Here is a 115,343-nt window from a genome sequence, read left to right on the forward strand (position 1 = left end):
GTTTTCGCTCCAATTTGCCGAACAATATCAGCAATATCTACCGCGTCGATGCTTTGCCGGCTTTGAGGGCGAGGCTGAAAGGAGATGTGGCTGCGGCCCAAACTACAGGAATTGCCATGTTTGAATCGGCTTTGCAAAGTATTGTGGCAGATCAACAGGAACAACTAGCAGTTAAGTTGCCCAGGATTGAAGCTATAGCTACTAAAATTTGCCAATCTCTCCGAGCGAAATCTGAAACTGTCACGGCAGAAATAGCCACAGCTCAAAAAAAGCACAAAGACAGAATTGAAATTAAACAAAAAGCAGAAAAACTGATATCAAAAGGGTTTTTAGCCAGCGTTTCTGACTTCGAGAGTTGGCTTTACCAGCCCACACTTTTGCAGCGCTATCAATCCGAAATGGCCCTGTCGCTTCAGGAAGGGAGTTTTGATGCGTGGAAGCTAAAATTTCAGCGAGAGGCGTTACATCAGCAGCAAACCATCGCAGAATGGGTAAATAAAGCTTGCGAATTCTTTGACAAAGAACAGCCGATCGCACTTTTGATTTCGTTTCCTCCATCCCCACAAGTCACCTTACCGGAACCGCCGCCACCTCCAGCTCAAAAGTCGATCGAGGGCGAAGTGGCTCCAGTGGCGATCGCCACCGGCTTAGGTTGGCTGTTAGGCGGGCCTGTGGGAGCCGCAGTAGTCGGCGGTGCTAGCTATATTTTGAATAAAAGAACTGGGTATGAAAAGCCCGCTGAATCGTCAGAAGCTTATCTAAATCAAGTAAAGGAAATTTGCAGCGAGGCTGCTAAAAACTATCTCGCTCGCTTCAGCACCGATACTTTTTCCATGCTGCAACACTACAAGGAAATCGCCGGAAAAGTTATCTGTTTTCAAGACAGCAAAGAACCGCTACAGAAAAATATTCAGCAATATCAGAGCCAGTTAATCCATAATTTGTTAGAAAATATCGAATCCTGCCTTCAAATGACTAAATCTGTAATTAACGGCAAATGATCCGAACCGACATTTCGGCCAGTACGAATCTTTAAAACACCAATTTCTTTGCTGACTAGAAAGTGATCGATCGGAATATAAGCCAGCGGCATAAAAGTCGGCCAAGTCGGTAAAATGCCAAAGCCCGATCGCGCATTTCGCAAATTTCCGGTTTTTACCATATTTTTGTAGAACGGCGACCACATTGTGGTATTGAAATCTCCAACCACAATTAGCGGATTTTTTACTTGGGCTGCATACTCGCCGATGCCTGCTAGCTGTTTATTGCGATCGATAAAACTCTGCTGTTTTATCGGTACAGTCGGATGGGCAAGAATCAGAGAAATGATTTTCCCTTGAAATTCAACCTCCGCAAACAAGCTCTTTCTTCGCTTTGAAAAAGGTTTAACAGAGGGATTTTTTAAAGGCAGCTTGCTGTAGATGGCACTGCCAAATCTCTCAGATTGTTGGTAGTGGCAAGAGTAAGGAAACATTTCGCTTAAAACGGCTAACTCCTTCGCCCAAACTGTGCTGACTTCGACAAAAACCGCGATATCGGGTTGTTCTGCTTTTACCAGGGATATCACCTCAGAATATTGCCGGTTACTTGTTAAAACATTTGAATGCAAAATCCGCAGATGTTGTCCGGGAGTCGCTCCTGCAAAGGCTGGCACTGGGAAATACCAAGGAACAATTTCCGCCAAATTAATGATAATGCAAAATGCGCTCACCAGCAACCAGATTTTTTTTGAGCGCACGAGAGCGAAGAATATAAAAGTAGAGAAACCAACCAGCAGATATTGTAATTTAAAATGAGAACTCAATTCAAAAAGAATGTTGATTTGTCCCAAATAACCTGCGATTGACAGTAGTGCACCTACAATTGCTGCGAGAATAAACCATTTTGAAATTACGTGCTTCAAGCTAATGATTTTGTAGTGGCTGCTGTGCATCACCGCCCATTTGAGCTTAATTTTGAGGTCGTTGGTAATCGGCAATTTATCAATTTCTGTTACCAGTTGTTCTGGCGGTTCTAACTCTCGTCGCTTTTGATAAAATCTCACCAGCAAGCTATCTACCACAAAATAACTAACAGAATTGGCAACAAATCCTACAAATACCAACACACATAAACCGATCAGCATACCAAAGGAACCGCCTAATTTCCTCAAAACTGACCAAGTTGCTAAGTCACCTGTTTTACCTGTAGCTACTCTCGCTATTAATAGGATTAAAGTAGGCAATCCGATCGTGATTATGTTTCGGATAATAGAGTCCATTATTTATCCTGTTTGCTAAGCTTTTTTACCTTGGGTGTTGCTCTAAAATTCATAAATTTCTAACGGTAAGCTGTCTGGATCTCTGAAAAATGTAAACCGTTTTTCTGTAATCTCGTCAAGGCGAATTTCTTCTACTTCTACTTGTTGGGATTTTAAGTAAGCAACTGATGCTTCTATGTCCTCTACGGCAAAAGCTAAATGTCTCAAACCGCAAGCTTCAGGATTGTTAACTCTTTCAGGAGGATGGGAAAATGAGAAAAGCTCGATGGTGTCGCCGTTTCCGACTCGCAAATCTAGTTTGTAAGAATTCCTCTCGGTTCGGAAAGTTTCTTTGATAATGGAACATCCCAATACTTCTACATAAAATTTCTTCGACGCTGCGTAATCCGAGCAAATAATCGCCACATGATGTATTGCTTTTATTTTCATCTGAATAAAGTTAGTTTTGTTTTTCTGAGATGTTGCACCATTTTAAATAAGCTTTTTATGAACAGGCAAGATGCCTGTTCCACAAAGAGTGAATTTTTTTGTGGAACAGGCATCTTGCCTGTTCTTGAGAATCGTGCAAGATGTGAGGTTTTTTCAAAAGCACAGCACGCTATTGACAATTATATTTGACGATCGCAGACTCGGCGACAAACCCTGGGAAATTCAGGGCGATCGCTCTTTATTTTCCCTCGCCCAAATCTTAATCTGAAAAATTTCTGCAAAAAAAGCACCCTACTTTGATAAAATGAGAGTTTTGCAGTCAATCACCCAATTTGCATCTCAGGAGACAAGGATTATGGCCCGTATGTATTACGACACCGACGCGAACCTAGACCTCTTAGCCAACAAAACGATTGCTATCATCGGCTACGGTTCCCAAGGACACGCCCACGCCCTCAACCTCAAAGACAGCGGCATGAATGTCGTTGTCGGTTTGTATCCCGGTAGCAAATCTGCCGCCAAAGCAACCGATGCGGGTTTAACAGTTCACCCGGTAGACAAAGCAGCCGCCGCCGCTGACTTCATCATGATTTTATTGCCCGATGAAGTTCAAAAAACTATTTACACAGAACAAATTGAACCGAACCTTTCAGAAGGAAATGTTTTAGCATTTGCTCACGGTTTTAACATTCATTTCGGCCAAGTTGTTCCCCCTGCCAATGTAGACGTAGTAATGGTTGCCCCCAAAGGCCCCGGACACTTGGTGCGCCGGACTTACGAACAAGGGGAAGGCGTTCCGAGTTTGTTTGCAGTATATCAAGATGCTTCCGGTCAAGCGCGCGATCGGGCAATGGCCTATGCTAAAGGTATCGGTGGCACCAGAGCCGGCATCCTGGAAACCACTTTCCGCGAAGAAACTGAAACCGATCTTTTTGGCGAACAAGTAGTTTTGTGCGGCGGTTTGAGCGCATTAATTAAAGCTGGATTTGAAACTTTAGTTAACGCCGGATACCAACCGGAATTAGCTTATTTTGAATGTTTGCACGAAGTTAAACTTATCGTTGACTTAGTAGTAGAAGGAGGCCTCGCCAAAATGCGCGACAGCATCTCCAATACCGCAGAATACGGCGATTTAACTCGCGGCCCCCGCATCGTCACGGATCAAACCCGCGCCGAAATGCGCAAAATTCTCAGCGAAATTCAATCCGGCCAATTTGCCCGCGAATTCGTTCTGGAAAACCAAGCCGGCAAACCGGGCTTTACCTCCATGCGCCGTCAGGAAGCAGAACATCCTATTGAAGAAGTTGGTAAAGATTTGCGAGCTATGTTTAGCTGGTTGAAAAAGCAGGCTTAATCAATTTTAGATTTTAGATTTTAGATTTTAGATGGGAGTACAAATCTAAAACAGTCCTGGACGCAGAACCTAATTATGTAGGGTGTGCACTGCACACCTTACCGCTTGGAGGAAAATCTCAAATCTCAAGTTTAATAGATTACAGATTAGAGAGTGGATAAAAAATCTCTAATCTAAAATCCAAAATCTAAAATCGTACTGTTGGGTTTCGCTTCGCTTAACCCAACCTACAAGAAAAAGGCTAGGTATTATTAGAGAAACCAGGTTTCTCGCTGGTAGCTCAAAACTATCGACTGGGACTAGGACTTTTTTCCAAGTTTTCAATCTCCTTATCCCTTTGCTTGTTTGAATCTTTCGGCTTCACCCACGAAGGCCACAACCCGACGAAGAACTTTCGGCTTGCCACGCTAGTATCTCTTACAGGTTTGGGGAGAAAAGTTAAAGTGTCACCGTAAAGGGTAAACAGCGCTATAAACAGCAGCAACAGCGGGATAAGATTTTTTTTAGGCATGGCAGTTTGGGAGTAGAGTTTGTGGAAGCGCTTTGTTATATTTTGCCCTTGCACGGACAAAATATATCAAAAACAGCTTAAGAAGAAAAATACACCCCTGGGGGCTAAGCGGCCGCGCATACAGAAGGAAAGGCTGCTAGTCGTAATATCGTTTCCCCTGACATCGGAATCATAATTTTCCCCATGCAGTGGTAGCGTCCTGCTTGGCTCCACCCTCTCAGGAGCGAGGGGGAGGCTCGCACTCAAGTATAATTCTGATGTTACCTTATTAGATATTACTACAAGTCTTAATCATTAGTTATTAGCTAATGACTAATGACTAATGACTAATGACTACTTATTCCCTTGAATGAAAGTTTGCACGACTGCATTAATTTCCGGGGAAATTTCTGTGACCAGCCGCACCGGGATTGCAGATGTGGAAGCAAATTGCGCGTATTCTGGTGTTAGAAAGACTGCATATTTGTCAGCTTCAGCAGTCAGTTGAGCGGCGGTAGCCAAACTTACAGCTTTAATATAATTGCGTATGCTAACAGCTTGGTCGCCGACAACTTCATCGCCGGTAATTCCTGTGCTTGGCCTGCGAACTTGGTCTAAAGTTTTACTGGGATCTTTGACGCTTAAGTGCGTTCCTCCTACAAAACCGACTAGCCATTTAGGAGATGGAATTTTGGGAAAGCCGGCAATTTGTTCGGCTAAGGCGGGAGTTGTTTTGTCGGCGGAAGATGCTACTATTAAGGTAGGAATTTGAATTGCACTTAAACCAGTTTCTCCAAATAGTAATGATGTGATCGGATTCATGGCGATCGCCCTTTTAATCCTCGCATCCCGCAATTGATACCGTTCTTCGGGCAATCCGGCCGCCGCGCACTGAATGCCTTCGCCCAAGCTGAACCCAATCAAATCTCCCTGACACCGCTGTTTGAGTCCGCTCAATTGCAGTTCGGCGCCGGCCAAGGACAAGGCTGTAGCGCCGCCAAAGGAATAGCCAATTATTACGGCTCGGTCGATCGCGATTTTCCCCTGCAAATTATCATCAGTTTCGTTCAATTTTGTCAGTTCGTCGAGTACAAAACTGATGTCTTTGGGACGATCTAAAAACTCTTGAGGAGCTAGCAAGGGACACTTACCCGCGATCGCAGCATTGGTATTCGTCTCGTTGCTGCCCGGATGTTCTAAAGCTGCTACTACATAGCCGTGAGACGCCAAATGCTCGGCTAAGTAGCGCAAATCCGTGCGGACGGAACCCAACCCGTGAGAAAAGACGATCGTCGGTTTGTCGGCTGTCGCAGCTTCCGACCAGTACACATCAACCGGAATAGGTCGATTGCGGGCGCTATCGTTCAAATCTAGCGCCCGTACCTGCACGGAATTAGGGCCTGGCTGGGTTGGATCGAAAGGTAGGTTAAACGCGGGTTTAATCGGTGCTAACTGAGGTGCGATCGCCGCCATAAAGCGCTGAGTTTGCCAAAAACTTGCGTTCATATTTCCCAAAACTGCGAAAGCTCGATCGAGGTCCACCACGACCCGCGAGCTCGGATAAGATTCAATGAAACTCAATACCGATAAGCCTTCCGGCGCGTTTGCTCCCTGCAGCAGAGCCGATCGCAGGGCTTCCACACCCCCACCGTCGCGCCTGGGTATCACTGTAGTCAAATCCGTCAGGATGGCAGTGCCGATGCCCGTATTTAGCAAGTTGCTCAAGCCGACTACATTTAGGGGAATTTTCGCTTGCAGCGCCCGAAAGATTTTACTGCGCTGTTCGTCAGACAGGAGATTGGCATAAGCTTGCAGTCTGGCGGGGACTTTTCCTGTTTCTGCGAGTTCACGCAAATCCGCAACCGATATTGACGATTCTAAAATACCTTTGCGGACAACAACCGTTTCTGCAGCTTTTACAGGAGATGTCGTGTCACTGAAAGGATTAATCGAAATCGAACCCAAAACACTCGCCACTGAAGAAAACCATCTGAAATTTGGTCTGATGCTCATTTTTACCTTATTGAACTAGAGAGGATAGATCACCATATTCTCAAAATTCTCCCAGATACCGAGAAATTGTCCTAGATGCCGAGAAATTGCCTCTATCGGGGTGCGATCGTCAAGGCCTCTACGCATATTTACTTGTCGATCGCACATTCCGTACCTAAGTACACTTCTTGTGCGGGTGCTAATGATGATGAGTTGAAGGATTTTTTAATCGACCGCCAAAAAAATACAAACTTCGCGAGTGAAAAGAGCGATCTGCTCCTAACTGTAAGGTTTTCTTTGTTGGGTAAATCCTATACTCCTGGAACTTCACAATTATCCACATTGAATAATTCATAATTTGAGTCTAAAAAGTGAAGGGGAATTTAAGCCTGCAACATTGGTAAATATTGACCACAAAGGCCAGAAGTGCTTCATTGATTACAGGAAGTGATTGTGAAGCCAATTAAATATGGAAGTAAAAGTGAGCTGCGACAAATTATTAAGTAGAATTGTCCACCAAAGAAAGATAGCCATTTATATCACTTCCGGTTGCACTCATATATCATAGCAACGGAGGGCACAGCAGTGCTGTTCCCCAGCCCAAAATAATCATAAGCGGTCGTGACAGATGTACCTATCGCCCGATTAATTTTTCGGAAACTGCACGGCGCGCGTCCTGACTGGGGGTAATATTAATTCTGATGCTACCCGATTTGATATTACTTAAGGCACTAAGCCAAATTGCGGTAAGGGAAAGATTCAAAATAGAGTCTATCGATTAGCTATCCAAGTGTTGCCTAAAAACTATGTACAGCGATCTAGTGTATTTCCGAACCGCGCAAAGGTGCGGAAATTTTGCTAGCAATTCCGTTGGATTAGGATTAAATATAGGACTTACACAATTGTCACAAATAGGGGGTTAAATATTAGGTATGTAGTTGCGCTTGTGCGCTCTTAGCTTAGGAAAGAGCGAGTCGAGCGCAACTACATACCTTTGTTTAATTTGCCACTTGGCTTTAGTCCTAAAACATTAACCGCCGATGAATGCAGATTCATAACATCATCTGCGGTTAAAATTTTCCTCAAGATACAGGAAAATAAACAACAAGCATCGAAATATTTTGGTGAGCCCGGGCGATCGCTTCCGGTTCTTTGAGAGTTCCCGGTTGTTCCCACAATTTCTGTTGCTGAGAAATTGTTGTTAAAATCAGCAAATCGTCTTCTAACAACTGCTGCGAAACTAGCTTGATAAAATTTCCCCGCACCCGATTTACTGGTATCTCAGAAAGAATTTCCACCTCCGACGCACTTTTGTTGCTTTTTTCCCCTTGTGTAGCCACCAACACCACTTGCAAAGTCGCCTTGAGTTCCTGGGCCAAACTCTTAGCAATATCCACCGTTTCCTGAAATCCAAACCGAGTCAACTCGCTGTCAGTTACCGCCAAAATAACTCTGGCTGTATTCTGGAGAGGATTGGGAAATCGAGCAATCAGTACGGGTACGGGCGATCGTCTTACCACATTGTCAATGATGCTGCCAAAAAAATTGTCGCGAGTAGTGGAAAATCCCTTCCAACCGCAAACAATTAAACTAGCCTCGCGTTCGGTTGCACTCCGCAGAATTCCGCGATCGATCGCATCATCTATCCTCGCGATCGGTTCAACCGCACAAGCAGCCGCATGGGCCACAGTTTCCGCAGCCGTCAAAAGTTGAGTTTGCTGCATTTTATCTGCGGGCGAAATTGCTTCCCCGCGATCGGACAAAATATGCAGCGGCAGCAAAGTTCCCTGATATCTTTTTGCTAAGATCAAAGCCAAACGCAGCAAATTATCTTCCGTATTCGGATTAGCAACAGGCACTAAAACTCGCTCTCCCCATGAATGCTTTCCGGAAGTAGCAGTCGGCAAACTCAACCCCGGCTGCTGCATTTCTTGACCCCACCGAGATACAATCCAAGGAGAAGCGACACAAGTTACTAAAATCATGGCAATGATGCCGTTCACCGTTACGCGATCGACCAATTTAATGTCAAAAGCAACTGTAATCGCAGCCAAAGTAGAAGCAGCTTGAGCACCAGAAAGGCCGAACATTACCATAATGCTTGGAAACTCAAAACGAAATAATTTCCCCGGTATCCAAGCTGCCAAAAACTTGCTCACCGCCTCTGCTAAAATCATCACCACCGCCACCAACAAAGACTGCGGCTGCTTAACCAAAATTAGCGGGTCAATTAACATCCCCACAGAAATCAGAAAAAACGGCACAAACAGCGTATTGCCAATAAACTCAATCCGATTCATCAGCGGACTCATTTTGGGAATAATTTGAGTAATGGCAATTCCCGATAAAAAAGCACCAATAATTGCCTCAATCTCAATTAGTTCGGCTGCGTAAGAAACTAAAAACAGGGTGGCTAATACAAATATAAATTCGGCATTTTCGTCGTATCTGAATTTCTTAAAAAACCAGCGACCGATTTTAGGAACTCCCCACAAAGTACCAAAAGTGTAGATAGCAAGAGATGGAATTAGAAACAGCCAAAACTCTAGAGTGAGATTTCCTTTGAAAGCTTTGACAACAATTGCCAGCACCAACAGTCCCAACACATTTGTAATTAAAGTCCCCCCCAAAGTCGTAGTAATAGTCTGAGTTCGCATCAATCCCAATTTTGTGAGAATTGGCAGCGCTAAAAGTGTGTGCGTAGCGAAACAAGAAGCAATTAAAATTGAAGCCAGCCAGCTATATCCCAACAGCAGCATCGCTCCCGTCCCCAATATCATCGGCAACGAAAAAGTAGCCAGTCCAAATATGACAGCTTTGTCCGCATTGAGTTTGAGGTCGTCGAGGCTAGTTTCCAGTCCCGCTAAAAACATCAAAAACAGCAACCCTACTGTACCTAACAAAACAATAGTAGCGTCCCGTTGCAGCAAATTGAGACCGTTGGGCCCGACAATTACGCCAGCAATAATTAAACCGACTATTCCCGGCAGTCGCAAGCGCTCAAATAACAGCGGCGCCAGTAGCATGATTGCTAAAAGAACTAGAAAAATGGGAACGGGAGCGGTAATCGGGCCGGAAGTTAACATAAATTTCACCCTAAATATTGGCAGCGCTCTGCTACCATATTTAAAATAAAATAATCAAAATATTTATCAATCTAAAGAGGTATCATCAATAATTTACAGCGTGATTCTTAATAAGTAGGGCTGGGCGGGAGAAACCCTGTTTCTTGGTTAAACATGGGTTTGATTACGAGAAATTTATGAAAGAAGCCGGGTTTCTAGTTCCCGGCGCACAAGTCCTGATTTGGAATAATACCCATAACAAAGGGAAACGTGCTTTTATCCCTTGCTCTTCTCTATTTAAAATCTAAAACCGGGAAAGGTTTCGCTGCTTCCATCTGCGCTGCTAAAGCAATTAAAGTTGCTTCCGCCGCCGGCCGCCCGATAATTTGAATTCCCACGGGCAAACCGTTGTTATCTAAAATGGCAGGAAGTGCGATCGCAGGCAAACCGCTAGCATTAAATGGCGGACAAGGAGCAATCCAATTAATGATCCGCTGCAAAGTTTCTTCAAAACTCAAATCCGCCCACTCCCCAACCCGGATGGGGGAGTGCATATAAGTCGGCAAAACTAACACATCAAATTTTTCAAAGAATCCCACAATCCGCCGTGAAATCACCTGCATTTGATTCACCGCCCGCAAATATTCCCCAGCGGAAATAGTTCTTTCTAACAGCCAGCGATTCATCGGTTCCAAAGCAGGGCCTGGAATGCCACTTGCAGCGACCCCAGACTGCCAAATTGCGGTAAACGGTTCGATTAAACCTGTAAAATCTGGGCATCCCGGTTCGACATCGTGACCCAAATCTGTCAATAATTTTACTGTTTCGAGTACCGCTTGCTGACAGATAGCGGAAGCCTCGCCCACAGGGGAAATACTGGTAGAAAAAGCAATTCGTAGCTTGCCTAACTCTTGAGTGCAAGCTTCTAAAAACGTCGGATTTGAATCTGGTAGCCAGTACGGATCGCCTGTTGTGTAGCCTGACATTACATCCAAAAGTGCGGCGGCGTCAGCTACAGTTCGCGCCAGGGGGCCGTTGGCAGAAATGCCACTGAGGTAATCTCCGACAGGTGCCCAGGAAACTCGCCCCCGCGATGGTTTAATGCCCACTAAACCGCAGCAGGAAGCTGGGCCTCGGATCGAACCGCCGCCGTCTGAACCTTGGGCGATCGCACACAAACCGGCTGCTACAGCCGCCGCTGAGCCTCCGCTGGAACCTCCGGGCGTATAGTCTAAATTCCAGGGATTGCGCGCGGGCGGGAAACCTTCGGGTTCGGTGTAAGGTAATGAGCCAATTTGAGAGGTGGCTGTTTTGCCCAGAATGTTAAATCCTGCTGCTTTGATCCGCCATACTACTGACTCGTCGTAGGCAGAGATGTTACCCAGCAAAGCCTGAGTGCCGTATGTACAGGGAACGCCCGTAACTGGTGTCAAGTCTTTAATGGCGATCGGCACTCCGAAAAAAGGTGGCAATTCCTGTGGCTTGTTTAATCCAGCTAGTTTTTCGGTTTGAGATTTAGCTAGGGCGATCGCCCGCTCGGCCGTTACTGTAAAATAACTGCCAAGCTCAGGGTTTAATCGCTCAATCCGTTCCAAGTAGAGATTAACAATTTCTAAAGGCGACACTTCCAGGGTGCGGATCGACTCCGCCAACTCCAGAGCTGGAGTAAAAGCCCGATCGACAGAATTCATCGGTTTAAGTCCTTAATATTTGGCTAAAGTATCAATTTATACTGCTTGGTTGCGGAAAACTCTTTTCCTTAAAAAAAATTCTCCAAAAATGTGGAAAATCCATATTTGGTCGTAGATATAGGTGAGCGCATCCTCCTATTGGCAGAATATTTCCTTGGTATTGCACCAGTAGAACCTGATCTTGCGATAGACTGAGTACAACAGTTAAGCTTTTGTGCAAGACCCCCACAATGGCGATCGGCATTGTCCAACTCCCACAAATCATCTGTTCGAGTCAGCCTTCTCACCAACTTAAGGTAGCGCATATGACACAGCAGCATCCGCCAGCTCCTCGCCCGCCCGTACCCGGAGCTCCCCCACTGCCAGGAATACCCCGCCCTCCAGCTCCAGGGATGCCCCCCAGAGCAGCAGGAATGCCGCCAGCACCGCCGCCCGCACCAGCACCAGCACCAGCACCGCCGCCCCAATCCTTCGCCACACCTAAAGGCCCGAGCTTTAGCAGCGGCGGATCTCCGACTTTGAAAGAGCTAGTCCTCCGAGCCAAAGATGAAGGAGTATCCGACCTTCACCTCGGAGTAAACGAAGTTCCCCGCTTCCGCACGCGGGGCGAGATTGCCGACATCGGCTATCCACCAACAGATTTAGATACGTTTTTTGGCTGGTTGCGCGAGTGCATGAGCGATGAAGAAATTGAAATTTTCCAAAAAACCCTAGACTTTGACGGCGCTTTCGACTTCGGGTTCGTGCGGATTCGGATCAGTTGCATGGACTCCTTGGCCGGCCCGGCGATGGTGCTGCGGCTAATTCCTTCCAAAATAATGACACTGGAGGAATTGAAACTGCCGGAGGTCTTTAAGAAAATATGTGGCTATCACAAAGGGCTGATTTTGGTAACAGGCCCGACAGGTTCGGGTAAGTCTACCACCTTGGCCGCGATGATCGACTACATCAATAAGAATAAAGCGTACAACATCATCACGATCGAAGACCCGGTAGAATTCGTACACGAAAGCAAAAAATCCTTGATCAAGCACCGGGAAGTCGGCAGGCACACGCTCAAGTTTATGAACGCTCTCAAAGGCGCTCTGCGACAAGACCCGGACATGATGCTAGTAGGAGAAATTCGGGACAGAGAGACGGTCGAAATCGCCCTCAAAGCCTCTCAGACCGGTCACTTAGTTGCAGGAACGCTGCACACCAACAGTGCGATTAAAACTCTGAACCGGATTCTGGATATGTTCGGGCCCGAAGAACAGGAGGCCATACGGGTTTCAATTTCCGAATCCCTAGTGGCAATTATTGCTCAACTGCTGTGCAAAACGACAGACGGGAAGCGGGCTGCTTTCCACGACGTTTTGATCAATACCGACGTGGTTAAGGAATACATTCTGAAGGGCCAGAATGAGGAAATTAATCAAATCATGATCAAAGATACTTATGAAGGCATGACGACGATGAATAAGTCGCTCTACGGCCTTTATCAAGAAGGTCGGATTACTGAAGAACTTTGTGTAGAGAACTCGCCGTACCCGAACGAAATGGCTCAGATGCTTCGAGGTCGAGTCTAAAGGTGGAGTGTTAACAGTTAACTGTTAACAGTTAACTGTTAACTTTTATTGGTGTACTGAATTGAAAGTCGATCGCCCTATTTTGCCAGAATTTTTCAAAGGCATTGCGCTGTTTACACCAGGGGGAGACTTAATCTATTGCATAGACCCCCACAAGCAAACTCGGTGGCATTTGCAGTTGTGCGTAGCTCTACAGGAGCTCCTCGGTTTGTCGGAACCCCCGCATTTTCTGATACCTTGCTACACGGCAACCGTTGACTCCTGGCTCGATCCAGGCGATCGGCAGGTGCGGGTTGCTGCCGAGGCTTACCCCCCCGTGCTGCGACATCAAACGCTGCTGAACGCCATTTTTGGGACTGGCGACTTAGTGTGGCATCCCCAGAGTGAAGAAATGTGCGAACCGATGGCGATGGCTACTTATCACCAACAATTCCCCGAACTTTGGGAAAATCACGACTTAGTTGTACAGTATGCCAGCCCCGAAGCTCGATCGGACTCGAGCAGTTCGACAGTACCTCCCTTGGCCTTTCCGCAATCGCAGCAGACTCGGCTGCCCAAACCAACAGCACTCACCCCACCGCCACACACTCAAGGGTACGTTTTGCGTCTGTTTGTTTCTGGCAGCAACCCCAGCACTGAACGCACCCTGGAAACATTACACCAGTTCTTAGAGCAATGCCTCGATCGTCCCTACACTTTAAAAGTAATTGATGTTTTGAAACATCCAGACCAAGCTGAGGCAGATCAGATTTCAGCAACTCCTACTTTGATTAAAATCTGGCCGAAACCCGTGCGACGAATTGTCGGCGAATTGAACGATGATGAAAAAATAGTGCGACTGCTGAGCTATTCGGAATTTTAGATTTGGGCGAGGATTGTTGGGATTATTTACTACTGGCGATCGCGGTTTTAGTAGCGATCGAATTAACAAGATTTCGTAATTCAGTGCTGGACGCAAAAAGTGGTTTGGCGTTCTACTTATATCAATTAGGTGTTCTTGGGCCGTACACCCTAAATATAGAAGTTCTGCATCCAGGAGTGAATGGCGGGTGAGGCACTGCACTCGCCGCGAATAATTAGGGTAACTTACTTTGCTGGAAAATTGCGGTAAGGTGCGCCGAAGAGCACCCTACTTTACCACAATCAATCTGGCAATCAGGAGAATTGAGAACCGTGCCTGAAGTAAAAAAAGTCGATCGACTTAATCAGGAAGACAAACCTCAGGAGCGCACAAACCGGGGAAATCCAAAGTTGTGACTTCCAGCGTATCCAACTCAACTCTGCGAATTACATGATTGTTCGTATCAGCAACAAACAAGTGAGGCCCGATGGCACTCAACCCTGAAGGTTCAAAAAATCGAGCCTTGAGGCCTTTAGCGTCAACCAAACCTGCTGTACCCTCTCCAATCATTGTTCTGCACGTACCGCCCCGGTGGTCGATCCGCTTAATTTTGTGATTGTAAGTATCAGCCACCCAGAGGTAATTTTGAGCGTATTCAACACCCAAACAGTGCTGCAACCTTACCTCATCACCGCGACCATCTTTATCCCCAAAACCAAACAATTCACCGCTACCGCAAACAGTGCGAACCTTCGGGTCTTCATCTATACCCACAGCACGAATCGAACTAATTTCGCTGTCGGCAACAAACAACTCCGATCGATCCGTAGCGAGGCCGCTGGGCTGAGAAAAAGCAGATTCTGCAAGATTCCCGTCCACACAGGATTCTCGGCCAATACCCGCATAAGTGCCGATCGTGCCAGTGTCTAACTGCATTTCCCAAATTTGGTGGGAACCCGCCATTGCAATAAAAAGTCTATTTCCAACTCTTTCTAAATCCCAAGGCGAATTCAATTGCGTTTCTAAACCCTTGCCGCTGCGGGGTGAAATTTCGTGACTTTGTTCGCCGGTACCAGCAACAGTTTCTACCCGTTGAGTCGTAAAATCAATCTTTCTGAGAGCATGATTTTCCGTATCAGCAACATATAGAATTTGACTTTCTGCATCAAAAGCCATACCTTGAGGTGCAAAAAACTCAGCCTCTTCAAAGTCCCCATCAGTTAAACCCGGTTGGCCACTACCGATGACGTGCAGCACCTCACCTTCGAGGGTGCTGACAACAATCCTATTGTGTCCTGAATCGGCAATAAATAAGCAAGAACCGACTAAGTTTTGTATAACTGAATTAGCAGGTCCGGGCAATACAGTTTCATCTACAGATTCATTTCCCTGACTCATTTCGCCCAAAAGCGCGCCCTGTTGGTGAAGCTGTTTTGCCTCCGTTGCAGCGATCGCAAATGCCAGCACTTTACCGGGAAAAGCCAGCGGTGTTGATACCGGTTTGCGCTGTTTTTCTAAGCTAAAAGTGAGTTGTTTAAATTTGAGTGCATTTTTATCTTTGTATTCAGCAATTAACTTGCCAACTAACTCGTCAAGTGCTTCTCTATTGCCTTCACCGGAAACAAACCCAACGACATAACTTTCAGGATCGATCACCATTAAAGTCGGCCAAGCCCGAACCGCGTAGCTTTGCCAAACTTTCATGCCGCTGTCTACGATTACGGGATGTTCGATATCGTAGCGGAGGATAGCTTGGCGGATGTTTTCTACTTCTTTTTCGTTTTCAAATTTAGCCGAGTGAACGCCGATAACCGTGAGGGAATCTTTATATTTTTGTTCGAGGTATTTTAAGTCTGGGAGGACGTGCAAGCAGTTGATGCAGCAGTACGTCCAGAAGTCGAGGAGGACGACCCGGCCTTTTAGAGATTCAATGGATAAAGGTTTGTCGGTGTTTAACCAGGGGTAGTTTCCGGGGAATTCTGGTGCTCTGACGCGAGGCATGGCATCTCCTGGGTAGGATGTGAATGATTTTTTTACTTCTTTAATTTAGCGGGAAGTTTGGCAGGATGGGGAAAGGGGAGGTTAAACGAGGGCTTGTGGTACAGGTCGGAGTGCCTGTACCACAAGAGGGGGAGGCCAAGGGTGCGATCGGGCCTCACTGTCCTTGTTGCGTATAAATACTCAAAAAATTCCTCTGTAATTAACATCTAAAAATCTTAGCCAAGATGCTTGACATCCCTGGCGGGTCAGTTTAAGCTATATCTAGGAATCTTAGCCAAGGTTTTTAGGAACCAGCCAATGTCTAAAATTATCTACGATGTCATCCAACGTTTTGAGGTAGAAGACGGCGTACCCCGGCTGATTTCGACCAATATTCAATTGATTGAAGGTGGCGAAGATTTGATATCTTTGGCTATTAGTTTCCTAAAGGAACTTGGTTTTTACGAAAAGTTTGAGGAGAAGCGAACCTCTCAATATATAGGATACAGAGTTAAGAAGCTATGGAAAGCGGATAAACGTTATCAAGTTGTTTTTCAAGAGCGAAAGGATAGTTTGTTTATTTCTATTCCTCAAGATATCTTAGACGAACATATACTCAGCTTCAAGTATTGGACAGGGGAAGGAGTAACACCTGAACTTGTTACAGCAGGAGCAGTCTGGGTTTTACCCAGTAAAAAAGAGCTTTTTTTAAATTCAATTGATCCGCAATTTACTACCCTAATAGAAGGGGAAACAAGGGGAAGTTTTTATATAAATGAAATTCCCAAAGAATACCACCTAATAAACTCTCATGTACGACGACTAGGAGAACGCAACGTTTATGTAAGGGCTCACTTTAGAAAAAATGAAAAATTTCCCCTTGAAACCTTAAGTAATAGGGACAGCTACGTCATACTCAGCGAAGATAAACTTTTTCCCTACGCATGGCAGGTTTCTATCAGTTCAAGTGAAGTTCTAGAAGAGTTCCTGGGTCACTTTGCAAAAATTCTCTTGGAGGGACAATAATGTCTGTCAAAGCCAAAAGACTGGTCAACCCTTACGAACAAAGAATGCTTGAGTTTCTTGACACCTGCGTAGACAACAACTATAAAATCCATACACAGGTTAGCTTGTCCCAAATTTGCGAACAAGTCAGCAACCTTGACTGGGAACTCAAAAAGTTTTTATTTAGCCCCAGTGCTGTGGATGCTCTAATAACAGACTTAAACTACAATCCTTGCCTAGTAGTAGAGTTTCAGTCTCAGTACCACGATAGCCCAGAAGCGAAAGAGCGCGATCGCAAAAAAGCTACTTTACTTGACTTTGCCAAAGTTCCCTTAATTTACTCGCGGGTGAAAAATTGTGGTTTGTTATATCTATCCTCTCAAGATGAGGAAGTAGTTTACAATTTATACACGGGACAAAACAGGGAAAATGCCCAAGCGCTAATCAGGCAGTATTGCAGGGAATCAGTCGCGCCTCAAGTTCAGCTTATAGCTTGGTAACAGACTTTATGCGACTCTTGATTCTGTCCAAATCTACGGGGCGATTGGAAATCGCGACTACACAAACAAAACCCGCCTGGGCGGGTTTTCAAGAGGCCGCGCAGGCCGACTTCGTTCGTCTAGCCGCTGTTTAAACCGCCGTTTTTTCTCCTAACAGCAACCGCCGCCGTTATAATGCCAAGTAGAATCCGTAATTAACACCTTATCCGGCATTAATCCGCCCAAATTCCCAGCAGTTTTATCGCACACCGCCGCCGGCACGCCCCGCTGCAAAACGTGACCCGCCCCGTCATCAAACAGCTCTTCAGACCCCGCATAAATCGCAGTCTTGCCAGTAAAAATGCAAGCTCCATCATCCGGTACAGGCACTTTGAAAGACACCGAATCCAGGCTTTCTAACAGCAAATCCGCCTCTAACTGATAATTGTGTTTGTCCAGCAGTCGGTAAGGACGGCGCGCCCGAACTTCGACTTGCCCAAAACCTACATCTACAAGGTGTTGAACGTATTCTTCGTATGTCAGAGCACCCGACAAACACAGGGCGCGCAAGCGTTGGTCTTCTTTCAAATGCTGCGGAATTGGCCGAGTTGCGATCGGATCGCTCATCAACAATCTGCCACCCGGTTTTAACACCCGATAAGTCTCTTTTAATGCTTTAGCTAAATCTGCTGGTTCAAAGATATTAAACAAGCAGTTTTGAGCGACAACATCTACAGAAGCATCCGGCACTGGCAACGCAAAAGCATCGCCTTCACGAATTTCTACAAAACTCGGATCAAACCAATCATTTTCTTGGGCCGCAATTTGCAAGTTTCGTGCAGCCGCATCTCGCATTGCTGGAACCGGATCGACGGCAATAACCGCTCCTTTGTGTCTAGAAAAATATGCAAATTGTAGTGCTTCCAAGCCGCCGCCGACGCCGACATAAAGCACGAAGGGATTGCCGACAAGTTCGGCGGCGTGAACGGTTGTGCCGCAGCCGTAATTCATTTCTTGCATTTGTTCGGGAATTTTTAATCCTGGCAATTGCAATGGACTGCTTTGGACGCAGCAAAGTCCGATTTGGGGTGTTTCGGCAACATCACTGTAGAATTTGGCTGCTGTTTCGAGGTAGGTCATTTTTTAGTGTCCTTTAATTTTTAACCGTAGATGGAGCACGGGCGGGACCCCCATGCCACGAAGAAGCCCAGAAAGATTTTGTTAGGTGGCAAATTCGACTTTTTGTTCGGATTTGGGCGGATTTTCGGGTTCGGAAACACTTGTTTTGGGATCTGCTAATTCGGTGGTTGGCTGGCTAGGAGTTTCAGCGGCAACTGGTGGCGTTGGCGGTACAAGATTGGGAGACTCTTCTGGTATCGCGGGAGCGACTACTTTTGGTACTGGAGCTTTTCCTGTTATTTCTGGCAGGGTTGGCGGATATGAAGGATTAGCAGGTTGGGGTTCTTCAGGCAAGAAGTTGCGGAACCGATTGTAGTATCCTTTATATTCCTGTTTTTTTGTTTGGGGAGATGCTGTTGGGGTCGGTTCTATTATTTTAACGGGTGCAACAACTTTGGGGGTTTCTAACTGTGGAGTTGCTGTCGGTGTCGGTTCTATTACTTGAACTGGTTCTACAATTTTCGGCGCTTCAAGTTGGGGGGTTGCTGTCGGTGTCGGTTCTATTGCTTGAATTGGTTCTACAATTTTTGGCGGTTCGAGTTGGGGGGTTGCTGTCGGTGTCGGTTCTATTACTTGAATGGGAACAACTTCGGGAGCGACTGTTGGCTCTAAGCTCGGTTGAGTAACAGGGGTTTCTGGAACCGCTGGTGAGGGTGGGACAACTGGTGTTTTGTCTAATGCAGGTGTCGGTGTCGGTTCGGGGCTTGGAGTTGGTTTGGGTTCGGGGGCTTGGTAGGTGCGATCGACTATACCGCGAGCTTCTGCTGCTGTTAGTTCGCGCCGCACTAATTTTGAAAGAGTATCTTGACCGAGCGGTTGGTAATTTATCAGTCGGGCTGTATTATTAAAGGCGTTTTTGACAATTTTTCCTCCTTCGTCAATTAATTCTAGCTGTACCCAGTTTTTCCCTGGTTTGAATCCTTTAAGATATATAGGTTGCCACTGGTCGATCGCAAAGCTTTCGCCGTTCACTGTGGCTCGAATTTTCCAATCGAGTATTTCATCTTGGGAATTTTCTTGCGCCACTTCGTGCGGGAAGGCATTTGTCAAGTAAAAGTCGAGCAGGATGGGTTCTGCCCCGTAGCTGCCTTGGGGACTGTTGTACGTTAATAGGGGCAATGTTTGATCGGGATTATTGTCCTCTGTTTTGGTAAAAACGTGAAAGGTGGTTTGAGCAGCGGCACCTTCGTTTTTAAAGCTTTCTTCCCAAGGGCGAGCGGCGAACACCTGCAGGGTATGGGTTCCGGGTTCTAAGTCGGAGAACCTTAAAGGTTGGTTGATGTCGTAAACGGCTGCATAAGGTTGGTTGTCTAATAAAACTTGCAGATGGGGGCCCAAACCCAAGTTTGCATCTTTGAAAATGGGCAAGTCCTTCACTTGGAACTCAACAGACACATTTATATCCTGAAGCACTTCGTCAGGTTTTGGATTCAAAATACTAATTTGAGGCTGGTAGATTTCTAGAGCCTGACGCAGTTGTTGAATGGCTTCTGGGGGAGAAACCTCTGAGATTCTGTTTACTGGGGCGGTAGCTGAGCCGCTCTTGTTCCCTGATTTGGGCAATTCGGGATGGCCCGCGCCACAACTTGCTAAACCCAAAATTAATATTGCTGCTGCGAACAATGCCAGCAGCCTGCCCGCAACCGTTCTGTGCCAATTGATCCCAATCACGCAACCATACTCCTAGAAGCCTTCTCATAGGGAACTATAGCCCAAAAATGAATTTAGTATGGGGGAATTGCCGCTCAGGAATTCCAAAGCCGCGTAGGAACCCGGATTGAGGCGGCAGGGGGCAACCCATCCTCTCCCACTCTTAATTCCTGCAGCCTTTTTCCAAAACATATATGTACAAATGAGTATTGCTAAATTACTTGATCTTTGAGTTTTGTAAAGTTAATGGCAGTACCCCTTGACTTTTTCGAGGGACTGTGGGATTTAAAGGCGTTATTACATCAAGAATAGAGGCTTTTTTAAGTATTGTTAACAAGCGATTAATACTCCTCTAGCAAGCTTATAATTCATAAAACTCCCTCAAAAGGAGCAGCCGTATCAAGTCTGGATCAAGGACGAGATCGGCAGCTCATCTGGCGAGAAGAGTTGGCAGTACCCAGGGACATTGTTAGCGACACTGGGAAACTGGCTTCTTCAAAGAAGCAAAATGCTTGGGTAGACGATGCACCTGCGTCTAACTCTGCAAAGAGTGAAGTGCATTGCAGTGTCGGCTCTCCCGAGAATCCCCCGCCTAATCAAGCGCGGGGAGTGTCAGGTACAGTATTCAGTTCTCGTTCCTTGTCTTACCGAGAGGAGAGTCTTCATGACCATTAGTCCTCCAGAGCGAGAGGTAAAAGCTAGGGTAGTAGTCGATAAGAATCCGGTTCCAACTTCTTTCGAGAAGTGGTCAAAACCAGGTCATTTCGATCGCACTCTAGCTAAGGGGCCAAAAACCACCACTTGGATTTGGAACCTCCACGCTAACGCTCACGACTTTGACAGTCATACAAGTGACTTAGAAGACGTTTCGCGCAAAATCTTTAGCGCTCACTTCGGCCACTTGGCAGTAATCTTCGTGTGGATCAGTGGCGCATATTTCCACGGCGCTAAATTTTCCAATTACGAAGCTTGGCTGACAAATCCTACAGCCATCAAGCCCAGCGCTCAAGTGGTCTGGCCGATTTTTGGTCAAGAAATTTTAAATGCAGATGTAGGCGGCGGCTTTCACGGAATTCAGATCACCTCTGGTCTATTCCAGTGGTGGCGCGCCAACGGCATCACTAACTCATACCAGCTATATTGCACTGCAATCGGCGCCCTGGTAATGGCAGCTCTGATGCTATTTGCCGGTTGGTTCCACTATCACGTCCGCGCTCCGAAACTGGAATGGTTCCAGAACGTGGAATCGATGATGAACCACCACTTGGCTGTGTTGTTGGGCTGCGGCTGCTTGGGCTACGCGGGACAGCAAATTCACGTGTCGCTGCCAATCAACGCTTGCATGGACGCGATCGATGCAGGTTCACCGCTGACAGTCGGCGGCAAGCTGATCAAAACAGTTGCCGACATCCCCCTGCCGCACGAGTGGATTTTGACACCGGGCTTGATGGCTGACATCTACCCGAGTTTCGCTAAAGGTTTAACCCCCTTCTTCACCCTCAACTGGGGCGCATACACAGACTTCCTGACCTTCAAAGGCGGTCTGAACCCGACCACAGGCGGTTTGTGGCTGACTGATACAACACACCACCACTTAGCTTTGGCAGTGCTGTTCATCGTTGCTGGTCATATGTACCGCACGAACTGGGGCATCGGCCACAGCATGAAAGAAATCCTAGAGAACCACAAAGGCCCCTTCACTGGTGAAGGTCACAAAGGTCTCTACGAAATCCTGACTACTTCTTGGCACGCGCAACTGGCGATTAACTTGGCACTGATGGGCTCTCTGAGCATCATCGTGGCTCACCACATGTACGCGATGCCTCCGTATCCGTACATCGCGACCGACTACCCGACTCAGTTGTCCATCTTCACCCACCACATGTGGATCGGCGGATTCCTGATCGTTGGAGGAGCCGCTCACGGAGCAATCTTCATGGTGCGGGACTACGAACCGAGCGGCAACGTCAACAACCTGCTCGATCGCGTGATCCGTCATAGAGATGCGATCATTTCCCACCTGAACTGGGTTTGTATATTCTTGGGCTTCCACAGCTTCGGTTTGTACGTTCACAACGACACGATGCGCGCTTTCGGTCGTCCTCAAGATTTGTTCTCGGATACCGGGATTCAGTTGCGTCCGATTTTTGCCCAGTGGGTACAAAACATCCACGCCTTGGCTCCGGGTACAACAGCGCCTAATGCTACGGAAATCGTTAGCCACGCTTTTGGCGGCGGTGCAGTAGTAGTCGCCGGCAAAGTAGCGATGATGCCGATCGAGCTGGGTACGGCGGATTTCATGATCCACCACATCCACGCTTTCACAATTCACGTTACAGTCCTGATTCTCTTGAAGGGCGTGTTGTTTGCACGCAGTTCTCGCTTGATTCCCGACAAAGGCAACTTGGGCTTCCGGTTCCCTTGCGACGGCCCAGGCCGTGGCGGCACCTGCCAAGTTTCGGGTTGGGATCATGTGTTCCTAGGCTTATTCTGGATGTACAACAGCATCTCGATCGTGATTTTCCACTTTAGCTGGAAAATGCAGTCGGACGTGTGGGGAACAGTATCGCCAGACGGCACAATTTCTCACATTACCGGCGGCAACTTCGCACAAAGTTCGATCACGATTAACGGCTGGCTGCGGGACTTCCTTTGGGCGCAAGCTTCTCAGGTGATTCAGTCCTACGGTTCGGCACTGTCGGCATACGGTCTGATGTTCCTAGCTGGACACTTCGTCTTCGCCTTCAGCTTGATGTTCCTGTTTAGTGGCCGTGGCTACTGGCAAGAACTGATTGAGTCGATTGTTTGGGCTCACAACAAGCTCAAGGTAGCTCCGTCGATTCAGCCTCGCGCTCTGAGCATTATTCAGGGTCGGGCTGTGGGTGTAGCTCACTACCTCCTAGGAGGAATTGTCACTACGTGGGCATTTTTCCTAGCGCGAATCATTTCGGTAGGGTAAACTACCCCTAGGTTTTGGATTCTCGATTTGGGAGGAATCTCAAATCGAGAATCCAAACTCCGAACCGAATCCCTTCAATTTTGTTCAGGATTCAGGATTAATCAAGGCTTATGGCAACGAAATTTCCAAAATTTAGCCAAGACCTTGCCCAAGACCCGACCACACGGCGGATCTGGTACGGGATTGCCACAGCACACGACTTTGAAAGCCACGATGGCATGACGGAAGAAAATCTTTACCAAAAGATTTTTGCTTCTCACTTCGGCCACATAGCAATCATTTTCTTGTGGACTTCGGGCAGCCTGTTCCACGTAGCATGGCAAGGTAACTTTGAACAGTGGATTAAAGACCCCCTAAACGTCCGCCCGATCGCTCACGCGATTTGGGACCCGCAATTCGGCGCTCCTGCAGTAGAAGCTTTCACTCAAGGGGGCGCTTCTAACCCAGTGGACATCTCTTACTCCGGTGTCTACCATTGGTGGTTCACTCAAGGGATTCGGACAAACGCTGACCTGTATCAAGGAGCTATCTTCTTGCTACTACTGGCGGCTGTCTTCCTGTTCGCAGGTTGGTTGCACCTCCAGCCCAAGTACCGCCCCAGCTTGTCTTGGTTTAAAAATGCTGAATCTCGCCTCAACCACCACTTGGCTGGTTTGTTCGGTGTCAGCTCTTTGGCTTGGACTGGTCACATGGTTCACGTTGCTATCCCCGAATCTCGCGGACAGCACGTAGGTTGGGAAAACTTCTTGTCTACCCCGCCTCACCCGGCAGGTTTGGCTCCGTTCTTCACTGGTAACTGGAGCGTATACGCCGAGAACCCAGATGCACCGAACCATGTCTTCGGTACTTCCGAAGGCGCTGGAACCGCAATTCTGACTTTCTTGGGTGGCTTCCACCCTCAAACAGAATCCCTGTGGCTGACAGACATCGCTCACCACCACTTGGCGATCGCAGTTCTGTTTATCGTTGCCGGTCATATGTACCGGACTAACTTCGGTATCGGTCACAGCATCAAAGAGATGTTGGATTCTAAGGCTGGTTTGGTCGGCGGCAAGAGTGAAGGGCAGTTCAACTTGCCTCACCAAGGCTTGTACGAAACCTACAACAACTCGCTGCACTTCCAACTGGGAATTCACCTCGCTGCTTTGGGCGTGATCACCTCCCTGGTAGCACAGCATATGTACGCGATGCCTCCCTACGCTTTCATGGCGAAGGACTTCACGACTCAGGCTGCGCTTTATACGCACCACCAGTACATTGCTGGATTCATCATGGTCGGCGCTTTCGCCCACGGAGCTATCTTCTTGGTGCGGGACTACGATCCTGAAGCAAATAAAGGTAACGTGCTCGATCGCGTGTTGCAGCACAAAGAAGCGATTATCTCTCACTTGAGCTGGGTGTCGCTGTTCTTGGGCTTCCACACTCTGGGCCTGTACGTTCACAATGACGTGGTAGTTGCTTTTGGTACTCCTGAAAAGCAAATCTTGATTGAACCAGTGTTCGCACAGTTCATCCAAGCTGCTCACGGAAAAGCTCTCTACGGCATGGACGTGCTGTTGTCTAACCCTGACAGCCTTGCTTCTACCGCTTGGCCGAACTATGCTAACGTGTGGCTCCCAGGCTGGTTAGACGGGATTAACAGCGGTACTAATTCTCTGTTCTTGGCGATCGGACCTGGCGATTTCTTGGTTCACCACGCGATCGCACTAGGCTTGCACACCACCACCTTGATCTTGGTCAAGGGAGCTCTCGACGCTCGCGGTACTAAGCTGATGCCGGACAAGAAAGACTTCGGTTATGCTTTCCCTTGCGACGGCCCCGGCCGTGGCGGTACTTGCGATGTCGCTGCGTTTGACTCTTTCTTCCTGGCTATGTTCTGGATGCTGAACACCCTGGGTTGGGTAACGTTCTACTGGCACTGGAAGCACCTGGGCATCTGGCAAGGTAATGTGGCTCAGTTCAATGAGTCTTCTACCTACCTGATGGGCTGGTTCCGCGATTACCTCTGGCTGTATTCCGCTCAGTTGATCAACGGTTACAACCCGTATGGTACTAACAACTTGTCTGTCTGGTCTTGGATGTTCTTATTCGGACACCTTGTTTGGGCAACTGGTTTCATGTTCCTGATCTCTTGGAGAGGTTACTGGCAAGAGTTGATCGAGACTTTGGTTTGGGCTCACGAGCGCACTCCTTTGGCTAACTTGGTTCGCTGGAAAGACAAGCCTGTTGCTTTGTCCATCCTCCAAGGTCGTGTTGTGGGTCTGGCTCACTTTACTGTGGGATACATCCTCACTTACGCCGCCTTTGTAATTGCCTCGACGGCCGGGAAATTCGGGTAACTCTGAACTCTGGTTTCTAGGTAATTAACTAAAATCCCCCGCCTTCTAGCGGGGGATTTTTTTGTATAGCAGAAGGAAGAAGGAAGAAGGAAGAAGGAAGAAGGAAGAAAGAAAATGCAGCCACGGTAATAGCTTCAGCGATCAAGAATGTCCTAACCGTCTTGGCGATTGCTATATTTGGGTTAATCGAAAGGAGATACTCAAAGGGATTGCAACATACTATGATTGACCAAAGACAACTTCCCGATTCAAAGAAAGTTAAGAAAACAGTCGCATGAGTGCGGGAAAGCAACCGAATGCTTGAAGCTTGGACTCTAACACTAGATGTACGGATGGCGATGGTAGAAGCTGATATTCGCAATAATCCGATTAATGTTCATCAGGGAGAAAATGCGAAGCGCTTGGCTGAGTCTGTTAAGCAGGAATAAAAGTGCGATTTTATGAAACCTGTTCTGAATAAAGGGCAACTGACAACATGGAAAGACGATCGGGGGTTTGGCTTCATTAAACCCGATGATGGCAGTAAAAAAGTTTTCTTGCATATCAGTGCGCTGAAGGGAGCAAGTCGCCACCCAAAAGTCGGAGATACGATTTTGTACGAGCGAGTTGCTGAAACAGACGGGAAAGTACGTGCCACTAGGGCATCAATTCAAGGTGTTGCACCTAGACATGAGCCAACAAAGCAGAAACTAAAGAAACCCGGTCTACTCAAAACAGTTGCTAGTATTGGGATTCTGGCTGTCATTGTGCTTGTTACCATGCAGTTGAGTCGCAGTCGTTCTCTCTCTTCAATTACATCGATCGCAAAACCAGGATGTACTATCAAAGGCAACATCTCGATCAATACAGGCAATAAGGTTTATCACCTTCCAGGCATGGAAGATTACGAATCAACAGTTATCGATCAAGCTAGCGGAGAGAGATGGTTTTGCACAGAGTCCGAGGCGAGCGCCAATGGTTGGCGTAAAGCACCGAGGTAGCCCCAGCATGGCAACAACGGCGCTGCACCAGAACGGATTGCCCAGTGAATAAGCAAGAAGTCGATATCCCCCTTGTTGCGATGGTGGATTTATTCGATCCCCAAATTGACTAGGCAACTCTACTTTGAAAGCAAAAGAAAGAAAATTGAGGTGATACGCAAGCAATCTTCTGAAGCGGAGATTATTGATGTGACATCCAAAGCCGATCAACCTTGGGTAAAGTTTAGTCGCTTTTAGCCGTAAAGATGATAATGTTGACCTTGTTTTCTTCAGCTTCAAATCTCCCCATTCATCTGCATCTGATGCACCTTATCTGCCAACTCTTGCAGGCGCTTTTCGTCCAACTCGTCAATCGCTAGCATCCCGACATAAATGATTTCCTTCAGCGTTAGTCGGGTTGCTAGCGCCTTCTTCTGCACAAGTTCCTTAATTATGGGGCTCACCCCGATGGCGGTACTGGCTCTAGTCATCCAATTTTAGATTTTAGATTTTAGATTTTAGATTGATCCCACAGATGAATCCGAGGCCCCGAACCAAATTGCTTGATTTTCACAAAGGTAACGGGAGATTAATAACTTGGATTAAATCTTAGCACTTTTAACCTCAGCTTTTAGCTACGACGAAACCTGTTTAAGCGCGTCTTGACACGACGTAACGCAACGGCTTATAGTGGAAATGTGGAAAAGCCGATCGCCTACTCCTCAATAATCTCCACCAAGTCCTCAATCATCACATCAAATGCCCGCGCTAACTTATACAGGGCGGTAAAGTCAACCATTGATATTTCTGAACGACGAGCATAGCTGGTTATGGTGCTGTAGATCACGCCTGATCGCTCAGCCACCTCCTTAAATGTCCAGCCCCTCTCAGCCGCTAGCTCTCGCACTTTAACTCTGACTAAACCCATGCTTGACAAATAATGCAGTTGCGTTTTAAGATAATTGCATCTGAAAAAGCGATCGCCCCCGGCGTAGAAAACTCAAGGCCGATCGACTATTCCTCCAAAACCTCAACCAAATCCTCAATCATCACATCAAAAGTGCGAGCTAACTTCCGCAGGCAAGTAAAGTCAACCATTGCCATTTCAGGACGACGAGCATAGCTTCTGACAGTGCTATAAATTACCCCGGAACGATCGGATACTTCCTTAAGCGTCCAGCCCTTCTCCGCCGCTAGTTCCCGAATTTTTAGCCTGACTAAACCCATGCTTGACAGTTGATGCAATTCTAAGGTTGACTCACCATGATATCAGAAAATCAGTCAAAATCGTGGTCGATCGGCTTATTCCTCCAAAACCTCAACCAAGTCCTCAATCATCACATCAAAAGTCCGAGCTAATTTTAGCAGCAAAGTAAAGTCAACCGTTGTCAGCCCTGGACAGCGAGCATAATGCTTGACCGTGTTGTATACCACCCCAGAACGTTCTGAAACTTCCTTGAATGTCCAGCCTTTCTCTGCTGCTAGTTCTCTGACTTTAATTCTTACTAAACCCATGGTTGACAATGGGTGCTATAACACCTTACAATAAATTTATCTAAAAAGCCGATCGCCCCCCGGTCTGGACAACTAAAGGGCGATCGTTTTCAAAACTTAAATAGACAGTTACTAGCTGTCTGACTTACTATGATAGCATCATCCCAGCTAAAATCAAGCACTTTCGCTTGCTCCAAAATAATTCACAAATCTCCCATCCTGCATCCGCTGGCAAGATTTGTCACAGAAGAAACAGTTGCACTGCTGTTCAATATCGCAGCAGACGAGATTTACCGCATTGAATGCTGTCGCTACATGGTTTACGTGCACGCCAAAGGCCTCAGCCGCTTTGTCAGCTACGCCGATTTTCCCCCTATTTTAGAAGTACAGCCGATCGCACCTCAAGATTTTGGCAGATGGTACAAACGCTGGAAAAGCAAGCAAGCACCAGCATTTTGGACTAAATTCTACACCTACAAGTTCAAAAAAGCTGTTTCAGTTGACAGATTGCTGGAGTGGGGCCAATTGGTAGCTACTGTTAAATCGGTCATTTCTGGGGCGGCGCTGCAACAGCTACGAGATGTTTATGCTCAAGAAAAAGATTTGATGGAGAAATTTTAAAGTGCGATCGACTTAATCCTACTTGAACTTTCAATTAAATTTTAAAACACCTCATCTTCGATTCCCAGCCACCATTCCCCCAGATTCATTAAATCTTTGTGAATGTCCGTAAGTTCTGTCATATACTCTTCAGCAGAAATCTCCGATCGCCTTTCTTGCAATTTTTTCAGCCGCAGTTGTACCAACAGCCAAGGTTTGGAAATCCCGTCAGTTGCTTGGATATATTTGGCTAAATCTTTGCTGTCCATAGTTATTGGTTATTTGTTATTCGTTAGATCATTTCCGGTTTTATCTGACTGATTAAACCGCAAAGAACGCAGAAAACGCACATAAATCAGACGAAAAGAAGAGAGAGAGATGAATAATTACGATGCCAACTGGCTTAATTTTATAAAACTCTTGAAAGGGCTAAAAAAAACTCTGATTTTTCCCACTGGGTTTAACCGACTTGAGCTTTGAGCCAGGAGTTTAAACCCCTGGCGGACTAACGGACTGGCGGAATGTTCAGCTAAGATGCCTCCCGCAAACATCCTTTACCTATAATCGGAAGTCTGAATATTCTTCAACTTCGCAGCATATTTCATGCCGTATTCCGGGCGACAGAAGCGATCGATTTGAGACTCAAAGAAAGCTCGATTTGCCTTCAAATGCTTTGGATTTGGGTCATCTAAAGGATACAAAAGAGCAGTCCGCAAAGCTTGAATCACCGCCGAAGTAACGCAGTACATCGATCGCTGAAAAGTCACCCCAATTTGATTGAGAATATCATCTTCGCCGCGACAGCGCTGTTTGTAGAAATCCATCAAATAAGGCGGCAGGAAATGCAGCATATCTTGTGCTAGCAAAGTTGGCGGAATGCCCGCCGTACCTACCGGGAATTTGTCGGCATAAAGCACTCCGTAGTGGAAGTCTTTTTGATCGTCAGGAACTTCCTTAGCTTGAGCGTTGTAAGATTTGGTTCCTCGGAACGGCGAAGTGCGATAAAATACAGCTTCCACGTAAGGTAACGCTGCTTCATAAAGCCAAGTGAAACCTTTAGATTTGGGGATGATTTCGTAGGTTTCGCCGTCGATTTGAACGTGGTGGTAAATCGGACGACCGGCGATCGCAAATATGCCATTTACGAGGAACTCCATCGCCTGCGGGACTGTCGTAATTTTCCCTTCGTCGTACAAGTCGGAAACCTCAAAAAACACCGGCGCCATGACTTCCCAGAATAAACCGAGATTGCTGTAATAAGACATTTGGCGGCACTGTTCTAAAAACATTTCTGGAAATGCTTTGTGAAGTGCCAGCATGAACGGGTTTTTTTTGAAGTAAGCTTTAATTGCCCGATCGGCATTAGCCTTATATTCGTCACTGTCCAAATAAGGATCGAATTGATTGGTCGGCACGTACAAGCCCCGGTGCCAAAGCATTGACCTCATGCACTCTTCGGCAAATTCCATGTTAATGCGATCGTGCCACAAATGGTGAAACAGCCGCGGCATTTTACCAGTTTCACCCTTCTGCATGAACTCCAAAAGTTCCGGGTGAACACTTCCAGTCCCGCGCCAAATTCGCAAATCTGCACCGTCGCCTGCATAGTGATTTTGCAAGTCTAAATACTCCTGGGGCAAGAAGTATTTAAAGAAAGGAAGTGGGTGTAAAAATACCCGTTCGGCGATGTAAAGTAAATCCCGCCAGTAGAAATCCATCGGCACTGCGTAAGCTTTCCAGATAGCGATGATTTGCATCAGATTTTCCGGCGTATCTGGAATCATCGCGCCGCCAGCTTCCAGCCTGTGAATTACTTCGGCAAATTGGTGTTTGGAAGGAGGTAGTTTAGTTGCTGGTTTATTAGGGGTTTGTACCATTGTTTCTTCCTTTGATTGACTGAATCTAAATATTTTGAATTATTGCAAAAAGCTGCGATTCTTTAACTGGTTCCCAGGATATTCCTGGGAACCGATATCCAGGTCCGCGAGCCGTAAAATTGGAGGCAGAGCCTCCGGAGCTGCGTTACCAGGCTCTGCCTGGTAACGAGTAGATTGTTAGTCTGCAGAGGCGGACTTCGTTTGTGTAGACGCGATTTCCATATCCGAGTGTTCTAGGGGATAGCTAATAGCAACTTGGGTATTTCTGTCCGTCGGCAGAGTAGCAACGATCGCATTTGTAGTTGATTCGCTCCACTTGAGCAGCCAAGCAGGTTGAATCCCCAACACAAAAATGATGCCCGCCAAAACCAGCGCCGGCATATTTTCACCAAACGTAACTGGAGGGTAGTAAGCCGTGGCATTGTCCAACTTGCCAAAACAGGTGCGGTTGAGCAGAATTACAAAGTAAACTGCTGTTAACCCCGAGGCTAAAATGCACAGTAAAGTTGGAATTGGAAATGCTGAAAAACTACCTTGAAAGACTAAAAATTCAGCAATAAAACCCACCAAACCCGGAATACCGGCGCTTGCCATGCCGCCCAAAACTAACAGGGAACTGGCAGTGGGTAAACCCCGCATCGGGTTCATCAAACCGTTGAGCACGTCCAAATCCCGCGTGCCAACTTTGGTTTCGATGATGCCTACCAAATAAAACAGCAAAGCTAAAATTAATCCGTGGCTTACCATTTGCCCGACAGCACCGATTAATGCCAGCTTCGTACCCGCCGCGCAGGCAACGAGGATGTAGCCCATATGTCCGATCGAACTATAGGCTACCATGCGCTTGATATCTTTTTGGGCGATCGCGCTCAAAGCACCGTACATCACGCTCACAGTCCCGATAATCGCTAAAGCGGGGGCTATAATCGACCAAGTTTCGGGAAACATCTGCAAGCCAAACCGCACTAAACCGTAAGTTCCCAACTTCGCCAGAATCCCTCCCAGCAAAATTGCTGTTGCTGGCGAAGCTTCGACGTAAGCATCAGGCAGCCACGTATGCAGCGGCACTAAAGGAATTTTAATTCCCAACCCAATTAGTACAATTGTTAGCAGGATCAATTGCGTGTTCAAGGGCAATTCTTGAGTGGTAATCGCAGTGTAATCGAAATTTAAAGACCCACTCAGCCAAGCCACACCCAAAAATGCTGCCAGCACTAAAAGTCCCGAAACTGCCGTGTAGATCAAAAACTTCATGGCAGCGTATTCCCGCTGCTTTCCGCCCCAAATCGCAATCAACAGGTAAAAAGGAATTAATTCTACTTCGTAAAACAGTACAAACAGCAGCAAATTTTGAGACATCAAAGCTCCGGCAATACCAGCATTGATTAGCAAAATCAAAGCGTAGTAAAGCTGGGGGCGCTCCATCTTTTCGCCCGTGCCGTAAATGACTAATAGCGTCAGCAAAGCACTTAAAACCAGCAGCGGCAAGGACAAACCGTCAATGCCCAAGTTGTAGCTCAAACCTAATTGTGGAATCCAAGGCAAATATTCTTGAAATTGCAGTCCCGAATTGGCTGGATCGAATTGAGTCAGCAGCCAGATATTCAAAATGAAAATAGCTGCCGCAAAAGCCGAGGCTATTGAACGCAGACGCATCCCATTGATATTTCCCGGCAGGAACCCGACTACCGCAGCGCCCAACGCGGGCAACCAGAGCAAGGCACTAAGCATAATGTGTGAAGTGAAGAGTGAAGAGTGAACAATCTATTTTGCAGCCTCTTGTCTTTGATAATTTGAGAGTTTAGATGTTAAACTTTTTCCCAATTATCAATCCCAAATTTCCTCACGACTCAGAAAGAATAGTGACTGTTCCCGTGTCTAAATCGTAATAGCCACCAACAACTTTCAGTTTATTCTCCTCAATTAACTTAGAGATAACTGGAGATGCTTTCAACTTGTTAGCTTGGAGCACAACATTGGCTTTTGAAGCATTTTCTAGCTTGTCGCCTGTTTGGTTTTTCGAGCTTTCTACAGCAGGCTTAATCGCGTCGAGCAAACTGCCAATCTGGCCGGGAACTTGAGCTCCTTTGATGGTTGCGTCTACCGCACCGCAACGTTTATGCCCGATTACCACAAGCACTTTTGCTCCCAATACCAGCGTGCCAAATTCCAGGCTGCCAATTTCTTCGGGAGTAGCAACATTTCCGGCTACGCGACAGACAAATAAATCTCCCAATCCTTGATCGAAGATAATTTCCGAAGGAAAGCGGGAATCTGCACAGCCGAGAATAGCAGCAAAGGGTTTTTGAGTTTTGGCAACTTCGGTGAGGCGCCCAAAGTCTTGGTTGGGACTTTGGCGTTTTTTGTCAACAAACCGCTTGTTGCCGTCCATTAACTTTTGCAAAGCTGCATCGGGAGTCGAGTCATTTTGAGCAATTGCCGGTTCGGGTGCAGCCAAATCAGCGCCTGCTCGTGCTGCGAGTATTCCTGTACCAATGGCTCCGGCGACAAATTTGAGGGAATTGCGGCGGGAAAGATTGAATTGTCTGTTGTTTGAGTTCATTTATTTTGCCTTATTTGAAAGAGTTGGAAATCTTTGTGCCAGACTTCATGTTTTTAAGATTTTAGATTAAAACTGTCACCTAAAATCTTAAATTTTATATAGTTTTACCCGCCCACAATCAGCGACAGGCGAGCTAGCAAAGGCCAGCTTACCAGCAGTCCCAAAAGTGCTACTCCGAACAGAATTGTCAGGGCGTAAAACTGAGTTTGACCCGTAACGTTGTATTTGAGGCTCTGCCCGCCGAAAACCGTTGCAAAACCGATTAAGTTCACGAATCCGTCAACAATATTGCGATCGACCCAGGAGATGATTTGCGAAACCAAACCAACTGCAAATATCACTGTCACGCGGTAAAGTTTGGCAGTGTAAAAGTCGTAGGCAAAAAAGTCTTGCAGGGCTTGAGAACCGATTCGCACCGGTTTTTCCCATTTCTCGTTCAGGTAAACAAATGCTCCTGCACCGATGCCGATCGCGGTTGACAAAACTAGCAGTCCAGTGGCGGTATAATTCAAACTTGCCCCAGGCAAGACCTGCCACGTCGCCAGCAAGTGCGGAACGTGCAAAGTAAAGCCCATTAAAACAGTCATGGGCAAGATAAAAGGCCAGTGAACTTCCGGCGAACGTTCGGTCATTTGCTTTGGTTTGCCGCCGAAAACTAAACCGAAGACGCGCACCAAGCCAAAAGCAGTGACGCCGTTTACAAACAGCACTATTCCTAACAAGAAAGGGTGAGTTTGCCAAAGCCCGGATGTGAAGTCTTCTAAAGCCCAGAAACAGCCGAAGGGCGGCAGTCCCACCAATCCAGCGCTACCGACAATAAACGATATCGCTGATATTGGCCGCTTTCCCCACAAACCGCCGAGAGCTCGGACATCCTGAGTGATGCTGTTCCAAACTACCGAACCGATGCTCATCACCAGCAAACCCATTGCGAAGGTGTAGGCAAATATCAATGTCAGGGCTGTCTGGGCTTGTCCGGTACCGACGGCGATAAATACTAAGCCCATGTAAGAGCTGACTATATAGGAAAGCGTGCGCTTGATGTCGATTTGGGCGATCGCAATTAATGAAGCACCCACCGCTGTCGCAGCACCCACAGCAATAGTTGTCTTCAGTCCGATCGGCGACAAAGCAATCACTGGCTGCAACTTAATCAAAATCCAAGCACCAGTTTCCACAACTACGGTGTTCCGCAAAATCGTCGCCGGCAGCGGGCCTTCCATCGCCTCATCTAGCCACAGGTGCAAGGGAAACTGAGCACACTTACCCATCGGGCCGGCAATCAAAGCTAAAGTCAGCAGTGTCGCTACAGTGGGGTCAAGCTTTGCAGTCTGGGCCCAAACAGCCAACTCGTCAAAATTCCAAGTTCCAGCCAGCGGCAGAATGGCGACTACTCCCATCAGCAGAAATAAATCTCCCACCCGCTTTGTTAAGAAAGCGTCGCGGGCTCCTGTCACCACCAAAGACTGATTGAACCACAGCCCGACTAGCAGGTAAGTACCCAAAGTCAGAACTTCCAAAATCATGTAGCTGAAGAACAGGGAATTGCACAGTACCAAGCCACACATCCCGGCTTCAAACAGCCCCATCAGAGAAAAGAACCGAGCCCAGCCCCAGTCCATTTCCATGTAACCGAAAGCATAAACCTGCGCCAGCAAGTTCAGTCCGGTAATCAAAACAGTCGCCCCGACGGTGACAGCAGAGATTTCAACGGGAATGGTTAAGTCTAAACCTGCTACATTCAGCCAAGGAATAAACTGGTGTTGCGCCGGTTGGTTCCAGATAGCTGTCAGGGCTATGACGGCGTGTAAGAAAGCGAACAAGGTTAATATGGCGTTCACGTAACCGGATGGTCTTGGCCCCGTGCGGCGGGTAACTGCTGGAAACCACAGCATCGACAGAACTCCGCCGATGAGTGGATAGCAAGGTATAAACCAAACCGTCTGGAGTAAGATTTGAGCCATTGGCATTACCTGTAAAGGTTACAAAAATTTAAAATTATGAGAATAATTCCGATCGCGCTGACGACAGCACTGAAAAGCCACAAGGCAGAAGTAAAGAAAATTTGGCGGTTTGCCTCTGAGTTGGTTCCCGTCGTCAAACCGAGCGCTTCAGAATCGACTTATTAATTTTATATTAAGTATTGCGTTAAATTTTCATATTTCGGATTCAGCATATTTATCTGTACCGATAAACTCTACTTATAGGTATATATAGGGGGGATTGCGTACAAAGGAATATTTGTCGATCGCAAGTGCGATCGAACAATGATTTATTGCTCTAAAAAAATATTAAAGCCGATTAAAACCGCTCAATGTCCCAAGCGGATTCGGGCAGTTTGGCTTGGCGCTGTCCCATCGCCCGCGACCTAACATTCAAAAGACCGATCGGCGTATTAAACAAATCTACCAGATCGGCTCGGGCGATCGCACTTTTGGCAGCAGCAACCGGAAATTCCTTGAACAGCCACCTAGCCAGCCGGTAAAAATATTCCCCTGTTGTGAATTCTCGCATCAAATCGACACCGTGGAGTTCGTGCAAATATTTATTAGATTCGCCGTACCGATACCATTGACTTTGCAACTGTTTTATGGTTGAACGGTGGCGGTGTCGGACGATCGCCTTTTCGGCAAAATACATTTTATAGGATGTTTCCCGCAAAATCCGCCAACACAAGTCAGCATCGCCGCCACTGGTGAGGTAAGGGCGAAATAATCCTATTTGTTGTAAAACTAGCCTCCTTACAGCTAAGTTGGCGGTTTGACCGTAGGGACAAAAAGGGTGAGCGAGAGTATGTTTTTGAGATAAAGTATTTTGGCGATCGGCGTGTTGTTCTAAGATAGTTTTACCGGGCAATGCGAGTATTTCCCCGCAGATAATTCCTATTTCTAAGTCAACAAAGGGCTTAACTAAATTTTCCAGCCAGTCAGATTCCGGGCGACAGTCTGCATCGGTAAATGCAATGATTTCGCCTGTGGATGCGCGAATTCCTTGATTGCGGGCGGCGTAGGAACTTTGAATCTGATTTTCGGTGAGGGGGCGAATGGTTATTTGATTGAAATTGCTTCCTCCCCTTACCAAAGGGGGGACTGAGGGGGGGTTAGAGGCTGCTGTTTGGAGGATGGTTGAAGTGCGATCGCGACTTTTGTTGTCTACTAAGAGATATTCTACTCTGTGTGGCGGATAAGTTTGCGATCGCAGGCACTCGATCAACTCCGGCAAATCCATCTCGCCGTTGTAAACAGGCACAACTACCGAAACTTGAGGTAAAAACCCGTCACTGTTCATTAGCCCTCTATGCAGCTTTTTGAGTCAATTAGGAGTAAAGTTATTATTACTAACAAGTTTTATGGCAACTTAACTTATCGAATAATTTCTACTTCTGTGCCTTTCTCCACAAACTGATACAACTCCTCAACATCCTTATTTTCCAGCGAAACGCATCCCAAAGTCCAGTTCGATCGAGATTTTATAATATTATCCGAATTAGGAGGAACGCCGTGAATCCCGACTTCGCTGCCTACACTGTCGCCCCACCTAATTGTACCATCTTGCTTAGCTTTTATATGTTTGCGCCAAGATTGTTTGGTTGGATAATCCAGCCACATAAACTTTGACCAACTTTCGTGAGGGTACATATCTTTAATACTAAAAACACCTTCCGGCGTCCGCAAATCTCCTGCTTTTAATTTATCACCTGTGGGATTGCCACCAAATACTACAGGATAAGATTTTACAGGCTTTTTGCTATCGTATACAGTCAGCCTGTATTTTGATTTTTGAACCAGGATGGAAATTCTGTTTTTATCTAACTTATCTGGTTCGCCTAAAATTTGTATTAGCGGCTTGTCGTAGTTTAATAAATTCTCGGGCGGGAATTGGGTATGCAAAATATTTAAATCATCAGCCGGACAGTTATTTAAGCAGAAAACGTCTAAAATGTAGGGAATTGGAACAGCATAACCGAGCCTAACGAGGTTCCAGTAAAAAACTGAGCTAGCAGCCAGCAAGAGAAGGCTTGTAGATGAAACAATTTTTCCAAAATTGCCCCTGATTTTATTGATTTCCATTGCATTAACTAGGGATATTATAGATTGTTCAGCGGTTGAAACTGCTACTTACTACAGAAACGAAGTCCCTCTCTAAGAGACTAAGAAATGTGGCTCAGCCCAAAGCGTGTTGCTTTAGCTTTAAACAGGCAAGATGCCTGTTCCACAACTGCATTCAGTTCTTGTGGAACAGGCATCTTGCCTGTTTCTTTCCAATAGTAGAAAATATCTCTTACATCCCCTGTGCAATCCGTCACCCAATCCGTTCTCAACTGTTCCCCGTCAACATCAAAATCATTAACACTAACACCCCGTTAGTTAAATAAAAGATTCCCACAACCTGAGTTTCCAACCAGCCGCACAGTTCTAGATGATGGTGGAGCGGAGCCATTCTTAACAGACGCTTGCCGATTCCATCAGGCCCTTTTGTAGCTTTGTAATAACCTACTTGAGCAATTACTGACAGCGTTTCAATAAAGAAAATCCCGCTGATAATTAATAATATCCAAAGGCTATTTGTTAATAAAGCTACCGCACCCAACGCACCGCCCAAAGCTAAAGCACCTGTATCGCCCATAAACACCTTGGCTGGATTGCGGTTGTGTGCTAAAAAACCGAGACAACTGCCGCTGGTGCAAGCGCAAAATATCATTAATTCGGGCGAAGTTGAGGCTACAGATGCGCCCAATCCCAAAAGTGCGATCGCGCCCAAACCGCCCATCAATCCGTCAACACCATCGGTAAGATTAGTAGCATTGCTTTCGGCAACTAGCACAAAACCAGCCAGCGGCCAGAACAGCAAACCTAATGGCAGTACCCAACCGAAAGGCAAAGCAACATTCGTAGAAATAGCTGGTTGATGAAACATCAGCCACAGACAAAATAGAGCAGCAAAACTTATTTGCAAAGCCAATTTCATCCGAGGGGAAATACCTTTGTTCGACTTACGTCGCAGAATTTGCCAGTCATCGATCCAGCCAATGAAACCGTAAGCTAAAGTTAAAGCCGATACGGCAACAACATCTGAGTTAAACTTAGACCAAAGTAAAGCGACTGCTACCCCCGCAGGTATAAAAAAGATGCCTCCCATTGTCGGCGTTCCCGCTTTTTTCAAATGGGCTTGGGGGCCGTCCTCGCGAATTATTTGTCCTGCTTTTAGTTGCTGGAGTACGGGCACAACTGCATAGCCCAACCCCGAAGCAACTAAAGCACAAACAACTAGCGGCATAAATAGCGATGCAGGTAAATTAAAAAATCTATCCGCTGCTAGATCTAAACCGATCGCTACAATGCCGAGCCCCAAACCCAGCAGCAGGAATAAATTCCTGCCTGTAAGTTTGAAAGGCATACTAAAAGGGACTTTCTCATCCAAAAAGTTATCCATAACACTCCTCACCACACACAATTTGAGAATAAGCAATTGACAATTGGGGAATAGGGTGCGATATAGGAGATTTGGAAATCTCTTAGTTTTTCTTCCCTGTTTCCGGTTGATTCCTTCACCCTTCTACCAGTTATTCTTCGCCTACACTCACATCCTCTTCTACTTCCTCTTCTAAATCATCGTAAGGACTGTCGTCAACTGCCATCAGTTCAGAAATTTCTTCTTCGTGCAGATAGTCGGGTTCTTGGACATCCCTTGCTAACAGGCGATTGTTAGATTCCAACCAGTCTAAAAGAGAAGATTGCTGCTTTAATGGAATTACATCCGCAGGCAAGTGGCGAGGTATTTGACGCAGAGATGGGTTGTACATGATTCTTGGTTTTTAAAGACAAAGACGCGATCGAGTAGAGGTAACGTTTTGCCGACGAACTGCTCCTTTGATCAAGCACTTGCAAATCGGGCATTTAGCAAGGCTAAAGCATTATACCACAGGCACTGTTTGGTTCCGGATCGGATAAGATGGGAGACCCAAAAGGCGATCGCCCCAATCATGGGCCTCAGAATAACACTAAAATCCGCTCTTGCCAATCCTTCTTTAGCCGTAAGCATAGTCATCCTAAACGATCGTCTTTAAGATATCGCGGGACACGCGGCGATCCTATTGTGCAAGCTTCGCTAACGGCAAGGCGTTGATTCACAACAGTCTCCTGGTTTTTCATCAAAGCCTGAGCCCGAATGCCCTCTGGCTTCTTCAGTCAACTCTCAAGCAATAAATCTCAGAATGGATATAACGGCAGCGGTTTTATACAACAAAGAGGGTTACCACACCGGAGGGCAAAAACTTCTGGGGCGTCATTCAGCCGGAGAAGGGTTTCTCAAAAGCTTAGTCCAACACGGAACCGCTGACTCTCTCTACTGTTGCGCCGATAGCGCAACAACCTTTAAGGAATTTTGTTCGCACATCCAACCTTGGCTGCAAAAGCCTCGGAAAGTTCGCTGGATTCCCATGGAACGACCGGATTTGCTATCTCAACCGGGCACAATTTACCGACCCGATCCGGTCCTGTCGCAGATGGTGTGGGCGCGCAGATTTGTCGATCAGCGGGCCTACAGCGTTTGCGGCGTTACTCACACGATCGGTACAAAATACATCATGGAGGCGCTCGGCGATTTGATCACCGCACCCATGCAGCCTTGGGACGCCCTGATCTGCACCTCTACAGCCGTGAAAACAGCAGTAGAAGGAGTTATGAGGGAGTGGTCTGAATATTTAGCGCAGCGTAACGGCGGTAAACCGGAAATTTTGGTCAAATTCCCCGTTATTCCCCTAGGAGTGGATTGCAGCGCGTTTCCGCAGGGTCTGGAAGCAGTTAATAGTCGCCGCCTACTACGACAAGAACTCGGGATTTCTCCCGAAGATATTGTTGTGTTATTTGTCGGTCGATTGACTTTTTCTGCAAAAGCTCATCCGGTACCCATGTACATCGCCCTAGAACGGGCATCACAACAGACAAAAGCCAAAATCCACTTAATTCAAGCCGGTTGGATCGAAGATCCGAGAGAAGAACCCGACTTTAAAAATAGCGCACAAATATTTTGTCCCTCGGTGAATGCTATTTTTTTAGATGGGAGACAGCCGGAAATTAGAACAAATATTTGGTCGGCGGCAGACATTTTCATTTCGCTGTCCGACAACATACAAGAATCCTTCGGACTGACACCAATAGAAGCCATGGCGAACGGACTGCCGACCATAGTCTCCGATTGGAACGGATACAAAGAATCTGTACGCCACGAAATAGACGGCTTCCGCATTCCCACACTCATCCCGCCCCCGGAATCTTGTTTAGATTTAGCCCTAAATTATCTTGACGGCAGCTTAAATTGGCCGACTTACATGGGTCACACTTCCCTCGCCACAGCCGTTGACATTGATGCTTGCACCCTGGCGTTTTGCCAATTAATTGAAAACCCCGAATTGAGAAAGCGGATGGGGGAAAATGCGAGAGAAAGGGCGAGGGAAATTTATGATTGGAAAGTAGTAATTGCTGCTTACGAACAATTGTGGCGGGAATTAGCAGAGATTCGCCTTGCGGCACCGGAGTCAGCACCTTTAAAACCCGGGAAGCCACCTTATCCCCTAGGCGACGATCCGTTTCGGGTATTAGGTAATTATGCGACTAGAAGTTTAAGCAATGAGATGATGCTGAGTCTGGGTGCGATGGCCACACCAGAACTTCTGAGAGAGTTGCAAACAATTTGGTTTACCAGCTTCGGTCAGGACAGAAGAATCTCTGTTAACATTCAGAGGGAGATATTGGATGCGATAGAGCAAAAGGGTGCTGTCAGCGTCGGAGAAGTTCTCAGGCGTTATACCAAAAACGACCAAGAATTAGCATCCCTGTATCGGACTCTGCTCTATCTGGTGAAATTTGGTATCTTAGTTATTAGTTGTTAATACTCTGCGGACTCGGCGATTAAAATCGCTACTACACAAAATTTCGTCCCTCTCGCTTGAGACTGAAGAAAATATCGGTCTGACTTTTGCTTCACGTTCGATAATTAATCCGTGTATTCGTGTCAAAATCCGTGTCGTGCCTTCCTTCTTAAAAAATCATGCTTAGAAAATCTGCACTATTAGAGATAATTGCTGGTAAGAATCGCGGTTTGCTGGCGACTCCTAGCGACAAACAAGCGATTTTAAGTGCGATGGCCAAATTGGAAGATTACAACCCCACACCACGCCCTGTCGAAGCCGCAGAGCTTTTAAATGGTGATTGGCGGTTATTGTACACCAGCAGTCGCGACCTGCTGAATCTTGACAGTTTTCCCTTGGTTAAATTGGGTCAAATTTATCAATCTATCCGCGTCAAAGAATCTAAAGTTTACAACATTGGCGAACTTTACGGCTTGCCTTATTTGGAAGGAATTGTCAGTGTAGCGGCGAGATTTGAGGCAACTTCCGAACGCCGAGTGCAGATCAAGTTTGAGCGGTCGATTTTCGGTTTAAGCAGGTTGATTGGCTATGAATCTCCGGTTAAGTTTATCAATGAGATTGAGTCGGGGAAAAAGTTCGCTGCTGTAGATATCGGGCTGGATACTCGCGAACAGCAGGGATGGCTGGATATCACTTATTTGGATAAGGATTTGCGGATTGGACGGGGGAATAAAGAAAGTGTTTTTGTCTTGACAAAAGAGTGATTTTATGATGTGTGATTAAGTGCGATCGCAATTTCATCGGGGTTTATCCGCGTTCATCTGCGGTTGAAAAAATAAAATCTATTACTTTAACAAACATTTCAAGACTGCATAAGTATTGTTACTCCGTCAGTTTTGTCTGTTCTTTCTTTTCCGTCGGCATTGACTTTCTGACAGCTAGCACCAACTCCGCTTCGCTACATCGATACAAATCTCGCATTCGGAATACTTGCCAAACTTCCATCTTTGGCAAGGTTCGGCTTTTTTCCCAGTTGCGAATAGAAGACTCCGCGCATTCTAGTTCCCGTGCTACGTCTAAGATTGTCAGCCCTGCACGTTCTCTCAAGGCTCTCAAATCCATAGCTGAATAAACCTTTTAATATAGTAAGTGTCAATATTTAGCGCCAAGTATTGACACATGAGGTGAGTTTGGTGTTTAATCATAGTAGTAGAGGCGTTAGTCGATTTCCGGCAAGAGACTTACTAACGCCCTTTCCTGTAGCCCATAGAGGATACTAAACCATCATGCCACAAAACGGTTATCAACAGGGATTCGCAGCGAATCCTGGGGCGATCGCGTACCAAAAACGGCTGTACCCTTGGGCGATCGCCAAACTCATGCCCAGTATGCAGCGGGCGATTGTGGGGCGATTTCGCAGTCGATCGGATGCTGACGGACACTTGCTGTGCCTGCCTCAACTGATGCCTCAAGCAACGCTTGTCGTAGTCTTTGACTTGCAACCAGACTAAAACTAGGATTAACCCCCCGTGGTTGCCCCTCTAAGAGTAAGGTAGACACGGGGGCATTACCCATGCAAGTTGTTCACAATTCATACAGGATTGCTATATATATTTAAGTTAGTTACTCATTATCAGATCTTTGATTTCCCCAAGCTTCACAGTTATGATAAATTCTCACAAATCATATAGCAAGCCTATATGATTTGTGAGTAAATTAAGATCGCCCGTTAATCCAAAACAATATAACTGAAGTACGCACGAGCGCAGCTATCCCGTAGGGAATCGCCTACAATAGAATCAACACTTCTCCTCTCAAGCGCCATGCAAATTGTTTTGTCACCTGAAGTCGAAGCCCTCGTGCAGCGTCAACTCACGACTGGCAAGTACAAAAGTGCGATCGAAGTAATCCTCGCAGCCATTCAACTCCTGGAACAACAAGAAGACATTTATCAAGGACGACTGCAAGAACTTCAACGAGACGCAGTGATTGGCCAGCAAGCATCCCAACGTGGTGAAGTCGTAGACGGTGCAATCGCAATCGCACAAATCCGCGCCAACCTGCGATCGCGCTACAGTTCATCAGAAGCATGACTCCCAAATTTCGCCTCACCGAACCCGCAATTCAAGACATCGAGCAAATTGTAGACTACATCGCTCGTCAATCGGGACTCGATATAGCCGATCGCTTTTTAAGGAAGATCGACGCAAAATTTGCCAAAATTGCTCAGTTTCCCAACCTGGGACGACAACGAGACGAAATTTTACCAGGTCTACGCAGTCTCCCGATGGATAACTATCTTATACTCTATATGCCGATCGGACAGGATGTAGATATCTTTCGAGTTGTCAGTGGTTATCGAGATTTATCAGCCCTGTTCACCGATGTTGATGATTGAATTCAATTCATCTCAGAACAAGAGATAGTTTGGGGGCAGAAACTCTTATAAATTTTTCATAAAAAGTATCACAAAACCTTACTACAAACCAACAATATCACACCCAAAAATGCTCCGACTCTCGCAAACCCAACTCAAGATTCTCGAAGAATGCCCCCGCAAATTCCAACACAGCTACCTAGAACTCCTAGCCACCACCGCCTCCCCAGAACATAAAGAAAAACTCACATGGGGAAGCCACTTTCACCTATTAATGCAGCAGCGAGAGCTCGGACTTCCCATTGAATTTATCATCCAACAAGACCCCGAGCTGGGACGCTGTGTAGCAGCATTTATCAACACCGCACCCGAACTTTTCGCCGATTCAGAAAATAGCGACAACATTTTTCGCCAAGCCGAACACCCCCGCACCCTAATTTTCCAAGACTACCTATTCACCGTTATCTATGACTTGCTAATAGCAGAACCAAACTCCGCCCAAATTCTCGACTGGAAAACCTATCCCCGCCCTCAAAAATCAAAATGGATAGCCGAAAGTTGGCAAACTCGCCTCTATTTATACGTCTTAGTAGAAACCAGCGACTATTCCCCCGAACAAGTTTCCATGACATACTGGTTCGTACAATTGCAAGGAGAAGAACCGCCGCAAAAACTCACATTTTATTACAGCCAAACAGAACACGATCGCACAAAACAAGATTTAACCCACCTATTGCAGCAGCTAACCGACTGGCGACAGCGCTATACCGAAGGCGGCGAATTCTTACCCCAAGTAGAAATTAGTTCCAATCTTTGCGATTCCTGTCAATTTGCCACTCGCTGCAACCGCACACCTGACACCCAAGCTTCCTCCCCAAATCTTCCGGCAGAAACTCCCACGGATTGGCTACCAAATCTTGCTATAATCGACGAAATATTTATTTAATATATAAACAAACCCCCCAAATTTTACTCGTTACTAGGCTCTGCCTGGTAACGCAGATAGGGAGGCTCTGCCTCCTATTTTCCCGATCGTAAGCGAGGCAGAGCCTCTGGAAATGGGTTCCCAGGCTCTTCCTGGGAACCAGTTAGTCGCGTAAGTCTTATTTAACATACAAACAAGCCCCTAGATTCATCTGTAGTCACAATCTAAAATCTAAAATCTAAAATCTAAAATCGAATGACAGAAACCCCTCAAAACTGGCAAAATCAACCCTTACCCCAACCCCCAGCTTGGCTGATCCAAGCTGTCAGAAACCACGCACCAGAACTCCCCGGAAACTATGCCGCAACACTTCTCTGGTATAGAGGAATTCAAAACCCCGAACAAATACCCGGTTTCTTAAACCCCCAACTTTACCAACCAGCAAGTCCCTTTGAATTCGGACTAGAAATGAACTGGGCAATAGAAAGAATCCAGCAAGCACGAAACAGCGCAGAAAAAGTAGCAATTTGGGGAGACTTCGACGCCGACGGCATTACCTCAACCTCCGTACTTTGGGACGGACTGGGAGAATTTTTTGCTCAAGACGACCAACTAACTTATTACATTCCCAACCGCTTCACCGAATCTCACGGACTCAACATCCCGGGAATAGATGCCTTAGCAAAATCGGGAATCAGCTTAATTATTACCTGCGATACCGGCAGTACAAACATCGCCGAAATCGAATATGCGACTAGCTTAAACATCGATACAATTATCACCGACCATCATACATTACCCGACGATCGCCCGCCAGCTACAGCCATTATCAATCCCCGCTACTTCCCCCCAAACCACCAACTATTTAACCTCTCAGGAGTTGGAGTAGCCTACAAATTAGTTGAAGCATTATATCACACATTACCGGATATTCCGCAGCGCCCGCTCACAGATTTATTAGAATTAGTAGCGATCGGCTTAATTGCCGATTTAGTCCAACTTACAGGAGACAGCCGCTACCTAGCACAAATCGGCATCCAACAACTGCAAAAACAAATCGCAAATCCCACCCGCCCGGGAGTTGCAAAATTGCTCGAACTGTGCAAAAGATCGGGCGATCGCCCAACCGACATTTCCTTCGGCCTCGGCCCCCGAATCAACGCCGTCAGCCGCATTCAAGGATCAGCCAGCTTCTGCGTAGAACTCCTCACCAGCCGCGACAAAAAACGTTGCGAAGAACTAGCCAATTTAACCGAAATTGCCAACACCAGACGTAAATCTTTACAAAAAGATGTTGCCAAAGATGCCGCCAACAAACTAGCCAAACTCGACCTTTCAACTACTAGCGTCATCGTCCTCAGCGACCCGCAATGGCCCGTAGGTGTATTAGGATTAGTAGCGGGACAAATAGCCCAAGAATACGGCCGCCCGGTGATTTTATTCAGCACAGAAGGAAGCGAAAAAATTAATGAAAATTCCCCGGAAATGCAATTTACCTCCTTCTTAGATTCCGAATCACCAACACTTTCCCCATCCAAAATTGCCAGGGGCTCGGCGCGTTCCGCCAATCAAATCGACCTTTACCAATTAGTCAAAGATCAAGCGCATTTATTGCACAGATTTGGCGGTCATCCTTTCGCCGCCGGATTGAGTCTCCCAGTTGAAAATATCCCCCTATTTACCGATGCAGTTAATCAGCAACTGCGACAACAATACAGCACCGATAGTTTAACAGCCACCCCCATTCAAGCCGACTTAAAAATTACTGTCTCCGAATTAGGCAAAGACTTATTTCAAGAACTAAAATTGCTCGAACCTTGCGGTATGGGCAACCCCGCACCCAAATTGCTGATTGAAAACTGCTGGTTTGAGAATCTTTGGAATCAAAAAATTAAGGATTTGAAAGGGCAAAAAGTAGAATATATCAAAACAGAATTTACCATTAGGGACGAATCTAGCGATACGGGATTTCCCGGTATTTGGTGGGGACACAATCAAAATGAAGTTCCCCAAGGCCGCTGCGATGTCACCGTTGAACTCGATTTTAATACTTACAAATCGCGGTATGAAGTGCGCCTCGTATCAGTGCAAGAACGCACGGAAGACAACCAAATAAATTCTCAGACTCCAATAGATTGGATTGTAGACTGGCGCAATAGAAATAACGATGAAGAGTTATTAGGCGCTAGCACAAACTTAGAATCTCAAATGCCGATCGACAATCTAGTTTACAATTCCCAAAAAGCCGATCGCGAAAACTCGATCGTCCTCAAAGAATGCCCCGCAAGCTGGGACGAACTGCGGATCTGGTTTCGGCAAGCACAGCACACTCAGAAAAAACTTGCGATCGCCTATACATTACCCCCACTCGTACCCCCACAGCAAATCTGCCAACAGCTAATCGGCATCGCCAAATACCTCAGCCGCACCAACAAACCCGTCACCAGACAGCAACTCCGCCAAAAACTCGGCATCAGCGACACATCGCTGCAACTAGGGTTCAAAACCCTAACATATCTCGGTTTCCAAATCCATTACCGCGATCGAGCTTTCCACATCGCCAGACAAGCCGAAACCGCACAGCAGCAAGACGCGCTCGATCACATCCCCAAACCCTTATTAGATAGCCAATCCATTCAATTCTCAGTGCCAAATTCCCCGATTGCCGCGCGTTTTGCAGCGCAATTCCTAGCAGCAGTCTCCGAAGAACAATTCCGGCGGAAATATTTCTGTGAAGTACCCCTCTCCACCATTGTGTCGATCGCCCGAGAGACCGTTTTCCAAGAAGATTCTACAGCAAATCCCTTCTAACTGATATCTAGCACGATTGTTAAGCATAGGCAGGATGACAGTTCCACTCATGAGATAACTTTTATTGTCGGGCCCGCACTCGCTCCCGCCGGTGGGGCTGCCTTTCTCGCCTGTGAAGCGAGAGAGGTTTTTGTAGATGTGGCTTAACAGGCCTATTCCTGACACGGAGGCAACATCTCAGTTCTAAGAAATATCTTAGTTCGGAATTCATCCCGATAAAATAAGGCATAGGGCAATGGGAGTTATCCGTTGCGAGTCAGACCAAAAACTCATAACTCCTAACTCACAGGCCAAAACCCAAAACTCCCCACCGCCAAACTCGATCGCCCATCTCCAATTTAAAACCCCTATGCTTCTCTGTCCCCGCTGCCAATTTGAAAATCCCAATCCAAACAAGTTTTGTCAACAATGCGGAAATTCCCTAATTTACAAACCTTGCCACGAATGCGGTGCCCAAGTCGCTTTTAGCGCCAAAGAATGTCAGAATTGCGGCGTCGCAACAGGTCAAGTGTGGCGGGCCATTATCTGCGGTCGATCGAATTTTCCAGCAGTCGAGCCACACGAGTCAACCATACCCCCAGCCGAGTTTCCCCAAAAACCAGAGATGGTTCCAGAAATCGCATCGCCCCAAAACTCTGCTGAACCAATCACAGACGCCATTAAAACAGAAATCACCACCCCAGCCGAACCCCAAACAGCCGTAGAACCAACTTCTCCACTGACCGAAGTCCCCGAATTCAGCAGCCCAGAAATTGACGCTGTGGTAGCCGTGGGGGCGATCGCACCAGCATCCTTTCAAACAACCGAAAAAAGCTCTAATACAGCACCAGAGCGCCAAATAACCCCATCTGAGCAGATTTTTACAACCGCACCACACCCTAAACAAATCCAGGAAGCAACAGAGAACCCCGACAGCCCAAACATAGCTGACATCTCCCCCCAATCTCCACAATTCCCCGTCCCCAATTCAGAATATTTAATCCCTTCCCAGCCAGCGGGAGCTTATTTAGACACTCAGCAGCGCTACCAACTCCTAGAAACCGTGCCGCCGAGAAAACGCTCAGACACAGTAGCAGTAACAGTATTGGACTGTCAGCCGCTGGAAATGTCACCCCTCAAAGCCATGCTAGCAGCCAACTCTGCCAGCGTCGCCAGACGAACATCCCCCTATAGCGCAGCAATCAAACGCGGAGAAAATTCAACCAATTCCGCCTTAGCAGAGCTGTGCCAAGGCATAGCTGAACCTTATCTGGCACTCCGGTGGCAATTCTCTCAAAACCTGCCAGTCATTCACGATAGCTGGTCAGACAACGAACAGGCAGTGCTGCTGCTAGAAGACTGCTCCCAATGGCCGCTGCTGGTAGAACGGTGGAGTCAACCTGAAACTTCCACCCAGCAAATTTTATACTGGCTGCACGAAATGACAGAACTGTGGGCTGCCCTAGAACCCTGGCGCTGTCGGCAAAGCTTGTTAGAACTGACAAATTTGCGAGTCAACCCCGACTCTTCCTTTTCCTTGGCTTCTTTGCGACTGCAATACCTCTATCCCGAATCCGCCGGCTCAAACCTGCAACTGGTAGATTTGGGGCAATTGTGGCAGGTGATATTTAGCCAGTCCGATCATCGCACTCAGTTTGGCGCCCTGCTCGAACTGCTGCAACAAATGTACAGAGGCGAGATTAACACAATCGAAGAATTACGATCGCGCCTAGAAACTGTTCCCCTCGAACTCCAACCCGCACCTTCACCAACCTCAACCCCGACGCGCGGGCCTTTCCGCAGCCCAGACCAGTCCCCCCCCGACGTTGGCGAGGTCTTAACCCAGCCCATGCCAGTCCAGATTTACAGCTTAGAAGACGCAGGTCTCACCGATGTTGGCCGCACGCGCGACCACAACGAAGACTTCTTCAGCATCTGGACTCAGCTCAACAAACTCGAAAGCTCCTTCGGTCGCATCTTTCAAATCAAAGGGCTTTACATTCTCTGCGACGGCATGGGCGGACACGACAGGGGAGAAGTAGCCAGTCAACTAGCCGCTGAAACCCTCAGAGAATTTTTTCAAACCAGTTGGGAAAATCAACTACCTCCTGCAGATACCATCCGCGAGGGAGTCCTACTAGCCAACAAAGCCATCTTTGAAATCAATCAAAAGGACGGACGCTCCGGCAGCGCCCGCATGGGTACAACTCTAGTCGCAGTCTTAGTTCAAGACACCAAATTCGCCGTTGCCCACGTCGGCGACAGCCGCCTCTACCGACTGAGAAAGGGACAAACCCTAGAAAAAATCACCTCAGACCACGAAGTAGGGCAGCGCGAAATAAAGCGCGGGGTTGACCCGGAAACTGCTTATGCCCGTCCCGACGCCTATCAACTAACTCAAGCCATCGGCCCGCGAGACAGTAATTTTCTCAAGCCCGACGTGCAGTTTTTAGACTTGTGCGAAGATACTTTGTTGATTTTGGCCTCCGACGGTTTGACAGATAATGATTTGTTGGAAACTCACTGGCAAAACACTCTCGAACCTCTGTTCAATCCCCAAGCTGATCTCGACCAGGGAGTTGCCCAGTTGATTGAACTGGGTAACAAACGCAACGGTCACGACAATATCACGGCAATTATCATTCGGGCGCAGGTAGGCGCATTTCGATTTTAGAATGTGGATACTCCAAACTTTTTCTTGGCCTAGCCCAAGCCAGCGGCTGCCAGAGTTAAACCTGCCATTGTTCCAGGTTCAGGAACAGCCTCTGAGTTTTCAGAGCAAGGCTTGACTTGCTCTGCTATTACCTATCCGCTGTTGAGGTAGCTTCCGTTTGATTGGAAACCATTTTGCAGCCAGCTCATTCTAGATCCTGGCCCGTCGCTATTCCCAAATATGACCAGATTTGGAGGTGTTCGTATATTTCCAAATGCCCAATTTCCCCACAGATTGGGTTCTTCGGAACCGAAAGGGGAAAAACTTGCCGTAACAACTTGTAATTGAGGTCGGTCAAACGGTGCCGACAAGAAAGGTGAAAGCCTTGTACCCCTGTCGCCAACTCTAGCCTGGGACAAGTTCCACGACAGCCGGAGTAAATTTACCGCAAAATCCTGTACTACAAACCATTTATCGCTGGCCTTAATTTCTAAAAGAGGTGTTCCCACACTTCTTGACGGAAAAATAGCTTCATAAGGAGTCGATTCAGCATAGCTGAAAGAGCCTAGAGCTACAGGATTGTCGGTGTCCTGAAAAAAAGTTAATTTCACTGATGCAGCCTCTGCAGATTAGACTGCGGTCGCCTCCACTCCCAAAATAGCAGCAGCAACAGCCATTTTTTGTAAGTTTTTAGTCATTGTTATTCCGTCCTTAATTTTGATAGGATGAAGTAGATATACTTGGGTAAAAAGCTCGATCTATTTATCAGCAATAATATTGAAAATATTTTACATAAATGAGAGAGCGATAGCATCTTTATGCAATTTTTAATAAAAAATGTGCTTTAATCAAGATTTGATGAAGCTAAGGGCTGAAATCATAGTAATAATACTTATTACGCGAACGATGCAACAGATTGATTTCTAGTAAATTTACGGTTAAACGCTGCAACAGAGCTAGTTATTAGTTCCTCGTTCAATAGCCAGCTATTACAGTTGGCGCTGGGCAAAAGAATTGCCCAGCCAGAAGCGGGGCAACTCCTGCTAGTTATTAGCAGATTAACCACATCCATCAAAAATGCTGCTGACTCTTTTAGACCCAGAAAAACAGACCCCCCTGCAACAGTGGAGTTTCGAGAGCGAATCCATTATTCGCATCGGTCGCTCTCCAGACAATCACGTTGTGATCCCTAACGCTCTAGTGTCGCGACAGCATCTGGAACTGCAAAGAGTTAATAACGGGAGAGCCAGTCAGTGGTACTTAGTCAATTCGGGGACAAATGGCACTTTGGTAAACGGTATTCTCATGTCTCAGGGTTGGATATCCGACGGTGCCCTGATCCAGTTGGCGCGGGGCGGCCCAATTCTCCATTTCCAAGTTATTACTATTGAAGTCGGCGGCAAGATTGAGGCGAACCCCACCGTCAATCTCGCCACCCCGAGGTGTACCCATGCGGGAAACCCGCCGGGGAATTTATTCTGCATCCACTGCGGCGAACCGATTAAAGTCGATCGCACTGTCCGACACTACCAAGTGCTGAGAACTTTGGGCCAAGGCGGTATGGGGACAACGACTTTAGCCTGGGATCGAGAGAAAGCAAAAGCTCAAAAACCCGGAAGTTCCCCCGCAGCATCTCTGGTAGTCCTCAAGGAAATGAATGCTGATATGGCTCAAATAGTCAAAGCTCAAGAACTGTTTGAACGTGAAGCTAAAACTCTCAAGGCCCTCCACCATCGGGGAATTCCTCAGTTTTTTGACTTTTTTGTGGAAGGGGGGAAAAAATACTTGGTGATGGAAATGCTCCACGGCGAGGATTTAGAAAAACGCATCTACAACCGTGGCCCTGTTGCTCCCCAACAAGCAATAGAGTGGATGATCCAAACCTGTGAGGTTTTGGGCTACATTCACTCTCAAAAACCCCCGATCGTCCACCGGGATATTAAACCTGCTAATTTGCTGGTGCGCCACCGCGACAATTGCATTACAGTGCTGGATTTTGGTGCCGTTAAAGAAATCGGCACTCCTCCAGGGACTCGCATCGGCGTTGAAGGCTACACCGCACCAGAACAAGACAGGGGACAGCCTCTCCCTCAGTCGGATTTATATGCTATTGGGCCTACTTTGATTTTTTTGCTGACGGCCCAAAGCCCTCAAAACTTTTACGGGAAAATACCTGGAGGTTACGGGTTTAAGCTCGAAAATATTCCGACGATCGCCCCCAAGCTGCGGGAAACCATTTTGCGAACCACGGCAGCTAAGCCTGGGGATCGCTTTCAAACTGCTCAACAATTAGCTCGAGCTTTAGCAGCTTCCCTTTAATAGAAGTCACAAATCAAAAGTCGCAAGTCATTAGGAAGAGGGCCAAGGGAAGAGGGAAGAGGGAAGAAGCTAGCAACGGAAATTTATGAAAGAAAATTTACCCTATCGCCTCGAAATTTCTCTCCGACACCCCAGTCCTCCGTCTCCTCTGTTATTCCTCGTCCCAAGCTTCTACAGCTATCAACTCGCTCACGGGGTCTTGCATAGAAAAATCAAACTCTAGCAATTGCTGTTTCCAATACGGCCATTCGTCGCCGTAAAGCAGAGCAATTTTCCAAATACTGTCTGTCGGCTTGATAATGTCAGACGTGACAAGAGAATGCACCTGACGCTGGAACTTAACCATCGGCTGTATAACCTGCTGGCTCATAATACCTCTTGAATTGTTTAAATCTTGTGTAATTACAACTTCCCAGCTCACACTTGTTACCGCAGTTTCGCCAAGAACAGTCTCGCCAAGATACGTGTAGATTTTTGTCGGGAAGCTACATATTCAACTTGTATCTTAACACTGTTCGTTTTGACAAGGGCCTATAAGCAGGACTGAAGAGTCAAGACCGACTTCAAAGAATTAATCATCTTTGAAATGTCCCGCTATATGCTGTCGAGTGACAGTGGGAGGCTTGCCGCCGCGATTGTTTCTACATAGTTGTTTCCACATAGTGGTAGATGCAAGGGCTGCGTTCGGCTTGTTCTGGACAAGGCTGAGTTGGCGTAGGAGAAACTGCAACTACTGCTCTTTCGCTGCTACAGCGTAATTTCCGCTTTCCTGCGGGTAAACCACACCTGTTTCACCTTCGACGCTGGGTTCGCTGTGAGAGTGGGGTCTGAGCTACATAAACTGATTATAACTCTACTTACCGCAAAAGCGATCAAAAATTGTTGGATACTGTTGATCGCCACCCCTAAATGTCGATCGAACATTCTAGGCTGCCCCACGTGGGCCAGCAGGCAAGTTTCAAACCCATCGTCCGTCTTGATTCAACAAATCTCAAATCTAAAATCTCAAATCTAAAATTGTATGACTTGGACAAGGCGACACATTCTCACTCTGGCTGATTTTACCTCGGACGAATACGATACGGTGCTGCAAACTGCAGCCAGTTTTCGGGAGGTACTCGGCCGCCGCACGAAGAAAGTGCCGGCCCTGCAGGGTCAGGTGGTCGCGAATTTGTTTTTTGAACCTTCTACCCGGACTCGCAATAGTTTTGAGTTGGCGGCGAAGCGACTGTCAGCGGATACGCTGAATTTTACCCCGGGAAGTTCTTCTCTGACGAAGGGGGAGACTATTCTGGATACGGCTAAGACTTATCTGGCGATGGGAACGGATTTGATGGTGATCCGCCACGAACAAGCTGGAGTTCCCAGCACGATTGCTTCGGAAATGGATCGCTTGGGTTCGAGAGTCAGCGTTCTCAATGCAGGAGACGGCCAGCACGAACACCCATCGCAAGGTTTGCTAGACTTATTTACTATTTGTACTCTGTTAGATACCGAACGTCCGCGGCTGGAACTTTTAGCGGGTAAAAAAATTGCTGTGGTGGGCGATATCTTGCATTCGCGGGTGGCTAGGTCTAATATTTGGAGTCTAACGGCTTCTGGGGCAGAGGTTCATTTGGCCGGGCCGCCGACTTTGCTACCGCTGTTGTTTGCTGAGTGTGGCGACGGTAGGGAAGGCAAGTTATTTTTGCACTGGCAGCTTGAACCTGCTTTGGCCGATGCTGATTTTGTGATGACTTTGCGGCTGCAAAAGGAACGGATGAGCGACCATTTGCTGCCGAGTTTACGAGAGTACCATTCTTTGTACGGGATTACGCGCGATCGACTCCAACTCTGCAAGCCAGATGTGAAGGTGTTGCACCCAGGCCCGGTTAACCGCGGCGTGGAAATTAGTTCGGATTTGATGGACGATGCCCAGTTTAGCCTGATTTCTCAGCAAGTTACCAGTGGCGTGGCGGTGCGGATGGCATTACTTTATCTGATCGGCGGTGGTAAAGTTTAGGGTGTTAGTTGTGAGTCATGAATTTCGGATATTTGATTATTTTCAGGCTAGATCGCCTCGTTACAATAATCGTTACCCAGTATGTCCGGGTAACGATTAAAACTCTTTCTAGAAATGTAAAGTGATCTAGTTAAGAGTTAGGATATCCAGGAAGTAGACACCCAGCCACCACCTTTGAGTTGGGCCCAGCCGTTTTTGTAACGACCGGTCAATTTGACGTGGTCTCCATAATGTAACTTGCCGATTACATGAGAACAGCTATCGGGACGGTGGCGGATATTCAGTCGGCCGCCATTCGTGACAACTTTGGCGTAGCTGTAATTGGCGTGATGGCTTTTCTTGGCGCAGCGGGAGTAGCAACTTGCTTGCGCTTCGCCAGCAACACCCAGAACAGATAAAGCTACTGCCATACCTGCAACGCCTACCCATGCAGAATTAGGAATTTTCAAGCCCAGCTCGTCTAAGGACTTGAGCTGGAGTTCGGACTCTGGAGATTCATAAGCAACAAAAGAGTGGCTCAATGCTAGTGCTTCCATAGTTTCCTCGTAATTGTTTTTAACATTTATTGGTGCAGACTCAGGTCGAAACCTCAATTAACAGCCCAAACTATTAACTTATGTTTCATAAAAGGCACATGAAGGCGTTACGGTTTTGCTTTTGCCTGGTATCCGCCAAGTTGCCTCAACCCTGCACAGGTATATCATGTCATCTAAGTAGCTTTCCGGAACAAAAAAATAAATAAAGTTTACATCTGCTGCTAGAAATTTTGGCGACGAGGATTAAGTAGGAGGGCAGAATTAAAGTTAACTGTGTCATTCAAAAGGGAACAAAGTAATCGCTTGGGGTTTGAGATTTATTATACTGAGTTGCGAATGACACTAATTATTTGCGTGTGCTTTATTGAGTTGCTACAGCAATATCGGCAGTTAATATTATCGAACAAGCATCCTGCTCGTCTTCAATCACGCTCTTATTTGGGTTCGGGCGAGTTATATTGTAGCCGATCGCACTGGTACAAAAGTTCGGGGTGATGGCGTCGGGCCCTCGCCCGTGCTACGATATGGGTCTCAGCATTAGCCACCCCGTTTCCGGGACAAGGATGCAAGATTGATCGCGACTTGATTTGTGTCAAGATCAATTAACTTCTCCACCACCACTTCTTTGGCAATGAACTCTAGCGCTGCACTTTCGATCGGCACAATTCCTCAACGCCATGAATCAGACAGCTTCGCCATTACCTTAGCGCCGTTGTCTGTAGAGGAAATATACGCTTTGGTAGATGACCCGGCGAACGGAGCCGTGGTAATGATGAGCGGTACAGTCCGCAACCAAACTGACGGTCAAGCTGTAGTTTCCCTAGAATATCAAGCCTACGAACCGATGGCCGTGCGAGTATTCCAGCAAATCGCTACAGAAATCCGTCGCCAGTGGGCCGGTGTCAATCGGGTCGCTATTCACCACCGCGTCGGACACTTGCAGGTGGGGGAAATCAGCGTACTGGTGGCTGTTGGCTGTCCCCACCGGGGGGAGGCCTTTGCAGCTTGCCAGTACGCCATAGATACGCTCAAACACAATGTACCGATTTGGAAAAAGGAACATTGGGCCGACGGTTCTAGCAGTTGGGTTAGTATAGGAGCGTGCGAGGTTGTCGGGCATTAGTAACCAGTTAGCAGTCATTGACTGTTTGATGACTGAAGCCGATCGCAGTTTCCGAGCGCGGGAACCAATCGGGATCTGCTAGCGTCAAAAAGTGTGGAATGTTCGATGAGCCAATTCCACCGATGAGCGACTTTATTTCCGTGTCCTGGTCTGCGGTTGTGGCGACCGTTCAAAGAGTGCAATTGCCAGCCGAAAAACTCTCTAATTATGACTTGGTATTGCGTTGTCAGGAAGGAAATCGACCTGAGAGCACTGCCTTTTCAGAACTGTTGAAGCGGTATCAGTCCCACGTAGACAGGGTTCTCTATCACTTGGCCCCTGACTGGCAAGACCGAGCAGACTTGGCTCAGGAAGTGTGGATTCGAGTGTACCGCAATATTAACCGCTTGCAAGAGCCTGTTAAATTTCGGGGCTGGCTGAGCCGCATCGCCACTAATTTGTTTTACGATGAGTTGCGGAAGCGCAAGCGGGTGCGAACTCCGCTGTCGTTGGACGTACCCCGTGCTCTGGAAGATGGCGAGGTAGATTGGGAAATTCCGGCCGACAGTCCGGGGCCTGATGAAGATTTGACGACTAGAGAATTTTACGACCAGTTGCGGGTGGCGATCGCCGATTTGCCGGAAGTATTCCGCACGACAATTGTTTTAAGAGAAATTGAAGGTTTAGCATATGAGGAAATAGCCGAAATGACTGGAGTTTCTTTGGGAACTGTCAAGTCGAGAATTGCTAGAGCTCGCCAAAGATTGCAGTTGGAATTGCAAAAATATCTCGATGGCAATTAGCAATAGTGCTTTTAGAGGCCGGTCAAGAAGCTTTGGTGATGTTTGCTGTCACATCAAAACTTCTCTTTTAAAATATAAATAAGCAGTAAATCATTCTAAGCGCGGGTGCGTCCTTTCTCCAATTAAAGCAATTTTGAAATATGAATTATAACTTTGAATCGGATAAAAATCAGAATCAGCAAGGTATCGGGGATTCACTCGCTGAAACTCAAGCTAACAACAATTATCCCCAGGGGAATGTAACTACTATGATGCGCGATCGCTTTGAATTGCTGAGTGCCTACCTCGACGGTGAAGTGACGGCGACAGAACGTCGGCAAGTTGAGGAGTGGCTGACAAATGACCCCACTACGAAACGTTTGTACTCGCGACTGCTGATGATGCAGCAGAGTTTTCAGGCAATGCCGGTGCCTGCTGCGGAACAATCTGCACAAGAGTTGGCGACGAAGGTTTTGCAGCGGGTGGAACGCAAGCCGAAACAAACTTGGATTTTGGGTGGAGGTGCGATCGCAGCTTTGTTGATTGCGGTGGTGTCTGGTGTCGGTGGTGGCCGCCAATTGTTTGCTCCCGAGTTTGCTCGATCGCCCGTTCCTGCTGAATCTGACGGTTTGATTATGGCTTTAAACGAGCCTCTGGTGGAGATTGTTAATCCTAACGATTTGATGCTTGGGGTGAATGCGCCGATAATGGATATTCCCAAAGTTGGTGTAGCAACCCCTCAAAAGTAATTGCCAAAGGCGCAGTAGGATTTCTGTTTTGAGCATAACTGAAGTCGCTAAGTAAGCTCCCTAAAAAAGGGGGCTTTTTGCCATATTTCCCAATTTTTCAAGGTGGATATATCCTTTGACACTTTCCCCGCTTTGAATGAGGAATTGTGGGGCGCTCGCATCTTAATATGGGAGTAGGGAGCGAGTGGAATTAGAGCGGGCGATCGCACTTGTCACCGGTTTTTTGGAGATGTGCGATCGGCAACAGCAATGTCTCCTCAATTTCCTGCCACACAGTAGGAGATACATTAGAAGCGCTATTGAGGCAATATACCAGCAATTTATTAGCATCGTAATACTTCCTCAGCAATGACTTCTGCTGTTCGCTAAATTGCCAATCGTGACCTATATTGCGATAGGAAATTATGATTTTTCTTAATTCGCTAGTCCAAACTTGTCCGTTAGCTTGCCACCATTTCCTAAATATTTCCTTGTCACCATCGGGCTGAGGTAGCTGTTTCTTAAGTTCTTGCAGTGCTTGCATTAATTCAGGTTCAACAAGAGGGATAAGAAGAATGTCGTGGGCAAGACTAAGGGCTGGGTCAATAGCACCGTCGAGTACAGGCAAAATGGCAAGGTCAAGAACAAGGTCCAGGGTAATTTCAACAGCAGGGTCAAAGGTATATTTAACGGCAAGGTAAAGGGCTGGGTCAAGGAAACGTTCAGGGTTACGATTAAGAGCAAGCTCAAGGCATGGAAGAAGGGAAAAGTAAAAGAATCTGACTGCCGCAGGTTTGTACGGAAAATCCACAGAAAGGGATTTTTGATTTACCCACAGTAGGAATTGCTGCAACTGCTCATCCTCAGCGACCAGTCCATCAACTTGTTGTTTCATTAACAGTAAAAAATCATCAGCTTTTTGCAACATCCCAACTGCTAAGAACAATACTTCTCGCCAACGCTTCTCGGTCAGGTGGCTGACCAGTTTTTCCAAAGCTTGTGAATCGCAATTATTAACTATTTTTATAGCAGTGAAATACTCTTGGAATGTTAGATGAGAAAACGAATAAATCCCTCTTGCCCTCTCCACTAATAAGCCATGTTGTGCCTCGATAGCCTTCAGCACAATCTCACTATGGCTCTCCAACTGAACGGGGTCAGTTGTGCCATCTGGCAAGTTAGCTAGATAGTCGGCAATCAATTGCTGAACTGTGTTTTTTTCAAAAAAGTAATCGCCCCGTTCAAAAGTAATAGCTGCCACAAAAGCAAGTAAATGTTGCTTGTGGGAAAAATTTAAATTGCGATAAACTTCATCCCGTTGAATCCCTCTGGTTTCATCCCATTTTCGGAGCATAATTTCCAGTCCTTCCTCATACAACTTGGCTCGGTTGGATGGAAAATCTGCTTTGGCTTGGAATACTAAACAAGTCAGATTCAACAATATAGGCGTTACTGCCAGTTCTCGGATTTGCTGATTTTTATTCATTTTTAGCTGCTCTACAAATTGAGATGCTAAAGCTTTACCTGCCTCCCTATTCTGGGAAAAGGCCACAAACCAATTGCGAGCAAAGGCAGCGATTTGCTTGTTATTAAAATCGGCTACCTCAACATTGGTAAATCCTTCTTCGTGAAATCTGTACTTAGAAGCGGCAATTCGACAGGTAATAATAAACTGATTGTTGTAATACTTTCCGGCAAAATGACGAATCTGTCTGACGACTACATCGCTATCTGATTCTGGCACTTCATCTAAGCCGTCCAGCAAAATCAGCCCTCTGCCTTGACTGAGTGCGAATTCAGTTTGCGATCGCGCCTCAACTCCGCAACTGGCAAATTCGTCGCTGATATATTCTAATAAGTCAACATTAGCGATTTCAGCAAAGGTTTTGAGAGAGATAAAAATCGGTATTTTGTTGGCTTCAAATTTGGCGCGATCGCACTGAATGGCGATGTGTTTCAAAAAAGTAGTTTTACCGGAACCCGGTTTGCCGAGTACCATTAGTTTAGAGTGAGATTTCACCGCATCCAATCCTGGTACTCGTTTCTGATGCACTTTGCCTAATCCCAAGCGGTTAAAGTTATCTGCATCTGGGTTGAAGTCTCTCAGTAAATCGCGAATTTCTCCCGGCTGCCAACTGGTAATTTCCTCCAAAATGTTGACTTCAACGTAGAGGTTGCTGACATCAACGGGCTGTGCAATATCCAACAGTTGCATTTTGCTGTAAAGCTGTTGGATTTTGCTGTGGCATTTTTGCCGTATCTCTTCGACTACCGAATCAATAGGCTGTTGACAAAAATCTCTAACCCCCCCAACCGCCTCTTGGTAAGGGGAGGCTAAAGGAGGACGATCGACAATTTCTTCCCAATTCAACTGCAAAATCGTGCAGAAAGCCTTGAAAGCATTGGCTTTTATGGGTTCTCTTCCTCCTAAAAAGCGCCTCCAAGTGGGCAGCGAAAGACCATCGGCATAGGGTCCGGCCTCTGTCCAAGTTCGATCTGGATCTAATGCTTTACTAGCTTCTACTAGCCATCTGGGGTCTTCTATCGTCGAGCCCCTTTCTCTTCTAGCTTGCCTAATTTTTACTAATCCCTCCTCAGAGGCTTTGAGGGTGGTCATTATATAATTTACTTATCTCATTGTCAATGTCAGTTTTCGCTCAGTTTAGCGATCGCAAACTGAGTTTGTCAAGACCCGAGCAAAAAAGAGAAAATGATCGGGACAACAACTGCACGGCATACGGGAAAAGTCAGGCATAAATCATGCAAACTTAATCGTTTAGAATGCCACTCTCTTTTTTAGGTAAAAAAGTACACATTAAATGATGACAAAGGATAGCACCATGAGAGATAACATAGATGAAATTCCGTCAGGTGGGATAGGTATAAAAATTATTGGCAAAATTGCCGATGAGCTAAGTTATACCCGCACTTCTGACGGTCGAAACTGTCTGTTCATTGTAAAATATTATCAGCAGCCTGGTCTAGTACCATCCCAACACAGCCTTCAAGATGGTTTTTTTAAGCGCGCGATCGATGTTTTAAACAGCTTTAATTTCAGGTTTCAAAAGCAACGAAATCGCCAAGCGGAGCCAAGTTATAACCAGCAAGTTCAAAAATTTAGCCTTCAAGTAAATACTGAGATCAAGGCTGTTGCTCAAGTTTTATCGTGGGTTGAACAGTTAGATACTCTACCAATTCCCCTAGTCGTTTTGCATCAGTGTAAACTTGCTGTGATTGAAGGGTTTACGAATGCTGTTCGCCACGCTCACAAAAATCTGCCATTAGAAACTCCGATAGAGCTTGAAATAATGGTATTTAACGAACACCTAGAAGTAAAAATTTGGGATTGGGGAGAGCCTTTTGACATTCAAGCGAAGTTGAAAGAAGAATTGCCCCAAAAAAATATGTATTAGTTGGAACGATGTGGGATTTACGCTTCACTAAAGCTGTTCGGTAATCGCCAGTTATCCCTTGACAAAAAAAAGAAACTTTTTTGTGATGACTACTGATACTACTCCCAAGATTCTCGTTGTGGATGATGACCCAGCCATCCGCAATCTAGTTCATCGTTTTTTAACTCAGAAATATCCAGTAGATTAGGCAGCAGATGGCGAAACGGCTTTAGAATTGTTTGAGAAATTAAAGCCACTGCTAGTAGTTCTTGATTGGAATTTGCCGGATACTACAGGCTATCACCTCTGCCAAGAAATGCAGCGCCGTACTAATGTTTTTGGGATTATGCTAAGCAGCCGCACCCAGGAAGCTGATAAACTTAAAGTCCTGTCGGCCGGTGCTGATGATTATATCTGTAAACCCTTTGGTTTGGCAGAGTTGGCAATTCGTATAGAAGTTGTGTTGAGACGGATGAGGCCTGTCACTTCATCACGTATTGTATTCGATCAATTCGCGATCGATTCAGCGCGTCGGGAAGCAACACTCAACGATCGCATTATCAAGTTAACAGCCTTGGAATTTAAGATATTGTATTTTTTGGCTAGTCATTCCGGTTAATCTTGGCGTCGCCAACAGCTAATTGAAAAAATTTGGGGGGTGGAACTGCAACGACACAAGAGAAGAGAAAGTTGTTAGCGTACATATCGGTCAGATTCGCAAGAAAATGATTCAAGTTGATGCTACTGGATCGCAGTTTATTAAAACTATTCGGGGTTACGGTTACAGGTTCGATCCGCCCGATCACACGGCAATGGCAATTTCCTAAGCTCATCGGCATTAACCACCTTATTTGGTGAAAAACATATTTTCCCACCTGCCGTGGGGCAGCCAGATGCCTCCTAGGGAACGAACGCGATCCGGTAACATGAAGTAAGCCCAAGCCGTGCCTAAAGGTTTGAGGTGTGGATCAAAGATTTCGATTTCCTGTCGCTGATATTCGTTTTGTGTCGGTTCCCGCAGGGGATGATAGTCTTCCAATCGGTCTAAATCGTCCAAAATAGCCGAGTTTGCGAAACTGAGGAGAAAACCGCAGACTGTGCCATCTCCGGCCATCATCGCAGGATAGCCGATCGGCAGCGCAAAAAGTTGACCGCGGGCGATCGCGGGGCAAGCATCCACAACTTTTCCTTCGCAGTAGCGGAGGTAGTTGGACTCCCCGGGTTTGAGTGTGCCGTAGACAAAGACTTTCATCGGGTAGGGCTTAACCGCTAGTTTTTGCTAACATAGATGGCTAAGCTAATAGTTTAAGTCTCGCGGGCGATCGCGACTGCAATCTTCCTAAATTTCGTTGTTTACCCTTTCTTATAATTCATGACTCTAGCAGTTAGTTTTATTGCTTTTGGACTTCGGCCTTTGTACTTGAGCTCTTTTTTGCCGTCCCTGCCCCTTGACAGCTTGTTTTCGACTCAAGGGATTATGGTAATGCTGCTGGCCGCCTATGCGGGGGCGATGTGGATGTTTCTCACCAGTGCTCCGAAGGTACACACGGTGATGGTATCCGATCTCGGGCAAGCGAGGGAGTTCTATGAAGGTATGCTAAACCTGCCCGTAGCAGAAGTGCCGCTGCACTACTACTACAATTACGAGCAAACTTTGGGCACCACTGGCATCGATCCGCTGTATTTGTCGCCGAATGTCGGGAGGGCAACCACCTCTCAAACGCTGGGGAGTCCCGATGGTTTGTGGTATCAGTTGATGAAAAATACCCAACTGCACATTATTAGCGGGGCCGGTGCAGGGGAAAAAAATCGCCAGCGTCACGTTTGTTTCGATCGCGAATGTTTGGATCAGTTATTGATGAGGGTACAAACTCGGGGCATTAGTTATAAAATTCGCCGGGAAAAGCCGCTGAATTTTTTGGTCAAGGATTACGACGGCCGCGTGATTGAAATGGCTGAGGTTAGTAATTAAGTAGGTCGTTCTAATTAAACGTAAAACGATCTCCCGCGCTACCCCCGACTTCTTTTGGTGGGTAATATCATTCCGGCTGTGCCGGAATGATATTAGTCGCGAATACGGTTGCTCTCCCGAGAGAGAATGGCTCAATAAAAAAATGATAAGAATAGTTGAGATTTTTGAGAGATCACTATATTTTAATTAAACTACCTTGATTGGTTTCCGGAGATTTTTGTATATTCCCAGAATAATCAGTAACACTCTTGTTAACTAAACCTTGGAGATAAGTAGAAATGACAGAAGTTGAAGCCATTGTGGCAAGTTTGTGGGAGCTGGATGATGATGTATTGGAAGCTCAGCTAGGCTCTCGCGTACAAGCCATAGGGGATGATGTTGCTGGACGTGGAGCAGGAGGGATAGACCCAGCTTCCTTGGAATCTATTGATGTGAACGTTGCGGCTAGAGCATCCATCGATCCAAGATTTTTAGATGCTGGTCGGCAGCTTGTCGATCGCGTCAACCCCTTAGTTTACCAACTTATGTGCAAACCCCTCGGAGACGATGCAGAGACTCAGAAGATTTTAGATGAAACAATAAATCAGAACTATACCAAAGCGGCTGGGATGTTGGCTCCTGTTTTAGTCAGTGGAGTTGGGTTAGCTCCTGCTGTTGCTACTCTCCTGGCAACTCTAATTATCAAAAAAGTTTCCAAATACCTGGCTACTGGAATTTGCGAGACTTGGGAACAAAATCTACCGAAGTCTGCAAGCTGAGCTACAAAATGGAATTAGCAGAGGTACTTCAAAATGATAAAGGTTAGTGGCTTACCAGTTAATATTACCAAATGCGATCTGGATGAGCTTTTTTCACCCTACGGTACAATTCAAATAACGGAAAATTCTGTTGTCCTAAAAATCCAACAGATTGAAAGTATTGCACATCTAGAACTAGACAAAAACGAACAACTTGCTATTCAAGAACTAAATAACACAAAATGGCGAGACAAATATACCCTTCTGGTCGCTCCAATCAGAAGAGATGAACTTGAGATCCGGCAGCCTGGAGGAGGCAGAACCACAACCAAGAAGTTCCGTTTAAAGGAGAAAATGCCAGAAGGAGGTGGGCCAGATGACCGAGGTCAGCCTGGAGGAGGCGGAACCCCGAACCCAAGAGGAGGTCAGTCTGGAGGAGGCGGAAACTCAAATAAATAGTGGGGAGAATTCAACACATACAGCAGCAAATTGCAGGTTTATGAAGTACACCCCAAAAACTGAGTTTCCCCGAAGTGAAGAGAAACCGGTTTTCCCTGTACCTCACTTACTTGAAAAGTGCTGTAACTTGCAAAACTGACATCAATTACATAATTCTTTTAATTTTTTTGATTGAGTTTGCAAGTAATTGTGGATATGGTTGCATCCTTTCCCCAACAACCCCTGAAAACTAAGATCTGACACATTCCATAGCAAAACAACTCGCTCTGCCCCGGCAGAGGCTAACCATTTGCTATCGGGAGTGAAATTCACCGCATACACTGCCGCAGTATGTCCACTCAGGGAGGTGATTAACGTTCCATCCCGTTGCCAAAGCTTTATTATCCCATCCATACTCGCAGAGGCGATCTTTTTTCCATCAGGACTAAAGCTGGCATCAAGCACCTTAGCAGTGTGTCCGCTCAGTGTGGTGATTAACCTTCCATCTCGGTGCCAAAGTTTGAGTGTCTGGTCATCACTAGCAGTAACGATCCTGGTTCCATCAGGACTAAAACTAACAGACCGAATTACACTTGTATGTCCTGTCAGTGTTCTGAGTTGTTGCCCCCTAGAACTCCACAATTTTACGGTTGTGTCATCACCAGCAGTGGCAATTGTTTGTCCATCAGGGCTAAAAGCCACACTCAATACTCTATTTTTGTGTTCTTTTAGGGTGATCGGTTCTTTACCTTTCAAACTCCAAAGTATTGCGGTTCCATCAGCACTCGCAGAGGCAAGTGTCTGTCCCTCACGACTGAAGTTAACAGATCTGACCTGATCTTGATGCCTTTTCAGTGTTCTCTGGAGTTGCCCATCTAGACCCCAAATCTTGATTGTGTTATCATCGCTGCCACTAGCAATCGTGTTTCCATCAGGACTAAAGCTAACGGCATTCACCTTACTGTTGTCTACTTTCAGATTCAAAAGTAGCTTAGCTTCTCGATTCCATATCTTCACTCTTCCATCAGATCCTGCACTGGCAATCCGTTTACCATCTGGGCTAAATTGAACCGAATTCACCTCTGTCTGATGTCCAAACAAAACAGTTAACCAGTTTCGATCGATCTGCCAAAGCTTCGTGATGTTATCGTTACCTACAGTTGCCAGCGTCTTTCCATCTGGACTAAAAGTAACACAGGAAATGGGCCCGTTATGACCTACCCAAGTATCCAGTAATCTGCCATCTTGTGCCCGTAGTCTTACGGTTCCATCTTTACTGCCAGAAGCAATGGTTTGTCCATCTCGACTGACACTCACGCTCCATACCTCTCCTAGATATGGAATAGTCTTTATAGTCTTTAAAGGTTGCCCCTCTCGACTCCATATCTGGACTTTTTCATCTTGGCTACTCGTAGCAAAAATCTGACCGTCACCACTGAAACCTACATTTACAAAAGGCTGAGAGGGGTTGGTGAGAGTCTTGATTAGAGTCTTGCCATCCCGACTCCACAGTTTTACGATTTTATCATCACTGACTGTGATAATCCGATCGCCTTGAGGACTAAAACCCACTTGCCTTACCAAGTCTTGATGTCCTTTAAGGGTACGAATCAATTGACCGTCCAGCCGCCAGAGTTTTACGGTTCGATCGCCACTGGCAGTAGCGATTGTTTTTCCATCTGGACTAAAACTGATACTCATCACCCAATAATTTTTATGAGCATGAATAACCCGTATCAGCTTGCCGTTGCTGTCCCAAAGTCTGACTGTTCCATCTAGACTGCCGGAAGCAATCATCTTCGCATCATGACTAAAACTGACGCTCATCACCGCGTCTGTATGTCCTAACAAAGTTTTGACTAGACTTCCATCCCGTCGCCACAACTTAACTGTGCGATCGTAGCTAGCTGTAGCAAGCATTTGACCATCCGGGCTAAAACTAATATTCTGAACAGTATTTTGATGCCCTTGCAAGCGGTTTTCCTCCCTTACCCAGCTCACAGATTGCGCCAAAGTTGTGAGAACATTAGTCTGGAGTTTTTGGTCTGTGCTGCCCCAAGGTAATTGTTGCAAATGCTTATTAGCTTTCAGTGCATCAATCAGGCCATCAAAAGAATGTCGATTCACCGCGAAATTAGCTTGTGAAGATTTTGTTAAAGCCTCAATTAGTCCTATTTCTGCTTGTCTCCACTGATATCCAGCAAAAACTGCAAATCCACTTAGAGCAAGAATGACTCCAGTCACAGTGGCAACCAAACGACGCTGACTATTTTGCCTTTTTTGCAAACTGCACTGAACAAACTCTGCTTCTACCTGGTTTAACCAATTGTTATCAGGGGAGTTGAGTACATCCTTATTCAATACATCCAAATAGGGATTAGCATTCCAAAGAAACTTTTGCTGTTGCCGATCTTTCCACTCTAAAGCAGCAGGTGTTAAACGGCGCTCCAATCTTAAGTTTTTCTCCTCTTTTACCCAATTCAGCAGCTTTTGCCAACCCCGCACCAAAGCATCATGGGCAGGTTCCACATAGGAATTACCTTCTGCATCTTCTCCTTTCACCAGTAACCGTGCATTGGTAAACCGCTCAATTACGGCTTTAACTAAATAGTTTTTCTGTGGCGGATATTCTAATTCCGATAACGGGACTTGTCTGCGGGCTAATTCACCCCCACCCAGGGCTACCATCCGCAGCATTACATGACGGATAACTTGGCTATAAGCTGGATTTTCTTGAACTAGCGCCTGATATTCCTCATCAGCTCTTTGAGTCAGCGATTGTATTACTCCCCCCAAAGCTTGATAATCTGCTTGAGTCAGCGCCCGATCGATGGTTATCCCTCCATTTTCTGCATCCCATTGTCGCTTCAAATACTTGAGATAAAGTTCGCTCAAGCCAAAAGAAAGCAGTGGCAATGCTCCCGGCATATCCGCCACTTCATCAATTAATTGTTCTACTAAATCGTGGGGTTGAAAATACATTACCCGTGCTTCGGCTGGCTTTTCAATTGCTTCCCGCAGTTCGGCTCGTGTCATAGCAGGTACAATAAATCGTCCGTTGATCCAACGATTTTTAAGCTCAGTATCAGTGTTTCCCACTTCTTTTTTAAGGACTATGGGGAAAAACTTTAAGCCAGCATCTCTGACTTGGGGTTCAAAGTCAGAACGTATGCTTAACACTACCCGTAGATGCCGATGGGCATCAATTGCTGTAAGTATTTGTTGGAAAAATTCCTTGCGCTCATCGTCATTTTGACAGAGTGTAATTATTTCTTCGCTTTGATCTACAAAAATTAATAAATGCGAATTGGCATGACTTTTCGCCCAAACAGCAACACTTTGAGTCAGAGTATTTTGTTGATTTTGTAATTCAATTTTAGGTAAGTGGGCATCAACAAGGGCATTATTTAGGGATTGTAAAGGTGTTTCTCCGGGACGTATCGGTGACAATATACACCATTGCTCGCTAGTTGCTTTTTTTAACTTGGGAATTAATCCGGCTTTTACCAAACTGGATTTACCAGAACCCGAAGCACCTAGTATCACGGTTAGAGGATGAGTTTTAACAAAATTTTGTAACTTTTCTATTAGTTCGCTTCTACCGAAAAATAGTTTGCTGTGTTCCTCTTCAAAGGCTAACAAGCCGCGATAGGGATTTTTGGATTCATCTAAGGGTGGTGCTGGAGGTAGATTTAGCGCGTGTCCTGGTGTCAGGAAAATATACTCACCCTTGTCGTGTTTGTTGAGGGCATGAATCCCTGGCGTCTGGCGGATGGCACGTGCTTCTGTGGCAATTTCAACACGATCGCGCAAATACACATAGAGATCGGTTGCCGTAATTACACCATCCCCGGCTGGCTTACCGGGTTCGGCTGGTGGAAAGGCATCGGCTTTACCCTCAAGTGCTTCTATCAACGCACAGGCAAAGGGTGAATGGCTTCCGATTTGTCCGCGATCGTCTTTCAGGTTAAAAGCATCCAGTGCAGTTTGGTCATGGGAAGCCGAAGTAAGGACTTGCCATGCGGGGTCTTGAATGAAGCGATCGTAGCGTTCTTTGTGGATCGTACCCTGTTCCATCGGAATCGCTTTGCGCGTACTCGACCAGCGAAAAGCACCCGCAAAGCAACAGTCGAGAATTCCCAAGAAATGGCGGCAGGGAAGCTGAAGTAGGGCTTGATTTACGTCTGACATCCGCAGGTAAGTGCTAACATTGCCAAACTTAGCGTTTTGAGGAACCAGATAGCCTTCGGGGCCATCCTCGCCGTTGAGGGCAATCCCATGTCCCGCAAAGTAGAAGAGGAAGCGATCGCCAGCCTGAATTTTTTGCGGCAGTTCTGTTTCTAGTTCCTGCCGCAACTGGCTGAGGGTAGCTTCACGATCCAGAAGCAGAGTGACGGTGTAATCATGCTCGGTTTCGAGAAGTTGGGCGATTTCTGTTGCGTCACTGACAGCAGTTTTGAGTGAAGAGATGCCGTTGCCGTAGTCGTTAATACCAATAACCAGAGCATAGCTATTTGTGAATTGTGACATATAACCCATCCAAACGATTTGTAAGAGTTTGTAGGGGTTGACCCCCGTGCTACCCTGTGTCCTCTGGGGCGATTCGCTTACGCCATAGCTTCGCTTCACGCAGGGGGATTGCCCCCTTCTATAAAACATCTATCGTAGGATCGCGATCTGGATCTCCTTCGTTGTCCACTCTTGACTCGGATCGAATATCGGTACTGCTGGTCTCGATCGGAATGGAGGTTCGCCAACATCAGCACCAACCGCTGCCAAAAGTCTCCCAAGAGGACTATTGTCACGATCGAAGAGTTGTGCCTTTGGCGCAATTTCTTCATCAAGTGAGGGTAACTCCAGCCAACGAAAATCGTTCTTCCCGATAGTCGCAAAAACTTTCAGCGTTTCCCTGGCTTGGTTGTATCTCTGCGTATCAGGTAGCTCAAAGTTCAGTGCCTCCAAAATTACGTCATTGGGATTGAGTGGGTAAAAAGAGCTTTCTTGATTTCGGATCTTCAGGCGAGAAACTGCCCAATTTGCTTGGAGATTCAGCACTGTAACGTTTAAAACATGAGGCGAAATATTTTTGATTCGCAAAAATGTAGATTCACCCGATTTCACAACTAAATTAGTTGGATCGGTAAATGACTGCGGTTTTTTAGGCATCCCTGGTCGCCAGTTTGGTTGTGTGAGTAATTCCACTTCTAGCTGATTAGTCAACTCAGAAAATTGATTGCTCAACTCCTGAATGGCCTGATATTTTGCCAAATGTACCAGACGCTGTACTACCTGTTGCGGAGCCTCAGAATTCTGAATCTTCAGGGCAGGTAGCAGGTTTTCAAGGGGCGTGCCAACGCAAATCTCATACTCACCGAGTTGATTAACCGCAACTAGATAATCTTCCTTTTGTTGTGCATCCGCCAGCTTCAACCAGCCATTTCCTGCCAATGCTTCCTTAACTGCCTTCAGTGCCTCATCCTCCTTGTCCTTAATAACTTGAGGCAGTTCATTGTCTTTCTCACCAACCTCTTTTTTGAAAAGGCGTACTCCCCGTACCAAATCGACAGGGGCTGACAGCATCACTGCCTGAGCGCCTGACTCAATCTTGTCCTCACGCAGAACCTCAATCACATCTGCCCAGGCATCAGAAGCACCAACTTTGGAAATTTCAACGATCGCCAATTGCTTATTTTTATGGGTAAAATCTGTCGTGCCAAACGCATAGATTGCGAAACGATAACCTGGACTGAGACCGTGTGCCATCCCCGCATTCAGCCGAACTTGCTTGACGACTTTCTTCGGTTCTGAGTCTGCCTCTGTTACCTCTTCCTCAATTACCTCAAGCACGTTGACGGCATATTGTAAAGATCCGCGCTCAACTCCGAAGACAAAGCGCTCGCTCTCGCCCACGAGCATTGGCATCTGAGGGAACTTGCTTGGAATTTTCGCACTGACGCGATCGTGCAATGTTTTGTACGTCAATCCTGAAGGGCTACTGGTTAACGTATCGATCATCCAGTACGTCAGCGCCCCATGTCGCTCCTTACCACTCACCGCATACTCGTAGGCATACTCGCTAGGACGACAAGCAGCTAGCAACACGTAATCTCTAGGTTGAGGAAGCCAGTGCCCGGGGGTAATACTTGCAGGAATTCCATCAGTCAGAGCGTGCCAGTTTTCGATCAGCTCTTGTCGCTGGGCAACCAAGCTTTCGGAGTCTCGTGGTGCTGTATCGGTTTCTCCAGTACCTCGAATTGCAACATCGTCGCCTCTAGTTGCTTCTCCAGAGTGGCAGCTATCCAAGACAAGCGTGACAATCAACCCTTTGTCCGTCATCCGCTTCAGCAGTGTAGCCAATTCCACATCCCGCAGGTAGCGCCCAGATTCGTTGCCAATATCTATTGGCACAATTCCCTCATCGAGTTGGTCCTTCCCCTTCAATTCTGGATAGATGGTTGTCGTCCGTCCTCCATGTCCAGAATAGTGAATGTAAACCTGCTCTCCCGGCTGAGCTAGTTCTGTAATAGCCTTAAACTTCGCCACAATATTTTCATAAGTTGGTTCCGGGTTTTTGGTTTCGATTATTTCAGCGACTTCAGGATTCGGAGAAGTCAGCTTGAAAATCCGTTCGGATGGAATCTTCAGTGTCTCGGAGAGGTAGCTTGCTACAAGGTTAATGTCACGCACGGCTCCTTTAAGATTCTTGTACAACCGATTGGGTAGGTAGTAGTCAATACCTATTAATAAGGCGTAAAAATTCAGTGTTTGATCGGGTTGGTCAGCCATTTTTACCTCATCACTCCAGCATCTGTATTTAACTCAGAGAGTTGATGTATCAGCAGAGTTATGGAGCCGTAAGTTATAGCTCTTCAGAAAACTCTGCCAATTCAGCAACCTATTCTTCAGCTCAATATTTTGTTAAGTCGATGGCGAACACCTCAAGCCATTTGTTCGCGGGTTTTGACAGCGACAATGCCGTCTGGCTTTAAACCCTTCTTCTGCTGAAATTCCTTGACGGCTTTATCTGTTGCTGGTCCAAATTCACCATCAGCCCCAACTACAATCCCAGCCTTTTTCAAGCCTTCCTGAAGCTTGAGTACATCCGAGCCTTCCATTCGGGGCACCGCCAAGCGCAAGGTTCTGGGTTTGTCATTCCACGGCGCTTTAGGAAACCCTGGAGCAGGAGAGAGATTAAGTGCATTCTCGGTTTGAGGACCAAAACCGCCATCTTCGCTAATCCTTTCATTAGGATGATTCTGATTCCAAAGCTGCTGAAATGCGAGTATTGATTTGCTGCGAAGATCGATCGTGCCGCCGCCTTGGTAGTCGAAGTGAGGTGGGTCGCCTGGTAATGGATTCCAGCCATACCGCATTAAATAAACTTCCCAGCCTGTTGCATCTTCAATGTCGATCGCTAACCCAGTTTGGTGGTTGCTGGCTCCCGGTGGAGCTACAGGATTAGAGTTGTTGAAGCGATCGTTATACAGCAACATTTGCTGAGCGATCGTGCGGTAAGCAGAGTTGATCTGCATCGTTTGGCCTCGATCTTGAATCGCTCTCTGAAGTGCGTGTTTTGCCGGGCTTTGTACATAGGGAAAGGCTGCATCCAGCAAGTCTACATTGAGGTCATCAAAACTGACAAAGGCATCTGGCATCATCAGTTGCAGTTGATAAATTAACTGCTGAGATAAGCCATTTACCACCGCAGTCGAAGACATGGGTGCATCTTGGAGTAATCCGGGGAAACTGCCTCTAATTTCCAACCGATCCCGTTCGACAAATTCTTCACAGGCTTCGACAATTACAGGTTGATTAAATAGAATATTGCTTGAGTCAGTCATAGTTTTTTTCTAGAATTAGTTTGAATTTGGTCATTTCTAGACGCACAACTCTATCTAGAGAGTGTTATTCTTAAACCTGGGTTCCACGAAGCGTGTAAAAAATGTTGGATTGCGTCATTCCCCATTTTTACAAAATCGATTTTATATTGCCACTTTTTTCCGAGTTTCAGAACCTACCACACCATCGGCAGTTAGCACTTTTTGCTCCTGAAACTGCCTCACTGCCTTGTCAGTATCATTACCAAATACTCCATCAGCTTCTATATTGATTCCGGCTGCTTTCAAAGCTTTCTGTACTTGACGAACATCCTCACCTTGCATCATGGGTTCGGTGAGTTTCAAGGTGCGAGGTGCTTCTGCGATTGTTTCCCCTGTTGCTTCTTCGCCTGTTCCTTCATAGGTTAAGAATGACTGCCAGGGTTTTCCCAAAAACAGCGATCGTTCAGCCAATCGTCGGCGTGTCAGCCCTAGCCAGGGTTCACCATTTACCTTATTCCACACAGGAAACTGATTAGCTGCTCCTTGATAATTTCTCTCGTTCAAAAGCCTCAGAAGAGTTGAATCTCCAAAACCTCCTGGCCCCACGTTGAAGCAGACACAAACCAGTGCAGAAAACTGATTGTCATTGAGCTGAACTTCCACGGCATCCTCAACAAAGGATTCAAATTTTTCTAAATCTATCCTCAGTAATTCTTCTGCCTGTGTTTGGCTAATCGTCAGCCCGGGAAAAACATCGTTGCCAGTGTGTCCGTAACCAATTGTCCAAACTCCACCGCCGTCATCATAAGCAGTTAGCTCACATCCTTCAAACGTAGTGAGAAGCTTAAAGCCTTCTCCATTGATTTGCTTTGAACCTCTGCGTTCTGCCACATCAGGCGGTTGTTCGTCGGGAGGATTAATGTTGTATGTTTTAGCTACGCTGAACTTTAAAGCATCGATTAATGCTTTTACTTGCCCATTTGTATCCGTGACTTTAACGGCTAGGTCGTCTTTTATTTCGTACACGCGACCATCGCCGAAGATTTCAAGTGATCTTGGCATTTTAGTTTTTTCTTTTGAAAAGGTAGATTAGCTCGAAAGACGCATCCTGAAGATCCCGATCGCCAAACTTTTGCCTGCCTCTCACAACCTGTGAAAAGAGTTTATCAATTCATACTTGTTATCAAAAATCTTTCTTCGATCGGTGATTTCACTGATTACGTCTGTCCCAAAGTAAGTTCCGGGATTTTCTCGAACCTTTACAAAAGTTTATTTTTGGCGATCGAGAGCGGTGTGCTGCTTATTCTATTTAATGATCGCGATCGCCCAATTCCACCACTATCAAATTACACTTATGAGTCCTGGACGTATCAACTAACCAACGAGCATAGTTGAAACCCACATTCAGCAGCCGCGACGGGCCGCGTACAGTACCCCGTGCGGATAGAAGTGACTAAGGAGAGACAGTAGTTAGTAAAAATACTTAATAATTTGTATCAGTAAGCATAACCCTGTTGGGAATGGGAGCCGAAACAGCTCTCGATTCCAGTCCCCCCCAACGGTTTTGACCCAATGAGTTAGAAGAGTGGGTTTGCGACTGTGGGAGTGGGGGCGTGAGCTTACTCGTGACGATGTGACAAAGGCTTTAGTTTTGTGGAATTTAGCAGCAGGGCGGACAGTCACAGCCGCCGCCCCTAGGGAAACCCGGTTTTGGTTGATCAATTAATCTTAGCTTCAACGCTAGATTTTTCAGATGCCGCAGGTTCCTTTATCTCTGAAATCGCCTTTCGGCTGAAGATTTGGAAGTAGAGGGAAACAAAAAACTCTTTGACTGGAAAAATGATAAAAGTCAAAGGATTAATTGTGACGATGATATTGCGCGCATCGGCTTTAGCTTGTTTGACAATTTGCTGCGCTACCCAGTCAGGAGACAGGATGCCGACCGGGTTTAAGTTGCTTTTAAACGGCCCTAAAATCAGTTTGCGAACGATGCAGGGTGCGTCTAACCGGCGCAGGGTGACTAAATCTCCCAGGGCGCGTTTGCTGAGTTCGTAGAGGGGACTGACAGCGGGAATTACTTCTGCTTCGGAAGTGTTGATCCAGACTTCTTTGCAAGCGATGTTTTCGTTAGTGCGGACTGTTAAGAAAAAGAGTTCCATCAGCCGCCACGCAGAAAAAGTGTTAATTTCGTAGGAGTTTGCGATCGCCTCTCCTGTTCTTTCTCCGTGTACATTAATCCCGTGATTGATGACGAGAATATCAATTTTTTCTAACAATAGGGCTAAGTCTGCCTCTTGGCCAGCTTGCCAAGTTACGGTTTTTACAGGTAAATTTTCGCCGTCTACATCCAAAGTAATTTCCTCATTTCCAGAGGAGAGGGCGATCACTTTTGCACCAGCTTTGTGCAGGTGTTTGAGTAGCGAACGACCTAAAGTTCCCGATGCACCGGTGACGGCTACAGTTTTGCCTTTGAGAGAAAGTGCTGTACCCATAAGTTTATCTATTAAGGTGAAAGTACCGCAATAGTAAGCATTTTGATTGTCGAAGTGATGCCGCCAGTGATAAGGTTTATTAACTAACCACTTGCCAGGGGGAGTAAGGAAGTCTCCCGGTTGGTGGGTGATGTCGGTTAATTCGTCTGCGCCTTTGATGCCGCACGCGCGGGCGATCGCGCTCAACAAAAAGCCTAAAGTATAAATACAACCCGCTGCTGCGCCCCAGTGATATTCCGGCAGCCCAAAATAAGCTACAACCCACAGCAACAAGCCCAAAACCATCATCGCCGCACCTTCGGGCACGTCGTGACGCCAGTGTGCTTGCTTGTAAATTGTCTCGCTGACGGCTGTCAAATTCGGGCGGAAAACGCGGTGATGCCAAGTGTGCAGCTTTTGCAGGGGTGCCCAATAATGGGACACGACGTGATAAAAGTCTCGTATTATTTCTGCCCAGCAGACAGAAGTTATTGCCACAGCGCCGACTATCCAGTAATTTACCATGCTCGCACCAGTTTGAAATTTGAGATATTAGATATTGTCTGCTTTGAAAGATAACTCAAAATGGCTTTTATTGCTAGTCTGGCAGTTGACTCAGGCGTTTTAAAATTTGCAAAACGCGGTACAATTCATTGCCGGGATTGGAAATAACAAATTCAGCCGATCGCGCATACTGGGGAGTTTCCCCTCTGACTAACTTAACAAAATTGAAGTTAGCACCTGTGGAAATCATCCCAAAAGTAGGAGTTTCTGAGTTGGGATCGGCCAGCATATATGTCAGGAGTTGTGCGAGTGCTTCGTCAGTGGAGAAAGCAAGTTGTTTGGATTCAATTACTGTCACCCACAAGTTTGCTTTCATAATTAGGATATCTATTCTGCCTTCGATGATTCTGCCTTCGTCTTCCTCTTGAATGGATCTAGACTTTTCGGCTTTGACTTGAAAAGGAGACTCATACAGACCGGCAATAAACAAAATGGGGCTGATGATTGTTAGCTTGACTGCATTTTCCAATACAGGCGGGGTGTCTACCAAGTTGAAGTATATGTCTTGGACGCGATCGAGCAATTGTTTTTCTGACTCTGTTACTTCGGGTAAGTTTTCTTGCCATTCTGGAAAAAATTCGGTGTTGCGAACTCGCTGCAAGCCGAAGTTATCGATTAGATAGCGGAGGTTGATGTCTCTTGATTGAATTTTTTGCATTATCTTATCAGAATTTATATGGTTGTCAATAAATTTAGCATAATTGGATTTTTAACCGCAGATGAACGCAAATGAACGCAGATGAAATTCCGAGTAAGTTAATTTTGCTGAGATGTGTGTTCATGGGGATTTTTGATCGGCAATTCGCTGTTTTTGTCCAGCTTGCATTTGCAACAATTGCGGCACGGTTACAAAACGATATCCCTGCTGTTTGAGTTTGGGAATAATTGCAGATAGTGCCTCGACTGTTTGCTGGCGATTGCCACCGCCGTCGTGCAACAATACGATCGCCCCCGATGTCGCTTGGGATAGCACGGTAAGAGCGATCGCAGCGGCCGGAGGTTGCAGAAAGTCTTTAGGGTCGATCGACCACATCACCACTACATAATTCTTCTTTTGAGCGTAAGCTGCTAAACCGTTATTTAAGCGGCCGCCGGGCGGGCGAAACAAGAAACTTTTTGCCCCAGTCGATCGATAAATATGAATGCCAGTATTATCTATTTCATCTGAGGCTGTTTTTTCGGTAACATTGTGAGAATAGTGATGCCAAGTATGGTTGCCGATCGCATTTCCCGCTTGCACAACTCTTTTCGCAATTTCTGGATACTCCCGCAAATTTGCACCCAAGCAGAAAAATGTGCCCACAACTTGATGTTTGTGCAAAACTTCTAATATTTTCAAAGTTTCAGGCGAAGGGCCATCGTCAAATGTCAGGGCGATAACTTTTGAGTTGTTAATACTGGCTTTATAAACTATTTGGCTGTGAAATTGTGCGGGCGGTGCGAAGACTAAAGGTTGTTCGGGAGGTTTGGGAGAGGGAGTTGCGGAGAGAGAAGGGGGTGTTTTTAGTTTTGGGGGTTTCAGCAGGTTTGGCGGGGGATTTTCAACGGGTGCGATCGGTATTAGCGGATTTGAATTGGCGGTTTTTCTGTTTTCCGACAACAGAGAAATTGTGATGCTCAATCCGATAAGTATAACGGTTTTAATAACCCGTTTTTTATTGCCTTTGCGACTCATCCGGTATAGGATTTATTTTGAACAATCTCATTATGCCTGATTGTTCTGCTAGCTTAAAAGGTTGGTAAATTATTTTTTTTTGCAAAACGTTGATCGCACTAAAGCTAGACTTAGGCAGAAACCGGGTTTTTTTAGGCAAATCAATCGTGGCTAGCCACCCTTTCCGCTATCAAAACCCGGTTTCTTAATAAAAAATCTACACTTTCTGGCTCTTTTCGCGACAATAAAACAACGTGATGACACCCTATCTGTCAAGGACTATCTACAATCGGCAAGTTTGCCGCGCCCTTTCATCCTCCGGTTCTTGCCACCCAAAAGCAAAATGACTCACCGCATTAATTTGCGGCGTCGCCGAGCGAATGGCCCGCATTTGAATCTCCAAAGACGGCCGATTTCTGAGAGGTTTTCCCCAATCTCCAGCAATGGCAGGAATAATTTTTGCTCCCGCAGGCGCTAAACTCACTGTTCGCTGCACCTGTGGCACAATGCAGCTTACATCCCCACAATTTCCGTAAGACATGGCGTGGAATTCCACAGCAGCCGGAAAGCTGTCCCAAGGCTGCAATCTCGAATCATATCCCCCTTCATTTATCGTTTGATTTGCAGTGGGAAAAAACACTGCTCCTACAGGAATTCCCATCCTTTGAGCTGGTTGAATAGCTATTCCTAAAAAATCTAAAATCCCTTGGACTGCGTGAGCAACGCTCAGTTTCCAGAGGTCTTTTTGCAGAATGCCGGTATCGGGAAGTGGCGGTGTCGGTTTTGATGTGGGAGTTGCAGGGTTTGGCTTATTAGCGGCGGGAGTTGTTGAGGCCGATCTTGATGCGGCATTCTCTCTTCTTGAAGGTGGAGTTGCTACTGACATCGCCTGCGGAATTCGCCCCTGCCAAAGAGGTTCTCGCTCTGTTGGATACTGTTTGACTACTGCTTGAACGTCATTAGGATTGATAAATCCCTTAGTCAAATATCGCTGAATTAAATCTCGCCCTTGCTGATTGTTAGCCCGCTGCAAAAGAACTTGCTGCGATGCTGGGCCGTAAATCCACAAGTCTTGAACTTTGGTAGCCACTGAAGCGGGTCCGACGCCCCGTAGATAGCGAATGTAGTCGAATAACATTCCTTGCGGCTTGCGCTTGACTATTTGATTTACTAACAAAGTATAGTCTTGCCGTGCTTGTGGGTTGTACGGATCTATAAAGGCTTGATTGCCCGGCACTTCTCCGAAGTCCTCGTTAATTGCTGCGCCTTCAGTTACTGTTAAACTTGTCTGATTTTTACCGTTGATAGCGAGGGTTTGCTGTCTGTCGGGACGCTGAGCATAGGTATACCCAAAGTTCATGCTAAACAACCAGGCATAAACTTTTAAACCTCGTTGTTTACCTTTGGCGATCGCCTTTTCTAACAAATCGTATTTCTCGTAACCGCGATTTCTCAAAACAGAAGGCCAAGCTGTCGGATTGTCTGCGACTGGTAGCAGCACTTGACCATCGTAAAACACTTCGACATAGACTTGGTTGTAGCCTTTATTCACAACTTTGTCTAATACTCGATCGAGTTCTCCGGGTCTGACATCGCAGGGATACAAACGCAGCCAAACTGCTTGGGTTTCCGGCCAAGTTTTTTGGCGACATTCTGCTATTTCTCGCGCGTGTTTGTTCAAAACAGCAAAATATGCTTGCTGAGATTCCGGTTTTCCCGACAGCGCGGCGCGGCGCAAGTCTTCTTTTTGATTGACCTGTTCTTGGGATAATTGGCAGTAGGCTGATGTTTGGGCAAAAGCTGGTTGATTTCCGATAAACGGCCAAACAAGCTGGCTGATGAAGCTACTGGTTAAAACAGCAGTTACCGCACTTAAAAAGCGTCGCTGGTGTTGAAAATTCGCGATGCGAGTTGGTGCAATTTTCATGGGAGAATTGAATGGGGTTTTCTGGTTTAAATTGGGTGGCGATCGCATTTTTGCGATCGCGCTCAACAAGCAGCTACAAATTTTCTACTTTTTCGCTTGACTTAGTTATGGCACAAGTCGATCGCACAATGCAAATTCTATCTGGCGGCTATTTAAATCGAACCAGGGCGATCGGGCAAGATAAGACTCGGTGATTCAAGCGCTGCTATGTTATACAAACTTTCCTCTGCCTAAGTGTTGGCGCGCAGGCACGCGCCTTCGGGTACTCAAAAATAAAGGGGGTAAAAAGCCCGGATTTGATATCATATCCTGTTCGATTTTTCAGTATTTTTTCCCTAAATTCTGCATAAAAAAGCGCCTGGATACAGTGGGCGCTAAAAGCAGTTGATATTTCTACTAAAAATTGTTAACACTCAAATATCAAGGATGAAAGATGAATTATTAAAATTTATCCTTGATCCTAAATTTTGAGATTAAGCTCCTCTGTTAAGAGCAGCTTCAATCTGCTGAAATTCTGACTCAAGACGCTTTTTCAATTTTTCAGGAACGGGACGGTTGGGATAGGAACTGTAATGTCCTGCCAAAGAGTTTAATGCCGTCCGCATTGTCGTGAAAGATGCCAGCTTGGTAAGAGCGGGATCGCGGCGATATGCAGCAAAAAAATCGTTGATACTTGTGCGAGCAGCGGCTTGAGCGGCGGCTTTTTCGGGCGCGCCCTCGGGCAAAGTGAGCGCTGTTCTCAAGCTCTTCACTAATGCTAATGTGTCTTGGCCATAATCTCCACTCAGAGTGGCCGGAACATTGGTACAGCCCGCTACGCCGATGACAACAACTAATACCAGGGCTAACAGACGGGAAATGTAATGCTTCATAAGGTTTAGAAAAATGGAAGCGAAAACGGCAATCAAAATTAACCTTTATCCTATCTCGAATTGAGTTAATAATGCCAATTTTTCATTTTTTTGTACCATTACCATGAAACAGAAAGTTTGTCAATCTAAAATCTAAAATCTAAAATCTAAAATCGATTGATTTGTCCAGCAACGACGGAGAGAATTTGAGTTTGTCGCAGCCACTGAGCATCAAAAGCGCCTAGGTGAGTTGTAGTAATCAGAGTTTGAAATCGTTCTTGAATTGTTTCTAAAAGTTGATTTTGGCGGCTCAGATCGAGTTCTGCAAGTACGTCGTCGAGCAATAGTAAAGGCGCTTCACCGACGACTTCTTCAATAAGCTGCAGTTCGGCTAATTTTAATGCTAATACCAGAGTTCGCTGCTGACCTTGGGATGCGTATTGACGAGCTGGGGTATTGTTAATGGTAAATGTAATGTCGTCGCGATGGGGGCCGACTAAAGTGGTTCCTTGAAACTGTTCTGCGATCGCCCTTTTTTGAATTTTCTCTAAAAATGCTTGTCGCACTCCTTCGAGATTATCTTTAGCGATTAATTCCGCGCCTACTTCAATATTAGCATCGTATTTCACATCTAAAACTTCGCCTGAACCGCTAATTGAACGGTGCCAATTTCGAGCTAAAGGCATCAATCGCTCCAAAATTCGATCGCGCCTGCGGATGACGCGAGCGCCCGCTGTCGCCAACTGCGCGTCCCACAAAGCTAGTTCCGAACGGGGAATGGGGAATTGCGAGTTAGGAATTGGGAATGGGGAATTGGGGAGGGGTAAGTCTTCTGTATTTTCCGGTTCGGGACTTTCGGGTGCAACAAATGGCATCTTGTCAAAACTGTGGGAAAATTCCGCTTTCCTGATTTCTTTAGAACGTTTCAACAGAGCGTTTCGCTGGCGCAAAATTTGGTTGTACTGCTGCAAGATGTGAGCGTAAATCGGTTCTAATTGGATGACTAGGCGATCGATCCAATTGCGCCTTCCTTCGGGCCCGCCGCGCACTAAGTCCAAATCCAAACAAGAAAATTGCACTACATTTAAGACACTCAAAAAGTCTAAATGGCGGCGCAGCGGTTCACCATTGAGCTTCAGTGTTCGACGCGCCCCAGAGCGAAGAGTTAAAGCTAAGTCGATTGCTCCGGTTTGACGTTCGAGTGTAGCATCAATTTGCCCGATCGGCTTTGAGTCGAGTATTAAATCGCGATCGCGCCCTACCCGGTGGCTTTTTAATGTAGAAAGCAACTCGACGGCTTCTAACAAGTTAGATTTTCCTTGCGCGTTATTTCCTACTAAAATGGTTTTGGGAGCGTCAAACGCTACCTTTTGATCAAAGTAGTTCCGAAACTGCCGTAGGTGCAGCGTTTTCAAATACATAATATTAGTAATTGGTTATCGGTAATTGGTAATACAGTCATCGTAGGGTGCACGACCGGGCGCACCTTACGGGTTGGCAACCACGAGCCTTTGCAATTGCGATTTTCGCCGAGCGTTGCGCTCGCAATGACATTATAACGAACTAATAAATGTTTAATTGTGACACAATCTCTTTAGTCTTCATAGCGATGACTTTGGCTGTGAGCCAGGGATTGAAACCCCTGGCGGATGTGAAGAGAGAATATTGCCTGCGAGGGTTCTAGCTAATAATGAAACATCGCTCAGTATTCCTCAGCCGTTAACACTATTTTCTAGATTGGTAAAAGCGCAAGAACAGTTTTTCCATTTCAATCCAGACAAACATCAGAGCGCTGAAACCGAAGCAAATCAGCAACTCAAACCCCGTTAAATAATGAGTGCCGAAAAATGCTCTCAGCGGCGGAACATAAATCAGCATCAATTGCAGAATAGTAGTCACAATTACAGCCGCCCACACAAAAACATTAGTGAATGGATTTAACTCAATAGTTAGCTGAGTGTTAGACCGAATTGCGATCGCGTGACCCATTTGCGCCAAACAAAGAGTTGTAAACACCATTGTTTTCCAAGCATCTGGATCTCCGTGTCCGGGAGAGTGAGTATATCCGTAAGCCCAGGACATCATCGCGATGGTCAAAATTGCAAAAATAATCCCGATCCGAATCATGTAAGAACCCAAACCCCGCGCAAAAATACTTTCTCGCGGACTGAAAGGAGGCCTTTTCATCACGTTCGGTTCCCCCGGTTCCACAGCCAAGGCCAAAGCGGGAACGCCGTCTGTTACTAAGTTCATCCACAAAATTTGCAGCGGCGTCAGCGGCACTCCTCCCAAACCCATTAAAGGTGCCGCCGCAATTGTCAAAACTTCGCCGATGTTGCTGCCCAAAATGTATTTAATAAAGCGGCGAATATTGCTATAAACCACTCGCCCTTCTTCAGCAGCGGCGACAATAGTTGCGAAGTTATCGTCGAGGAGCACCATATCGCTAGCTTCTTTGCTGACATCGGTGCCGGTAATCCCCATGGCGATGCCGATATCGGCTTGTTTCAAGGCGGGGGCGTCGTTAACTCCGTCGCCGGTCATCGCGACAAATTTGCCCCAACTTTGCAAAGCTTGGACTATTCGCAATTTGTGTTCGGGGGAAACGCGGGCGTAAACGCTAACCTGTTCGACTTGCTGTTTGAGTTCCTCTTGGCTGAGCTTTTCTAATTCTTGACCGGTGAGAACTCGATCGCCCTCTGTAGCAATACCTAAATCGTAGGCGATGGCTTTTGCTGTCAATTGGTGGTCTCCTGTAATCATCACCACCCGAATGCCTGCATTGCGGCACTTCACCACTGCTTCCCGCACTTCCGGGCGCGGGGCGTCGAGCATACTGACGAGTCCCAGCCAAATCATGTTTTGTTCGCTGGTTTCCTCAGAACCTTCGGGCGGCAAGTTTTCCCAGAGTTTGTACGCAAACCCGAGGACTCGCAAACCGCCGCTTGCCATGTTGTTGTTTTCGGCGAGGATGCGATCGCGCATTTCCTGATTCAAAGGTTGTACTTGATCGCCGACTATAATGCCTTTGCAGCGCTCCAAAGTCAACTCTGGAGAACCTTTGGTCAGCATCAAATAATTTGACTGCTGTCCTTTTTCTGCGGGAAATCCCGAATTTCCCGATCGGCCGGGCACTTCGCAAATCACGCTCATCCGCTTGCGTTCGGAAGAAAAAGGAAATTCCGCCGTCCGTGGCAACAATTGAGACTGTTTTTCCTTATAAATGCCTGCTTTTCCTGCTACACACAGCAGAGCTCCTTCTGTGGGGTCGCCTAAAATCTGCCATTCTTGCTGTTCTTGTTGCAATACTGCGTCGTTGCAAACTGCACAGGCAATTAATAAAGATTCGAGTTCTGGATATTCCTCTAAATTATTAATTTTGGCTGATGTCAGGCGATCGCTAAAATCTCCGATCGGGGCATAGCCATCGCCTGCGACGGCGACAGTGCAGTCGCCCGTAGACACTAGCTGAACTACCATTTTATTTTGAGTCAGAGTACCTGTTTTGTCAGAACAAATGGTAGTAACTGATCCCAAAGTTTCTACGGCCGGCAGTTTGCGAATCAGGGCATTTCGCTTCACCATCCGCCTAGTTCCGAGTGCCAGAGTAACTGTCACGACTGCTGCAAGTCCTTCGGGAACCACAGCCACAGCCATGCTCAGAGACACTTCTAACAAATCTTCAAACCGGCTGGTATCGAACCCGATGCCGCCGTTTTGGAAGGTAATCATGCCGCCGATGACGACAATTGCGACTAAGGTTAGGGCACCGGAGACTAGAACATTTCCCAACTGATCCATCCGCTGTTGCAGGGGAGTCGGTTCGTTTTCTACTGACTGAAGCATGGTGGCAATTTTGCCCAGTTCAGTTTGCATTCCGGTGTTGGTAACGATCGCCTTGGCTCGTCCCTGAACAACTTCTGTGCCCTGAAAAATCACGTTAAGTCGATCGCCCAAGGAAGCATCTTCGGGAAGTTCTAGATCAGCTTGCTTGGTTACTGCTAGAGCTTCCCCTGTTAAAGCTGATTCTCTGACTTGCAGATTTGATGTTTCGATCAAGCGTGCGTCTGCTGCTATTTTTACCCCAGCCTCCAACAGCATCACGTCTCCGGGTACGAGTTCCTTGGCTGCTATTTCCGAAGTTTTGCCGTCCCGCACGACTCTGACTAGGGGGGAAGCGAGGTTTTTGAGGGCTGCGAGGGCTTTTTCAGCACTTTGCTCTTGGAAATAGCCGAGAATGCCGTTGAGTATGACGATCGCAAAAATGGCGATCGCATCTTTGGGAAAAGTATTCGACCTGATGTCCAAAAAAGCCGAAATCACGGCCACACCCATCAGCATCAACAACATGATGTTGGTGAACTGATCGACAAAAATCGACCACGGACTGCGGCCTCCTGTTTCTTCGAGTTCGTTGGGGCCGTATTGCTGCAAGCGTTCTGACACCTGTTGGCTGCTCAAGCCAGCGTCTTTGTTGCTGCTTAGCTGCTGGAGAGTTTTGTCAATTGCTACGGTGTGCCAAGAAGAGGGAGAATTTGAAGACATAAATTATGATCGCGCATGGGGAAATTAGGCGAATGAGGCCGGACAGCTACAGCCGATGGATGTGGCTGATTACAGTCAGAGACTTTTAAGTTTTGAGTTCTGAATAAAAAACTGTTTAACTTGGGACTCGTTTTGGGCGGTTCGATGCCGGGGAAGCAAAAAGCTTTTAACTTCACTGCGTCTGGCGGCTCGATCGCGCCGTTTGTATACCTACGGCTGATAGCACCTATCCACCTTACTACTAAAAATTAGCAATTCCTTCGGCTATCACACAGAAAAGAAGCTGAAAGCAAGAGTGATTTTATTACGGGGATGCAACCGTGCGCCGCAGGTTAAAACCTACCTTAAAAAAAACGTAATAAAACGCTCGTATCCGAACTCATCTATTTTGCATTGTTTAATGTTAAAAGAAAAATGGCGCTGCGTTGACAGGTCTCGATCGCCTCTGTTGGTTTTCTCACCATCGACAATGCTCAGCTTCCCACACGCTTCCGTGCGACTATTCTGTGGGAAGCAGAACATACAACATATAGATGAAGAAAGTTTTTTTGCAACCGCTGCGGGGAACACAGTAGATGCTGGCTCTGGGTTCAAGTTCAAGGACTCCTCATGATATAAGAATCCCCGCGTTATGAAAGACCGGGCCCGGTCTTTCAACTTCCAACGGCTGAGTTTTGTCACTAAATGCTGATATTTCCGGCAAAAGCTGAGGCTGTGGCGATCGGGTTCCCAATCTTTTGGATTTTACCCACACCCAATTCTGCAGCCATCCTGACATGGGGCAGAATTTTTGCTTTTTTCCCTATTCCCCCAGCCTTCTTTTACGAAAACTTTAATTTACTTAATACTTCTTAACAATTCGGATTTTCCAGAGAAAGCCAACAAAGGCGATCGGGCCACGGGACGGTTCCGGGCGGTTCTACCGCCACTGCAGGGCGATCGAAACAAACTCTTCGTTTATTGCGACAACCCCGCATCTACCCGAGGAAGGAGATTTGCCCGCACTTGCCCCCCCGAGATTTACCTTCTTAGAGAGATAAGTTTCTGTAATAATTTGTAATAAACAAACGCAGGCGAGCATTGTATAAAGATTATCAGAGGGTTGAAACGACAGGCCAAAGTTAACAAAAACCCTGATTGACAAGGTTTGTCGCATCTCATAAAAGGTGTAAAATTTTCTAAGGTTTCTTAAACCTCCGTTGCAATGTAACAATAGTGCAGGTAGCGGAAAGGGAGAGATCGATGGGACCAGCAGAGTAGCTGGCATCAAATTTCAACCCTGGCAGGCACTCGTAGCCTGAACAAATTTAACTTAACGGTTTTATACCGCAACCAAACTCAATTAACTCAAATAGGAGAGTTCTTTCATGTTTGACGCATTTACAAAAGTGGTTTCCCAATCTGACGCTCGGGGCGAATTTCTAGCTCAGGGTCAACTAGATGCTCTCAGCGGCATGGTTTCCGACGCTAACAAGCGGATTGACGCAGTAAACCGCATCACCGGTAACGCATCCAGCATCGTAGCCAATGCAGCTCGCGCCCTGTTCGCCGAACAGCCGCAACTGATCGCTCCTGGTGGCAATGCGTACACCAACCGCCGCGCGGCAGCTTGCTTGCGCGATATGGAAATCATCTTGCGCTACGTCACCTATGCAACATTTGCAGGCGACGCCAGCGTTTTAGACGACCGCTGCTTGAACGGTCTGCGTGAAACATACCAAGCTCTGGGAGTTCCCGGTGGCTCAGTTGCAGCCGGCGTGCAAAAAATGAAGGAAGCAGCGATCGCGATCGCTAACGACCCCAACGGTGTTACCCGTGGTGATTGCAGCTCGCTGATGTCTGAAATCGGCAGCTACTTCGACCGCGCAGCTAATGCAGTCGGCTAAAAATAGCCAAGCGAACCTTTCTTGTAAAGAAGCGAGCATCGCATTTTTGCAAACAATCATTTTTGTACAAAAACAACACAACATTAGGGAGAAACCAGAACAATGAAAACCCCTTTGACTGAAGCAGTAACCGCAGCCGATTCTCAAGGCCGTTTCCTGAGCAGCACTGAACTGCAAGTCGCCTTCGGCCGTTTCCGCCAAGCAGCAGCAGGTTTGGAAGCAGCCAAAGCGTTGACCGCCAACTCTCAGCGCTTGATCGACGGTGCAGCTCAAGCTGTGTACAACAAATTCCCGTACACCCAACAAATGCAAGGCCCGAACTACGCTTCTACCCCAACAGGTAAAGCGAAGTGCTCTCGCGACATCGGCTACTACCTGCGGATGGTAACCTACTGCTTAGTTGCAGGCGGCACCGGTCCGATGGACGAGTACCTGATTGCAGGTGTTGACGAAATCAACCGGACATTTGAATTGTCTCCTAGCTGGTACGTTGAAGCTCTCAAGTACATCAAAGGCAACCACGGTCTCAGTGGCGACGCTGCAACTGAAGCGAATTCCTACATCGACTACGCAATCAACGCTCTAAGCTAGATTTGCGTGATGCCCGGAATTGTAAGCTGCTGTTAGCTTAAGTGTTAGCGGTTGTTTACAATTCCGGGCATCTGCGATCCAAGCCTAGTTTTGCAAATACTTTTTTAAGCAGTTTTCAATTTTTAAAGCAAAAAAGGAAGAAGCAAAAATGGCGGGATTAGGTGCAGCAGAACGTTTGGGAATAAAAGCATTTGAAGAAGCCGGACGGGTAGAACTGCGCCCCCACTGGACGCAAGAGGATGTGGAAGCAGTAATTCGCGCTGCTTACAGCCAAGTTTTCGGTAATGAGTATTTAATGTCGAGCGAACGACTTACCAGTGCTGAATCTCTGCTGCAGCAAGGGCAGATTTCAGTGAAAGATTTTGTGCGGTCAATTGCACATTCCGAAACCTATCGGAAAAAGTTTTTTTATCCGAACTCGCAAACGCGGTTAATCGAGCTTAACTACAAGCATTTGTTGGGCCGCGCTCCTTACGACGAGTCGGAAATTGCTTTCCACGTTGATTTGTACAATGCAGAAGGCTACGAAGCTGAAATTAATTCTTACATTGACTCGGTTGAGTATGAAGAAAATTTTGGCGAAAGTATAGTGCCTTACTATCGCGGTTTCGCGACTCAAAGAGGTCAAAAAACCGTCGGTTTTAACCGGATGTTTCAACTGTACCGGGGTTTTGCTTCTAGCGATCGATCGCAAAACCAAACCCAAGCCCGGCTGACTTGGGAAGTAGCGAGAAATATGGCTTCGCCGATATACACCGCCTCCACCGGAAAAGCCCTTGGCGGCACATCCGGCGGTTCTCGCGACCAGCTCTACCGAGTCACCGCAATGCAAGGTTCGGCTAATTTTTCGCCCCAAGTGCGACGGACTACTACCGAATATCTCGTGCCTTACGAGCAACTTTCGAGCCGCTTGCAGCAAATCAACAAACGTGGCGGCAAAGTGGTAAGTATTACCACAGCTTAAAGTTTGTAAAGACGTTTTTTTGAAACGTCTTTAGCAAATTAGGACTAAGGCTAAAAAATTCTTCAATTTTATGTGTATAGGTAAGGTGTGCAGTGCACACCCTACTTTGAGGCATATTATCCTTAGTCCTAAAAATTTCAAGTGCAACCAAGCATTAAACTTTTGTCATTAATAATTTAGGAGGAAATCTGGTGGCGATTACAACAGCAGCGTCCAGACTGGGAACATCCGCATTGAGCGATGCGCCGAAGGTAGAATTGCGCCCGAATTACAGCAAAGACGACGTGGAAACTGTGATTCGTGCGGTTTACCGTCAGGTGCTGGGCAACGACTATTTAATGAAATCCGAGCGACTTACAAGTTCCGAGTCTTTGCTGCGGGACGGCAGTTTGACGGTACGAGAATTTGTACGCGCTGTAGCTAAGTCAGAACTGTACAAAACCAAGTTTTTCTACAACAGCTTCCAAACTCGGACGATCGAACTAAACTACAAACACTTGCTCGGTCGCGCTCCCTACGACGAATCTGAAGTAGTTGAGCACTTAGATTTGTATCAAACACAAGGCTACGACGCTGATATTGATTCTTACATCGATTCAGTAGAGTATCAAGAAAACTTCGGCGAGAGTATCGTACCTTACTACCGCGGCTTTAACACCCAGCGTGGTCAAAAAACCGTTGGTTTTACCCGGATGTTTCGCCTGTATCGCGGCTATGCAAACAGCGATACTTCCCAACTAGAAGGCAATAACTCTCGCTTAGCTGTCGAACTCGGCACTAACAGCGCTACGGCTGTAGTTGGGCCTTCTGGCGGTAACGAAGGTTGGGCATATCGGCCTTCTGCTAAAAACGTAACTCCCAGCAGCACTTTCGGCGGCGCTGCAGCTTACGGCAAAGAAGGGCGGCTGTTGCGCGTGGAAGTTTCCGGCATTCGCACGGGCGGCTATCCTAGCGTGCGCCGCAGCAGCAAGGCTTTCATCGTACCTGTTGAGGATTTGTCCTCGCAACTGCAGAAATTTCAACGCCTGGGCGCGAAAATCGCCAGCATTACTCCAATTTAGTCAGTTGGCAGTTGGCAGTTGGCAGTTACTAGCTTTTAGTCAACAGTCAACAGTCAACAGTCAACAGTCAACAGTCAACAGTCAGAATTACCAATTACCAAGAAGCTTATGTTGGGTCAATTTGTAGCTGGAATAAGTGGCAATACAACTTCGGCTGGTCGCTGCTTTCGGTATGAAGTTGTCGGTTTGCGCCAAAGCGATGAAACAAATAATGTGGATTATTCGATTCGATCGAGCGCGAGTACATTTATCAACGTGCCTTACAATCGGATGAATCAAGAAATGCAGCGGATTAATCGCATGGGCGGGAAAATTGTCAGCATTCATCCTTTAAACGCGGGTGCAGAATCATCCCATGAGTCATCCCATGAATCATCCCATGAGTCATCCCATGAATCATCCCATGAGTCATCCCATGAATCATCTGGTGATCACCAATAGTTTGGTTGCAGGGGCGATTTTGATCGCTCCTACACAAGCTAGAAGGGGCGATGAAAATCGCTGCTAGACAAACAAAGTCCACTCCAAGCGGACTAAGAGTTAATGTAACCCGCCCAGGCGGGTTTTGTCTGTTTAGTAGCGATTTTACTCGGCGAGTTTCCCTAACCCTTGCAGGTTTTTTCTGTGTAGCAGCCATTTCAATCGCCGAATAACTAATAACTAATAACTAATAACTAATGACTATGGATTATTACGAATCCGACTCACCGCCGGCGGGTGTAGCTGAGGGCGAGTCTTTAACTGTTGAACAGGCGATCGCAAATTTGCACTCCCAAGATTACAGTCTCCGGTATTATGCTGCTTGGTGGGTTGGCAGATTTCGAGTCAAGGAACCGGCAGCTATTGCAGCTTTAATTGCCGCATTAGAAGAAGAGTCAGAACAAACAAAAATCGGTGACTATTCCCTATTACGAAATGCGGCGCGGGCTCTGGGTAAATTGGGTGACAAACAAGCCTTACCGGCCCTGATTCGCTGTTTGGAATGCGCTGATTATTACGTGCGAGAAGCGGCGGCTCAAGCTCTAGAAATGCTGGGCGAGCTCGATTCTATTGGGCCGCTAATGAAGCTATTGGATGGGGGCGTAGCTGTGGCTGTGCGAGTGCCAGGAAAATCGCACCTCGTGCAACCTTACGACTCGGTAATTGAAGCTTTGGGAATGCTGAAAGCCACAGAAGCAATACCCCTAATTTCACCTTTTTTAGAACATTCTGTAGAGCGGGTGCAGTACGCTGCGGCGCGGGCGATGTATCAGTTAACTGGAGAGCGGGTTTACGGAGACCGATTGGTAAGTGCTTTGAATGGGGATAATTTGCAGTTGAGGCGATCGGCTTTGATGGACTTGGGGGCGATCGGCTATTTGCCGGGAGCGCAAGCTATTTCTGAAACTTTAGCAGAAAATAGCCTGAAATTGATAGCGCTCAAAGGAGTTTTGGAGCATCACCTCAATCAACAAGAATCACTATCTTTGTCAGATGAAGCTATTCAAGTTATGAACTTAATGGATAGTTTACTTTAAAAAATTAGTTCACAACTAAAATAGGATTGCTGTAGAGATTCTCAATTGTCTGCCGTATATTTAGGACACAGTATATTCAGGACACAGCACTGCTGTGTCCCTACGGCATATCTGTATTTTAGACAGGAAACAGCACTGCTGTTTCCCTACCTATTTTGATGAGAATGTTGGCGGGTAAGGTGGGAAAAAGTTCGATCGCGCGATCGACCCAACCTACAATTAAAATGGTCACGGTAAAGCTTACAAATAAATGGCATTAGAACTAATTCAGGCTGTCGAACAAGCAGATTCTTCCGAAGGCTTGTTAAACGCAGTCAAAGCACTGGCTGCAGCTTCCTCAAAACAAGCAATTCCTACCTTAATTACAGTGCTCGGTTACAACAACCCAGGCGCCGCTGTTGCCGCCGTTGATGGGCTAATTGAGCTCGGAGAACCTGCGGTGCTGCCGCTTCTAGAACAGCTTGACGGCTACAATTACGGGGCGAGAGCTTGGGCTGTTCGGGCTTTGGCGGGAATTGGCGACCCCAGGGGTTTGGAGATTTTGCTCGATGCAGCGGCGAATGACTTTGCTTTGAGCGTGCGGCGGGCCGCGGCGAGGGGTTTGGGGACGATTTGTTGGGAACTGATGCCGGCAGAACAAATTGCAGATGCTCAACTTCGCGCTGTGAAAACGCTACTGCAAGCGTCCCGAGATCCAGAATGGGTGGTTCGCTACGCAGCAGCGGGGGGTTTGCAAGCTTTGGCGGGTGCTGCGACTGTTAAACCGGATTGGTTAGCGGAAGTTTCGGCCAGATTTGAGGAAATCACCCAAAGCGATGAAACTACTTCAGTTAGGGCTCGGGCTTTGCTTGCTAAGAAAATATTGTCACTTGGCTAGGGTTTGGGCGATCATCTCTTCCAAGTCCCCTTGACTGAGAGTGGTTAATATAAAGACTTCTTGTACGGTTTTGCCCTGTCTGGCGATGATTTTAAATCCCCCGCGGATGGGTACTGACACTCTTAATGTCATGCGGGGGATGTGTCCTTTAACTTTGTTGATGACGCCGGGAGTGACAGTTTGAATGCCGATTTTTAGGGTGAGGCGCTCTAAAATTGGTATCAAACCGGGAAGGTGGGTAGAGTGATTCCAAACTAGGCGGCCTTTGGGTTGTGCGTTCATAAATATTTAACCAAATTCAACATACCCAGTCTAAGCCACCCCTGGCTGGAACCAATTTGAAATTCCCTCAACTTCTGTATCAATAACGTTACTGTGAGCGTCATTGCCAGCAAACCGAGCCAATCTCAAACCGAGATTTTTGATTCCTGGCGCGCAAGCTAAGATTTGATGGCGCAGAATTGTCCTGTAGTTTTTGATATTTTGGGTTGGCAACGGTCGGTTTTTCTAGTTGAGTGGCGATCGCCGCGAGCATTTCTGCGAGGCTGCAAGGTTTCTTGAGATAGCCGTCTGCTTTGAGTTCCAGGGCTTTTTCCATTTCTGAACCAGTCATAAAAATAAACGGAATGCTGGCGGTTGCAGGCTGCGATCGCACGGCTGCGAATACTTCAAAACCGTCGAGTTCTGGCATCATGACATCAGACAAAATTAAATCGGGAATTTCGGCTGCTAACTGGATACCGACTTTTCCGTTTTCAGCACCCACAGCTTCAAAACCGCGCGATTGCAGAAGTTCTAATACCGTTTCTCGAATTAAATCATCGTCTTCAATTACTAATATTTTTTTCATGGGTTTGAGCTGGCTCTTTACTTTGTTTGTATTCCTCTGTTATTATTGTTACAGGTGAGTTTTAAAGAATTCAATAGGGTTATTGCAAAAAACCGCTTTTGACTGGCAACTTTTTACGGCTTTGTGTATGCTCGCAGTTACACACAAGACTTGAGTTATCAGCAGCTTTACCTTGTGTACTAGCGGTAGAAGTCGCTCCGGGGTACCTAGGATTGTGAACGTCTAAAATCAGCGATACAACAGTTTATTTAATAAAGATTCCAGCCGCCTGACTCAAAAAGTTTCTATTTGAATGGCGATCGCAGTTACGTGTAATTAATAAATCCGCCGATCAGCTAAGCGCGAAACTCCAACCTGTGAAGTTCACAAATTTCGGGCGATCGGGTAAAATATAACCTGGTGTATCGCTATTAAGTGAGGAAAAAGATATGTCAGAATTTCTAGACTTTCTCAGACATCAGTTTGCCTACGTTGCCATTGGCGAATTTAAACCAGGAAAATTTGAAGCTGCAGAACAACTTTTTGAAAAAGCCGTTGCGACTTATGCCACAGGTTTTAAGGGAGCATACCTGCTGCAATTGCCCAATACAGACAAAGGTATTGCCATCATTTTTTGGGAAAGCGTAGAAGATATGGCAGCCAATCAAAGCGAAGCTTATCAGGAAATATTGAAGCAGATGACGCCTTTGTTTGCCAAAATACCAGACACTAATGTTTATGAAATCGTCAGTGAAATTCAGCCCAAAAGTGAATAATTAAAAAACCTGCAACCGGCGCGTCATTCCCATACCCATCGGCGTTTTTCGCCCGACTCCGCTGTAAAGCGCAAAATCGGCTAAAGTGTTAATTTGCTTGATAGTAGCAGGAGCTATATCTCCCATAATTCGGTAACTAATATCGCCGACGCAGCCAATAAATTTACTGCGAGAATCCGTACTAACTTCGGTTCGGATATCAAAGAAACTGGGGAAAATAGCTTCTGTGAAAGTAGGTTCGATCGCAATTCTGCTGTACTTGTTCCAGCGATTCGCTAAACTGCCGAAAATACTTTCTCTAGTTGGCATAGCACTATCATATACACCTTGCCGAAAATTAGTAGGAGTGCAAAAACTAAAAGCAATTTGGCGCTCAGTTTCCGAAGCTCTATCGAACAATTCGGCGTAACTACAAAAGTTTACCCAAGGCTGGTTTGATTGCGGTTCGCTCAAAATATTAGTAATGTATATATTTGTCGGCCCGAGATGCCAAGGGCTCTCGAAATTAAGTTGCTGCCAAAGTTGAGTTAGGCGATCGAACAAACCGTCATCCAGCAGAGAAATTCGCCACCAAATCGGCGTATTTTCCTGAATTGCTTGCTTGTGTTCCCACTGTACAGCCTGCGAAATTGTGCGGGAAGCCGGAGGCAAAACTCTCTTCTGTGCCTGGGGCGTGCTGCTTTTGTAAGCCTCTTTTCTGCTTACTTGAAAAGGGCTTAAAGTAAAAGCTTTTTCATGAGATTGGTCGTGCAGGTACGCGCTCAAATCGCTGTCTACAGCACTCACAAGGTTCAAAAAAAAAGCGTGGAGATGCCGCCCCGTTAAAAACTGGGATGGAATTGGTGCAACTGGCACCAGGTTTAAAACAATGCTGTGGGGCATTTTTAAATTTATATACTGTGTCTGTATATATGTTCAGCTAATATTAATACTACCGCTAAGTTGCAACTTAGATTAAGGAATTTAAATCACGTAAGGTGCACAGTGTGCACCCTACGTTTACGACGATTTGTGGGTCGTGTCCACCTACGTTTAGGTTGTAATATTGAGGCTAATCTCTGTGCGGTAAATTTTTAGGCGATCGAGATTTCTGGCGACAAATAAACATCTTGAATGGCGTTGAACAATTTTACGCCTTCTTCAAAAGGACGCTGAAAAGTTTTGCGGCCGGAAATTAAGCCACAGCCGCCAGCGCGCTTGTTGATTACCGCCGTGCGAATTGCTTCTGCAAAATCGCTTTTCCCGGAAGCACCGCCGGAGTTAATTAAACCCATCCTTCCCGCATAACAGTTGAGCACTTGATAGCGAGTTAGATCGATCGGGTGATCCGTTGTCAAATCCGAATAAACCCGCTTGTCGGTTTTGCCGTAACTGTGATCGCTAGCTTTAGCAACTGCTCCATAGCCGTTGTTGCATTCGGGCAATTTCTGCTTGATAATGTCAGCTTGAATTGTCACTCCTAAGTGATTTGCTTGACCTGTCAAATCGGCCGCAATGTGATAATCTTTGTCTTGTTTAAAGATATCGTTGCGGAGGTAGCACCACAGAATTGTCGCCATTCCGTATTCGTGAGCGTGAGCAAAAGCCTGACTGACTTCTTGGATTTGTCGCGTCGATTCCGGGGAACCAAAATAAATTGTTGCTCCCACTGCAACCGCTCCCAAATTCCAAGCTTGCTCGACTGAAGCAAACATTATTTGATCGAATTGATTGGGATAAGTTAGCAACTCGTTATGATTGAGCTTGACAATGAAAGGGATTTTGTGCGCGTACTTGCGAGATACGCTTCCCAAAACTCCCAGCGTTGTCGCGACAGCATTGCAGCCAGCAGAGATTGCTAGTTTGATGATGTTTTCGCTGTCAAAATAGATGGGATTCGGTGCAAAAGAAGCGGCCGCCGAGTGTTCGATTCCTTGGTCTACCGGCAGGATGGATAAATAGCCGGTATTTGCCAAGCGTCCGCTAGAATAGAGTTGCTGAAGCGCTCGCAAAACTTGGGGAGATCGATCGGTTTGAGCAAAAATGCGATCGACCCAATCCGGCCCCGGCAGGTGCAACAAATCTTTAGAAACTTTCGCTTGATGGGTGAGCAACTCTTCGGCTTCGTCGCCCAGCCAAGATTCGATCGAACTGGGAACTGATAGTGTAGCTGTCATACAGATTTCCCTCTCAATTTCAATTGCAGACTGATGATTCCAGACATTAGCCTTGCTGATATTGTAGCGAAAAAATCATATTTTCCCTTCAGTCAATGATCGACGCAGTTTTTAACAAGTTAGCGACAACAGCAGCTAGGACGCGCTACTCTATAATAAGCTGGCACTTCAGGCGGATCTGCGTTGCCAGCGATCGCCGATCGACTCACAACTTTGCCACCACAATGTCACACACTTACTTTGATTCTGAAAACGGTCACAAATCCTTCGAGATGCCCGGTGCTCGGCCGCATTACAATCCCGATCGCCCTGGTCAAGTAGAACACATTTTCCTCGACTTAGTGCTGAATATTCCCAAACAAAGCTTTCGTGGCACTTGCAGCATCCGCATCAATCCAGTCCGCAGCGGTATTGACAAATTAACCTTAGATGCTGTAAACCTAAATATCAAATCAGTAAAAGTCGGCGAAATTGAGCAAAATTTCGACAGCGATGGCGAAGTGCTGCAAATTCAACTACACGAACCAACCCAAGCTTACCAACCAATTACAATTGCGATCGAATACTCGGTCGAAAAACCCCAGCGCGGCCTCTATTTCGTCGGCCCGGACAAAAACTATCCAGACAAACCAACACAAGTTTGGACTCAAGGCGAAGACGAAGATTCCCGCTTCTGGTTTCCCTGTTTCGACTATCCTGGACAACTCGCTACTTCAGAAATTCGAGTCCAAGTTCCGAGACAACTATTTGCTATTTCCAACGGCGAATTAATTAGTACAAAAAACGAAGGCGACGAAAAAATTTATCACTGGTCCCAAACTCAGGTACACCCAACGTATTTAATGACCTTAGCAGTCGGAGATTTTGCCGAAATTAAAGATGAATGGAACGGCAAACCAGTTAATTATTACGTGGAAAGAAGCCGCGAAGCAGACGCTAAGCGCAGCATGGGCAAAACGCCTCAAATGATTGAATTCTTTTCTGAAGCATTTGGCTATCCTTACCCTTTTCCCAAATACGCTCAAGTCTGCGTCGATGATTTCATCTTCGGTGGTATGGAAAATACTTCGACAACTTTGCTAACAGATAGGTGCTTGTTAGATGAACGTGCCACCCTCGACAATCGAGGCACTGAAAGCTTAGTTGCCCACGAATTGGCTCACCAGTGGTTCGGTGATTTAGTAGTAATTAAACATTGGTCTCATGCTTGGATAAAAGAAGGCATGGCTTCTTATTCCGAGGTGCTGTGGACTGACAAAGAATACGGCAAAGAAGACGCGGCTTACTATATGTTAAATGAAGCCCGCAATTATTTAGCTGAAGACAGTTCCCGCTACCGCCGCCCGATCGTTACTCACGTTTACCGCGAAGCCATTGAATTGTACGATCGCCATTTGTACGAAAAAGGCGCTTGCGTCTATCACATGATTCGCGCCGAGTTGGGCGACGAATTATTTTACAAAGCAATTCACACTTTTGTGCGGGATAACGCTCACAAAACTGTAGAAACGATCGATTTGCTCAGGGCGATAGAAAAGGCTACTGGTCGCAATCTCATGTTTTTGTTTGACCAGTACGTTTATCGCGGCGGTCATCCAGATTATAAAGTTGCTTATTCCTGGGATGGCGACAGCAAATTAGCAAAAGTTACTGTCACCCAAACTCAGGTAAAAGATAGCAAAAATGACAACGGCAACAGCAAAGAGGTCTTTGACCTAAAAATTCCCATAGGCTTCGGTTACAAGCCGGAAAAAGATGCAGAAGATAACAGTTATGGACGTTCTACGGCTAACCTAAAAACTTTCACAGTCAGAATATACGAACGCGAGCAAAGCTTCTATTTCCCCCTAGAAGAGAAGCCGGCGTTTATCAGTTTCGATGTTGGCAATAGTTACTTAAAAACAGTTGTTTTAGAGTATGGAGTTGCCGAACTAAAAGCTCAGTTGCAGTTCGATCCAGACCCTGTTTCCCGGATTTACGCTGCCCAAGCTTTGGCGAAAAAGGGAGGGCTGGAAGCGGTGAAAACGCTGTCAGAAGTTCTCAAGAAAGAGCCGTTCTGGGCAGTGCGGGCGGAAGTTGCCGGTCAGTTAGTGGAAATTAAACTCGACCAAGTTTTTGAAGGTTTAGTAAGTGGTTTAAAAGATAAAGATGCTCGTGTTCGTCGCGCTGTGGTGAATGCGCTGGGTAAAATCCAAACTCACGAAACTTATAAAGCGCTGAGGTCGATCGTCGAAAAAGGCGACGACAGCTATTACGTAGAAGCAGCAGCAGCGAGTGCTATGGGCTCCATTGCAGGGGCTAACCCCGACGAAAAACCGACCGACGAACAGGTACTGAAAGAGTTAAAATTGGTGCTGAAAGAGCGTCAGGGCTGGAATGAGGTAGTGCGATCGGGTGCGATCGCAGGTTTGGCGCAAATGAAAACTTCTGAAGATGCGCTGAATCTAATTTTGAAATACACTGCGGCGGGTACTCCGCAAGCTTTGCGCTTGGCTGCAATTCGATCTTTGGGCACAATTTCGACGGGTCAAACCAAGGTCAATTTAGAACGGATTTTGCAGCGATTGGCAGAATTATCTAAAGAGACGTTTTTCTTGACTCAAGTCTCTGTAGTAGCGGGATTAGGACAAATGCAAACTCGCAAAGCCATTCGCATTTTGCGTTCTTTAGCTGACCAAACTCCCGATGGCCGCGTTCGCCGCATGGCTGATGAAGCTGTGCAAAGAGTTCAGAAAAATGCTGGTTCTGATGCAGCGGTAAAGCAGTTGCGGGAGGAATTAGATCAGGTGAAAAAGGAGAATCAAGATTTGAGGAGTCGGATGGAAAATTTGGAGGCTAAGGCGAAGAAAGATTAGGTGTAAAACACCATACCGGCGCAGATAAAGGCAGATATTGGCGATCGGCTTTTATCTGCTTGTCGGTAGAGGATGACGCGCAGTTATTATAATAATATAAGTGTTCAGCGGGAGTGGATTTAAATTTGCTACTTTCCACAAAGTCTAAAAGCCAAATATCTCTATTCCCCACTTTGTTCTTGTCTCAAATGGGGACTCATCTAGCATGAGGATGCAATGTTTATTTCTTACTTGTAAACAATTCATGAGGTTGCAGCAGCTTTTGCACCCAGACATATTGCATAAATCATGAGTATAAAAACCGCTTTACTGATTGAGCAATCGGGGGTAATTCCCTATCGCATTCAAGACGGACAAATTGAAGTAATGCTGATTACTTCTTCGGCTAGCAAGCGCTGGGTGATTCCCAAAGGATTAATTGAACCTGACATGACTCCCCAAGATTCCGCCGCCAAGGAAGCTTGGGAAGAAGCAGGTTTGTTGGGTAAAGTGTTCCCGGATTTGCTGGGAACTTACGAGTATCAAAAGTCCGGCTATATTTGTCAGGTAGGGGTATTTTTAATGCAAGTGCAAGCAGTTCTAGAAATTTGGCCGGAAGCTAGCAAGAGAAAGCGGCAGTGGGTAAGTATTCCTAAAGCAATTAAGCGGGTTAATGAACCGGAACTCAAACTCATTATTGCGGATTTGCCGAATCGGTTCTGGTGATTCAGTCATGGATGCAGAACCTAATTATCTAATGTGCGGCGAGGCGCATCTTACCGCCCTAATTCGCGCGTCAAACCACTGTTTACTCTTAGTATAAATTTTTAGGGTGCGTCCGTCAGCTAAATGATTGGAAAATCGAGCTATGATTACTGACGCACCCTACAAACTTATGATATCAGTATAAAAACTTTCTTCTTAAGCGTTAGCTGAGAGGAAAGGAATGCTTTCGGCTAAGTTATCCTTAACTTCAATGCCCTGTTTCCGCGCCCAAAACTGGCTCAAAAAGTGGATTTGTCGCAAGCCGACAACTAAATTTAAACCGGGTACAAAAATCCACCAAACTGTTAGCGGTTCTTTGATTCCTTCTTGGCGGTACAATTCGTTCACTGTGTTGTAAAGTTTGAACTGCACGATGTAAATCCAAGCAATACCGAGCAAGGAAAACCAACCAAACCATCCGGGAACGTCAGGATCGAATATCCGCAAAGCTTGGGGGACGGCTACTCCTAAAACAAAGGGAAGCAAGCAAAGAGTTCCCGACCAACCGCTGCCGTTATAGCGACGCAATTCTTCTTGAATAATCCATTTGTACCATCCGTAATATAGCAGCAAGCTGACTCCAGACAGCAAAATTACTCGCCACAAAGAGCGCGGTTTACCTAAAGGTTTGTCGGACATATTTAGATGTAAGATATGAATGGCTATCTTGATTGTATTAACATTTGTTAATTATTGCAAAATCATTTCTCGAATCGATCGCGCTGTTGCAGGGGCCAGCAGAACACCGTTGCGATAGTGGCCGCTGGCGATGAAAACGCGATCGTTACCGGAAAGCGTCTCAATAATTGGGGCTGGCCGCCCTTCCGGCCGCGGGCGCAATCCCGACCATTTCCTGATGATTTCAGCTTCTGCTAAGCCCGGACAAAGTGATCTCGCCCTCGCCATCACTTGCGCCAACATATCAGCATTCGCCTGAATTTCCCCGCCATTTTCTGAAAACTCCACCGTCGCCCCCACCCAAAATTCCTGATTTCCCAAAGGCACAATGTGAACGTCATCGCAAGTAATTACTGGGCTAAAATCAGGGTTTCCTAAAGGATTGGCCGATCGCAAATGCAGCGCTTGTCCCAACACCGGGCGAATGTCAACCAACTGATTTAACGATGCAGTCACAGCAGCAGAACCCAAACCAGCGCAAACAATTAGTCGCTCAAACTCCAAACTAGCAGCAATCTCCGCTGCTTCAACGGGCACCCCAAACTTAAAAATCACCCCATTTCGTTCCGCAGCATCAATCAAAGCCAAAGTTAGCGCCGTCGGATCGACTTGCCGGTCTTGAGGCGAATAAATCGCAGCAATAATGCGATCGCTTAAAGAGAGATGAGGGCAGCGATCGCGCACTCGTTCCACATCCCAAAGTTCCAATTGCCAACCTTGAGACCGGCGAGTTGCTATCAAATTTTCCCACTTAATTAAATCCTCTCCCTCCGAACAAAGCATTAAAATTCCTTGTTTGTTAAAAGGAATTTTTCGCCCCGTAACTGCTTCCAATTCTGGAATCAAAGTTTCGTAGCGCTGAAGGCTGGTTTCCCTCAACTGCCAATTTCTACCCTTAGTTTTGTGGCTAATAACTCCCATCAAAACACCGAGTGCCGCGCCAGTAGAACCTTGTGCCGGCGGCTGTTGGTCGAACACAGTAACTTTCAGTTCTGGAAATTGACTTAGTTCAAAGGCGATCGAAGCCCCAATAATACCGCAACCAATAATTGCAACGCGAATCATTCAATTTTAGATTTTAGATTTTAAATTTTAGATTTTATAAAAGTTTTGGTAGTTTTTCGTAGGGTGCACACGGAGCCGATTATCTTCTCGGTGAGCCGTGTGTACCCTATCCCAAGCTCTAAAGCTATTAAGCTTTAGGAATTAGCTGCAAGAAGGTATCGAAATCATTGACCGCTTTTTGATAGCTGGCCGTGACTTTGGCATAGTCAAGCTCTTTAGCAGCAAGATCAATGTTAACCAAATCGGTAAACAAACTCTTAGTTAAATCAACAGCTTGTTGTTGAGAACTAGGCAACAAACTCGCAGAGACGGTTTTCATGGTGTTCCGCAAGTCGCCTAGAGGCCCGTGAATGTAAGTTCTGGTATCAACCCAATTCCGTTGTTGAATTAGGGTTCCCAGTCTATCCATGCGCGATCGGAACTCTGTCAGGGTAGGAACATAGCGCTGAATTTGCTGGGGTCTGGGCTGCTGTGTAAGTCGTTGGAACTTTTGCTTCAACACTGCTGCAACTAACCAGAAATGCCATCAAAAACGCCATCATCAAGGCAAAAATTGAACGGGGACGAGTCATATCGATTTTAGATTTTAGATTTTAGATTTCTCGTTCTCTGGCTCTGCCTGGGAATGCAGCTCGGTGAAGAGCTGGTTCACTGACCTAGCACCGAGAGTTATGTACAAAATATTATTTTACCTCCTGGCGGCGCAGAAAAGTGATCACAGAATTGCCAACTTTTTCTGACCAATGTTCTTGAGGATAATGCCCCGCTTGTTCCAGTGTGACTAACTCTGCATTTTGCAGGGAACCGACTAGCTTTTGAACTGGTTCAACACTCAGCCAAGGATCTGTCAAACCCCAGACAAATAAAGTTGGTCGAGTCCATCCTTTCAAGCCGGATTCAATTTCTGCCATTGACTGCGGCAATTGAATATTGCGGACAGTATTCATCAGCGATCGACCTGCATCCGAACTCTTCAAAAACGGGCCGCGGTAAACATCTAAATCCTTGTCTGATATTGTCTGGCGGCTGCCCCCTTCGAGAGTTCTGTCAACCAAAAGCGGGTCTTGCGTCATCATGTCGCCAATAAAAGGCAGCCCCAACTGCTGCATTTTCCAAGGCAATTTGATATCAGGTGAAACTGGTGTATTGATGATGGCTAGACGCTCAATTTTATCGGCATTGCGTAAAGCGTATTGAATCCCGGCTGAAGCTAAAAATCCTTGGACAACGAGGGAAAAGCGGTCTAATTCTATAGCTTGAATAAAGCCAGCGAGGGCGTCAACAAAAGCATCGGGAGTGTAGGCAAAGTCGCGCTTGTCTGGTTTTGTCGATCGCCCGTAGCCCACCCAATCAGGGGCGATCGATCTAAATCCTTGTGCAGCCAAATCCGGCATCATTACAGTCCAGGTAAAACTCTGGGAAGGCAAACCGTGCAGCAGCAGTACGGGCGGTTTAGCAGTTTCGTTAACCGGATTTGTTTCCCGATAAAACCATTTCAGCGGGCCTACTTCAACTATCTTCTCATCAATTAACATTATTTTACTGGTTATTTATCAAAGAATAAGGCGGGGAATACCCGCCCTACTTACCTAATAGTTGGGTGTGCACCGATCGCCTTACCCAACTAATTACAGCCGCACTTAGAAATTCATTTCAGCAGCTTGAACTTTTTCGACCTGTTTCTTCTTGAGAACCAGCATAATTTGAGCCAGCATGGTCAAAGCCACGAAAGCCATCAATCCTTTAACTCGATCGGCACTTTGCAGCACAATCTCTACGTCTTTTTGACCGAAGCCGCCCACATTAGGATTGTTCGTCAAAAGTTCGCCTGCTGCAACTGTTTGTCCTTCGGAAACAATCAGTTCTGGGCCGGCAGGAATCGTATCAACAACCGCTGCACCTTCGGCAGGTTGAATTGTCACTTGATAACCGCCATCTTCAGGTTGAGCAATCTTAGAAATGCTGCCAGCTACCGAAGCATTGTAAACAGTATTATTGCTCTTTTCGCCAGTAGGATAAACCTGACCGCGACCGCGGTTGCCACCAACATAAATTTGGTATTTGCCGTAGTGAACGGACTTGTCAGTTTCCGGATTCGGCGACAAAACTGGGAATACCAATTCTTTGTACTGTTCTCCCGGTACTGGGCCCACTAAAACAATATTTTCTTGGGTTTCGCTGTAAGGTTGGAAGTAAAGATCGCCGACTTTTTCCTTCATTTCTTCGGGAATTCTGTCAGCGGGAGCAATCTTGAAACCTTCGGGCAACATCACAACGGCACCGACATTCAAGCCACCTTTGCTACCGTCGCCGACAACTTGCTGCACGCTAGTATCGTAGGGAATCTTGACAATAGCTTCAAACACCGTATCTGGCAAAACAGATTGCGGTACTTCTACTTGAGTCGGTTTTGCACCGAGGTGACAGTTAGCGCAAACAATCCGGCCTGTTGCTTCGCGGGGAGTAGCGGGTGCTGTTTGCTGAGCCCAGAAAGGGTAAGCAAATGCTGCTTGGGGAAGTGCGATGTCGCTGGTGAGGAAAAATGCTGCGGCTGCGATCGCAATTAAGGCTGTTTTCGCGATCGTCCTGGCACTGCGGCGAAATATCGCAGATAAATTAGTTTGTGGCATTAGAGTATTCAATCTCAAAGGTCAGACAATTTTGGATTTTGGATTTTGAATTTTGGATTTTGGATTTTGGATTTTGGATTATTAGACTGTTTTAGGGATGCAATTATCTGTGGTTTTCACCATTCACCCCCTATCTAAAATCTCAAATCTAAAATCCAAAATAGTTTAAGACCACCAAGGTGCTTCGCCGGTGCGGAAATCTGTTTCTGTCCAAGTTGTAAAAGCGATCTTGTCATCTGCGACAGTGGCGTGGGCCAGGGCCAGAGACAAAGGCGCAGGGCCGCGCACCACTTTGCCCTCATTGTTGTATTGAGAACCGTGGCAAGGACAGATAAACTTGTTTTCGCTAACATTCCAAGGCACGACGCAACCCAAGTGAGTGCAGACTGCATTGATGCCGTAGTCGGCGATAGATTGGTCTTCTTTCACCACAACATAGGTGGGGTCGCCTTTGAGACCTTGGGCTAAGCTGCGATCGCCCGCAGGGTGCGAAGCCAAATATTCGCTAACGATGATGTCGTTACCCAAAGCATCTTTAGCTGTCACTCCGCCGCCAACTGCCCCACTCGCCGGAGGAACAAAATATTGGACAACGGGATAGAGTGCGCCCAGTGCCACACCTGTGACTGTACCGAACGTCAGCAAATTCATAAATTGGCGACGCCCCATATCGGGAACATCGGGATTTCCAGCAGAAGATTGAGCCATGACCTGCCTTTACGGTTTTAAGTTACGTTTGTTTGTTTGTTAGCTGTTAGCGAACCTGTACGTGCAGACAACTGGGATAATTGCCGTTAATCTGCTCGCACAAATTTTAGGCCGCGAAAATTCCTTTTAAGAATGCGCCTTCCAGCCTTTATTAGAGTATTATTACATTTTTTGAACTTTGTCTTTTATTGTTTAATGGATTAACTCAGGAGCAACCATGACGGGCAAGGATTTACACCAGCTACTGCTAGAAAAATGGGGAAAGTCTTACGATATCAGATTGCGGCGAACACGGGGCAAGATTTTTGTGCAAGTTATGTGGAAATATTTAGAACAGGCATCTTTTCCGATGACGGAGGCTGATTATTTCGAGCATTTGGATGCAGTGGCCAATTACCTCAACGGCTGGGGGAGCACAGAACAGGTGAGAGAATACATCGTAACTACTCGCGATCGCCCCCGCTTAGGTAAAGCTGTCAGCGTTCCTCTAGATTTGGGTGAAAGAGCCTCGGAGTGGTTGGTAGACGAGTTTTGAATCACTCAGTCGATTTTAGATTTTAGATTTTAGATTTTAGATTGACTCCACAGCCGGGATCTGGGGGAGTTCCCTAAAGTTTTGTGTCGCGCCGCGGCTGGATTAGTTGAGCCCAAAGTCCCGAAAATCGATCGGCGAGCTTGTCATACGACTTGCCGCTGGTGAGAAACTAAGCTGTGGCGCATCTAATTTGCACAGGTGTTTTGATTCAAAGTCTTGTGTGGCGGGCTTTGCTGCGCGCCCCCAACTGTGGGATTTAAATTCCGCAACAGTTTCTGGGGCTTTTTAGGGGCTTTTTTAATTTTGGGCGATCGGACTTCTAGCTTACCAAAATCATCGGAACCAATTTCTGTCAACAATTTCACATACAATGAGTGTCAGATATCTTGTGAAATTTAGGAGAATGTTGTAATGGGTGTTGCACTGGGAATGGTTGAAGTCTTAGGATTTCCCGCTGCAGTAGAAGTTGCGGACTCAATGGTGAAAGCAGCCCGTGTTACTTTAGTTCGCTATGAGAAAATAACCCGCGCCTACTGGACAATTATAGTGCGAGGAGATGTTTCTGAAGTGCAAGCAGCCGTTGCTGCCGGAATTGAATCAGTTAAAAAGGTCGATGGCGGAAAGTTGCTATCGTATCACATAATTGCTCGTCCTCACGAGAATCTAGATTACGTTTTGCCGATCGGCTATACTCCCGAAGTCGAACAGTTCCGAATGTAGTCAAAGTTTTGACAAAACTTTGGTGTGGAATTTTAACTTTTAGTAATTATAGAGGCGCGGGCGATCGCGTCTCTATATTTTTTTTGCTGCGAGTCGATATATTTTTGTGCTGTGTTTATCTGCGGTATATTTTGCCGAAGCAGCAGGCAGAATAACTTGGCATTCTTAACCGCAGATAAACGCATATCAACCCAGACAATACAATCACCCAGTAATCAAATCACTGGCAGTGAGTTGTTGGATCTGAACTCCCTTCAGAATTCCGATGATTTGGCCATTTTGACGAATCTCGGTATCTGAACCATTAATCACAGACTGAGAAATTATGTCGGCCAACGGAGAAAGTACCAAAAGTTTATCTTCACCTTGTTTGAAGTCAGCAACAGTATCTATTCCCAAACCGCTCCAAAGCCTAAACTTGTCAGCCCCCTTACCACCAACCAGGTAGTCATTACCGCTCATACCACCAAACAATAAGTCGTCGCCCCCCCCGCCAATAAACGTTTCGCTGCCGTCTCCGCCAAGGAGAGTATCGTTAAATAACAGAGAACCATAAGCTACTTCGATGCCCGAGAGCGAGTCTATGCCACCTAGCCCGTCGGAAGCCCGACCTGGCCCAGACCCGTTATCGAGTGACCCCAAGTTGAGATAGACGCCCGTTCTTCCAAAACTGTAAGATACTGTGTCGATGCCATTTCCTCCGTTGAGCAAGTCATTGCCAGCCCAGCCATTGAGCAAGTCATTGCCAGCCCCGCCATTGAGCGAGCCGTTGCCAGCACCACCCCACAAAGAGTCATTACCGCGTTCGCCCAAGAGCGTTTCATTCTGGCTCCCGCCGCCAACTAAGGTGTCGTCGAAGTCAGAACCGATAACGACTTCAAAGCCCGAAAGCGAGTCTACACCGCCCAACCCATCGGTAGTCCTGCCTAACCCAGAACGGTCGCCGACTTCGCCTAACTGAAGATTGATACCAGTTCTCGCACCCGAGTAATATAATGTGTCGATGCCATCTCCGCCATTGAGCGAGTCATGGCCAGAATAACCCCAGAGAAAGTCATTGCCAGCCTCGCCATAGAGTGTGTCATCGCCATAATAACCATAGAGATAGTCATTGCCAGCCTCGCCATAGAGCGTGTCATCCCCGCCATTGAGCGAGTCAGTGCCACCCCCGCCACCGAGCATGTCATTGCCATCCCCGCCATAGAGCACATCATTGCCACGGCCGCCATTGAGCCAGTCATTGCCAGTCCCGCCATAGAGCACATCATTGCCAACCTCGCCCTCGGGATAGTTCATGAGTTCGTAATAGTCCTGCTCGCCATTGATCGTGTCATTGCCAGTCTCGCCATAGAGCGTGTCCTGACCCCCCATGCCATAAAGAGTATCATTGCCAACCCCGCCAAAGAGAGAGTCATTGCCAACCCCGCCATTGAAAAAGTCATTGCCATCCCCGCCATTGAGAAAGTCATTGCCATCCCCGCCCCGGAGAAGGTCACCGTTAACTCCGCCCTGGAGATAGTCATTGCCAACTCCGCCATCCAGCACGTCATTGCCATCCTCGCCATAAAGAGTATCATTGCCAACCCTGCCAAAGAGAGAGTCTTCGTTAAGTCCGCCATCCAGCCAGTCATCGCCGTCCAAGCCATCCAGCCAGTCATTCCCAGCCAGGCCATAGATGGTGTCATTGCCAGCCAGGCCATAGATAGTGTCATTGCCAGTAGTGCCAGTTGCCATATATTTAATTTCCTATTGAGATTAAGAAACTGAAACCGTCAAAAAGGTCAAAATCTACAGTATGGATTTTTCAAATGAACTTACTAAAAAATCCACCCAAAAAATCAACAAGTCTCCTATCTTAGGCAGCCAGGAAACTCAAAAGATATAGCTAGACTTCAGTGAGCCAGGTTGACTCTCTTGCTGAAGTTTTACGTTCTTATTCAGTAATTTCACTGTGTTGGTATGTTATCTCTAAGTCGAATACTAAGGATCAGCTCGTGTTAAATCTTCATGTAAACCTTAAAAACTAAATCATTAAAATAACTTATGATTGCCAGCCCCATCGCCTAAAGAATAGTGTAAATTAAGGCTCAAAACCTTGACCCCAGACACCTAACACTAAACTTTGCTAATGTGAATTTTATATTTTATATTAAATACTTATCCAACAGACGCTAAATCAGCAAATATTATCATATAAAACAATCAACTTACTCAAATAGCTGAGAAGCTTAGCTTTACACAATGTTTATAAGCTTACTTAAGTAAATAGGGAATTCGCCCTCAAAATAGCTGAAGCAATCTTTTTAAGATAAGTTGACAACAATCCCAATCTCGGCTAAAAATAGCAGACAATTTTAAAATTCAGATGTTCGGTAACTTTTTCATTGTCTGCTATTCTTAATTCTCATCGTCCTAAAAGCTTCACCAAACCAACCCCGCCAAAATACAAGCTCAGCACCGCACCTCCTAAAAGACTTTGCGTTAAAGGGTCAGTAGAAGGCGTTAACACCGCTCCCAAAACTGCTGCTCCTAAAACTACATACCGCCAGCCGGAGAGCATTTGGTTGGAAGAAACTATGCCCAAAACGCCGAGCAATACTTGGACGATCGGGATTTGAAAAGCTAAGCCGGTGCTGAACATTAACAGCAGCACAAATTTAAAGTATTTGTCGATCGACCACAACTCCTCTACAACATCCGCTCCATAGGTAACAAAGAAGTTGAGCGCCGCCGGAATCAGAGCGATGTAAGCAAATACTAAACCGCCCAAAAATAGGAAACTCGATCCGAAAAACACCGGCCCCAGCAACCTGCGTTCTTTGCGAGTCAAGCCGGGGAGAACAAACAGCGCTATCTGGTAAAAAATAAACGGAGTGGCAATCAGCAAACCGCTGTATCCGGCTACTTCGATAGAAACAAAGAAATACTCGCCGGGAGCTAGTTGCAGAAACTTGACGGGCCCGGCCGGTACTTCTAGCAGTTGCACGATGGGTTTCACTGTGAAAAAGCAACCAATTACAGCGATTGCTACTGCAATTAGCGAGTAGAAAAGTCGCTGGCGCAATTCTTCTAAATGGTCGAATAAAGACATCTCAACTTCGTCGGGAAGTTCGTCGAGAAATTCGTTTTCTAGGTTGCGAGAACCCATCGCACCGCCTGCGATTGGTGCAATGCTGTTTTCCGGGCTAATTGCTTCGAGGTTGTTGTCGGAACCTTGTTCGGATGTCTCCAAGTTTGAGGGAGAAGTCATAGGGAATGGGTAATTGGTAAGGGGTAATTGGGAAGAGGGAAGGGGTAAGTGGAAAGTGGTAATTAATTGGAAATTGGAAATTTAGAATAGTTATTTCATAATTGCTCCCACTTCCTTCTTCATTCTTTATTCTGACTTCAGCAGCAGAAGGAACGATCGATAATTAATCCGTGTAGCGGTGTCAAAACCCGTGTCGTGCCTTCATTATTCAATCACGATCGCAATTTTGCCGATCGCGCGGCCGGTTTCGCTGTAAGCGTGGGCTGCTGCTACTTCTGCTAAGCTGTAAGTGCGATCGACAATCGGCTCAACTTTATCGGATTCTATTAACTCCCGCAAAGCCTCTAAATCGCTGGGGTTGGCATTAGCTAGAATGAATTTAGCTTTTTTACCCGATAAAAACCAGCTCGTTAACATCGGTGCGAGGTTCTCGAAACTTGGCAAAGTCGAGATATAAACTCCCTCTGGTTGCAGCACTTTTTCGCATTCAGCAAATGTTCTTGTCCCGACAGCATCTAAAATTATATCATATTTAGCGGTTTGTTGAGTAAAGTCAATTTCTGCGTAATCCAGGACAAAATCGGCTCCCAAACTCTTGATAAATTCTATGTTTTTAGCACTGCAAACTCCCGTTACTTCCGCATTCATTGCTTTCGCAACTTGCACGGAAAAAGTGCCGACTCCGCCGGAAGCGCCGTTAATCAATACTTTATTTCCTGCTTGAATTTGACCCAAATCCCTGAGCGATTGCAAAGCAGTTAAACCTGCGATCGGTACTGCTGCTGCTTCTGCATGAGTGATGTTTTTCGGTTTAATTGCCGCATCCGATTCTGCCACGACAGCGTATTCGGCGCAAGCACCCCCACTGATGGGATTTAAGAAAGTATAAACTTCATCTCCGGGTTGAAATTTGGTGACTTCCCGGCCGACTTCCACGACAACTCCCGATATGTCAGAACCGACAATTCGAGGAAAGTTAAATCCTGTTAATAGTTGCAGGTGTCCTTGCCGGATTTTCCAGTCTACGGGATTGACGCTGCTAGCGCGAACTCGCACTAACAATTCGTTGGATTTGGCGATCGGCTTTTCCAATTCTCGGTACTGCAATTCCTCGGCTGAACCGTAGCGATCGAACGCAACTGCTTTCATGGCAAATTTTCCGGTTTATTTCCAATAGAACACTCAATCCTTTACAATTACAGCACATTCGATCTAAATGTGACACAGTAAATTGAGCTAGCCTTGTAGCAGCGGGCGATCGACTCTTGGAGGCCTCCAGACAAGCGGCAGGCGTGAGGCAATGGGTTCTCTGGCTGAGTGCGATCGCTAGCGATTAAAATTAATAGGAACAGGGCGGCCGATCCCATAACCCTGAGCATAATCTACTCCAATCTCCCGCAATTTTTCTAAGATAGCCTCGTCTTCGACAAACTCAGCTATAGTTTCGAGATTCATCGCATGGGCAATACTATTAAAGCCTTCAACGAGCGCTTGAGAAATCAAATTCTGACTAATATTTTTGACAAAAGCTCCATCTATTTTTAGATAATCCACTGGTAAATTCATCAGATACGCAAACGAACTCAATCCACTGCCAAAATCATCTAAAGCAAAGCGACAGCCAATTTTTTTGAGTTCGCTTATGAAATATCTGGCTTGCTCAAAATTTGCGATCGCTGCGGTTTCCGTGATTTCAAAACCAATGGTTTGTGGAGGGACTCGGTAGCGAGAAAATTGTTCGATTAAAAACCTCAGGAACTGATTGTTACTAATGCTAGCCCCAGAAAGATTAATCGTATACAAGCCTTGACTAAGAACATCTTTCTCCGGCAATTTGTGATAATTACAGAAAAAAGTTTCGATTACCCAACAATCGATCTCAGTTATCAAGCCGTAACGCTCGGCCGCGGGAATAAACTCATTTGGAGATACTATTTTTCCCTCTTCGTCCCGCATTCTGAGCAAAATCTCATAATGCTCTACTAATGGTTTAGAGGTAATAGAGACAATCTTTTGGTAGTAGAGACAAAAACTATTGGTTTCCAGCGCTCGGGTGATTTTGGAAATCAACTGCCTCTCACCACGTTGTTTAATTAGTTCGCCATCATCTAGACGATAAATATGAACACAGTTTCGCCCTCTGGCTTTGGCGGCATAACAAGCTGCATCAGCCGCTCCCAGAAGCTCCATCAAATTTTGGGTGGTGTAGTCAATGGCCACAACTCCAATGCTGACTCCGATGATAAAGGTGTTGCCATTCCAAATAAACCGAAATTGATGCACTAGGTCTTTGAGGTTTTCCGCAATCTGAGTTGCTTGAGATAGTGGACATTGAGTGAGCAAAAGACCAAATTCATCACCTCCCAAGCGAGCCAGTGTGTCATTACCGGGGACTCCCTTTTGTAAAAGTGTAGTGATTTGTCGCAGTAGCTCATCCCCAGCAATATGACCTGCGGTATCGTTAATGACTTTGAACTGATCTAAATCTAAATAACAGAGAGCGTGCTGCTGATGGCTATCTTCAACAGAAGCGAGCGCCTCAACTAAATGTTGCTCAAATCTTCGACGGTTGATTAACCCCGTCAGGGCATCGTGACTGGCTTCCCAAGAGAGTTGACGGCTGAGATAGCGCGATTCAGTAACGTCATGAAAGACCATAACTGCCCCGATAATTTGACCTTTACGGTCTCGAATCGGTGCTGCCGAGTCAGCAATGGGATACTCGGTTCCATCATGGGCAATCAGAATAGTATTGTGAGCTAAGCTCACAATTCGCTGCTCTAATAGAGCCTTGTTTATAGGATTCTCTACTGGCTCTCCCGTTACGGAATCAACAATTAGGAAGACTGTAGACAAGGGAACTCCTTGAACCTCATGAGCCTTCCAGCCTGTCAGTCGCTCAGCTATAGGATTGAAATATCTCACATTACCTTGGGCATCAGTAGTAATCACCGCATCGCCAATTGATTCCAGTGTCACTTGAGCCAATTCCTTTTCGGCAAAGAGAGACTCTTCGAGACGTTGCCGTTCTTCAATTTCTATCAAGAGACGTAAATTCTGCTTTTGGAGTTTTTGTTGCAGCCTTCCGATAGTTAGGTGGGTTTCGACACGAGCTAATACTTCTTCGACTTGAAATGGCTTAGCAATATAATCTACCCCTCCAGCAGCCAGCCCTTGCACCTTATTGAAAGTTTCATTTAGCGCACTTAAAAAAATTATTGGAATGTCTACGGTGCGCTCATCCGATTTTAATTGTCTGCAAACTTCATAACCATCAATATCAGGCAATTTAATGTCTAGTAAGATTAACTCTGTCGATGGCGATTGGGCGGCTCTGATCGCCATTGCCCCTGTTATTGCACTGCGAACTTTATAACCATGTGCGCTCAAAGTATCCCTGAGCAGACGCAGGTTATCAGGTAGATCGTCAACAATTAAAATATTGCCTCGGTAGTTTGTAGCTCGATCGCTAACCCTATCGCTAGTTCTATCGACAATCATACTGATTTCCCTAGTTTCCTGCTAGAGGAATATAAGCCTATGCACCAATAGTATAGTTGAATTATGAGGTCATAAAGCTCACTTTACGCAGAAAGAAATCCTGCGCTCCCCGAGATATGGGACTGGCAAGGAAGCGCAGCCATACAAAATTTGAATTGTTCGGGTAGGGGCAGTCCCCCGTGGTTACTCTTCCTCGCTGCACATAACATTAGAAGAAGAATGTGTCAACCCAAACAGCCGATTTATGAACAAACCCATTTCTCACATGGCCAGTATACTCGTCATTGCGATCGCATGTCTCGTGCTGCTGGGTTGGCAATTTGACATCTCCCTACTCAAAAGTGGTTTTCCCGGTATGACTTCGACCATGAAAGCAAACACGGCAATTTGCTTTTTACTGGCTGGAGTGTCTTTGAGATTGTTGCAGTACCAAAGAACCCGACTGCACAATCGCATCGCTCAAGGGATGGCAGGATTCATAATCATCATCTGTCTGTTGACGCTGAGCCAGTATATTTTTGGTTGGAAGCTGGGTATTGATCAGTGGCTTTTCCGAGATGTCGTGTCTTCAGCGACTCCTTATCCGGGAAGAATGGGAGTAAATACCGCCCTAAATTTTGTACTGATGGGACTCGCACTGTTACTGTTAGGACAAAATTCCCAACGATACACTTGGTTGGCTCAGATTTTTAGTAGTGTTGCAGCTTTAATTTCTCTACTAGCTTTATTTGGACACCTATTCAATGTCGATATTCTTGAACGGTTGGTCACCATTACGACGACTCAACCCATAAACACGATCGCCACCTTTTTCATCCTCTATGGAGGAATTTTATTACTCTGCCCCAGGGAAGGATTAATGCAAGTAGTAACCAGTCCCCTAGTTGGCGGAGTAATGGTTCGGTGGTTGCTGCCTTGGGCGATGATCTTTCCGGTGGCGGTGAACTGGTTCACTCTTCAGGGACAAAATTTAGCCTGGTATAACGCTAATTTTGGCTATACATTCCGTTCAGCTATTATGGTTTTCACGTTCTCAATTCTCATCTTGGGGACGGGGCGATTTTTGAACCAGATAGATTACAAGCGCCAACAAGCCGAAAAAGAAATAAAAAAAATTAACGAAACTTTAGAAGATCTTGTGGCTGAACGAACAGATGATTTACAAAAATCGCAGGCTCGTTTTGCGGGAATTCTAGAAATCGCCAATGATGCAATTATTTCAGTCGATCGCACTCAACGCATAACCCTGTTTAATCAAGGGGCAGAAAAGATTTTTGGCTATAAAATGGAGGATATCTTAGGGGAGCCACTGAATTTACTGCTGCCAGAACAGTTTAGAGATGCACATCCGCAGCATATCAAACAATTTGGACACTCTTCTAGCAGAGCGCGAAGGATGGGAGAACGAGGCGAGATTTGGGGTCGTCGTCGAGATGGAACGCAGTTTTCGGCTGAAGCCTCTATTTCTCGGTTGGAAATGGGAGAGGAAACGGTATTTACTGTTATTCTGCGCGATATTAGCGATCGCAAGCAAGTAGAAGCATCACTGGCTCACATGGCAGCGATTGTGGAATACTCTGGTGAGGCAGTTATTAGCAAGTCATTAGACGGCATCATTTTAACCTGGAACAATGCAGCAGAAAAAATCTTTGGCTACAAGGCTGAAGAAATCATAGGACAATCGATCCTCATTCTAATTCCCTCCAATATTACCTACGAAGAACAGCAAATCCTAGAAACGATTCGACAAGGAGAAACGGTTGAAAACTATGAAACCGTGCGTATCCGAAAAGATGGACAGCTTATCCACATATCTTGTACCATATCACCTCTGAAGGACACAATAGGCAGAATTACTGGGTGTTCTGTAATTAAACGCGACATCACCGATCGCAAACGAGCTGAAATAAATCGCCAACAAATTGAGATAGCTTTACGAAACAGTGAAGAGCAGTTTCGCCATGCGTTTGAAGATGCCTCGATCGGGATGGCGCTCGTTTCACTTGATGGGCACTGGATTAAAGTCAATCCTGCCTTATGTCAGATTATTGGCTACTCCTCAGAAGAGTTGTTAGCGTTAACTTTCCAAGACATCACCCATCCTGACGATTTAGAAGCGGATATTAGTTATGCCAATCAACTATTAGCAGGAACAATTTCAACTTACCAAATGGAAAAACGGTATTTCCATAAACAAGGACATATTATTTGGATTCTTCTTAATGGATCGCTCGTACAAAATGAACAGGGAAATCCCCTGCATTTCATTGCTCAACTTCAAGAAGTTACGGCTCGCAAAGAAGCTCAAAAGACGCTAGAACTTCACAGCATTATCATGAATAACATGGGAGGAGGAGTGTGTTTGATTAAAGCCTCCGACCTCATAATAGTCTACACCAATCCTACCTTTGACGCTATGTTTGGCTACACAGAGGGCGAACTCGCAGGTCAATCCGTTGGTGTCTTGAATTATGTCGATACAAAGGTTACACCAGATGTAACCTTTCTAGAAATCGTCACTCAAATTGAACAGACCGGGGAAGCGAAATATGAAGTCCACAATAGAAAGAAAGATGGAACTCTCTTTTGGTGCAGAGTTCATACATCCAGGTTTGAGCATCCTGAATACGGAACTGTATATGTTGCCGTTCAGGAAGACGCAACAGAGCTAAAACTGGCTGAGCAAGCCTTGCAAGCTACCACAAATCGCCTCAACTTTCTTCTAAACTACAGCCCCGTGGTCATTTTTAGCTGTAAACCTGCTGGCGATTATGCAGCAACGTTCATCAGCGAGAATATCAAAGATATATTGGGCTACGAAAGCCGCGAGTTTTTAGAAGATTCTAAATTTTGGGTGAATCACTTACACCCCGATGATGTAGAACCAGTGCTTAATGACTTACCAAATGTATTCGTTAATGATTTTTATTTACATGAGTACCGTCTTCGTCGCTCCGATGGGGTTTATCGCTGGGTGCTGGGTCAGCTTAGGCTAATTCGAGATGGTTCAAGTAAACCAGTAGAAATCTTGGGATATTTAATGGACATTAGCGATCGCAAACAAGCTGAGTTGGAATTTCACCACGCAAATGAAGCAAACCAAGCCAAGACTGTCTTCCTCGCCAATATGAGCCACGAACTCCGCACCCCCCTGAACTCAATTTTGGGATTCACGCAATTGATGAGCTATGAGAGAAATCTGACTCCTTCTCTCCAAGAACGTTTACAAATTGTCAATCGTAGCGGTAGACATTTATTGGACTTGATTAACGATATTTTAGATTTATCCAAAATAGAGAGCGGACGGATGACACTCAATCTTTCTGACTTTGATTTGAGAAATTTGCTGGCTTCTATTGAAGAAATGTTCCAAGTAAAAGTCCAATCTAAAGAATTGCAACTAATTTTTGAGCTAGCTCCCGACATTCCTCAATCTGTGCATAGCGACGAGAAAAAACTCTATCAAATCTTGGTCAATCTGCTCGGTAATGCGATTAAGTTTACCAACCAAGGAAGCGTCACCCTACGGGTAACAGCAACAAAAAGAGACAAAACATCCTGTCACCTATCTTTTGAAGTTGAGGATACAGGCGTGGGAATTGCGCCCAGAGAAATGGATAAATTATTTAAGGTATTCGTACAAGCCCAAGCTGGGAATAATTTGAGTCAAGGCAGTGGCCTTGGTTTAGCCATCAGTCAAAAACTCGTCAAACTCATGGGCGGTCAAATTAGCGTTAAAAGCACTTTGCACCGAGGTAGCACTTTTTCCTTTGAGATTCCTGTAGAGTTACCTCAAGCAGAATCCGTACTCCCAGAATCAAGTAATCAAAGAGTAATTGGTTTAGCTCCCGGACAACCAACCTACAGGATTCTGATTGTTGAAGATTTAGAAGAAAATCGCCGCTTGTTAGTCGAGATCCTTACCTCGGTTGGTTTTGAGGTGAGAGAAGCAAAACAGGGAGTGGAGGCACTATCACTGTGGGAGAGCTGGCAGCCACACCTGATTCTGATGGATTTGCGAATGCCGATCGTGGATGGCTACACAGCTACTAAATATATTAGAGAACGCGCTAAGAGCCAAGAAACGGTCATTATTGCTTTAACTGCCAGTGTTTTGGAAGAAGAGCGAGAGAAAGTTCTTATGGCTGGCTGTAACGACTTTATAAGCAAGCCATTTCAGCAAAGAGACATCTTTGACAAACTTGCTAAATTTTTGGGAGTGCAATATATCTACGAAGTCGTAGGACAAACTCCACAAAAACTATTGGTTGAAACGGTGTCTGTAGAAGATCTATCTATGATGTCCCCTCAGTGGTTAGAACAAATGTATCACGCCGCTTACTATCTCGATACCGAAGTTATGAATGAATTAATTGTACAAATTCCCGAATCCAAAGCAAGTTTGTCCCAAGCACTAACCGAGTATATCAATAATTTTAATTCTGATCGAATTATGGAGCTGATTCGACCTTTGCTGCCGAATCCACTGTAGTTATGGAGTTTAAGGACAAAGAAGCTATGGTGCTGTCACCAGTGGCTATATTTCCCCTAGAAACCAACAGGGTAAAGGCTTGGGAAGTTTTTGGAGATGTCTATTGCAGATATCCATCAGCATGAGGAAATGGCATACACATTAGATGGAATGTGCTGTATCATATAGCAATTCTATTTCGTATGTGAAGGAGATTTATTCTTTTTATTAAATGCAGAGGGTGCTGAAGGGGCAGAGAAAGAGAAAAGAGATAGAGAAATGATTGATTTAACCGGAAAG

99 protein-coding genes and 4 pseudogenes (2 of these 103 running past the window's edge) are annotated in these 115,343 nt (G+C 46.2%); 46 read left to right on the top strand and 57 right to left on the bottom strand.

The window, feature by feature from the left end:
• On the top strand, window positions 1-1,001 hold the 3' portion of the coding sequence (locus D0A34_13880) for a dynamin (GenBank protein UNU19816.1). 682 nt of this gene lie to the left of the window's left edge; only the last 1,001 of its 1,683 coding nucleotides appear in the window; its start codon lies beyond the left edge, outside the window; it ends in the stop codon at window positions 999-1,001.
• On the opposite strand, the gene D0A34_13885 is transcribed toward D0A34_13880, so the two are convergent.
• Both D0A34_13885 and D0A34_13890 read right to left on the bottom strand, forming a co-directional pair.
• Window positions 968-2,260, bottom strand: a complete 1,293-nt coding sequence (locus tag D0A34_13885) for an endonuclease/exonuclease/phosphatase (GenBank protein UNU19817.1) — start codon at window positions 2,258-2,260, stop codon at window positions 968-970. The two genes, D0A34_13880 and D0A34_13885, sit on opposite strands and share 34 nt — an antisense overlap.
• A gap of 42 nt (window positions 2,261-2,302) precedes the next feature.
• Window positions 2,303-2,689: a VOC family protein gene (locus D0A34_13890; protein ID UNU19818.1), complete on the bottom strand. Its 387-nt coding sequence runs from the start codon at window positions 2,687-2,689 to the stop codon at window positions 2,303-2,305.
• Here D0A34_13890 and D0A34_13895 point away from each other — a divergent pair.
• Complete coding sequence (locus tag D0A34_13895) at window positions 2,669-2,878, top strand: hypothetical protein (protein ID UNU19819.1); 210 nt, start codon at window positions 2,669-2,671, stop codon at window positions 2,876-2,878. The two genes, D0A34_13890 and D0A34_13895, sit on opposite strands and share 21 nt — an antisense overlap.
• A gap of 115 nt (window positions 2,879-2,993) precedes the next feature.
• A complete protein-coding gene (locus D0A34_13900; GenBank protein ID UNU19820.1) occupies window positions 2,994-4,043 on the top strand; it encodes a ketol-acid reductoisomerase in 1,050 nt (349 codons plus the stop codon).
• Window positions 4,044-4,329: 286 nt separating this feature from the next.
• Here the strand turns inward: D0A34_13900 and D0A34_13905 are convergent, their stop codons facing one another.
• The 4 genes from D0A34_13905 to D0A34_13920 all read right to left on the bottom strand — a co-directional run bounded on the left by D0A34_13905 (window position 4,330) and on the right by D0A34_13920 (window position 11,281).
• The gene (locus D0A34_13905) at window positions 4,330-4,554 is read right to left on the bottom strand and encodes a hypothetical protein (protein UNU19821.1); all 225 of its coding nucleotides are present in this window, start codon (window positions 4,552-4,554) and stop codon (window positions 4,330-4,332) included.
• A gap of 333 nt (window positions 4,555-4,887) precedes the next feature.
• Window positions 4,888-6,546 (bottom strand): alpha/beta hydrolase, encoded by a 1,659-nt coding sequence (locus D0A34_13910; GenBank protein UNU19822.1) that lies wholly within the window; start codon window positions 6,544-6,546, stop codon window positions 4,888-4,890.
• Window positions 6,547-7,607: 1,061 nt separating this feature from the next.
• On the bottom strand, window positions 7,608-9,611 hold the full coding sequence (locus tag D0A34_13915) for a cation:proton antiporter (GenBank protein UNU19823.1): 2,004 nt from the start codon (window positions 9,609-9,611) through the stop codon (window positions 7,608-7,610).
• 272 nt (window positions 9,612-9,883) lie between these two features.
• Window positions 9,884-11,281, bottom strand: a complete 1,398-nt coding sequence (locus D0A34_13920) for an amidase (GenBank protein UNU19824.1) — start codon at window positions 11,279-11,281, stop codon at window positions 9,884-9,886.
• A 305-nt stretch (window positions 11,282-11,586) separates the two neighbouring features.
• Between D0A34_13920 and D0A34_13925 the strand changes: the two genes are divergently transcribed.
• The 3 genes from D0A34_13925 to D0A34_13935 all read left to right on the top strand — a co-directional run bounded on the left by D0A34_13925 (window position 11,587) and on the right by D0A34_13935 (window position 13,902).
• Window positions 11,587-12,849: a type IV pilus twitching motility protein PilT gene (locus D0A34_13925; GenBank protein ID UNU22291.1), complete on the top strand. Its 1,263-nt coding sequence runs from the start codon at window positions 11,587-11,589 to the stop codon at window positions 12,847-12,849.
• Window positions 12,850-12,910: 61 nt separating this feature from the next.
• Window positions 12,911-13,711, top strand: coding sequence for a circadian clock protein KaiB (locus tag D0A34_13930; GenBank protein ID UNU19825.1), 801 nt, complete (start codon window positions 12,911-12,913; stop codon window positions 13,709-13,711).
• A gap of 2 nt (window positions 13,712-13,713) precedes the next feature.
• The gene (locus tag D0A34_13935; GenBank protein ID UNU19826.1) at window positions 13,714-13,902 is read left to right on the top strand and encodes a hypothetical protein; all 189 of its coding nucleotides are present in this window, start codon (window positions 13,714-13,716) and stop codon (window positions 13,900-13,902) included.
• Window positions 13,903-14,050: 148 nt separating this feature from the next.
• Here the strand turns inward: D0A34_13935 and D0A34_13940 are convergent, their stop codons facing one another.
• A complete protein-coding gene (locus D0A34_13940) occupies window positions 14,051-15,691 on the bottom strand; it encodes a hypothetical protein (protein UNU19827.1) in 1,641 nt (546 codons plus the stop codon).
• Between the two features lie 297 nt (window positions 15,692-15,988).
• Between D0A34_13940 and D0A34_13945 the strand changes: the two genes are divergently transcribed.
• Together D0A34_13945 and D0A34_13950 are read left to right on the top strand one after the other, a co-directional pair.
• Window positions 15,989-16,696 (top strand): hypothetical protein, encoded by a 708-nt coding sequence (locus D0A34_13945; GenBank protein ID UNU22292.1) that lies wholly within the window; start codon window positions 15,989-15,991, stop codon window positions 16,694-16,696.
• Complete coding sequence (locus D0A34_13950) at window positions 16,696-17,175, top strand: DUF2726 domain-containing protein (GenBank protein ID UNU19828.1); 480 nt, start codon at window positions 16,696-16,698, stop codon at window positions 17,173-17,175. Before D0A34_13945 ends, D0A34_13950 begins: the two co-directional genes overlap by 1 nt.
• A 150-nt stretch (window positions 17,176-17,325) precedes the next feature.
• Here D0A34_13950 and D0A34_13955 read toward each other — a convergent pair whose 3' ends face one another.
• Window positions 17,326-18,294 carry a methyltransferase domain-containing protein gene (locus D0A34_13955; protein ID UNU19829.1) on the bottom strand — a complete coding sequence of 323 codons (969 nt, stop codon included), beginning with the start codon at window positions 18,292-18,294 and terminating at the stop codon, window positions 17,326-17,328.
• 81 nt (window positions 18,295-18,375) lie between these two features.
• On the bottom strand, window positions 18,376-20,004 hold the full coding sequence (locus D0A34_13960; GenBank protein UNU19830.1) for a hypothetical protein: 1,629 nt from the start codon (window positions 20,002-20,004) through the stop codon (window positions 18,376-18,378).
• A 643-nt stretch (window positions 20,005-20,647) separates the two neighbouring features.
• Here D0A34_13960 and psaA point away from each other — a divergent pair.
• From psaA to D0A34_13980, 4 genes and pseudogenes are all read left to right on the top strand, one after another.
• Entirely contained in the window at window positions 20,648-22,942 is a 2,295-nt protein-coding gene (psaA, locus tag D0A34_13965; GenBank protein ID UNU19831.1) for a photosystem I core protein PsaA, read from the top strand.
• A 110-nt stretch (window positions 22,943-23,052) separates the two neighbouring features.
• A complete protein-coding gene (gene psaB, locus D0A34_13970) occupies window positions 23,053-25,281 on the top strand; it encodes a photosystem I core protein PsaB (protein ID UNU19832.1) in 2,229 nt (742 codons plus the stop codon).
• Between the two features lie 221 nt (window positions 25,282-25,502).
• Window positions 25,503-25,709: pseudogene (locus tag D0A34_13975) on the top strand (hypothetical protein).
• A gap of 12 nt (window positions 25,710-25,721) precedes the next feature.
• On the top strand, window positions 25,722-26,261 hold the full coding sequence (locus D0A34_13980; protein UNU19833.1) for a cold shock domain-containing protein: 540 nt from the start codon (window positions 25,722-25,724) through the stop codon (window positions 26,259-26,261).
• Between the two features lie 275 nt (window positions 26,262-26,536).
• Here the strand turns inward: D0A34_13980 and D0A34_13985 are convergent, their stop codons facing one another.
• From D0A34_13985 to D0A34_14000, 4 genes are all read right to left on the bottom strand, one after another.
• Window positions 26,537-26,731, bottom strand: a complete 195-nt coding sequence (locus D0A34_13985) for a hypothetical protein (protein UNU19834.1) — start codon at window positions 26,729-26,731, stop codon at window positions 26,537-26,539.
• A gap of 224 nt (window positions 26,732-26,955) precedes the next feature.
• Window positions 26,956-27,168, bottom strand: coding sequence for an XRE family transcriptional regulator (locus D0A34_13990; protein ID UNU19835.1), 213 nt, complete (start codon window positions 27,166-27,168; stop codon window positions 26,956-26,958).
• A gap of 86 nt (window positions 27,169-27,254) precedes the next feature.
• Window positions 27,255-27,467 (bottom strand): XRE family transcriptional regulator, encoded by a 213-nt coding sequence (locus tag D0A34_13995; protein ID UNU19836.1) that lies wholly within the window; start codon window positions 27,465-27,467, stop codon window positions 27,255-27,257.
• Window positions 27,468-27,542: 75 nt separating this feature from the next.
• A complete protein-coding gene (locus tag D0A34_14000) occupies window positions 27,543-27,755 on the bottom strand; it encodes an XRE family transcriptional regulator (GenBank protein ID UNU19837.1) in 213 nt (70 codons plus the stop codon).
• Between the two features lie 129 nt (window positions 27,756-27,884).
• Between D0A34_14000 and D0A34_14005 the strand changes: the two genes are divergently transcribed.
• The gene (locus D0A34_14005; GenBank protein ID UNU19838.1) at window positions 27,885-28,355 is read left to right on the top strand and encodes a hypothetical protein; all 471 of its coding nucleotides are present in this window, start codon (window positions 27,885-27,887) and stop codon (window positions 28,353-28,355) included.
• A gap of 41 nt (window positions 28,356-28,396) precedes the next feature.
• Here the strand turns inward: D0A34_14005 and D0A34_14010 are convergent, their stop codons facing one another.
• From D0A34_14010 to D0A34_14050, 9 genes are all read right to left on the bottom strand, one after another.
• Window positions 28,397-28,603, bottom strand: coding sequence for a hypothetical protein (locus D0A34_14010; protein UNU19839.1), 207 nt, complete (start codon window positions 28,601-28,603; stop codon window positions 28,397-28,399).
• 285 nt (window positions 28,604-28,888) lie between these two features.
• Window positions 28,889-30,211, bottom strand: a complete 1,323-nt coding sequence (locus tag D0A34_14015) for a CO2 hydration protein (GenBank protein ID UNU19840.1) — start codon at window positions 30,209-30,211, stop codon at window positions 28,889-28,891.
• A 177-nt stretch (window positions 30,212-30,388) separates the two neighbouring features.
• The gene (locus D0A34_14020; GenBank protein UNU19841.1) at window positions 30,389-31,942 is read right to left on the bottom strand and encodes an NADH-quinone oxidoreductase subunit M; all 1,554 of its coding nucleotides are present in this window, start codon (window positions 31,940-31,942) and stop codon (window positions 30,389-30,391) included.
• 112 nt (window positions 31,943-32,054) lie between these two features.
• Window positions 32,055-32,774, bottom strand: a complete 720-nt coding sequence (locus tag D0A34_14025) for a carbonic anhydrase (protein UNU19842.1) — start codon at window positions 32,772-32,774, stop codon at window positions 32,055-32,057.
• Between the two features lie 104 nt (window positions 32,775-32,878).
• Entirely contained in the window at window positions 32,879-34,738 is a 1,860-nt protein-coding gene (locus tag D0A34_14030; protein ID UNU19843.1) for an NAD(P)H-quinone oxidoreductase subunit F, read from the bottom strand.
• A 337-nt stretch (window positions 34,739-35,075) separates the two neighbouring features.
• Entirely contained in the window at window positions 35,076-36,062 is a 987-nt protein-coding gene (locus D0A34_14035; protein UNU19844.1) for a glycosyltransferase, read from the bottom strand.
• Window positions 36,063-36,136: 74 nt separating this feature from the next.
• Window positions 36,137-36,844, bottom strand: a complete 708-nt coding sequence (locus tag D0A34_14040; GenBank protein UNU19845.1) for a murein L,D-transpeptidase — start codon at window positions 36,842-36,844, stop codon at window positions 36,137-36,139.
• A 247-nt stretch (window positions 36,845-37,091) separates the two neighbouring features.
• A complete protein-coding gene (locus tag D0A34_14045) occupies window positions 37,092-38,195 on the bottom strand; it encodes a phospho-N-acetylmuramoyl-pentapeptide-transferase (protein ID UNU22293.1) in 1,104 nt (367 codons plus the stop codon).
• 142 nt (window positions 38,196-38,337) lie between these two features.
• Window positions 38,338-38,577 (bottom strand): DUF3134 domain-containing protein, encoded by a 240-nt coding sequence (locus D0A34_14050; protein UNU19846.1) that lies wholly within the window; start codon window positions 38,575-38,577, stop codon window positions 38,338-38,340.
• 411 nt (window positions 38,578-38,988) lie between these two features.
• Between D0A34_14050 and D0A34_14055 the strand changes: the two genes are divergently transcribed.
• Window positions 38,989-40,665, top strand: coding sequence for a glycosyltransferase (locus D0A34_14055; GenBank protein UNU19847.1), 1,677 nt, complete (start codon window positions 38,989-38,991; stop codon window positions 40,663-40,665).
• Window positions 40,666-40,823: 158 nt separating this feature from the next.
• Window positions 40,824-41,408, top strand: a complete 585-nt coding sequence (locus D0A34_14060; protein UNU19848.1) for a fibrillin — start codon at window positions 40,824-40,826, stop codon at window positions 41,406-41,408.
• 118 nt (window positions 41,409-41,526) lie between these two features.
• Here the strand turns inward: D0A34_14060 and D0A34_14065 are convergent, their stop codons facing one another.
• Entirely contained in the window at window positions 41,527-41,766 is a 240-nt protein-coding gene (locus D0A34_14065) for an XRE family transcriptional regulator (protein ID UNU19849.1), read from the bottom strand.
• Window positions 41,767-41,930: 164 nt separating this feature from the next.
• Here D0A34_14065 and D0A34_14070 point away from each other — a divergent pair, with 164 nt between their 5' ends.
• From D0A34_14070 to D0A34_14095, 6 genes are all read left to right on the top strand, one after another.
• The gene (locus D0A34_14070) at window positions 41,931-42,155 is read left to right on the top strand and encodes a hypothetical protein (GenBank protein UNU19850.1); all 225 of its coding nucleotides are present in this window, start codon (window positions 41,931-41,933) and stop codon (window positions 42,153-42,155) included.
• A 312-nt stretch (window positions 42,156-42,467) separates the two neighbouring features.
• Window positions 42,468-42,737, top strand: coding sequence for a type II toxin-antitoxin system ParD family antitoxin (locus tag D0A34_14075; GenBank protein ID UNU19851.1), 270 nt, complete (start codon window positions 42,468-42,470; stop codon window positions 42,735-42,737).
• The gene (locus D0A34_14080) at window positions 42,734-43,042 is read left to right on the top strand and encodes a type II toxin-antitoxin system RelE/ParE family toxin (GenBank protein ID UNU19852.1); all 309 of its coding nucleotides are present in this window, start codon (window positions 42,734-42,736) and stop codon (window positions 43,040-43,042) included. The genes D0A34_14075 and D0A34_14080 overlap by 4 nt, the downstream gene beginning before the upstream one ends.
• 109 nt (window positions 43,043-43,151) lie before the next feature.
• Window positions 43,152-43,967 (top strand): PD-(D/E)XK nuclease family protein, encoded by an 816-nt coding sequence (locus D0A34_14085; GenBank protein UNU19853.1) that lies wholly within the window; start codon window positions 43,152-43,154, stop codon window positions 43,965-43,967.
• Between the two features lie 234 nt (window positions 43,968-44,201).
• Complete coding sequence (locus D0A34_14090; protein UNU19854.1) at window positions 44,202-46,757, top strand: single-stranded-DNA-specific exonuclease RecJ; 2,556 nt, start codon at window positions 44,202-44,204, stop codon at window positions 46,755-46,757.
• A gap of 349 nt (window positions 46,758-47,106) precedes the next feature.
• Entirely contained in the window at window positions 47,107-49,410 is a 2,304-nt protein-coding gene (locus D0A34_14095; GenBank protein ID UNU22294.1) for a serine/threonine phosphatase, read from the top strand.
• 29 nt (window positions 49,411-49,439) lie between these two features.
• Here D0A34_14095 and D0A34_14100 read toward each other — a convergent pair whose 3' ends face one another.
• Window positions 49,440-49,538, bottom strand: a complete 99-nt coding sequence (locus D0A34_14100) for a PEP-CTERM sorting domain-containing protein (GenBank protein UNU22295.1) — start codon at window positions 49,536-49,538, stop codon at window positions 49,440-49,442.
• Window positions 49,539-49,541: 3 nt separating this feature from the next.
• Window positions 49,542-50,000 (bottom strand): hypothetical protein, encoded by a 459-nt coding sequence (locus D0A34_14105; protein UNU19855.1) that lies wholly within the window; start codon window positions 49,998-50,000, stop codon window positions 49,542-49,544.
• A 466-nt stretch (window positions 50,001-50,466) separates the two neighbouring features.
• Between D0A34_14105 and D0A34_14110 the strand changes: the two genes are divergently transcribed.
• A complete protein-coding gene (locus D0A34_14110; GenBank protein UNU19856.1) occupies window positions 50,467-51,708 on the top strand; it encodes an FHA domain-containing protein in 1,242 nt (413 codons plus the stop codon).
• Window positions 51,709-51,859: 151 nt separating this feature from the next.
• Here the strand turns inward: D0A34_14110 and D0A34_14115 are convergent, their stop codons facing one another.
• Window positions 51,860-52,078 (bottom strand): DUF4327 family protein, encoded by a 219-nt coding sequence (locus D0A34_14115; GenBank protein ID UNU19857.1) that lies wholly within the window; start codon window positions 52,076-52,078, stop codon window positions 51,860-51,862.
• A 651-nt stretch (window positions 52,079-52,729) separates the two neighbouring features.
• Here D0A34_14115 and D0A34_14120 point away from each other — a divergent pair.
• The gene (locus D0A34_14120; protein UNU19858.1) at window positions 52,730-53,710 is read left to right on the top strand and encodes an aspartate carbamoyltransferase catalytic subunit; all 981 of its coding nucleotides are present in this window, start codon (window positions 52,730-52,732) and stop codon (window positions 53,708-53,710) included.
• Between the two features lie 137 nt (window positions 53,711-53,847).
• Here the strand turns inward: D0A34_14120 and D0A34_14125 are convergent, their stop codons facing one another.
• Entirely contained in the window at window positions 53,848-54,246 is a 399-nt protein-coding gene (locus D0A34_14125; GenBank protein UNU19859.1) for an SH3 domain-containing protein, read from the bottom strand.
• A gap of 631 nt (window positions 54,247-54,877) precedes the next feature.
• Here D0A34_14125 and D0A34_14130 point away from each other — a divergent pair.
• From D0A34_14130 to D0A34_14140, 3 genes are all read left to right on the top strand, one after another.
• Window positions 54,878-55,369, top strand: a complete 492-nt coding sequence (locus D0A34_14130) for a molybdenum cofactor biosynthesis protein MoaE (protein UNU19860.1) — start codon at window positions 54,878-54,880, stop codon at window positions 55,367-55,369.
• A 122-nt stretch (window positions 55,370-55,491) separates the two neighbouring features.
• The gene (locus tag D0A34_14135; GenBank protein ID UNU22296.1) at window positions 55,492-56,151 is read left to right on the top strand and encodes a sigma-70 family RNA polymerase sigma factor; all 660 of its coding nucleotides are present in this window, start codon (window positions 55,492-55,494) and stop codon (window positions 56,149-56,151) included.
• Between the two features lie 140 nt (window positions 56,152-56,291).
• A complete protein-coding gene (locus D0A34_14140) occupies window positions 56,292-56,879 on the top strand; it encodes a transcriptional regulator (protein UNU19861.1) in 588 nt (195 codons plus the stop codon).
• 190 nt (window positions 56,880-57,069) lie between these two features.
• Here the strand turns inward: D0A34_14140 and D0A34_14145 are convergent, their stop codons facing one another.
• Window positions 57,070-59,475 carry an NACHT domain-containing protein gene (locus tag D0A34_14145; GenBank protein ID UNU19862.1) on the bottom strand — a complete coding sequence of 802 codons (2,406 nt, stop codon included), beginning with the start codon at window positions 59,473-59,475 and terminating at the stop codon, window positions 57,070-57,072.
• 223 nt (window positions 59,476-59,698) lie between these two features.
• Between D0A34_14145 and D0A34_14150 the strand changes: the two genes are divergently transcribed.
• Together D0A34_14150 and D0A34_14155 are read left to right on the top strand one after the other, a co-directional pair.
• A complete protein-coding gene (locus D0A34_14150) occupies window positions 59,699-60,271 on the top strand; it encodes an ATP-binding protein (GenBank protein UNU19863.1) in 573 nt (190 codons plus the stop codon).
• Between the two features lie 85 nt (window positions 60,272-60,356).
• A pseudogene (locus tag D0A34_14155) lies at window positions 60,357-61,077 on the top strand (DNA-binding response regulator).
• A gap of 20 nt (window positions 61,078-61,097) precedes the next feature.
• Here the strand turns inward: D0A34_14155 and D0A34_14160 are convergent.
• The gene (locus D0A34_14160) at window positions 61,098-61,502 is read right to left on the bottom strand and encodes a gamma-glutamylcyclotransferase (protein ID UNU19864.1); all 405 of its coding nucleotides are present in this window, start codon (window positions 61,500-61,502) and stop codon (window positions 61,098-61,100) included.
• A gap of 120 nt (window positions 61,503-61,622) precedes the next feature.
• Between D0A34_14160 and D0A34_14165 the strand changes: the two genes are divergently transcribed.
• The 3 genes from D0A34_14165 (at window position 61,623) to D0A34_14175 (ending at window position 63,418) form a co-directional block, all read left to right on the top strand.
• On the top strand, window positions 61,623-62,222 hold the full coding sequence (locus D0A34_14165) for a glyoxalase-like domain protein (protein ID UNU19865.1): 600 nt from the start codon (window positions 61,623-61,625) through the stop codon (window positions 62,220-62,222).
• A 278-nt stretch (window positions 62,223-62,500) separates the two neighbouring features.
• Window positions 62,501-62,980 (top strand): hypothetical protein, encoded by a 480-nt coding sequence (locus D0A34_14170; GenBank protein UNU19866.1) that lies wholly within the window; start codon window positions 62,501-62,503, stop codon window positions 62,978-62,980.
• A gap of 33 nt (window positions 62,981-63,013) precedes the next feature.
• Complete coding sequence (locus D0A34_14175) at window positions 63,014-63,418, top strand: hypothetical protein (protein ID UNU19867.1); 405 nt, start codon at window positions 63,014-63,016, stop codon at window positions 63,416-63,418.
• Between the two features lie 141 nt (window positions 63,419-63,559).
• Here the strand turns inward: D0A34_14175 and D0A34_14180 are convergent, their stop codons facing one another.
• The 8 genes from D0A34_14180 to D0A34_14215 all read right to left on the bottom strand — a co-directional run bounded on the left by D0A34_14180 (window position 63,560) and on the right by D0A34_14215 (window position 77,833).
• A complete protein-coding gene (locus D0A34_14180; protein ID UNU19868.1) occupies window positions 63,560-67,927 on the bottom strand; it encodes a hypothetical protein in 4,368 nt (1,455 codons plus the stop codon).
• 129 nt (window positions 67,928-68,056) lie between these two features.
• A complete protein-coding gene (locus tag D0A34_14185) occupies window positions 68,057-70,183 on the bottom strand; it encodes a caspase family protein (GenBank protein UNU19869.1) in 2,127 nt (708 codons plus the stop codon).
• A gap of 152 nt (window positions 70,184-70,335) precedes the next feature.
• The gene (locus D0A34_14190; protein ID UNU22297.1) at window positions 70,336-71,052 is read right to left on the bottom strand and encodes a peptidoglycan-binding protein; all 717 of its coding nucleotides are present in this window, start codon (window positions 71,050-71,052) and stop codon (window positions 70,336-70,338) included.
• A gap of 327 nt (window positions 71,053-71,379) precedes the next feature.
• Window positions 71,380-72,279, bottom strand: coding sequence for a hypothetical protein (locus D0A34_14195; protein ID UNU19870.1), 900 nt, complete (start codon window positions 72,277-72,279; stop codon window positions 71,380-71,382).
• 656 nt (window positions 72,280-72,935) lie between these two features.
• Window positions 72,936-74,213, bottom strand: coding sequence for a bifunctional sterol desaturase/short chain dehydrogenase (locus tag D0A34_14200; GenBank protein UNU19871.1), 1,278 nt, complete (start codon window positions 74,211-74,213; stop codon window positions 72,936-72,938).
• A gap of 73 nt (window positions 74,214-74,286) precedes the next feature.
• Window positions 74,287-74,913 (bottom strand): restriction endonuclease subunit R, encoded by a 627-nt coding sequence (locus tag D0A34_14205; GenBank protein ID UNU19872.1) that lies wholly within the window; start codon window positions 74,911-74,913, stop codon window positions 74,287-74,289.
• Window positions 74,914-75,030: 117 nt separating this feature from the next.
• Window positions 75,031-75,927, bottom strand: a complete 897-nt coding sequence (locus D0A34_14210; protein ID UNU19873.1) for a polysaccharide deacetylase family protein — start codon at window positions 75,925-75,927, stop codon at window positions 75,031-75,033.
• Between the two features lie 262 nt (window positions 75,928-76,189).
• Window positions 76,190-77,833 (bottom strand): hypothetical protein, encoded by a 1,644-nt coding sequence (locus D0A34_14215; GenBank protein UNU19874.1) that lies wholly within the window; start codon window positions 77,831-77,833, stop codon window positions 76,190-76,192.
• 11 nt (window positions 77,834-77,844) lie between these two features.
• On the opposite strand from D0A34_14215, the gene D0A34_14220 reads away from it, so the two are divergent.
• A complete protein-coding gene (locus tag D0A34_14220) occupies window positions 77,845-78,027 on the top strand; it encodes a hypothetical protein (protein UNU19875.1) in 183 nt (60 codons plus the stop codon).
• A 279-nt stretch (window positions 78,028-78,306) separates the two neighbouring features.
• Here D0A34_14220 and psb27 read toward each other — a convergent pair whose 3' ends face one another.
• The 4 genes from psb27 to D0A34_14240 form a co-directional block, all read right to left on the bottom strand.
• The gene (gene psb27 / locus D0A34_14225; GenBank protein UNU19876.1) at window positions 78,307-78,705 is read right to left on the bottom strand and encodes a photosystem II protein Psb27; all 399 of its coding nucleotides are present in this window, start codon (window positions 78,703-78,705) and stop codon (window positions 78,307-78,309) included.
• 146 nt (window positions 78,706-78,851) lie between these two features.
• A complete protein-coding gene (locus tag D0A34_14230; GenBank protein ID UNU19877.1) occupies window positions 78,852-80,105 on the bottom strand; it encodes a DNA replication/repair protein RecF in 1,254 nt (417 codons plus the stop codon).
• Between the two features lie 304 nt (window positions 80,106-80,409).
• Window positions 80,410-83,229 carry a cation-transporting P-type ATPase gene (locus tag D0A34_14235; GenBank protein ID UNU19878.1) on the bottom strand — a complete coding sequence of 940 codons (2,820 nt, stop codon included), beginning with the start codon at window positions 83,227-83,229 and terminating at the stop codon, window positions 80,410-80,412.
• A 919-nt stretch (window positions 83,230-84,148) separates the two neighbouring features.
• On the bottom strand, window positions 84,149-84,385 hold the full coding sequence (locus D0A34_14240; GenBank protein UNU19879.1) for a hypothetical protein: 237 nt from the start codon (window positions 84,383-84,385) through the stop codon (window positions 84,149-84,151).
• Between the two features lie 211 nt (window positions 84,386-84,596).
• Here D0A34_14240 and D0A34_14245 point away from each other — a divergent pair, with 211 nt between their 5' ends.
• From D0A34_14245 to D0A34_14275, 7 genes are all read left to right on the top strand, one after another.
• Window positions 84,597-85,115, top strand: coding sequence for a phycocyanin subunit beta (locus D0A34_14245; protein UNU19880.1), 519 nt, complete (start codon window positions 84,597-84,599; stop codon window positions 85,113-85,115).
• A 102-nt stretch (window positions 85,116-85,217) separates the two neighbouring features.
• Window positions 85,218-85,706, top strand: a complete 489-nt coding sequence (cpcA, locus tag D0A34_14250) for a phycocyanin subunit alpha (protein ID UNU19881.1) — start codon at window positions 85,218-85,220, stop codon at window positions 85,704-85,706.
• Window positions 85,707-85,854: 148 nt separating this feature from the next.
• The gene (locus D0A34_14255; GenBank protein ID UNU19882.1) at window positions 85,855-86,670 is read left to right on the top strand and encodes a photosystem I reaction center subunit XII; all 816 of its coding nucleotides are present in this window, start codon (window positions 85,855-85,857) and stop codon (window positions 86,668-86,670) included.
• 191 nt (window positions 86,671-86,861) lie between these two features.
• The gene (locus tag D0A34_14260) at window positions 86,862-87,731 is read left to right on the top strand and encodes a photosystem I reaction center subunit XII (protein UNU19883.1); all 870 of its coding nucleotides are present in this window, start codon (window positions 86,862-86,864) and stop codon (window positions 87,729-87,731) included.
• Window positions 87,732-87,839: 108 nt separating this feature from the next.
• The gene (locus D0A34_14265; protein ID UNU19884.1) at window positions 87,840-88,172 is read left to right on the top strand and encodes a CpcD phycobilisome linker protein; all 333 of its coding nucleotides are present in this window, start codon (window positions 87,840-87,842) and stop codon (window positions 88,170-88,172) included.
• 242 nt (window positions 88,173-88,414) lie between these two features.
• Window positions 88,415-89,248, top strand: coding sequence for a HEAT repeat domain-containing protein (locus D0A34_14270; GenBank protein ID UNU19885.1), 834 nt, complete (start codon window positions 88,415-88,417; stop codon window positions 89,246-89,248).
• A gap of 250 nt (window positions 89,249-89,498) precedes the next feature.
• Window positions 89,499-90,125 carry a HEAT repeat domain-containing protein gene (locus tag D0A34_14275; GenBank protein ID UNU19886.1) on the top strand — a complete coding sequence of 209 codons (627 nt, stop codon included), beginning with the start codon at window positions 89,499-89,501 and terminating at the stop codon, window positions 90,123-90,125.
• Here the strand turns inward: D0A34_14275 and D0A34_14280 are convergent.
• Together D0A34_14280 and D0A34_14285 are read right to left on the bottom strand one after the other, a co-directional pair.
• Window positions 90,114-90,407 carry a metal-binding protein gene (locus D0A34_14280; GenBank protein ID UNU19887.1) on the bottom strand — a complete coding sequence of 98 codons (294 nt, stop codon included), beginning with the start codon at window positions 90,405-90,407 and terminating at the stop codon, window positions 90,114-90,116. The two genes, D0A34_14275 and D0A34_14280, sit on opposite strands and share 12 nt — an antisense overlap.
• A gap of 100 nt (window positions 90,408-90,507) precedes the next feature.
• Window positions 90,508-90,975: a response regulator gene (locus D0A34_14285; GenBank protein ID UNU19888.1), complete on the bottom strand. Its 468-nt coding sequence runs from the start codon at window positions 90,973-90,975 to the stop codon at window positions 90,508-90,510.
• Between the two features lie 428 nt (window positions 90,976-91,403).
• Here D0A34_14285 and D0A34_14290 point away from each other — a divergent pair, with 428 nt between their 5' ends.
• A complete protein-coding gene (locus tag D0A34_14290; GenBank protein ID UNU19889.1) occupies window positions 91,404-91,730 on the top strand; it encodes an antibiotic biosynthesis monooxygenase in 327 nt (108 codons plus the stop codon).
• On the opposite strand, the gene cas6 is transcribed toward D0A34_14290, so the two are convergent.
• Window positions 91,731-92,612: a CRISPR-associated endoribonuclease Cas6 gene (gene cas6 / locus D0A34_14295; protein UNU19890.1), complete on the bottom strand. Its 882-nt coding sequence runs from the start codon at window positions 92,610-92,612 to the stop codon at window positions 91,731-91,733.
• Between the two features lie 191 nt (window positions 92,613-92,803).
• Window positions 92,804-93,886 (bottom strand): class I fructose-bisphosphate aldolase, encoded by a 1,083-nt coding sequence (locus D0A34_14300; GenBank protein UNU19891.1) that lies wholly within the window; start codon window positions 93,884-93,886, stop codon window positions 92,804-92,806.
• Between the two features lie 224 nt (window positions 93,887-94,110).
• Between D0A34_14300 and D0A34_14305 the strand changes: the two genes are divergently transcribed.
• Both D0A34_14305 and D0A34_14310 read left to right on the top strand, forming a co-directional pair.
• Window positions 94,111-96,741 carry a DUF3458 domain-containing protein gene (locus D0A34_14305; protein ID UNU22298.1) on the top strand — a complete coding sequence of 877 codons (2,631 nt, stop codon included), beginning with the start codon at window positions 94,111-94,113 and terminating at the stop codon, window positions 96,739-96,741.
• 288 nt (window positions 96,742-97,029) lie between these two features.
• Window positions 97,030-97,446 carry an NUDIX domain-containing protein gene (locus tag D0A34_14310; GenBank protein UNU19892.1) on the top strand — a complete coding sequence of 139 codons (417 nt, stop codon included), beginning with the start codon at window positions 97,030-97,032 and terminating at the stop codon, window positions 97,444-97,446.
• Window positions 97,447-97,641: 195 nt separating this feature from the next.
• On the opposite strand, the gene D0A34_14315 is transcribed toward D0A34_14310, so the two are convergent.
• The 6 genes and pseudogenes from D0A34_14315 to D0A34_14340 all read right to left on the bottom strand — a co-directional run bounded on the left by D0A34_14315 (window position 97,642) and on the right by D0A34_14340 (window position 102,566).
• On the bottom strand, window positions 97,642-98,124 hold the full coding sequence (locus tag D0A34_14315) for a hypothetical protein (protein UNU19893.1): 483 nt from the start codon (window positions 98,122-98,124) through the stop codon (window positions 97,642-97,644).
• Between the two features lie 51 nt (window positions 98,125-98,175).
• Window positions 98,176-99,228 (bottom strand): FAD-binding oxidoreductase, encoded by a 1,053-nt coding sequence (locus tag D0A34_14320; protein UNU19894.1) that lies wholly within the window; start codon window positions 99,226-99,228, stop codon window positions 98,176-98,178.
• A 127-nt stretch (window positions 99,229-99,355) separates the two neighbouring features.
• A pseudogene (psbQ, locus tag D0A34_14325) lies at window positions 99,356-99,800 on the bottom strand (photosystem II protein PsbQ).
• Between the two features lie 111 nt (window positions 99,801-99,911).
• Window positions 99,912-100,763 carry an alpha/beta fold hydrolase gene (locus tag D0A34_14330; protein ID UNU19895.1) on the bottom strand — a complete coding sequence of 284 codons (852 nt, stop codon included), beginning with the start codon at window positions 100,761-100,763 and terminating at the stop codon, window positions 99,912-99,914.
• Window positions 100,764-100,868: 105 nt separating this feature from the next.
• Window positions 100,869-101,858 carry an apocytochrome f gene (locus tag D0A34_14335; GenBank protein ID UNU19896.1) on the bottom strand — a complete coding sequence of 330 codons (990 nt, stop codon included), beginning with the start codon at window positions 101,856-101,858 and terminating at the stop codon, window positions 100,869-100,871.
• A gap of 165 nt (window positions 101,859-102,023) precedes the next feature.
• The gene (locus tag D0A34_14340) at window positions 102,024-102,566 is read right to left on the bottom strand and encodes a cytochrome b6-f complex iron-sulfur subunit (protein ID UNU19897.1); all 543 of its coding nucleotides are present in this window, start codon (window positions 102,564-102,566) and stop codon (window positions 102,024-102,026) included.
• Between the two features lie 217 nt (window positions 102,567-102,783).
• On the opposite strand from D0A34_14340, the gene D0A34_14345 reads away from it, so the two are divergent.
• Window positions 102,784-103,101: a DUF3067 family protein gene (locus D0A34_14345; GenBank protein UNU19898.1), complete on the top strand. Its 318-nt coding sequence runs from the start codon at window positions 102,784-102,786 to the stop codon at window positions 103,099-103,101.
• 185 nt (window positions 103,102-103,286) lie between these two features.
• Here D0A34_14345 and D0A34_14350 read toward each other — a convergent pair whose 3' ends face one another.
• A complete protein-coding gene (locus tag D0A34_14350) occupies window positions 103,287-103,466 on the bottom strand; it encodes a hypothetical protein (protein UNU19899.1) in 180 nt (59 codons plus the stop codon).
• Window positions 103,467-103,512: 46 nt separating this feature from the next.
• On the opposite strand from D0A34_14350, the gene D0A34_14355 reads away from it, so the two are divergent.
• The gene (locus D0A34_14355; GenBank protein ID UNU19900.1) at window positions 103,513-103,821 is read left to right on the top strand and encodes a carbon dioxide-concentrating mechanism protein CcmK; all 309 of its coding nucleotides are present in this window, start codon (window positions 103,513-103,515) and stop codon (window positions 103,819-103,821) included.
• Between the two features lie 204 nt (window positions 103,822-104,025).
• On the opposite strand, the gene D0A34_14360 is transcribed toward D0A34_14355, so the two are convergent.
• The 5 genes and pseudogenes from D0A34_14360 to D0A34_14380 all read right to left on the bottom strand — a co-directional run bounded on the left by D0A34_14360 (window position 104,026) and on the right by D0A34_14380 (window position 110,572).
• Window positions 104,026-105,555, bottom strand: coding sequence for a calcium-binding protein (locus D0A34_14360; protein ID UNU19901.1), 1,530 nt, complete (start codon window positions 105,553-105,555; stop codon window positions 104,026-104,028).
• A 670-nt stretch (window positions 105,556-106,225) separates the two neighbouring features.
• Window positions 106,226-107,071, bottom strand: coding sequence for a twin-arginine translocase subunit TatC (gene tatC, locus D0A34_14365; GenBank protein UNU19902.1), 846 nt, complete (start codon window positions 107,069-107,071; stop codon window positions 106,226-106,228).
• Window positions 107,070-107,165 (bottom strand): annotated as a pseudogene (locus D0A34_14370) (alpha/beta hydrolase). The gene tatC and the pseudogene D0A34_14370 overlap by 2 nt, the downstream one beginning before the upstream one ends.
• A gap of 110 nt (window positions 107,166-107,275) precedes the next feature.
• A complete protein-coding gene (locus D0A34_14375; GenBank protein ID UNU19903.1) occupies window positions 107,276-108,220 on the bottom strand; it encodes an NAD(P)-dependent alcohol dehydrogenase in 945 nt (314 codons plus the stop codon).
• Window positions 108,221-108,397: 177 nt separating this feature from the next.
• On the bottom strand, window positions 108,398-110,572 hold the full coding sequence (locus D0A34_14380) for a two-component system response regulator (protein UNU19904.1): 2,175 nt from the start codon (window positions 110,570-110,572) through the stop codon (window positions 108,398-108,400).
• A gap of 244 nt (window positions 110,573-110,816) precedes the next feature.
• Between D0A34_14380 and D0A34_14385 the strand changes: the two genes are divergently transcribed.
• Window positions 110,817-115,064: a hybrid sensor histidine kinase/response regulator gene (locus D0A34_14385; protein ID UNU19905.1), complete on the top strand. Its 4,248-nt coding sequence runs from the start codon at window positions 110,817-110,819 to the stop codon at window positions 115,062-115,064.
• Between the two features lie 258 nt (window positions 115,065-115,322).
• Window positions 115,323-115,343: the 5' portion of an SDR family oxidoreductase gene (locus D0A34_14390; GenBank protein UNU19906.1), read on the top strand. It continues 738 nt past the right edge of the window; 21 of the gene's 759 nt are visible here — the first part of the coding sequence; it begins with the start codon at window positions 115,323-115,325; the stop codon falls past the right edge of the window.

Origin of the sequence: Microcoleus vaginatus PCC 9802 (genome assembly GCA_022701275.1) — a bacterium.
In the GTDB taxonomy this organism is placed as follows: Bacteria; Cyanobacteriota; Cyanobacteriia; order Cyanobacteriales; family Microcoleaceae; genus Microcoleus; species Microcoleus vaginatus_A.

Excerpts from the sequence above, each read along its gene's own strand:
- D0A34_13885 (UNU19817.1), bottom strand. The coding sequence starts at position 2,260 with ATGGACTCTATTATCCGAAACATAATCACGATCGGATTGCCTACTTTA.
- D0A34_13895 (UNU19819.1), top strand. The coding sequence starts at position 2,669 with ATGTATTGCTTTTATTTTCATCTGAATAAAGTTAGTTTTGTTTTTCTG.
- D0A34_13890 (UNU19818.1), bottom strand. The coding sequence starts at position 2,689 with ATGAAAATAAAAGCAATACATCATGTGGCGATTATTTGCTCGGATTAC.
- D0A34_13900 (UNU19820.1), top strand. The coding sequence starts at position 2,994 with ATGAGAGTTTTGCAGTCAATCACCCAATTTGCATCTCAGGAGACAAGG.
- D0A34_13905 (UNU19821.1), bottom strand. The coding sequence starts at position 4,554 with ATGCCTAAAAAAAATCTTATCCCGCTGTTGCTGCTGTTTATAGCGCTG.
- D0A34_13910 (UNU19822.1), bottom strand. The coding sequence starts at position 6,546 with ATGAGCATCAGACCAAATTTCAGATGGTTTTCTTCAGTGGCGAGTGTT.
- D0A34_13915 (UNU19823.1), bottom strand. The coding sequence starts at position 9,611 with ATGTTAACTTCCGGCCCGATTACCGCTCCCGTTCCCATTTTTCTAGTT.
- D0A34_13920 (UNU19824.1), bottom strand. The coding sequence starts at position 11,281 with ATGAATTCTGTCGATCGGGCTTTTACTCCAGCTCTGGAGTTGGCGGAG.
- D0A34_13925 (UNU22291.1), top strand. The coding sequence starts at position 11,587 with ATGACACAGCAGCATCCGCCAGCTCCTCGCCCGCCCGTACCCGGAGCT.
- D0A34_13940 (UNU19827.1), bottom strand. The coding sequence starts at position 15,691 with ATGCCTCGCGTCAGAGCACCAGAATTCCCCGGAAACTACCCCTGGTTA.
- D0A34_13945 (UNU22292.1), top strand. The coding sequence starts at position 15,989 with ATGTCTAAAATTATCTACGATGTCATCCAACGTTTTGAGGTAGAAGAC.
- D0A34_13950 (UNU19828.1), top strand. The coding sequence starts at position 16,696 with ATGTCTGTCAAAGCCAAAAGACTGGTCAACCCTTACGAACAAAGAATG.
- D0A34_13955 (UNU19829.1), bottom strand. The coding sequence starts at position 18,294 with ATGACCTACCTCGAAACAGCAGCCAAATTCTACAGTGATGTTGCCGAA.
- psaA (UNU19831.1), top strand. The coding sequence starts at position 20,648 with ATGACCATTAGTCCTCCAGAGCGAGAGGTAAAAGCTAGGGTAGTAGTC.
- psaB (UNU19832.1), top strand. The coding sequence starts at position 23,053 with ATGGCAACGAAATTTCCAAAATTTAGCCAAGACCTTGCCCAAGACCCG.
- D0A34_13980 (UNU19833.1), top strand. The coding sequence starts at position 25,722 with ATGAAACCTGTTCTGAATAAAGGGCAACTGACAACATGGAAAGACGAT.
- D0A34_13985 (UNU19834.1), bottom strand. The coding sequence starts at position 26,731 with ATGACTAGAGCCAGTACCGCCATCGGGGTGAGCCCCATAATTAAGGAA.
- D0A34_13990 (UNU19835.1), bottom strand. The coding sequence starts at position 27,168 with ATGGGTTTAGTCAGAGTTAAAGTGCGAGAGCTAGCGGCTGAGAGGGGC.
- D0A34_13995 (UNU19836.1), bottom strand. The coding sequence starts at position 27,467 with ATGGGTTTAGTCAGGCTAAAAATTCGGGAACTAGCGGCGGAGAAGGGC.
- D0A34_14000 (UNU19837.1), bottom strand. The coding sequence starts at position 27,755 with ATGGGTTTAGTAAGAATTAAAGTCAGAGAACTAGCAGCAGAGAAAGGC.
- D0A34_14005 (UNU19838.1), top strand. The coding sequence starts at position 27,885 with ATGATAGCATCATCCCAGCTAAAATCAAGCACTTTCGCTTGCTCCAAA.
- D0A34_14010 (UNU19839.1), bottom strand. The coding sequence starts at position 28,603 with ATGGACAGCAAAGATTTAGCCAAATATATCCAAGCAACTGACGGGATT.
- D0A34_14015 (UNU19840.1), bottom strand. The coding sequence starts at position 30,211 with ATGGTACAAACCCCTAATAAACCAGCAACTAAACTACCTCCTTCCAAA.
- D0A34_14020 (UNU19841.1), bottom strand. The coding sequence starts at position 31,942 with ATGCTTAGTGCCTTGCTCTGGTTGCCCGCGTTGGGCGCTGCGGTAGTC.
- D0A34_14025 (UNU19842.1), bottom strand. The coding sequence starts at position 32,774 with ATGAACTCAAACAACAGACAATTCAATCTTTCCCGCCGCAATTCCCTC.
- D0A34_14030 (UNU19843.1), bottom strand. The coding sequence starts at position 34,738 with ATGGCTCAAATCTTACTCCAGACGGTTTGGTTTATACCTTGCTATCCA.
- D0A34_14035 (UNU19844.1), bottom strand. The coding sequence starts at position 36,062 with ATGAACAGTGACGGGTTTTTACCTCAAGTTTCGGTAGTTGTGCCTGTT.
- D0A34_14040 (UNU19845.1), bottom strand. The coding sequence starts at position 36,844 with ATGGAAATCAATAAAATCAGGGGCAATTTTGGAAAAATTGTTTCATCT.
- D0A34_14050 (UNU19846.1), bottom strand. The coding sequence starts at position 38,577 with ATGTACAACCCATCTCTGCGTCAAATACCTCGCCACTTGCCTGCGGAT.
- D0A34_14055 (UNU19847.1), top strand. The coding sequence starts at position 38,989 with ATGGATATAACGGCAGCGGTTTTATACAACAAAGAGGGTTACCACACC.
- D0A34_14060 (UNU19848.1), top strand. The coding sequence starts at position 40,824 with ATGCTTAGAAAATCTGCACTATTAGAGATAATTGCTGGTAAGAATCGC.
- D0A34_14065 (UNU19849.1), bottom strand. The coding sequence starts at position 41,766 with ATGGATTTGAGAGCCTTGAGAGAACGTGCAGGGCTGACAATCTTAGAC.
- D0A34_14070 (UNU19850.1), top strand. The coding sequence starts at position 41,931 with ATGCCACAAAACGGTTATCAACAGGGATTCGCAGCGAATCCTGGGGCG.
- D0A34_14075 (UNU19851.1), top strand. The coding sequence starts at position 42,468 with ATGCAAATTGTTTTGTCACCTGAAGTCGAAGCCCTCGTGCAGCGTCAA.
- D0A34_14080 (UNU19852.1), top strand. The coding sequence starts at position 42,734 with ATGACTCCCAAATTTCGCCTCACCGAACCCGCAATTCAAGACATCGAG.
- D0A34_14085 (UNU19853.1), top strand. The coding sequence starts at position 43,152 with ATGCTCCGACTCTCGCAAACCCAACTCAAGATTCTCGAAGAATGCCCC.
- D0A34_14090 (UNU19854.1), top strand. The coding sequence starts at position 44,202 with ATGACAGAAACCCCTCAAAACTGGCAAAATCAACCCTTACCCCAACCC.
- D0A34_14095 (UNU22294.1), top strand. The coding sequence starts at position 47,107 with ATGCTTCTCTGTCCCCGCTGCCAATTTGAAAATCCCAATCCAAACAAG.
- D0A34_14110 (UNU19856.1), top strand. The coding sequence starts at position 50,467 with ATGCTGCTGACTCTTTTAGACCCAGAAAAACAGACCCCCCTGCAACAG.
- D0A34_14115 (UNU19857.1), bottom strand. The coding sequence starts at position 52,078 with ATGAGCCAGCAGGTTATACAGCCGATGGTTAAGTTCCAGCGTCAGGTG.
- D0A34_14120 (UNU19858.1), top strand. The coding sequence starts at position 52,730 with ATGACTTGGACAAGGCGACACATTCTCACTCTGGCTGATTTTACCTCG.
- D0A34_14125 (UNU19859.1), bottom strand. The coding sequence starts at position 54,246 with ATGGAAGCACTAGCATTGAGCCACTCTTTTGTTGCTTATGAATCTCCA.
- D0A34_14130 (UNU19860.1), top strand. The coding sequence starts at position 54,878 with ATGAACTCTAGCGCTGCACTTTCGATCGGCACAATTCCTCAACGCCAT.
- D0A34_14135 (UNU22296.1), top strand. The coding sequence starts at position 55,492 with ATGAGCGACTTTATTTCCGTGTCCTGGTCTGCGGTTGTGGCGACCGTT.
- D0A34_14140 (UNU19861.1), top strand. The coding sequence starts at position 56,292 with ATGAATTATAACTTTGAATCGGATAAAAATCAGAATCAGCAAGGTATC.
- D0A34_14145 (UNU19862.1), bottom strand. The coding sequence starts at position 59,475 with ATGACCACCCTCAAAGCCTCTGAGGAGGGATTAGTAAAAATTAGGCAA.
- D0A34_14150 (UNU19863.1), top strand. The coding sequence starts at position 59,699 with ATGAGAGATAACATAGATGAAATTCCGTCAGGTGGGATAGGTATAAAA.
- D0A34_14160 (UNU19864.1), bottom strand. The coding sequence starts at position 61,502 with ATGAAAGTCTTTGTCTACGGCACACTCAAACCCGGGGAGTCCAACTAC.
- D0A34_14165 (UNU19865.1), top strand. The coding sequence starts at position 61,623 with ATGACTCTAGCAGTTAGTTTTATTGCTTTTGGACTTCGGCCTTTGTAC.
- D0A34_14170 (UNU19866.1), top strand. The coding sequence starts at position 62,501 with ATGACAGAAGTTGAAGCCATTGTGGCAAGTTTGTGGGAGCTGGATGAT.
- D0A34_14175 (UNU19867.1), top strand. The coding sequence starts at position 63,014 with ATGATAAAGGTTAGTGGCTTACCAGTTAATATTACCAAATGCGATCTG.
- D0A34_14180 (UNU19868.1), bottom strand. The coding sequence starts at position 67,927 with ATGTCACAATTCACAAATAGCTATGCTCTGGTTATTGGTATTAACGAC.
- D0A34_14185 (UNU19869.1), bottom strand. The coding sequence starts at position 70,183 with ATGGCTGACCAACCCGATCAAACACTGAATTTTTACGCCTTATTAATA.
- D0A34_14190 (UNU22297.1), bottom strand. The coding sequence starts at position 71,052 with ATGCCAGATGCCTTTGTCAGTTTTGATGACCTCAATGTAGACTTGCTG.
- D0A34_14195 (UNU19870.1), bottom strand. The coding sequence starts at position 72,279 with ATGCCAAGATCACTTGAAATCTTCGGCGATGGTCGCGTGTACGAAATA.
- D0A34_14200 (UNU19871.1), bottom strand. The coding sequence starts at position 74,213 with ATGGTAAATTACTGGATAGTCGGCGCTGTGGCAATAACTTCTGTCTGC.
- D0A34_14210 (UNU19873.1), bottom strand. The coding sequence starts at position 75,927 with ATGAGTCGCAAAGGCAATAAAAAACGGGTTATTAAAACCGTTATACTT.
- D0A34_14215 (UNU19874.1), bottom strand. The coding sequence starts at position 77,833 with ATGAAAATTGCACCAACTCGCATCGCGAATTTTCAACACCAGCGACGC.
- D0A34_14220 (UNU19875.1), top strand. The coding sequence starts at position 77,845 with ATGGGGTTTTCTGGTTTAAATTGGGTGGCGATCGCATTTTTGCGATCG.
- psb27 (UNU19876.1), bottom strand. The coding sequence starts at position 78,705 with ATGAAGCATTACATTTCCCGTCTGTTAGCCCTGGTATTAGTTGTTGTC.
- D0A34_14230 (UNU19877.1), bottom strand. The coding sequence starts at position 80,105 with ATGTATTTGAAAACGCTGCACCTACGGCAGTTTCGGAACTACTTTGAT.
- D0A34_14235 (UNU19878.1), bottom strand. The coding sequence starts at position 83,229 with ATGTCTTCAAATTCTCCCTCTTCTTGGCACACCGTAGCAATTGACAAA.
- D0A34_14240 (UNU19879.1), bottom strand. The coding sequence starts at position 84,385 with ATGCGACAAACCTTGTCAATCAGGGTTTTTGTTAACTTTGGCCTGTCG.
- D0A34_14245 (UNU19880.1), top strand. The coding sequence starts at position 84,597 with ATGTTTGACGCATTTACAAAAGTGGTTTCCCAATCTGACGCTCGGGGC.
- cpcA (UNU19881.1), top strand. The coding sequence starts at position 85,218 with ATGAAAACCCCTTTGACTGAAGCAGTAACCGCAGCCGATTCTCAAGGC.
- D0A34_14255 (UNU19882.1), top strand. The coding sequence starts at position 85,855 with ATGGCGGGATTAGGTGCAGCAGAACGTTTGGGAATAAAAGCATTTGAA.
- D0A34_14265 (UNU19884.1), top strand. The coding sequence starts at position 87,840 with ATGTTGGGTCAATTTGTAGCTGGAATAAGTGGCAATACAACTTCGGCT.
- D0A34_14270 (UNU19885.1), top strand. The coding sequence starts at position 88,415 with ATGGATTATTACGAATCCGACTCACCGCCGGCGGGTGTAGCTGAGGGC.
- D0A34_14275 (UNU19886.1), top strand. The coding sequence starts at position 89,499 with ATGGCATTAGAACTAATTCAGGCTGTCGAACAAGCAGATTCTTCCGAA.
- D0A34_14280 (UNU19887.1), bottom strand. The coding sequence starts at position 90,407 with ATGAACGCACAACCCAAAGGCCGCCTAGTTTGGAATCACTCTACCCAC.
- D0A34_14285 (UNU19888.1), bottom strand. The coding sequence starts at position 90,975 with ATGAAAAAAATATTAGTAATTGAAGACGATGATTTAATTCGAGAAACG.
- D0A34_14290 (UNU19889.1), top strand. The coding sequence starts at position 91,404 with ATGTCAGAATTTCTAGACTTTCTCAGACATCAGTTTGCCTACGTTGCC.
- cas6 (UNU19890.1), bottom strand. The coding sequence starts at position 92,612 with ATGCCCCACAGCATTGTTTTAAACCTGGTGCCAGTTGCACCAATTCCA.
- D0A34_14300 (UNU19891.1), bottom strand. The coding sequence starts at position 93,886 with ATGACAGCTACACTATCAGTTCCCAGTTCGATCGAATCTTGGCTGGGC.
- D0A34_14305 (UNU22298.1), top strand. The coding sequence starts at position 94,111 with ATGTCACACACTTACTTTGATTCTGAAAACGGTCACAAATCCTTCGAG.
- D0A34_14310 (UNU19892.1), top strand. The coding sequence starts at position 97,030 with ATGAGTATAAAAACCGCTTTACTGATTGAGCAATCGGGGGTAATTCCC.
- D0A34_14315 (UNU19893.1), bottom strand. The coding sequence starts at position 98,124 with ATGTCCGACAAACCTTTAGGTAAACCGCGCTCTTTGTGGCGAGTAATT.
- D0A34_14320 (UNU19894.1), bottom strand. The coding sequence starts at position 99,228 with ATGATTCGCGTTGCAATTATTGGTTGCGGTATTATTGGGGCTTCGATC.
- D0A34_14330 (UNU19895.1), bottom strand. The coding sequence starts at position 100,763 with ATGTTAATTGATGAGAAGATAGTTGAAGTAGGCCCGCTGAAATGGTTT.
- D0A34_14335 (UNU19896.1), bottom strand. The coding sequence starts at position 101,858 with ATGCCACAAACTAATTTATCTGCGATATTTCGCCGCAGTGCCAGGACG.
- D0A34_14340 (UNU19897.1), bottom strand. The coding sequence starts at position 102,566 with ATGGCTCAATCTTCTGCTGGAAATCCCGATGTTCCCGATATGGGGCGT.
- D0A34_14345 (UNU19898.1), top strand. The coding sequence starts at position 102,784 with ATGACGGGCAAGGATTTACACCAGCTACTGCTAGAAAAATGGGGAAAG.
- D0A34_14355 (UNU19900.1), top strand. The coding sequence starts at position 103,513 with ATGGGTGTTGCACTGGGAATGGTTGAAGTCTTAGGATTTCCCGCTGCA.
- D0A34_14360 (UNU19901.1), bottom strand. The coding sequence starts at position 105,555 with ATGGCAACTGGCACTACTGGCAATGACACTATCTATGGCCTGGCTGGC.
- tatC (UNU19902.1), bottom strand. The coding sequence starts at position 107,071 with ATGACTTCTCCCTCAAACTTGGAGACATCCGAACAAGGTTCCGACAAC.
- D0A34_14375 (UNU19903.1), bottom strand. The coding sequence starts at position 108,220 with ATGAAAGCAGTTGCGTTCGATCGCTACGGTTCAGCCGAGGAATTGCAG.
- D0A34_14380 (UNU19904.1), bottom strand. The coding sequence starts at position 110,572 with ATGATTGTCGATAGAACTAGCGATAGGGTTAGCGATCGAGCTACAAAC.
- D0A34_14385 (UNU19905.1), top strand. The coding sequence starts at position 110,817 with ATGAACAAACCCATTTCTCACATGGCCAGTATACTCGTCATTGCGATC.